We start from the raw sequence: 114,736 nt of genomic DNA, 5'->3' as shown, positions 1-114,736 counted from the left end.
GCCGGTAGGCCAGTGCGGCTCACCTGTTGTCGACCACCGGGCACGGGGTGGGTGCCACTCGGCCGGGAACAGGCGTGACAGGTGCCCCGGCGAGCGCCCTGCAACCTTCACGTTACCCAGTGCTCCACATTTCTGTGAAACCCCTCCTGACCTGCGTGTTTGCTTGGATTTCCAAGTAAATCAGCAGAGGCTGGAGAGTCGCTGGTCACAGCCTTGCAGGAGGCCGGAGCAACGGCACGTTATCCCGGCGACCCCGGGGACGGGAAGAGCTGACGTGTGACGCGGAGCGCGTCGCGTGTGGGCCGTTCGGGCGGGGTCCGGATTTCGCCGGGATGCCTCAGTGTGACCGAAAGCGATCAGCGGCGACTGCCTGTGACAAGCCCCAGCTCACAGCGCCTGGCCGTGCCCTAGCATCTGGCGCGTGCCGCGCCGATGTGTACCACCCCTTGTACCTCACGCGCCCCCTCTGGGCGCCCTGCTGCGCCTCTACGGCGCGGGTTCCCCCCTCACCTGTGAACCCGTGGACCAGGGCCTGCTGAACCGCGGCTACCGGCTGCGCACCACCCGCGGCCGCTACTTCCTCAAACACCATTTCGACCCGGACACCGCAGATCCGGCCGCCATCGAACGCCGCCACCGCGCCACCCAGCGCCTGGCCGACCTCGGCGTCCCGGTCGCCCCGCCGCTCGCGGACCGCGAGGGCCGCACCGTCGCCGTGGTCGGCGGCCACGCCTACGCCCTGCACCCGTGGATCGACGGCAGGCACCGCGACGGCGGCCAGCTCACCCGCGGGCAGAGCGCACGCCTCGGGGCGCTGCTGGGCGCCGTGCACGGCTGCCTGGAGCGGGTGATGCCGCCCAAGGGGCGCACCCGCCCGGCCACGAGCCCGCACCCCGTGGAGAGCGCCGACCCGGCCGACACCTTCGCCCTCATCGACGACCTGCTCGCCCACGTGCGCCGCCACCGCCCCGCCGACGCCTTCGACGAACTGGCCCGCCACCGCCTGCTGGAACGCCGCGCGCTGCTGCGGCGGCACGCGCACCGGCGGCCGCCGCGCGGCGGCCCGGTGGGCTGGGTGCACGGCGACTTCCACCCGTTCAACCTGCTCTACCGCGGCGACGCCCCGGCCGCCATCGTCGACTGGGACCGGCTCGGCGTGCAGCCCCGCGCCGAGGAGGCCGTCCGGGCCGCCGCGATCTTCTTCGTCCGGCCGGCCGGAACCCTCGACCTGCCGAAGGTGCGGGCCTACGCGCGCGCGTACCGGCGCGCGGCCGGGGCCACCCCCTCGGAGCTGGCGGCGGCCGTGCACCGGGTGTGGTGGGAGCGCCTGAACGACTTCTGGATGCTGCGCTGGCACTACGAACGCGGAGACACGCGCGCGGACTGCCAGTTCCCGGCCGCCTCGGCGCTCGCGGTGTGGTGGACGCGGGAGTACGACGCGGTGTGCGACGCCTTCGTGGAAGGTGCGTGAGACCGCCCGGGCGGAGCGGGCCGTGAACGCCGCGCGCGCGTGGAGCGGTCGCTCACACGCGCGCACGGGTCAGTGCCTGTCCTGCCTCCGCCTCACAGCCCTGCCGTGGCGGTCGGCGTCGGCGGCCTTCAAGGCCCCCCGGTGCCGCCGCTGGTGGCGCCGTCCGTCGTGCCCGCGTCCGTGCCGCCGACCGTGGTGCCCGCGTCCGTGCCGCCGGCGGCCGGGTCCGTCGGCGGCTGCGAGCTCGGCGTGGCCGACGGCTGCGCGGAGGTCTGCGGGTCCGAGGGCGGCTCGGACGGCTCGGCGGTGGCCGACCGGGACGGGGTGTACGACGGCGTGTACGACGGCTTCCAGGTGGAGCCGGTGCCCTGGTCCTGGCCGCTGCCGGTGGCGGTGTCGGAGGGCCGGTCCGTGGTGTTGTCGGTCGGGGCCTGGCTCGCCGTGTCGTCCTTCGCCGGCTTGGAGTGCGTCGACGTCGGCTTGGTGTCGGTGCCGTTGCCGCCGCCACCGCCGGCGTTCTGCAGCGCCAGCGCGACACCCGCCGCGATCGCGATCACCGCGAGGACGGCGAGGATCCACAGCCTGCCGCGGCCGCTGCCCTTGTTGCCGTGCCCCTCGAAGCCGCCGTCGTCCCCGCCGCCGTACCCGGTGGGCAGCATGGGCTGCGGGATCTGCGTGGTGCCCGAGGCGTCCGGGTGCGCCATCACGGCCGTCCCCGCGAACCCGGCCGCCGGGGTGTGCCGGCCGTCGTGCGCCCCCACGGGGCCGGTGTTCCAGGTGCCGGTGTGGCCGCCCTGGTCGTAGAGCATCTGCAGGCCGTACTGGACCAGCCCGCGCATCTCCTCGGCCGTCTGGAACCGGTCGTCTGGCTCCTTGGCGAGCGAGCGCATCACCAGGCCGTCCAGCTCGGGCGGGCAGGCGTCGGAGTACTGCGAGGGCGGGGTGGGGATGTCCTGGACGTGCTGGTAGACCACCGACAGCGGCGTCTCGCCGGTGAACGGCGGCCTGAGCGCGAGCAGTTCGTACAGCAGGCAGCCGGTCGCGTACAGGTCGGAGCGGTGGTCCACGGCCTTGCCGAGGGCCTGCTCCGGGGAGAGGTACTGCGGGGTGCCCATGACCATGCCGGTCTGCGTCATCGTCGTGGACGCCCCGTGCAGGGCGCGCGCGATGCCGAAGTCCATCACCTTCACCGCGCCGTTGTTGGTGATGATGACGTTGGCCGGCTTGATGTCGCGGTGCACGATGCCGTGCTGGTGCGAGTAGGCGAGCGCCTCCAGCACCCCGGAGACGATGATCAGCGCCTGCTCGGGACCGGGCGCCTCGGCGTTCAGCAGCAGGTCGCGGATGGTGCGGCCCTCGACCAGCTCCATCACGATGTACGGCACGGACTGGCCGCCGACGTAGTCCTCGCCGGAGTCGTACACGGCGACGATCGCGTGGTGGTTGAGTCCGGCCACCGACTGGGCCTCGCGCGTGAAGCGGGCCTTGGAGACCGGGTCCTCGGCCAGGTCGGCGCGCAGCAGCTTGACCGCGACCGTGCGGCCCAGGCGGACGTCCTCGGCGGCGAACACCTCCGCCATGCCGCCCCGGCCCAGCCGGTGGGTCAGCCGGTACCGGCCGTCGCCGACGAGCCCGCCGTTGCCCCACGCCTCCGGCGTCTCGGACATGCCGCCGCCAGACGCCTCGGGGTCGGACGGGCCCTGGGCGCTGTGCGTCTGTGCCATCGGTCCTCGCCGTCGTTTCTGCCCGCGGTGCGCGCGGTGTTGTCACGGTCTCCGTCGGCCACGCTACAGCCTCCGCGGGGGCCGCCGGTCCGGTTCCGGCACCGGGAGGAGCCCGAGACTGACCGGTCATGAAACCTCTAGCACGCGCTGTCGTGCAAATTCTGTGTACCGGTGGTAGGGCCGCTGTAACGCTTCCGCGACTCTTCTTTCGCGTACGGTCACGGAACGGGCACCGCGCTTGACGTGTCGGTGCCCTGGGGCAGACTTGGCCGGGAATGACACATTCGATCAAGGCATGTTCGCCCAGCGACGGCGCCGGACGGCCAGTGGGGGACGCTAAGAGATGAGCCAGGACGGCGTACGGGGCCGGTACGCGGGGCGGGCGCTGGCCGGCGGCCGCTACCAGCTGCGCGACTTGCTCGGCGAGGGCGGCATGGCCTCGGTGCACCTGGCGTACGACGCCGTGCTCGACCGCCAGGTCGCGATCAAGACCCTGCACACCGAGCTGGGGCGGGAACAGGCCTTCCGCGAGCGCTTCCGCCGCGAGGCCCAGGCCGTGGCCAAGCTCACGCACACCAACATCGTCTCGGTCTTCGACACCGGCGAGGACGATCTGGACGGCTCGACGATGCCGTACATCGTCATGGAGTACGTCGAGGGCCGCCCGCTGGGCTCGGTCCTCGAGGAGGACGTCCGGCAGTACGGCGCCATGCCCGCCGACAAGGCACTGAAGATCACTGCGGACGTGCTGGCGGCGCTGGAGATCAGCCACGAGATGGGGCTGGTCCACCGCGACATCAAGCCGGGCAACGTGATGACGACCAAGCGCGGTGTGGTCAAGGTCATGGACTTCGGCATCGCCCGCGCCATGCAGTCCGGCGTCACCTCGATGACCCAGACCGGCATGGTCGTCGGCACCCCGCAGTACCTCTCGCCCGAGCAGGCCCTGGGCCGCGGCGTGGACGCCCGCTCCGACCTGTACTCGGTCGGCATCATGCTGTTCCAGCTGGTCACCGGCCGGCTGCCGTTCGACGCGGATTCCCCGCTGGCGATCGCCTACGCGCATGTGCAGGAGGAGCCGGTCGCGCCGTCCTCGATCAACCGCGCCCTGCCCCCGGCGGTGGACGCGCTGGTCGCCCGCGCGCTGAAGAAGAACCCGAACGAGCGCTTCCCGACCGCCGAGTCCATGCGCGACGAGTGCCTGCGCGTCGCCGCCTCCCTCCAGGCGGCCCCGCCGAGCATCGTGCCGGGCACCGCGCCGGCCCAGAGCGGCGCCGGCGTGGCGTCCGCGGTGTTCCCGCCGGTCGACCAGGCGGCCCCGGCGCCCACCGGCCCGGTGCAGACGCCGTACCAGCCGACGCCGCAGCCGCACCCGTACGGCACCCAGCCGCCCGCGCCGGCGTACGGCTACCCGCAGCAGGGCGGCTACCCGACCCCGGCGGCCGCCTACGGGCAGCAGGCCGCCCCGACGCCGCCGCCGTACACCATCTCCCCGCCGACCGCCGCGCAGTCCGCGGGCGGGGGCGGCGGGAAGAGCAACAAGCCGGTGATCATCGGCTCCGTCGTGGTGTCCCTGGTCGCGGTCGTCGGCCTGATCGTCGCGCTGACGCTCAACGGCAACGGCGACGGCACCGGCGCCGGCGGCGACGCGAGCGCGTCGGCGTCGACCCACGGGGCGGGCTACCGGGGTCCGGACATGTCGAAGACGGTCGACAAGACCCTGTGCACGGAGCCGCAGGAGTCGTACAACGACCCGAAGAAGATCCAGATCCCGGACTTCCGGTACAAGTACATCAACTCGGTCAAGGACTGCGCGGCGGCCGCGGGCTGGCAGGTGACGACGAAGAGCGTCGACGAGAACACCTTCGGCCAGGGCGCGGTCATCGACCAGTTCCCCAAGCCCGGCACGGACATGGACCCCAAGCACGTCGAGATCCAGCTCAACGTGTCCACGGGCAACCCGTAGCCCGCAGGCGCGAAACGGCAGGTGACGCGAAAGGGCCCGGCGGACGTCCGCCGGGCCCTGGTTGCTTACCGGATCACTACAGGTAGGGGCCGCCCGAGCGGCCGCCCGTGCGCGGGTCGTGCCCGTCCTCCAGGGACACGCCCGGCGGGAGCGCGCGGCGCATCTGCTCCAGCTGGGCGCGCGCGGCCATCTGCTGGGCGAACAGCGTCGTCTGGATGCCGTGGAACAGGCCCTCCAGCCAGCCCACCAGCTGGGCCTGCGCGATGCGCAGTTCCGCGTCGCTCGGCGTCGCCTCGTCCGCGAACGGCAGGGAGAGCCGCTCCAGTTCCTCGACCAGCTCCGGCGCCAGGCCGTCCTCCAGCTCCTTCACCGAGCTGGCGTGGATCTCCTTCAGCCGCGCCCGGCTGGCCTCGTCCAGAGGAGCCGCACGCACCTCCTCCAGAAGCTGCTTGATCATGCTGCCGATCCGCATCACCTTGGCCGGCTGCTCGACCTGCTCCGTCACCGGGGTCTCGCGGGAGTCCTCGTCTCCGCCGCCGCCGAGAGCCATCCCGTCCTGGCCCACGACGAGGATCTGGGGATTCTCCGGCGACCGTTCGTTCCTCGGCATCTCCATGCCGCCATTCTCTCGCACGCCTCCACCTCATCACCGTGCCGCCCCCCTGCGGGGCGGATCCGCCGTTTACACCCGACGGAGCAACCAGAAATGCCCGCTTCGTCCTGCGATGTGAGGCTGGCTTGCGTCGGTGTACGACGACTGCGCTCCGGGAGGTCACCGACATGGCCCCATGGCTGCGACTCACCCTTCGCCGCGGACGGCTGCTGCTCGTGATAGCGGCGGCGGTACCGGTGTACGGCACGGCCCCCGCCCACGGCGCCGAGGCCGCCCCGCACGACTCCCCCGCGCCCCCGGGCCGGACCGCCGTGCCCGCTTCCCCGGCCGCGCCGGCCTCCGCCTCCCCCGCCGCCTCGCGTTCGCCGTCCCGGGCCGCCGAGCCGTCCCGGGCCGGCAGCGGGGCGGGGGAGGGCCGGATGCGCCCCGGCCGGCCGGACGGGCCGGCCGCGCAGGAGGAGGGCGACGACGACTCCGGCACGGTCACGGGGGCCTCCGACCCCGGCGATCCGGAGGCCGGCCACCCGGAGGAGCCGGAGACCGCCGACTCCCCGGCGGCCTCCGCCACGACCGAGGAGGCCGGGCTGGACCCCGCCCGGTCCCCGGGGCCGTCCACGGCCCCGGACACCGCGCGCCAGGGCCAGGAAGAAGCCACCCAGCCGGCCCTGCGCATCCTGCCGCTCGGCGCCGGCCTGGTCCTCGTCGGGCTCGGCCTCGGCCTGGCCTTCGTGGGCCTGCGGGTGCGCAGGAGCTGACCCGGCCCGGCGGTACGGGCGCCCGCTACGGCGCCACCAGCAGCACCTTGCCGATGTGCCCGCTGTCCTCCACCACCTGGTGGGCCTCGCCGGCCTGCGGCATCGGCATCTCGCGGTCGACGACCGGGCGGACGTGCCCCGCCTCCAGCAGCGGCCACACGTGCTCGCGTACGGCGGCCACGATCGCGGCCTTCTCCTCGAGCGGCCGCGCCCGCAGCGACGTCGCGCTGACGGCGGCCCGCTTGCTCAGCAGGGTGCCGATGTTCAGCTCGCCCTTCGCCCCGCCCTGCATGCCGATGATCGCCAACCGCCCGTTGACGGCGAGGGCCTGAATGTTGCGGTCCAGGTACTTGGCGCCCATGTTGTCGAGGATGACGTCGGCGCCCGCGCCGTCGGTGGCCTGCTCGATCTCGGCGACGAAGTCCTGCTCCCGGTAGTTGATCAGCACGTCCGCGCCCAGCTCGGCGCAGCGCTCCAGCTTCTCCTTCGTCCCGGCGGTCACCGCCACCCTGGCACCGAGGGCCTTGGCCAGCTGGATCGCCATCGTGCCGATGCCGCTGGAGCCGCCGTGGACCAGCAGCGTCTCGCCGGGGCGCAGATGGGCGACCATGAAGACGTTGGACCAGACGGTGCAGACCACCTCGGGCAGCGCGGCCGCCTGCTTCAGATCCAGGCCCTCCGGCACCGGCAGCAACTGCCCGGCCGGAACGGCGACCTTCTCGGCGTAGCCGCCGCCCGCGAGCAGCGCGCACACCGTGTCGCCGACGGCCCAGCCGGAGACGCCGGGGCCGAGCGCGGCGATTCTGCCGGAGCACTCCAGGCCGGGGTAGGGGGACGCGCCGGGCGGCGGGTCGTAGAAGCCCTGCCGCTGCAGGACGTCCGCGCGGTTGACGGCGCTGGCCACCACCTCGACCAGCACCTCACCCTCGCCGGGCACCGGATCGGGCACCTCGGCCCACACCAGCGCCTCGGGCCCACCAGGTTCGGGAATCGTGATCGCATGCATGCACGCGACGCTACTCCCCGTCGGCGCCGTCCCCGGGGCAGGCCCGCTCAGTCGCCGTTCACGGGGCGGTGCGGGGTGACCTGGGCGCCGGGGGTCGCGCGGACGATGGTGATCAGCCGGTCGGTCAGCCGGAGCGTGCCGATGGACGGGTCGTCGTAGCCGAGCACCCGGTGGCCCCGCAGGACGCTCACCACGAGGTCGTCGGTCTCGCGCGGCCTCCGGCCGACCTCGGCCCGGACCACGGGGCGTTCGACGATGTCGAGCCCGCTGCCCTGCTGGATCAGGTCCTCCATGACCATGCCGGCGGCGGGGCTGAGCACGGAGAGGCCGAGCAGCCGCCCGGCCGCGCCGGAACTGGTGATAACGGCGTCGGCCCCGGACTGCCGGAGCAGCGGGGCGTTCTCCTCCTCGCGCACGGCGGCCACGATCTTCGCGCCGCGGTTGAGCTGCCGGGCGGTGAGGGTGACGAGGACGGCGGTGTCGTCGCGCTGCGGGGCCACGATGATCTGCCGGGCCCGGTGCACCTCGGCCCGTTCGAGGACCTCGCTGCGAGTGGCGTCGCCCATGACCCCCGCGAAGCCCTCGGCGTTCGCCGTGTCGATCACCTTGGAGCTGGGGTCGACCACGACCACCTGCTCCTTCCGCAGTCCCGTCGCGCACACGGTCCTGATGGCCGACCGCCCCTTGGTGCCGAAGCCGACGACGACGGTGTGATCGCGCAAGGCGGACCTCCAGCGGTTCAGACGCCACTCCTCCCGGGTGCGCTCGGTGAGGACCTCCAGCGTGGTGCCGACCAGGATGATCAGGAACAGCACGCGCAGGGGCGTGATGACGAAGATGTTGGTGAGCCGGGCACTGTCGCTGACCGGGGTGATGTCGCCGTATCCGGTGGTGGAGAGGGTGACGGTCGCGTAGTAGAACGCGTCGAGGAGGTCGACGGAGCCGTCGGAGTTGTCGTGGTAGCCGTCGCGGTCGGCGTAGACGACGAGGGCGGTGGCGACCAGCACCGCCAGGGCCATGACCAGCCGCTTGGCGACCTGACGGAGCGGGCGCTCCACCACCTTCCTCGGGAGTGTCACCCGATGGGTCACCAGATGTTCGCCCGCCTGGCGGGCGATGGCGTCATGGCCCGGAAGTTTCACGTGAAACACACCCCGATCCCGGCCGCCGCCCAGGGCAGGTCCAGCAGCTCCGTCTCCTCCCCCGGCCGGGCACCGCCCGGCGGTACGACGGCCAGCGCGTCGGCGACGGCGACTCCGCGCAGCATGGCGGGGCCGTTGTAGTGCAGCGGTACGGCACGGTCGCCGCGCAGCACGACCGGGATGAGCCGGGTGTCGTACGGGTGCCCCTGCACCGCCTCGGTGAGCGGCAGCGTGTAGCGCTCCGGGGCGGGGCGGGCGGCGAGGGTCCGCAGCAGGGGCTCGGCGAGCGTCAGCAGGCCGGAGACGGCCGCGAGGGGGTTGCCGGGCAGGCCGACCAGGTGCTGGTTCTCCTTGGTGCGCGCCAGCAGCATGGGGTGCCCGGGGCGCACCTTCACGCCGTCGACGAGGAGTTCGGCGCCGATGCGCTCCAAGGTGGGGTGGACGTGGTCGAGTGGTCCCGCCGCGGTGCCGCCGGTGGTGACGACGAGGTCGGCCGTGGAGGTGGTGAGCGCGCGGCGCAGGGCCCTGGCGTCGTCCCCGAGCCGGCGGACGGAGGTCACCTCGGCGCCCATCGCGCGCAGCCAGGGCAGCAGCATCGGACCGAGCGCGTCGCGGATCAGCCCGTCGTGCGGGAGCCCCTCATTGAGCAGTTCGTCCCCCAGGACGAGGACTTCGGCGCGGGGGCGCGGAACGGCGGTGACGGTGTCGTAACCGGCGGCCGCAGCCAGGCCCAGGACGGCCGGGGTGACGAGGGTGCCGACGGGGAGCAGCTGGTCGCCGTTGCGGCACTCCTGGCCGCGGGGGCGGATGTCCTGGCCGTGGCCCAGTTCCCGGGAGGCGTGGAGCCGGCCCTGGGCGTCGGTGCGGCCGTGTTCGCTGCGCAGGACGGCGGTGGTGTCGGCCGGGATGCGGGCGCCGGTCGCGATGCGGACCGCCTCGCCGTCGGTGAGCGGCCCGGGCCGGCCGTGCCCGGCGAGCACGGCATCCTCGCGCACCTCCCAGGGGCCGGGTCCGGCGACCGCCCAGCCGTCCATCGCGGAGGTGTCGAAGGAGGGCAGGTCGGTGAGCGCGTCGAGGGGCGTGGCGAGGACCAGGCCGAGGGCGTCGGCGAGGGGGACCGAGACGGGGGTGCGGCGGCCCGCCGAGCGGGCGGCGCGGGCGGCGGTCTCCCTGGCCCGGGGCCAGGGGGTCGCCCGGTGCCCCTCGTGCCCGTGTGCGCCGTGCCGGGCGGGGGCGGGCACGGCGCCGGGTGCGTCGTCCTTGGGGTGCCTCACGAGGGCCAGGGCCTCCTCGACGTCGAGGTCGTCGCCGTCCCCGGCGGGCGCGTGGGCCCGGGCGCCGGGGGCGGTCATCCGGCGTCCGGGGCGGACGCGCCCCGCTGGTGCTCGTCCTCCCAGCGCTTGGCCAGTGCGGCGGCCCGGCGGGCGGCCTCGGCCACGGCCTCGGGGCCGCCCGCGGCCCGGGCGGCGGCGTAGCCGACGAGGAAGGTGGTCAGGGGCGCGGCGGGCCGGGCCACACCGTGCGCGGCGTCGCGGGCCAGGTCGAGCAGGGCGCCGGTGTCGACGTCCAGGTCGATACCCAGCTCGTCCTTGACTGCGGAGATCCATTCATCCAACACGTGTCCATGCTCCCTGATGCGTGCCCGGGCGTCGGCGAGGTCGTCCCAGGTGTCGCAGTCGAACGACGCGAGCGGGTCCGGGACGCGGGTGAGCTGGAGGACGCCGGTCAGCCGGCGCAGGGGCAGCCCGGCGAGGCCGCCGTGCCGGGCGGCGAGGGCGGCCAGTTCGCGGCGCAGCGCGGCACTCCGGTAGGCGGCCACGAGCGGCTGGTCGCGGCCCTCGGCGTCGGTGAGCAGCGCGCCGTCGGCACCGCTCGCGCGCAGGGCGGTCAACAGCCCGTGCAGGGCGGCCGGCCGGAGGAAGGGCAGGTCGGCGGAGAGGACCACCGTGTGCTCGGCGGTGGTGAGCCGCAGGCCGGCCTCCAGCGCGGCGACCGGCCCGGCGCCGGGCGGCTCCTCGCGGGCCCAGCGCACCGGCCGGGAGGTGGGCCGGGGAGCGGCGACGACGACGGTGGTGGCCGCACCCGCGCAGGCCGCGAGCACGCGGTCGAGCAGGGAGCGCCCGCCGACCCGCAGGCCGGGCTTGTCGGCGCCGCCGAGCCGCCGGGCGGCGCCGCCGGCCAGCACGACGGCGTCGTACGGCTCCGCGGTCCCGGGCGCGCCGGGGGCGTTGTCGGTCACCCCCCGAGTATGTCGTGCCCCGTGCTCCCGCCGGACCCTGGCCCGGGTCGCGGAGTCCCGGGCCGGGCCGGTGTCACAGGGTGCGCAGCAGGACGGCCGGCTGTTCCACGCAGTCCGCCACGTACCGCAGGAAGCCGCCCGCGGTACCGCCGTCGCACACCCGGTGGTCGAAGGTGAGCGAGAGCTGGACGACCTGGCGCACCGCCAGCTCCCCTTCGTGCACCCACGGCTTGGGGATGATGCGGCCGACGCCGAGCATGGCGGCCTCGGGGTGGTTGATGATCGGGGTGGAGCCGTCGACGCCGAAGACGCCGTAGTTGTTCAGCGTGAAGGTGCCGCCGGTGAGGTCCCCGGGGGTCAGTGTCCCGGCCCGGGCGGCCTCGGTGAGCCGGGCGAACTCGGCGGTGAGCGACTCGGCGTCGCGCGCGTGGGCGTCCCGGACGACCGGCACGACCAGCCCGCGCTCGGTCTGCGCGGCGAACCCGAGGTGGACCTGGTCGAGTTGGACGACCTCGCGGGCCTCGGTGTCGACGTAGGAGTTCAGTTCGGGGAACCGGGCGAGGGCGGCGGTGCAGACGCGGGCGAGCAGCGCGAGCAGGGAGATCTTCGGTCCCCCGGCGGCGTTCATGGCGGTGCGCGCGCGCATGAGTTCGGTGGCGTCGGCGTCGACCCAGCAGGTGGCGTCGGGGATCTCCCGGCGGCTGCGGGAGAGCTTGTCGGCGACGGCGCCGCGCACGCCCTTGAGGGGGGTGCGGATGCCGCCCCGGCGGTCGGCGGGGGAGGCCTTGGCGGCCGGCTCCCCGGCCACGGGGGCCGGAGCGGGCGCGGGTGCCGCCGCGGTCCGCAGGGCGTTCTCGACGTCGGACCGCAGGATCAGCCCGTCGGGTCCGGAGCCGGACAGCCGCCTGAGGTCCAGTCCGCCCTCGCGGGCGAGCTTGCGCACCAGCGGGGAGATCACGGGGACCGGTCCCCCGGCGGGCGCGGAAGCGGGCGCGGGTGCCGGGGCGGCCGGTACCTGAGCGACCGGTGCGGGCGCGGCCGGTGCCGGGGCGGCCGGTGCCGGAGCGGTGCCCTTCGCCGTCCCGTTGGCGGCGGCCGAGCGCACCCGGCGGCGCCGGGCCGGCGCCTCGGAGGTGCCGTAGCCGACCAGGACGTTGCCCGACCCCGCGGACTCGCCGTCGTCGGCCTGCGGGCCCACGGCGACGGTCAGCAGCGGGGCACCGACGGGCAGCTCGGCACCCTCCTCGCCGAAGCGGGCGGTGACCACGCCGCCGTAGGGGCAGGGGACCTCGACCATCGCCTTGGCCGTCTCGACCTCCACGACCGGCTGGTCGACGGCGACGACGTCGCCGACCTGCACCAGCCAGCGGACGATCTCCGCCTCGGTGAGGCCCTCGCCGAGGTCGGGAAGCTTGAACTCCAGCACCTGTGCCATCAGCCCTCGGCCTCCCACTGCAGGCGTGCCACGGCGTCCAGGATGCGGTCGACGCCGGGCAGGTGGTGCCGCTCCAGCATGGGCGGCGGGTAGGGGAGGTCGAAGCCGGCCACGCGCAGCACGGGCGCCTCCAGGTGGTGGAAGCAGCGCTCGGTGATCCGGGCCGCGATCTCACCGCCGGGTCCGCCGAACCCGGTCGACTCGTGCACGACGACCGCGCGTCCGGTGCGGCGGACGGCCGCGCAGACCGTCTCGTCGTCGAACGGCACCAGGGAGCGCAGGTCGATCACCTCCAGGTCCCAGCCCTCCGCCTGCGCGGCCTCGGCGGCCTCCAGGCAGACGGGCACGGAGGGGCCGTAGGTGATCAGCGTGGCGCTGCGGCCCGCGCGGCGGACCACGGCCCGTCCGATCGGCTCGACCTCCGTGGGCTGCTCGGGGTTCCAGGTGTCCTTCGACCAGTACAGCCGCTTGGGCTCGAGGAAGACGACCGGGTCGTCGGAGGCGATGGACCGGCGCAGCAGTCCGTAGGCGTCGGCGACGGTCGCGGGCGTGACGACGTGCAGGCCCGGGGTGGCCATGTAGTAGGCCTCGGAGGAGTCGCTGTGGTGCTCCACGCCGCCGATGCCGCCGCCGTAGGGCACGCGGACGGTGATCGGCAGGGGCATCCGGCCGCGCGTGCGGTTGCGCATCCGCGAGACGTGGCTGATCAGCTGCTCGAACGCCGGGTAGGCGAAGGCGTCGAACTGCATCTCCACCACCGGGCGCAGGCCGTACATGGCCATGCCGACGGCGGTGCCGAGGATGCCGGCCTCGGCGAGCGGGGTGTCGGTGCAGCGGTCCTCGCCGAACTCCTTGGCGAGTCCGTCGGTGACCCGGAAGACCCCGCCGAGGGTGCCGACGTCCTCGCCCATGACGTGCACCGTGGGGTCGGCGGCCATCGCGTCGCGCATCGCGCGCGTGAGGGCCTGTGCCATGGTGGCGGGCTTGACGGCCACGGTGGTCATCGCCGGCCGCCTTCCTGCTCGTCCTGCTCCGCCTCCAGCTCGGCGCGCAGCAGCGCGCGCTGCTCGCGCAGTTGCGCGGTGGTCTCGGCGTAGACGTGGTCGAAGAGGTGCATGGGGTCGAGTTCCGGGTCCCGGTTCATACGTTCGCGCAAGGCTGCGGCCATCTCCTCGGCGTCCTGCCGGGCCGCCTCGACACCGGCGTCGTCGAGCAGCCCGCGCTCGGTGAGTTCCTGTTCCAGCAGGCGGATCGGGTCGTGCGCCCGCCAGGCCTCGACCTCGGCGTCGCCGCGGTAGCGGGTGGCGTCGTCGGCGTTGGTGTGGGCGTCGATGCGGTACGTCACCGCCTCCACCAGGGTCGGGCCGCCGCCCTCGCGGGCACGCCGTACGGCGTCGCTGAGGACCTCGTGCACGGCGGCGGCGTCGTTGCCGTCGACCAGCCGGCCCGGCATGCCGTAGCCGACGGCCTTGTGGGCCAGGGACGGCGCGGCGGTCTGCTTGGCGAGCGGGACGGAGATGGCGAAACCGTTGTTCTGCACCAGGAAGACGACCGGGGCCTGCCAGACGGCGGCGAAGTTCAGCGCCTCGTGGAAGTCGCCCTCGCTGGTGCCGCCGTCGCCGATCATGGCGAGCGCGACGACGTCGTCGCCCTTGAGGCGGGCGGCGTGCGCGAGGCCGACGGCGTGCGGCAGCTGGGTGGCCAGCGGGGTGCTGAGCGGGGCCACCCGGTGGGCGTAGGGGTCGTAGCCGTTGTGCCAGTCACCGCGCAGCAGGGTGAGGGCCTCGGCGGGGTCCACGCCCCGGGCGACGACGGCGAGGGTGTCGCGGTAGCTGGGGAAGAGCCAGTCACGCTCCTCCAGCGCCAGGGCGGCGGCGACCTCGCAGGCCTCCTGTCCGGTGCTGGAGGGATAGACGGCGAGGCGGCCCTGCTTGGTCAGCGCGGTGGCCTGCACGTTGTACCGGCGGCCGCGCACCAGCTCGGTGTACAGCCGGCGCAGCAGACCGGGGTCGGCCTTGGCGATCGCCTCGGTGCCGAGCACGCGGTGGGGCTCGGCGTCGGGCAGCAGCGGCGCGGGGTCCATCCTGGGCTGCCAGGCGGGCGGCGGCGATGGCCGGTACGCGCCCCGCTGCTCCATGACCGTCATGACGGCACCTCCTCGTGGGAGTGGCTACGGGAGGCGTGTCGGCTGTGACCCGCCTCACCTACCGATTGTTCGGTCGTCGGCACATTTTGGCTACAGGCCGCGTCAGGCTGTGGACAAACGGTTCTCCACAGCCTGGAATGAATGCAGGACGTCCACGGCGGTGAAGCGGGGGGACATGGCAGCTGAACAAATGGCCGACGGCCCGCAGGAGAGCACCCTGCCGCCACCGCCGCGTCCGCTGGACGCCATCGACCAGGACATCCTGAAGATCCTGCAGGCGGACGGCCGCGCCTCGATACGGTCGGTGGCCGAACGGGTGCACGTCTCGCGCGCCAACGCCTACGCGCGGATCAACCGTCTGGTCGAGGACGGGGTGATCCGGGGCTTCAGCGCCCGCGTCGACCACGAGCGGGCGGGGCACGGCACGTCGGCGTACGTCACGCTGAAGATCGTGCAGAACACCTGGCGCACGGTCCGCGACCAGCTCCGGCTGCTGCCCGGCGCCTCGCACATCGCCCTGGTGGGCGGTGACTTCGACGTCCTGCTCCTGGTGCACGCGCCCGACAACAGGGCGCTGCGCGAGCTGGTGCTCACCCGGCTCCAGGCGATCCCCGAGGTGCTCAGCACGCGCACGCTGCTGGTGTTCGAGGAGGAGGACCTGGAGCCGGAGGCCTGACCGGCGCCGCTCAGGCGCGCCGCAGCCCGGCGAAGACCAGACGGACCACGGCGTCGGCCACCTCGGGGCCGCTGGCCCCGCGCACGTCGGGCCGGTACCACTCCACGATGGAGTTGATCATCCCGAAGACCAGCCGGGTGGCCAGGCGCACCTCCACGTCACCGCGTACGTCCCCGTCGGCGGCCGCGGCCTTCAGCAGCTCGGCGACCCGGTGGTCGAAGTCGCGGCGCCGCTCCAGCGCCCACCGCTCGGTCTCGGTGTTGCCGCGCACGCGCAGCAGCAGGGTGACGTAGGGCAGCTCGGCGATGAGCACCTCGACCATCCGCCGCACGACGTGCTCCAGCCGGCCGACCGGCCGCCCCACGCGCGCGGGCTCCTCCTCCAGGATGGCGAACAGGCCGTCCAGCGCCCGGCTGACGGCCCGGCGCAGCAGCTCCTCCTTGCCGCTGACGTGGTGGTATATGGACGACTTGGAGATGCCGGCCGCCCGCGAGAGGTGCTCCATGGACGTGCCGTCGTAGCCGCGCTCGTTGAAGACCTGGACGGCTACGGACAGCAGCGTCTCGGGGGTGTACGTGTCGCGCCTGGCGGTGGTCACGAGGTGCCCTCCCGCTTGTCGGTGGCGTACGCGTGGCGGTAGAGCGCGAGGGACGGCGCGTACCGTCCGGAGGGGTCGCGCAGGTGCAGGTCGTCCAGGAGCTCGTACGCCCAGCCGCGGCCCAGCCTGCGGCCCCACTCGAAGGGGCCGAGCGGGTAGTTGACGCCCAGGCGCATCGCGGTGTCGATGTCCTCCTCGGTGGCCACGCCCTTGGCGACGGCCTCGTGGGCGAGGTCGACGATCCGCGCGACCGTGCGGGCGACGATCATGCCGGGGACGTCCCCGATGACGCTGACGTCCTTGCCGAGCGCCTGGAAGAGGCCGGTGGCCTCGGCGAGGGTCTGCGGCGAGGTGTCCCGGGAGGCGGACAGGGCGATGCGGGTGGCCCGGCGGTAGTCGAGGGCGAGGTCGAAGTAGACGACGTCGCGGAACTCCACGGAGGTCTGGCCGTCGGCCAGGACCAGCTGGCCGCCGCTGGGCAGCACCAGCCGGGTGCCCTGGTCCTCTTCCTCCTCGCGGAGCGGGATGCCCGCCTCGCGGATCAGCGTGAGCAGCTCGGCCGCGGGCCCCAGGTCCCCCTCGACGGTGACGTGGACGGGCGGCCGCTCCTGCTCGGCGGTGTGCGGCACGGCCCGCTCGGCACCGTCGGCGTAGTCGTACCAGCCGTGCCCGGACTTGCGGCCGAGCCGCCCGGACTCGACCAGCCGGCGCTGGGCGAGGGAGGGCGTGAAGCGCACGTCCTGGAAGAAGGACTGCCACACCGAGTGGGTGACGGCCTCGTTGACGTCCTGCCCGATGAGGTCGGTCAGCTCGAAGGCGCCCATCCGGAAGCCGCCGCACTCGCGCAGGACCGCGTCGATGGTGGCCGGGTCGGCGGCCTGGGACTCCAGGACGGCGAAGGCCTCGGCGTAGAAGGGCCGGGCGATGCGGTTGACGATGAACCCCGGGGTGTCGGCGCAGGCCACCGGGGTCTTGCCCCAGGCGCGGGCGGTCTCGTACGCGCGCGTGGCCGACGTGACGTCGGTGGCGAACCCGGAGACGACCTCGACCAGCGGCAGCAGCGGGGCCGGGTTGAAGAAGTGCAGGCCGACGAAGCGGCCCGGGTGGCGCAGCGCGCCGGCGATGGCCGTCACCGACAGGGAGGAGGTGTTGGTGGCGAGCAGGCAGTCCTCGCCCACGATCTCCTCGAGATCCCGGAAGAGCTGCTGCTTGACGTCCAGCCGCTCCAGGACGGCCTCGACGACCAGCGCGCAGTCCGCCAGGTCGGCGAGGTCGGCGGCGGGCGTGAGCCGGGCGCGGGCGGCGTCCCGCTCGGCGGCGGTGAGCCGGTCCTTGGCCACGAGCCGGTCCAGGCGGGCGCCGATCGCTTCGGCCGCCTCCCGGGCCCGCCCCGGCACGGCGTCGTGGAGCCGCACGGGGTGGCCGGCGACCAGCGCGACCTGGGCGATGCCCTGGCCCATGGTGCCGGTGCCGACGACGGCCACGGGGCTGCTGAGGTCGAGTGCTGTCATGTGCGCGATCCTCCCGCACGGCGTTGTCCACAGATGCGGCGGACCCCCTTGTCCCGACCGATCGTTCGGTTACTCTAGCTCTGACCGGCTGTCCCTGCCCACGTTTCTGCCCAGGTCATGAACTCGACGAAGAGTTCTCAAGACAAGGAGTTGGTCCCGCATGGCCGCCGAACTGCCCCCCACCGAGCTGATCGCGAAGCACCGGCCCACGCTCGACCAGGCCCTGGAAGCGATCCGCACGCGCGCCTACTGGTCGCCGCACCCCGAGCACCCCAAGGCCTACGGCGAGCACGGCAGCCTGGACATGGCGGCGGGCAAGGCCGCCTTCGACTCCCTCCTCGGCACCCGCCTCGACCTCGGCCAGCCGGGCACGGACGACTGGGTGGGCGGCGAGACCTCTCCGTACGGCATCGAGCTGGGCGTGAGCTACCCGCACGCGGACCTCGACGTGCTGCTGCCCGCCATGCGGGCCGGACAGCCCGCCTGGCGGGACGCGGGCGCCGAGGTGCGGGCGGTGGTCTGCCTGGAGATCCTCAAGCGGATCAGCGACCGGACGCACGAGTTCGCCCACGCGGTCATGCACACCAGCGGGCAGGCCTTCATGATGGCGTTCCAGGCGGGCGGCCCGCACGCCCAGGACCGCGGCCTGGAGGCGGTGGCGTACGCCTACGCGGAGCAGGTCCGCACCCCCGAGGCGGCGGAGTGGACCAAGCCGCAGGGCAAGCGGGAGCCGCTCGCGCTCACCAAGCGGTTCACGCCGGTCCCGCGCGGCATCGGCCTGGTCATCGGCTGCAACACCTTCCCGACCTGGAACGGCTACCCGGGCCTCTTCGCCTCGCTCGCCACCGGCAACGCGGTCCTCGTCAAGCCGCACCCGCGCGCGGTGCTGCCGCTCGCGCTCACCGTGTCGGTCGCCCGGGACGTGCTCCGGGAGGCGGGCTTCGACGCGAACCTGGTGGCCCTGGCCGCCGAGCACCCCGGCGAGGGCATCGCCAAGACCCTCGCCACCCGGCCCCAGATCAGGATCATCGACTACACCGGCTCGACGTCCTTCGGCGACTGGCTGGAGGCCAACGCCCGCCAGGCGCAGGTCTACACGGAGAAGGCCGGCGTCAACACGGTGATCGTCCACTCCACGGACGACTACCGGGGCATGCTGTCCAACCTGGCGTTCTCCCTGTCCCTGTACAGCGGCCAGATGTGCACCACCCCGCAGAACCTGCTGATCCCCCGCGACGGCATCGACACGGACCAGGGCCCCAGGACCTTCGACGAGGTCACCGCCGACCTCGCCCGCGCGGTCGACGGCCTGCTCGGCGACGACGCGCGCGCCAACGCCCTGCTCGGCGCGATCGTCAACCCGGACGTCAAGGCCCGGCTGGAGGCGGCGGCCGGCCTCGGCGAGGTCGCCCTGGCCTCCCGCGAGGTCGCCAACCCCGAGTTCCCGGGCGCGGTCGTGCGCACCCCCGTCATCGTCAAGCTGGACGGCGCCAAGCCGGACGCCGAGGCGGCCTACATGAGCGAGTGCTTCGGCCCCGTCTCCTTCGCCGTCGCCGTCGACTCGGTGACCGACGCCGTCGAGCTGCTGCGCCGCACGGTCCGCGAGAAGGGCGCGATGACGGTCGGCGCCTACACCACGGACGCCGAGGTCGAGCGGGCCGTCGAGGAGGTCTGCCTGGAGGAGGCCGCCCAGCTGTCGCTCAACCTGACCGGCGGGGTGTACGTGAACCAGACCGCGGCGTTCTCCGACTTCCACGGGTCCGGCGGCAACCCGGCGGCGAACGCGGCCCTGTGCGACGGCGCGTTCGTCGCCAACCGCTTCCGCGTGGTGGAGGTCCGCCGGCAGGCCTGAGGCCCCTCGCTCGGATCAGGCCGGAACCGCGCCCCCGGTGGCACTCCAGTGGTACAGCGTCATCGCCACGCTCGTGGCCAGGTTGTAGCTGGAGACCTGGGGGCGCATCGGCAGCCGCAGCAGACGGCCGGCCCGCGCGCGCAGCGGCGCCGACAGCCCGCTGCGCTCCGAACCGAAGGCCAGCACGGCGTCGTCGGGCAGCTCGGCGCCCCGGATGTCCTCGCCCTCCGGGTCGAGCGCGAACAGCGGTCCGGGGGGCAGCTCGTCGACGCCCAGCCGCTCCACGGCGGTCGCGAAGTGCAGCCCCGCCCCGCCGCGCACCACCGTCGGGTGCCACGGGTCCAGGGGACCCGTGGTGACCACTCCGGTCGCCCCGAAACCGGCGGCCAGCCGGATCACCGCACCGGCGTTCCCCAGGTTGCGGGGCGTGTCGAGGACGACGACGGGCGCGGTGCGCGGCAGCTGGCCGAGCGCCCGCAGATTGGCCTCGCGCGAGGGCCGTACGGCGAGCGCGGCGACGCCCGTCGGGTGGGGCCGCGGCACGAGGGAGGCGTAGGTCTCCGCCGGCACCTCGGTCAGCAGTGTCGCCAGGGCGTCCCGTACGTCCGCGGCCAGTTCCTCGGCGAGGGCGAGCGCGGCCCGGCGGTCGGTGGTGACCGCCACCGGGACCTGCGCGCCGAAGCGCAGCGCGTGCTTGAGGGCGTGGAAGCCGTCGAGCAGCACCGCGGTGCCGGCGCACGCGCGCCAGCGGATCACGGGGTCCGTCATGCGGTGAACCCTACGTGCCCTGCCGTGCTGTCCTGCGGGGAGCGCGGCGAGGGCAGCGCGGGACCGTCACCCGGTCCGCGCCGCGACAGCCGCCCCCACGCGCGTGCCGCCACGGTGCCGAGCAGCAGCAGGAACGACGTCGGCAGGAAGACGGCGTCCGCCGTGATCATCGCCAGGGAGAAGAACGGCAGTCCGAGGACGACGGCGATCACGGCGTGCTCGGTCATCATCAGCACCAGCAGGACGTTCTTGACCCGCCGGTTGAACAGCGTGAACGGGAAGGCGACCTGCACCATGACCGTCCCGTAGGCCACCACCATCATGATCGTGCCGCTGGCGGACATCAGGTCGGCGAGAGCCGGCCAGGGCGAGAAGTAGTCCAGGTGGAGCGGGTAGTAGACCGCGGTGCCGTCCTGCCAGCGCGACCCCTGGATCTTGTACCAGCCGGCCGTGGAGTAGATCAGGCAGGCCTCCGCCATGATCACCAGCAGGGCGGCGTTGTGCACGACGTTGGCGACGACGTCCAGCAGGATCCGCGGCTCCGGCGACCTCGCCCAGCGCTGCACCGCCCCCCACAGGCCCAGCACCACCCACACCGTCCACAGCAGCGCGGGAACCAGCCGGCCGTTGTCGAACCGGCCGGCCAGCGTCACACCGGCCAGCGCCAGGCCCAGCACCGCCCACAGCAGCACTCCCACCCGGTCCGGGCGGAGCCGCTCGCCCCGCGCGCGGGCCGCCTCCGCCCGGGCCGCCCGGCGGGCGTCGAGCGACCACACCTGCCCGCACCGGGTGAACACCAGGTACAGGGACATCAGGTGCAGCACGTTGTCACCGCCGTCGCCGACGAAGACGCTGCGGTTCTGCAGCGACAACACGCCCACCATGAACAGCACCGAGGCGGTCCGGGTGCGCCAGCCGAGCAGCAGCGCCACGGCGGCGAGCATCGCCAGCAGGTAGAAGACCTCGAACCAGGCCTGCCCGTCGGACCACATCAGGGCCGTGAAGGCGTGGTTGTCGTCGGTCAGCTGCCGCGCCATGTCCCAGCCCCAGGGGCCGTCGGGGCCGTACAGCTCCTGGCGGTGGGTGAACTCGCGCAGCAGGAACAGCAGCCAGGTCGCGGAGAAGCCGATCCTGATCACCGCGCTCTGGTACGGGCCGAGCGCCGACTCGGTGACGCGGGCGATGCCCCGCGAGAGCGTCAGGGAGGGACTGTTCACCGCACACCCCCGGCGGCCTCGTCGGAGCTCACGGTCCACCAGGGCAGCAGACGGTAGACGGGCTTGTCGGACACCCGCTCCGGGCTCCACTTCGGCGGCTGCACATTGGTGGTGCTGGAACGCACCTGCACGCGCTGGATCACGCCCTCCCGGCTGGTCGGATCGTCCCGGTAGAGCCGCATCACCACGATCCGGCGCACGTACTGCTCGGACAGCGAGCCACGCAGGGCCACCGGCCGGTTGTCGGCGGTGTGGGTGGCGACGAAGAAGTCCCAGGCCCGGCGCAGCTCGTTCTGCTGGGTGTGGCTGGGCACCAGGTTGCCGTCGATCGCGGCACCGTCACGGGCGGAGAGGTCGGTCCAGCCGGTGGTGCGCACACCGCCGTCCTTCATCCGCACCTCCGCGCGCGCCTGCACGGCGATGTTCTGCTGCAGCGGGTTCGGCGCGAACAGCTTCCAGTTCTGCTCGAACTCCGGGTACACCCAGTCCTCTATCGCCCTGCCGTGCTGCTTGGTCACCGTGTTCGCGGGCGCCACGCTCAGGAACACCATCGCCAGATGCACACAGGCGGCGACGGCGACCACCGCGAGCGCCAGGGCCGCGACGGTCTGGTAGCGGGGGGAGAGGGCGGCGACGCCGGTCCGGGGGGAGGGGAGCGGGGCCTGGTCGGGCGGCCCGGCGTCCCTCACGTCCACGGCGTCTGCGGCGTCTGCGGCTGGGGCATCCGGGGCGGCGGCCAGGGGCTCCCGCTCGGCGCCCGAGCCGGGCCGCGGACCACCGCTGCCGGCGCGCTCCTCCTGCCCGCTTCCGGCACCGGGCTCCGGACCGCTTCCGGAACCGCTGCTCACACCACCCTTCGGGCCGCTCCCGGGACCGGTGCCGGCATCGCCCTCCGGGTCGCGGTCCGGGTGACTCGCCCCCTTCGCCCCGTCCGGTCCGCCCCGGGCGTGCGAGTCCTCGTCGTACGCGTCCATTCCGCCCCGATCCCCGTTTCCGCTTCCGTGGTCCGTCCGCCCGCCACAGGCGCCGCATGGTTCACGGGCGCCACTCCACGACGCCCGCACGGAACGGTACTCAGCCCCGCCCGCCGGGCGCAGCCCCGGGGAACCACCCAAGCTCCGCCGAGGAGCAGTCGGCGGCGGCCGAGGCGGCTCGGAGCGTGTGCGCCGGGGTGGCGCCGGACCGGGAGGTCGCGCTCGGTCCGGCGGAAGCCTGCGCGAAGACGCTCGGGGACGTGCTCGCGGCGCAGCCGCTCAGCTGAGCCCGCCGCGCCTTCGGGCGTGGGTCAGAGCACGAACCCGGGTGCGCCGTCGTCCGTGACGACCGGCCGTCCCGCGCTCTGCCAGACCTGCATGCCGCCGTCGACGTTCACGGCGTCGACGCCCTGCTGGACCAGGTACATCGTGACCTGCGCCGAGCGGCCGCCGGAGCGGCAGATCACGTGGACCGGGCCGTCCTGCGGGGCGGCCTGCGTCAGCTCGCCGTAGCGGGCCACGAACTCGCTCACCGGGATGTGCAGCGCACCCTCGGCGTGGCCCGCCCGCCACTCGTCGTCCTCGCGGACGTCCAGCAGGAAGTCGCCGTCCTTGAGGTCCGTGACCTCCACCGTGGGCACACCAGCTCCAAAACTCATGTCTCCGACGCTACCCGACGCACCGCCCGGCTCACTGCTGCGCCAGCAGGGCCGCCAGCTCCGTCTCGCGCTGCTCGATGTCGCCGTAGAGCCGGCCGGCGATCTCGTCCAGCAGGCCGTCGGGGTCGTCCGGGGCCAGCCGCAGCATGCCGGCGATCGGGCCGTCCTCCAGCTCGCGGGCGACCAGCGTGAGCAGCTCCTTGCGCTGGCTGAGCCACTCCAGGCGGGCGTAGAGCTCCTCCGCGGGGCTGGGGCGCCGCTCCGGCGGCACCGGGCCCGCGGCCCACTCCTCGGCCAGCTCCCTGAGCAGGGTCTCGTCGCCGCGGGAGTAGGCGGCGTTGACGCGGGTGAGGAACTCCTCGCGCCGCTCCCGCTCCTCTTCCTCCTGCGCGAGGTCGGGGTGGGCCTTGCGGGCCAGCTCGCGGTAGAGCCTGCGCGCCTCCTCGCTGGGCCGTACCCGCTGGGGAGGCCGCACCGGCTGGTCGGTGAGCATGGCGGCGGCCTCCGGGAACAGGCCGTCCCCGTCCATCCAGCCGTTCAGCAGCTCCTCGACGCCGGCGATCGGCATCACGAGGGCGCGGGCCTCCTCGGCGAGGCGGATGTCCTCCGGATCACCGGTGCGGGCGGCTCTCGCCTCCGCGATCCGCGCGTCCAGCTCCTCGATGCGGGCGTAGAGCGGGCCGAGCTTCTGATCGTGCAGCCGGGAGAAGTTCTCGACCTCGACGCGGAACGTCTCCACGGCGATCTCGAACTCGATCAACGCCTGCTCGGCGGTCCGGACGGCCTGTTCCAGCCGTTCCTCGGGCCGCGGCGCCTGGGACTGCTCAGCTTCCGGGGTCGTCACCCGACCAGCGTAGGCCACGGCCGGAACCGGGGGTTCACGGCGACGGCCGGGAACCGGGGGTTCACGGCGACGGCCGGGAACCGGGGGTTCACGGCGACGGCCGGGAACCGGGGGTTCACGGCGACGGCCGGGAACCGGGGGTTCACGGCGACGGCCGGGAACCGGGGGTTCACGGCGACGGCCTTCGGCTGCCCGGCACCACCGGGGCCTGGGGCCCCTCCCCCTCCCCCCTCCCCGCCCCCGAGCCCTTCCCCCGTCACACCCCCATCTCCGCGGCGATCCGCCCCGCCCGCACGCCCGCCACCAGTTCCGCGTGGTCCGCCTCCGTGCGGTCGGCGTAGGTGACGGCGAAGGCGGCGATGGCCTCGTCCAGTTCCTCGTTCTTGCCGCAGTAGCCCGCGATCAGGCGCGGGTCGGCGCTGTGGGCGTGGGCGCGGGCCAGCAGGGCGCCGGTCATGCGGCCGTAGTCGTCGATCTGGTCGGCGGCCAGCGCGGCGGGGTCGACGCTGCCCTTGCGGTTGCGGAACTGGCGCACCTGGAACGGCCGGCCGTCGACGGTCGTCCAGCCGAGCAGGATGTCGCTGACCACCTGCATCCGCTTCTGGCCGAGGACCACCCGGCGTCCCTCGTGCTCCACCGGCGGCACCTCGAAGCCGGCGGTGGCAAGGTGCGGGATCAGCGCCGAGGGGCGGGCCTCCTTCACCTGGAGCACCAGCGGCTCGCCGCGGTGGTCCAGGAGCAGCACCACGTACGACCGTGTGCCCACGCTGCCCGTGCCGACGACGCGGAAGGCCACGTCGTGCACCGCGTGCCGGGCCAGCAGCGGCAGCCGGTCCTCGGCGAGGGTGTCGAGGTACGACTCCAGGGACGCGGCCACCGCGGCGGCCTCGGTGTCCGGTATGCGGCGCAGTACGGGCGGGGCGTCGACGAAGCGCCGCCCCCCGTCCGTCAGCTCCTCGGTGGACTTCGCCGCGAACCGGCCGCTGGTGTTGGCCCGTGCCTTCTCCGAGACCCGTTCCAGGGTGCCGAGCAGGTCGTGGGCGTCGGTGTGGGAGACCAGCTCCTCGTCGGCGATGGCGTTCCAGGCGTCCAGGACGGGCAGCTTGGCGAGCAGCCGCATGGTGCGCCGGTAGGCGCCGGCCGCGTCCTGCGCCGCGGCGCGGCAGGTGTCCTCGTCGGCGCCCGCCTCCCGGCCGGCCAGCACCAGGGAGGTGGCGAGCCGCTTCAGGTCCCACTCCCAGGGGCCGTGCACGGTCTCGTCGAAGTCGTTGAGGTCGATGACGAGGCCGCCGCGGGCGTCGCCGTACAGGCCGAAGTTGGCCGCGTGGGCGTCGCCGCATATCTGGGCGCCGATCCCCGTCATGGGGGTGCGGGCGAGGTCGTGGGCCATGAGGCCGGCGGAGCCGCGCAGGAAGGCGAACGGTGTGGCCGCCATCCGGCCCACCCGTATCGGGGTCAGCTCGGGGATGCGGCCGGCGTTGGACTCCGTGACCGCGCCGACCGCGTCCGGTCGGGAGCCGTCCAGGTCGAGGGCGTGGTGGGCGCTGCGCGGCACGTTGGCCCGCAGTGCCTTGCCCTCGGCCTTGGGGGAGCCCTGCGGGGGCCAGGCGGCGAAGCCGCGCGCCCGGGGCAGCCGGCCCCCTTCCGTCCGCCCGGCCGTCTCCGCCACGTCCACACCGGTTCCGGTCACCGCGACCGCCCTCCCCCGAACCCGCGTCCGTGGGGCGCGGGTCATCCGAACATCAACTGGTGCAGACCGTACAGCCGGTGGCCGAGGCGCGGCAGACCCTGTGGACAACTGTCCGGGTGTGGAAAACCGCGCGTCGGCCGCCGCGCCCGGACAGGGCCGGGCGCCGCGTCCGGCCACGCGGTCCCTCACCCCCCGCCCCGCCGCTGCGGCCGGGCCGTCAGTTGCCGCGCAGGCGGGCCAGGGTCGCGTCGAGGTCGCCCTTGCGGGGGCGGTTGTGGGGGAGCTTGGCGAGCATGGCGGCCATGCCGCAGGTGTTGGTCACGGCGGAGAAGACCAGGCCTCCGGCGATGCCGGCGGACAGCAGCCGGAAGGCCGGGTGCACGAACTCGCCGAGGGCCAGGCCGAGCAGGACGACCGAGCCGGCGGTGAGCCGGACCTGGCGCTCCATGGCCCAGGTGGCCCGCGTGTCGCGGGCCGCCGGGTGGTCCAGGTCGTGGCCCTGGGCGGCCCAGGCGCCGGTGCCGCCGGCGAGGGTGGCGGTGTGGATGCCGTTTCGCGCGAGCGTCCGGCACGCGTTCTCGGAGCGGGCGCCCGAGGCGCAGACGACGAGGACCTCGCCGCGCTCGGCGGCGCGGCGGATGTCGGGCAGTGCCCGGTCGAGCTGGTCCAGGGGGATGTTCAGGGCGCCGGGGAGGTGGCCGCCGGCGTACTCGCCGGGGGTGCGGACGTCGATGACGGTGAGTTCGTGCAGGCGGGCGCTGGCCTGGCGGGGGTCGAGGGTGGTGGGGGTGGTCATGGCGAATGTCATCCTTGGGTGTCGGGGGTGCCCCGTGTGGTGGAGCGCTTGTACCCCGTGGGGTGTCTGTGAGGAGGGGTCGTGGAACTTGATCCGGCGGGTGCGGAGCTGCGGTCGGTGCTGAACCGGCTGCGCCGGGCGCAGGGGCAGATCGCCGGGGTGATCCGGATGATCGAGGAGGGCCGGGACTGCGAGGAGGTCGTCACGCAGCTGGCCGCGGCGTCCCGCGCGCTCGATCGTGCCGGTTTCGCGATCATCGCGACCGGTCTGCAGCAGTGCCTGGTCGCCGCGGACGACGGCGGGGAGGCCCAGGCGGACCGGGAGCAGTTGCGGGCCCGGCTGGAGAAGCTGTTCCTGTCGCTGGCCTGACGCGCCACCGTCGCGGCGCGGTGGGCGAACCCTGCCGGTGGCATGGTCACAACAGCACGTCGACGAGCATGAAGGCGGCGACCGCGAGGAGCACGTAGGCGAAGAGGCGCTGGAGCGTCTTGCCCTTGATCTTCTTCGCGAGGCGTTTGCCGTCCCAGGCACCGAGGATCGCGGCCGCGGTGAACGGTGCGACGACCGCCCAGTCGAGCTGCATCCCGGTGCCGGCCCGGGCGCCGAGGGCGGCCAGCGAGTTGATCGTGATGACCAGCAGGCTGGTGCCGACCGCGGCGCGCATGGCCAGACCGAGCACGCTCACCAGCGCGGGTACGGCGAGGAAGCCGCCGCCGACGCCGAGGAACCCGGTGACCGCGCCGAGTCCGGCGCCGGCCGCCCCGGCCTTGCCGGTGTGCACCGTGCCGGGCGGCGGTGTGCGGGCGGGCCGCAACATGCGCAGGGCGGCGAGCGCGGCGATGACGGCGAAGGCGACGGTCAGCAGGGTCTGGGGCAGGTGGCCGGAGGCGGCTCCGGCGAGCATGGCGGGCACGATGCCCGCCGCGGCGAACAGCAGCCCCGTGCGCCAGGCGACGTTGCCCTCACGGGCGTGCCCGACGAGCGCCGTGACCGAGGTGAGGGTGACGATGACCAGGCTGGCCGTCGTCGCCTCGGCCGGGGTGAAGTGCAGCAGGTAGATCAGGGCGGGTACGGCGAGGACGCTGCCGCCTCCGCCGAGGCCGCCGAGGGCCAGGCCGATGACGGCACCGGCGACGAGCGCGAGAACGAGGGCGGTCATGCTATCGAGCCGTCGCTTCCTCGGTCGCCGACGACCGGGTGACCGGCCACGGCCCACGCCTGCACGCCGCCCTTCACGTCCACGGCGTCGGCGCCGCCTGCGAGCGGCGGTTCGGCGGCCTGCCGCGAGCGGCGCCCGCTGCGGCAGTTCACCACCGGCGGCCGCGCCCGGGCCGGGCGGGGCAGTGCCTCGCCGGCGGCGGGCCGGGACGGCGGCGCGTGGACGGCGCCGTGCGCGTGCCCGGCGTTCCACTCGGGCTGCTCGCGCACGTCCGGCAGGACGGCCTCGGCGCCGGCGCCCCGGGTGTGCCGGTGGGCCTCGTCGACGGGAGCGCGGTCCGGGCCGCTGCGGAAGAGGGACATCGGGAAACCTCTCGGTGATCCTGGGGCGGTCAGCCGGTGACGACGGTCAGCCCGGCGTCCTGGGCGGCGTCGAAGCCGTCGTCGACGGCGACGACGTCACGGCCCGCGGCGTCCAGCAGCGAGGCGGCGATGCCGGCCCGCATGCCGCCGGCGCAGTGCACCCAGACGGTGCCGGCCGGTACCTCGCCGAGCCGCTTGGGCAGCTGGTGGATCGGGATGTGGACGGAGCCGGCGATGTGCCCGGCGGCCCGCTCGGAGTCGCGGCGTACGTCCAGCACGACGATGCCGTCCGTGCCGTGCTCGGCCAGTCCCGCGAACGTGGACCGGGGGAAGGTGGCGAGGCTGTCGCCCTCGGCCACCCACTCCCGCGGTGTGCCGGTCGCGGCGGCGGCGGGCCGGTCGATGCCGACCCGGACGAGTTCGCGCTGGGCGGCGGCCAACTGCTCGGGGGACTCGGCGAGCAGCGTCACGGGCTTGCCCCACGGGATCAGCCAGGCGAGGTAGGTGGCGATCTTGCCGTCGGCCTCGAAGTTGAAGGACCCCGCGACGTGGCCCTCGGCGAACGCGACCCGGTTGCGCAGGTCCACGACCCACTCGCCGGCCGCGAGCCGGGCGGCGATCTCGTCGGCGTCCGCGACGGCCGGCGGGGTCAGGTCCACCGGTGCGGGACCTGCGGCGTTGGCCGGGCCCATGTGGGCGTAGTAGGCGGGGACGTCCTCGAGTTCGGCGAGCAGGCGCACGACGAAGGAGTCGACGTCCTGGGTCAGCGCCGCGTTGCCGGACTTCTCCTTGCCGATGGTGGTGGCGTCCCCCTCGGCCTGCGCCGAGGAGCAGAAGCTGCCGAAGCCGTGGGTGGGCAGCACGGCCGTCTCGTCCGGCAGTTCGGCCGCCAGGCGGTGCGCGGAGGCGTGCTGGGCGCGGGCCAGCTGCTCGGTCAGCCGGGGCTCGACCAGGTCCGGGCGGCCCACCGTGCCGATCAGCAGCGAACCGCCGGTGAACGCCGCCACCGGTTGCCCCTGCTCCCGCAGGACGTAGGAGGTGTGGTGGGGGGTGTGGCCGGGCGTGGCGACGGCGCGCAGCTCCAGCCCGGAGTCGACGGTGACGGTGTCGCCGTCGGCCACCGGTACCCGTGCGAACGACACGCGGGCGCCGGCCGGCACCAGGTAGACGGCACCGGTCACCCGGGCCAGCTCCAGGCCGCCGGTGACGTAGTCGTTGTGGATGTGGGTCTCCACGACGTGCGAGATGCGGACGCCGCGGCGCGCGGCCGCCGCCAGCACCTGGTCGAAGTCGCGCGGCGGGTCGACCGCCACGGCCGTCTCCCTGCCGCCGGCCAGGTAGTGCCGGTTGCCCAGGCCCTCGAGGTCGATGGTGTCGATGAAGAACACGGCAGATGCTCCCTTCCCGCTGGATTACCCCCCGGGGTATGTATGCCACCCTAACACCGATACCCTGGGGGGTATTTCCGGATCCTGTGGCGGCACCCTGCGGGGAGGGCCGGCCCGGGTCGGGGGAAGCCCGGGCCGGCCGGTCACGTGCGGCCGCCCTGGGGCAGCCCGTGGAAGACGCGCCCTGGGGGGCGACCGGCCGGCGTGCCGTGCCGGTGCGCCCGCGGCGGGGGGCGCTCAACGGCCCGTAGCCGCGCCGCCGGGCGCGTCAGCCGTTCCCCGCCGTCCGCCGGATACCCCAGGGGGTTTCCTGGCGGCCAGCCTAGGGCGGCCCGGAGGGTCGGGTCAAATACCCGGGAGGGTATATGTGCGCACATCGGGCGACCTGCACGGGCGGGTAAAGAGCGGTACACAAGAGGCAGGACTGCGGGGTGGGGATGTCCGTCACCGGACCGTGGAGGGCCGAACGTGTCCACGCCCATGAAGGAGCCGCCCCGGCGCGCGCGGGACGCGATGGTGGACGAGGCGTTCACCCAGTGCCACATCCCGGTGGCGATCTGCGACGCCGAGCTGCGGATCCTGCGGGCGAGCCGGGGCATGACCCGCGAGGCCGGTCTGCCCGAGGACGAGATGCGCGGCCGGCGGCTCACCCAGATCATGCCCGGCGCCGCCTACAAGGAGGTGGAGGGCGGCATGCGCCGGGTCTTCGAGACCGGCGTGGCCGAGCAGCTGGAGGTGTACACGGACGCCCGGGCCGAGCCCGGTGAGCGGGTCTGGTCGGTGACGCTGTCCCCGCTGCGGGACGCCTCCGGCCGGGTGCGCCGGGTGCAGTTCACGGCGGTGGACACCACCGCGGAGTACGGGGCCCGGGAACGCCTCGCCCTGCTGAACGAGGTCGGCGCCCGGGTGGGCACCACGCTGGACGTGACCCGGACCGCCCAGGAGATGGCCGACGTGATCACCGGCCGGCTGGCCGACTTCGTCACCGTCGACCTGCTGGACTCCCTCTTCCGCGGCGTCGAGCCCAGGCCGTCCGCCGAGGGCGTCGCCCTGCTCCGCGCCGCCCACCAGTCGGTCCTGCCGGGCGCGCCCGAGTCGGTCATCAGGATCGGCGAGGTCGACTACTACCCGCGGACCTCGCCGCCCGCCCGCGCCCTGGCCACCGGCCGGTCCTCCCTCCACCGCGGCCTGGACCGGGCGATCGAGCTGTGGGAGGCGGGCGACCCGCAGCGGGCCAGGGTGGTCCACGCCCACGGGGTCCACTCCGTCATGGTGGTGCCGCTGCGTGCCCGCGGCACCACCCTCGGCGTGGCCGTGCTCATCCGGCACCGGCGCCGGGCCTCCTTCACCGAGGACGACCTGCTCCTGGCCGAGGAGATCGCGGCGCGCGCCGCCGTCGCCGTCGACAACGCCCGCCGCTACACCCGCGAGCGCACCACCGCCGTGGCCCTGCAGCGCAGCCTGCTGCCGCAGCAGCTCGCGGAGCAGGAGGCGGTACGGGTGGCCTCCCGGTACCTGCCGGCCCGCTCCCGGGCCGGAGTGGGCGGCGACTGGTTCGACGTGATCCCGCTGTCCGGGGCCCGGGTGGCCCTGGTGGTCGGCGACGTGGTCGGCCACGGCCTGCGCGCCTCCGCCACCATGGGGCGGCTGCGGACCGCGGTGCGCACGCTGGCCGACGTCGACCTGCCCCCCGACGAGCTCCTCGTCCACCTGGACGACCTGGTCACCCACCTCGCGGCGGAGGAGGACACGGCCGTCGACCCCGACCTGGAGATCGTCACCGACCTCATCGCCACCTGCGTCTACCTGGTCTACGACCCGGTCTCGCGCCGCTGCACCGTCGCCAGCGCCGGTCACCCCCCGCCCGCGGTGGTCACCCCGGACGGTGCCGTCGACTTCCTCGAGGTGCCGCCCGGGCCGCCGCTGGGAGTGGGCGGGCTGCCGTTCGAGGCCGTGGAGCGGGAACTGCCCGAGGGGAGCCTGCTCGCGCTGTACACCGACGGCCTGCCCGAAGCCGGCGGCCGCGACATCGACGCGGGACTCGAGCGGCTGCGGAGGGCCCTGGCCCGGCCCGCCGACGGGCTGGAGCAGGTGTGCGACACGGTGCTGGACAGTGCGCTGTCCGGCCAGCCGACGGACGACGTCGCCCTGCTGGTCGCCCGCACCCGCGCCCTGGACGCCGACCAGGTCGCCACCTGGGACCTGTCGGGCGACCCCGCGGCCGTGGCGGGCATGCGGGCCGAGGCCCTCCGCCGGCTCGCGGCCTGGGGGCTGGACGAGATCTCCTTCACCGCGGAGCTGGTGGTCAGCGAGCTGGTCACCAACGCCATCCGCTACGGCGGCCCGCCCATGCGGCTGCGCCTGATCCGCGACACCGCGGTCATCTGCGAGGTGTCCGACAGCAGCAGCGCCGCCCCCCACCTGCGACGGGCCCGCACCTTCGACGAGGGCGGGCGCGGCCTGCTGCTCGTCGCGCAGCTCGCCCGGCGCTGGGGCACCCGCCACACGGCCACCGGCAAGACCATCTGGGCGGAACTGGCCCTGCCCGGGACCGAACGGCCGGCCGGGCGGTGACGGCCGCCGGGGAGCGTCCGCCCCGAGGCCGGCGACGGGGAGCTCAGGCCAGCGACAGGAAGAGCTTCTCCAGCCGGGCCCGCATCGCCTGCGAGTCCTCGCCGTTCTTGCGGCCCGACTCGATGTCGATCACGCACTGCTCCAGGCCGGTGGCGATGATCGCGAAACCGGCGCGGTCGAGCGCCCTTGAGGCGGCGGCCAGCTGCGTGACGACGTCCTCGCAGTCCCGGCCCTCCTCGATCATCCGGATCACCCCGGAGATCTGGCCCTGCGCCCGCCGCAGCCGGTTCAGCACGGCCTTCAGGGAGGCACCCTCAAGATCCAGTTCCACGACCACTCCTCGCACATACCCCTGGGGGTACTGTACGTCCCGATTCGGGATGGCGGCGAACCTCCGTGGTCACCGCCATGATCGTGGCACCGGCGACGGCGCGCACCGGTCAGTGGTTGCTCACCCCCGAGCACGACCGCCCGTGGGGAGTGCGGCCGCTTCCGGCGGCCCGGGCGGGCCGGCGCGGACGGACGAGCGTCGCCGATCGCGCCGGGAGCCGCCGCCGGCCCTCCCAGGGGACGACGCTACCGAACCCGACGTCCCAGCGGCCGCCCCGCCAGGTGAGGGAGACCGCGGACAGCGGCGACACGGGCAGGTGCCAGAAGGTCCGCGCCGGTACGGCCAGGGCGTGGACGAGCGCGGCCCGGACCACGGCCGCCTCGGTGACGGCCACGGTGTCCCCCGGGGCGCGGGCAGCGCCGTCCAGCCAGTCCGCCGTACGGCGGCACAGCCCGCGTACCGGCTCGCCCCCGTGCGGCACGGCGTCCGGGTCGGTGAGCCAGGCGGTCCATCCGCCGGGGTCGGCCGCGGCGATGTCGCCGACGGTGCGGCCGCGCCAGGCGCCGAGGTCGAGGTCGCGCAGCGCCGGTTCGGGCGCCGCGACCAGGCCGAGGGCGTCGGCGGTCTGCGAGCAGCGGACCGAGGGGGCCCGGACGGCCGCCCGGTGGACGGGCAGGGCCGCTGCCGCGGCGCGGGCCATGCGCAGGTCGTCCTCACTCGGGGGAGCGTCGCCGAGGAGCGGCTCCCTGGTGGTGTCGCCGCCGGGCACGCACAGGAACGTCAGGTGGATCGTCATGCGGCCGACCTCTCTTCTCCCCCGTCGTGACTCCTGTCACCCACGGTCGGCGAGGGACGGGCCGCCGCGCCATCCGCCGGCTGTCCGGAGCCACCCCGCCGACCGGCCGGTGCGGCCCCGCCGACCGGCCGGGCCCGGCGTCGTCCTCAGTGGTGGGCGTGCACGACGGCATGCCCCTTGCCGCGGCCGATCATCCACCGGTTCACCGGCGTGGTCAGCACGAACGCCAGGGACAGGGACAGGGCGAGCGAGACCCAGAACAGAAGTTGCGACAGGCCCGCGTCCATGGCGCCGGGCACGCCCACCATCACGGTGTTGTCGATCAGCTCCATCACGGCGATCGACACGGTGTCCGCGGCCAGCGCGACCTTCAGCGCCCGCTTCGGCGGGAGCCCGGCGCGCAGCACGCCGCGCATGGTCAGGGCGTAGCCGAAGACGAAGGCCAGGGCGATGGAGAGGACGACGGTGCCCGCGTTGTGCAGCCCGGCGGCGGTGCCGACGACCATGCCGAGGACTTCGCCGATGGCGCACCCCGTCAGGCAGTGCAGCGTCGCCTGCGCGGCCATGCGCCAGGAGGCGCCGCCGCCGTGGTGCCGCGCGTGCTGTGCCCGGGCGTGCCGTTCGGGCGTGTGGTGCTCGTGCTGATGGGTGGTGTGGTCCATCGTGGGCCTCCCCTGCCGGATCGGGTCGTCACACCCAACCACATACCCCCCTGGGGTATTCCCATGCGGGCCCGTCCTCACCGGTTCCGATCGACGGGCAGTTCCAGGCACAGCTCGTAACCCCCTTGGGCGGTGGGCCCCGAGGTGACGGTGCCGCCGAGGAGTTCGGCCCGTTGGGCCAGGCCCACCAGGCCGACGTGGGCGCTCGGCAGGGCCAGCGCGTGCCGGGTGGGGGCGGTGTTGGTGACCGTGGTGGTCAGGACGCCGTCCCGGTGTCCGACCCGGACGGTCGCGGTGGCGCCGGGCGCGTGCTTGCGGACGTTGGTCAGCGCCTCCTGGACGGTCCGGTACACGGCCCGCTGGACCGTGGGCGCGAGCTCCTCGGGCAGCTCGGCCTCCAGCTTCGCCTCGATGCCGCTGGCGTCGACCAGGCGCTGCAGGTCGGCGAGCGAGGGCTGCGGGGTGAGCTCCGTGGGACTGCTGCCGGAGGCCCGCAGGACACTGACCATGTGCCGCAGCTCGTCCAGGGTCTGCACGCTCAGTCGGCGGATCGTGGCGGCGGCCTGCCTGGTCTCGGGGTCCCGGCTGCCGACCTGCAGCGCCCCGGCCTGTACGGCGATGAGACTGACCTGGTGGGAGACCACGTCGTGCATCTCCCGGGCAAGCTGGGCGCGCTCCTTGGCCAGCACGCTCTGCGCGGTCAGCAGCCGTTCGTGCTCGCGGGCCTCGGAGATGTCGGCGAGCCGCAGGGACAGCTCGCGCCGGGCCTGGACGAGCTGGCCCAGGAAGACGGGCGCGGCCGCGGTGGCCAGGGTGTAGCTGAGGTGGAACAGGTTGTTCGTCTGGCCCAGTTCGGTGGCGTCCATGGACGACCAGGGCCAGGGCAGGAAGTCGATGATCGCGTAGCTCAGGGCGCAGCCGCCCAGCAGGAGGCGGTGACGGTTGAGCGAGGACAGCGTGTACAACGCGGCCATGGGAGCGACCACCGCGTCCGTGACCAGGGCGGTGGGAAGCGTCAGGGCGAAGGTGACCAGCGGCAGGCGGCGCCGCACGGCCAGCGCGAGGGCGCCGAGCACCGCGCAGGCCAGCGCCGGACGGTCCTGGACGTCGACGTGGGCCCAGGCGTCCGCCAGCGCCACCCCGACGAGAGCGGCGTCGAGCACCGGTTCGGGCGGCCGCCGGGGACTCACGGGGTGCCCTCGTCGGGTTCCGGGGTGAGCAGGCCGGCGCGCTCGGCGACCAGGACGGCCTGCACGCGGCTGCTGACCCGCAGCTTGCCGAGCACGTTGGTGACGTGGCCCTTGACGGTGCCGGTGCTCAGGTGCAGCCGCTCGCCGATGTCGGTGTTGGCGAGCCCCTCGGCCATGAGGACGAGGACGGCGCGCTCGCGCTCGGTCAGCCGCCCGGCGAGACGGACGGCGGCGTTCTCGCGGACGCCGCCCTCGAGGTAGCCGTCGACGACCAGGCGGGTGACCTTGGACGACAGGACGGTCCCGCCCCCGGCCAGCGAGCGCACCAGGTGGGGAAGCTGCTCGGGGTCGGTGTCCTTGAGCAGGAACCCGGCGGCGCCCGAGCGCAGCGCCGCCGCCACGTACTCGTCGGTGTCGAACGTGGTGAGCATGGCGACCACCGGGGGCCGCGGCATGCGGCGCAGCTCGGCGAGGATGGTGAGCCCGTCCACGTCCGGCATGCGGATGTCGAGCAGGACGACGTCGGGCTGCGACTCCCGGACCCTGCGCAGGGCCTGGTCGCCGCTCACCGCCGCGACGACCTCGATGCCGTCCGCCGCGTTGAGGATGTGCGTGAAACCCGTGCGGATCAGGGCTTCGTCGTCGACCACCAGTACCCGGATCACGTGCGCTCCGCTCGTCGCATGCCCGCGTCCGATGCCTACCACCACCGGACGCCCGCCGCAGACGGACCGCACCCGATACCCGCCGGTTGGCGGCGTGACCTCAGCCGGACGGGCGGGGCGCGCGCGGGGCGGCGGAGCGCCGTGAGATAGCTCACGGATCGGAGCCGGACCCTCCGCCACTCCTGCGGCGATGCCTGTGCGGTGCCTCACAACTCCGGGGACAACGAGAAACGGGCCCCGCCGTGACTTCCGTCACCGGCAGAGACCCGTTTCATCGGTTTCTCTGTGCGCGAGGGGGGAGTTGAACCCCCACGCCCTTGCGGGCACTGGAACCTGAATCCAGCGCGTCTGCCTATTCCGCCACCCGCGCATTGGGTGTGTCATCCGGCTCCGGCCCTGGTGGGCTGGCCCCTTCCGACACCCAGAACATTAGCACGTCGCACGGGGCGGCTTCACATCCCTTGGTCACGTCCGGACCGGCCCCGGCCGCGCCCCGCGCGTGCGCCGGTCACACCCCCGCCCCACACGTCTCGGCCCGTGCCTGTTCACGTATCAACCTCGTACCGGTCCCGGTCATCTCCCCAGGAGGCGGCCAGGTCCACAGCCGGGTGCGGGACACTGGTCATCGCCCCCCTCTACGATCCATGTCACAAGGAGTTCGAAGGGCAGCCGCTGGGGGAACCGGCTGATTGCCGGGCGCGTAGATACGATCAGCGAGCGGTACGGCAGCAGGCGGCACGGGTAACAGCGGCACGACAGCACGGCAAGACAGAGCGGCAACGACGGAGGAGGTGCCCCATGGGAGTCCTGAAGAAGTTCGAGCAGCGTCTCGAAGGTCTGGTCAACGGCACCTTCGCCAAGGTCTTCAAGTCCGAGGTCCAGCCCGTGGAGATCGCCGGCGCGCTCCAGCGCGAGTGCGACAACAACGCGACCATCTGGAACCGCGACCGGACGGTCGTACCCAACGACTTCATCGTGGAGCTGAGCGCGCCGGACTTCGAGCGCCTCAGCCCGTACTCGGGACAGCTCGGCGACGAGCTCGCCGGCATGGTCCGCGACTACGCCAAGCAGCAGCGCTACACCTTCATGGGCCCGATCAAGGTCCACCTGGAGAAGGCCGACGACCTCGACACCGGCCTGTACCGGGTGCGCAGCCGCACCCTCGCCTCCTCCAGCAGCCAGCAGGGCGCCGCACCCGCGGCCCCCGCCCCCGGCCGCCCCGCGCCCGGCGGATACGGCTACCCGCCCGCCGCCCCGGCCGCGGCGCCCCCGATGCCGTCCGCACCGCCGCCCGGCTCCCGCCCCGGCGGCTACGGCTACCCGCAGCCCGCCACCCAGCGCCCGGCCGCCGCCCCGATGAGCGGCGGGCGCACCCGCCACTGGATCGAGATCAACGGCACCCGCCACCAGATCTCCCGCCCGACCCTGGTGCTCGGCCGCAGCACCGAGGCCGACGTGCGGATCGACGACCCCGGTGTCTCCCGCCGGCACTGCGAGATCCGGACCGGAACGCCCTCGACGATCCAGGATCTCGGCTCCACCAACGGCATCGTGGTGGACGGGCAGCACACCACCCGCGCTACGCTCCGCGACGGCTCGCGGATCGTCGTGGGCAGCACCACCATCATTTACCGGCAAGCCGAAGGGTGAAGCGGGGGCAATGTCAGAGCTGACCCTCACGGTCATGCGGCTGGGTTTCCTGGCCGTACTGTGGCTGTTCGTGATCGTGGCCGTGCAGGTCATCCGCAGCGACCTGTTCGGTACGCGCGTCACCCAGCGCGGAGCGCGCCGGGAGGCGGCGCGGCCGCAGCAGGCCGCCCGGCAGCAGTCCGCGCCCCCGCAGCAGCGCGGCCAGCAGGGCGGCGGCCGCCGCGGCCGCAACGCCCCCACCAAGCTGGTCGTGTCCGAGGGCACCCTGACCGGCACCACCGTCGCGCTGCAGGGCCAGACCATCACCCTGGGCCGGGCGCACGACTCGACGATCGTGCTGGACGACGACTACGCCTCCAGCCGTCATGCCAGGATCTACCCCGACCGCGACGGCCAGTGGATCGTCGAGGATCTCGGCTCCACCAACGGCACGTACCTGGACCGGTCCCGGCTGACGACTCCCACGCCGATCCCGCTGGGCGCGCCGATCCGCATCGGCAAAACCGTCATCGAGCTGCGGAAGTAGTACGACAATGAGCGAGCGGAGCGAGCACGCAGCGGCAGGCCGCCACCCGGCCGCCGGCGCGCTCCCGACCGGAGGGTGGGCAGTGTGGCTCGACACGACCGGCTGCATTCGGAGCCGACGGGCGAGGTGCGCATGAGTCTGTCACTGCGCTTCGCCGCCGGATCGCACAAGGGCATGATCCGGGAGGGCAACGAGGACTCCGGTTACGCCGGTCCGCGCCTGCTCGCCATCGCCGACGGCATGGGCGGCCAGGCGGCCGGCGAGGTCGCCTCCTCCGAGGTCATCTCCACCCTCGTCACCCTCGACGACGACGTGCCCGGCTCCGACCTCCTCACCTCGCTCGGCCAGGCCGTGCAGCGCGCCAACGACCAGCTGCGCTCCATGGTCGAGGACGACCCCCAGCTCGAGGGCATGGGCACCACCCTCACCGCCCTGCTGTGGACCGGCCAGCGGCTCGGCCTCGTCCACGTCGGCGACTCCCGCGCCTACCTGCTGCGCGACGGGGTGCTCTCGCAGATCACCCAGGACCACACCTGGGTCCAGCGCCTCGTCGACGAGGGCCGGATCACCGAGGAAGAGGCCACCACCCACCCGCAGCGCTCCCTGCTGATGCGCGCCCTCGGCAGCGGCGACCACGTCGAGCCCGACCTGTCGATCCGCGAGGTCCGGGCCGGCGACCGCTACCTGATCTGCTCCGACGGCCTGTCCGGCGTCGTCTCCCACCAGACGATGGAGGAGACCCTCGCCAGCTACCAGGGCCCGCAGGAGACCGTGCAGGAGCTGATCCAGCTCGCGCTGCGCGGCGGCGGCCCCGACAACATCACCGTCATCGTCGCCGACGTCCTCGACCTGGACACCGGGGACACCCTCGCCGGACAGCTGTCCGACACCCCCGTGGTGGTCGGCGCCGTCGCCGAGAACCAGCACCACCTGCACGACAACAACATCATGCAGACCCCGGCCGGCCGCGCCTCCCACCTGGGCCGCCAGGGCGGCGGAGGCGAGTTCGGCCCGCCCGGCTCCGGCGACACCACCGGCTACGTCCCCACCGGCGGCTTCGGCGACTACACCGACGAGGACTTCGTCAAGCCGCGCGGCAGGCGCCGGTGGCTGAAGAGAACGCTGTACGGCGCCCTCACCCTCGCGGTGATCGGCGGCGGCCTGTACGGCGGCTACCGCTGGACCCAGACGCAGTACTACGTCGGCAGCAACGGCGAGCACGTGGCCCTCTACCGCGGCATCAGCCAGGACCTGGCCTGGGTGTCGCTGTCGAAGGTCGAGAAGGACCACCCCGAGATCGAACTCAAGTACCTGCCGCCGTACCAGCAGAAGCAGGTCAAGAACACCATCACCGCGGGCGGTCTGCAGCAGGCGCAGGCGAAGATCCAGACCCTCTCCGTCCAGGCCTCCGCCTGCCGGAAGCAGGCCGAGCGCACGGCGGCCGAGACCGACCGGAACGCCAAGACGGGCCAGGGCGAGGCCGGGGGCACCACGGGAACCACCCGTACCTCGCTCACGTCCAAGGCGTCGCCGACCCCGAACCCGTCGGCGTCCAAGCCGTCCCCGTCCGCCAAGTCTCCGAAACCGTCCGCGACCGCCACTCCTCAGCCCGGCCCGAGCCTCTCCGAGGATGAGCAGAAGGTCGTCGATCAGTGCGGCAAGCAGTAGGCACGCCGTGAGAGGCCCCGTCACACGATGAGCAGTACTACGAATTCGCCGACGCACCACACGTCCACGATCGGCGCCATCGGCGCGCCGAGCCGCCGCAACACCGAACTGGCGCTGCTGATCTTCGCCGTCGTCATCCCGGTGTTCGCCTACGCCAACGTGGGCCTGGCCATCGACGGCCAGGTGCCCGCGGGCCTGCTGGGCTACGGTCTCGGCCTCGGCCTGCTGGCCGGCGTCGCCCACCTGGCCGTGCGCAGGTTCGCCCCGTACGCGGACCCGCTGCTGCTGCCGCTGGCCACGCTGCTCAACGGCCTCGGACTCGTCGTGATCTGGCGGCTGGACCAGTCGAAGCTGCTGCAGTCGCTGCGCGGCTTCTCACCGGCGGCACCCCGGCAGCTGCTCTACACCGCGCTGGGCATCGCGCTGTTCGCCGCCGTGCTGATATTCCTGAAGGACCACCGCGTCCTGCAGCGCTACACCTACATCTCGATGTTCTGCGCCCTGATCCTGCTGATCCTGCCGCTGGTGCCGGGCCTCGGGGCCAACATCTACGGCGCCAAGATCTGGATCAGGATCCCCGGCCTGGGCTCTCTCCAGCCGGGCGAGTTCGCGAAGATCGTCCTCGCGGTCTTCTTCGCCGGCTACCTGATGGTGAAGCGCGACGCCCTCGCCCTCGCCAGCCGCCGCTTCATGGGCCTGTACCTGCCGCGCGGCCGCGACCTCGGCCCGATCCTGGTCGTCTGGGCGATCTCGATCCTCATCCTGGTGTTCGAGACCGACCTGGGCACATCGCTGCTCTTCTTCGGAATGTTCGTCATCATGCTGTACGTCGCCACCGAGCGGACCAGCTGGATCGTCTTCGGTCTGCTGATGTCCGCGGTCGGCGCGGTCGGCGTGGCCAGCTTCGAGCCGCACATCCAGACCCGTGTCCAGGCCTGGCTCAACCCGCTGCGCGAGTACCAGCTCAGCCGCAAGATCACGCACGACGGCATCCTCCACTCCGACCAGTTGCAGCAGTCGCTGTGGGCGTTCGGCTCCGGTGGCACCCTCGGAACCGGCTGGGGCCAGGGCCACTCGGACCTGATCAAGTTCGCCGCCAACTCCGACTTCGTCCTCGCGACCTTCGGCGAGGAGCTGGGCCTGGCGGGCATCATGGCGATCCTGCTGATCTACGGCCTGATCGTGGAGCGCGGTGTGCGCACCGCCCTCGCCGCCCGCGACCCGTTCGGCAAGCTGCTCGCCGTCGGTCTGTCCGGCGCCTTCGCCCTTCAGGTCTTCGTGGTGGCCGGCGGTGTCATGGGTCTCATTCCGCTGACCGGTATGACCATGCCGTTCCTGGCCTCCGGTGGCTCCTCCGTGCTTGCCAACTGGTCACTGATCGCCATCCTCATCCGCATCAGCGACACCGCCCGCCGCCCGGCGCCCGCCCCCGCCGCCAACCCCGACGCCGAGATGACCCAGGTGGTCCGCCCGTCATGAACAAGCCCCTGCGCCGGATCGCGATCTTCTGTGGCCTGCTCATCCTGGCCCTGCTCATCCGCGACAACTACCTCCAGTACGTCAAGGCCGACGCCCTGCGCTCCGACACGGACAACCGCCGCGTGGCCATCGAGCGCTACGCCCACCCGCGCGGCGACATCATCGTCGACGGTGATCCCATAACGGGTTCGGTGGTGTCCAAGCACGGCGACTTCAAGTACAAGCGGACGTACAAGAACGGGCCCATGTGGGCCCCGGTCACCGGCTACTCCTCCCAGGCCTTCGGCAGCAACCAGCTCGAGAACATCGAGGACGGCATCCTCACCGGCAACGACGACCGGCTGTTCTTCCGCAAGACGCTCGACATGATCACCGGCAAGCCCCAGCAGGGCGGCAACGTCGTGACCACGCTGAACGCGGCCGCGCAGAAGGCGGCGTACGACGGCCTGGCCCAGCAGGGCAGCAAGGGCGCGGTGGTCGCCCTCGAACCGTCCACCGGCAAGATCCTGGCGCTCGCCTCCTACCCGTCGTACGACCCGTCGTCCTTCTCGGGCTACTCCGACGCCGACGCCAAGGCGTGGAACAAGCTGCTGAAGAAGAACAACCCGGCCGACCCGACGCAGAACCGGGCGCTGCGCGAGACCTACCCGCCGGGCTCGACGTTCAAGGTGGTCACGGCCGCGGCCGCGCTGGAGAACGGCAAGTACACCTCGGCCGACGAGAAGACCGACTCGCCGCTGCCGTGGGTCATGCCGGGCACCCGCACCGAGCTGAAGAACGAGGGGAACATCCCCTGCAGGAACGCGACGATGCGGACCGCGCTGCAGTACTCCTGCAACACCGTCTTCGGCAAGATCGGCGCCGACCTCGGCAACGACAAGATGCTCGCCGAGGCGAAGAAGTTCGGCTTCGACTCCGAGCAGTTCACGCCGGTCCGGTCCAACGCCTCGGTGTTCTCCGACAACATGAACCAGTCGCAGACCGCGCTGTCCTCCATCGGCCAGTACAACACCGCGGCCACCCCGCTGCAGATGGCCATGGTCGCCTCGGCGGTCGCCAACGACGGCAAGCTGATGAAGCCGTACATGGTCGACTCGCTGCAATCCTCCAACCTCGACCCGGTCGCCAAGACCCAGCCCGAGGAGATGAGCCGGCCGCTGTCGCCGCAGAACGCGCAGATCCTGCAGGACATGATGAAGACGGTCGTCGAGAAGGGCACCGGCACCAACGCGCGGATCTCCGGCGTCACCGTCGGCGGCAAGACCGGTACCGCCCAGCACGGCGTGGCGAACAGCGCGAACCCCTACGCGTGGTTCATCTCCTTCGCCAAGCTGCCCGACGGCAGCTCGCCGGTCGCCGTGGCCGTGGTCATCGAGGACGAGCACGCGAACCGCGGCGACATCTCCGGCGGCGGCCTCGCCGCCCCGATCGCCAAGAGCGTCATGGAGGCGGTCATCAAGCCCAAGAAGTGACCCCGCTCACGTCCCCTTCACATCGTCGCACGTTGCGATACCGGTCCTGTATCGGGTTCCGGGCTTGGCCAGGTCACACAGAGCGAGCCGGGTACGGTAGGCCCGGACGGCAGCCTCCGGCCGCACACGACATGTGCGCGGCCGGGACCGACGGAGAGGGCTGGTAGGTAGCTATGGAAGAGCCGCGTCGCCTCGGCGGCCGGTACGAGCTGGGCCAGGTGCTCGGCCGTGGTGGCATGGCCGAGGTCTACCTCGCGCATGACACCCGCCTCGGCCGCACCGTGGCGGTGAAGACGCTGCGCGCGGACCTCGCGCGCGACCCGTCCTTCCAGGCCCGCTTCCGCCGGGAGGCCCAGTCGGCCGCCTCGCTCAACCATCCCGCGATCGTCGCGGTCTACGACACGGGCGAGGACTACATCGACGGGGTCTCCATCCCGTACATCGTGATGGAGTACGTGGACGGCTCCACGCTCCGCGAGCTGCTGCACTCCGGTCGCAAGCTCCTGCCCGAGCGTTCGATGGAGATGACCATCGGCATTCTCCAGGGCCTGGAGTACGCCCACCGCAGCGGCATCGTGCACCGCGACATCAAGCCGGCCAACGTCATGCTGACCCGCAACGGCCAGGTCAAGGTGATGGACTTCGGCATCGCCCGCGCGATGGGCGACGCCGGCATGACCATGACCCAGACGGCGGCGGTCATCGGCACGGCCCAGTACCTGTCTCCGGAGCAGGCGAAGGGCGAGCAGGTCGACGCCCGGTCGGACCTGTATTCGACGGGTTGCCTGCTCTACGAGCTGCTGACGGTGCGGCCGCCCTTCGTGGGCGACTCCCCCGTCGCCGTCGCCTACCAGCACGTCCGCGAGGAACCCCAGGCCCCCTCGGTCTTCGACCCCGAGATCACCCCCGAGATGGACGCCATCGTCCTGAAGGCGCTGGTCAAGGACCCGAACTACCGGTACCAGTCGGCCGACGAGATGCGCGCCGACATCGAGGCCTGCCTCGACGGCCAGCCGGTCGGGGCGACCGCGGCCATGGGCGCCGTGGGATACGGCGGCGGCTATCCCGACGACCAGGCCACGACGGCCCTGCGCTCGGACGGCGGCGCCGCGGCGGCGACCACGATGCTGCCGCCCATGAACCCGGACGACGGCGGCTACGGCTACGACGACCGCCCGGACCGCCGCCGCCAGCAGAAGAAGAACAACACCTCCACGATCCTGCTGGTGGTCGCCGGAATCCTGGTCCTGGTCGGCGCGATCCTGATCGGCAAGTGGGTCACCAGCGGCGGCGCGGGCGACGGCAAGGTGGAGGTGCCGGCCTTCGTCGGACAGCCGCTGAAGACGGCCCAGAACATGGCCGACAACGTCGGCCTGAAGCTGTCGGTCACCAGGAAGCCCTGCGACGCCCAGCCCAAGGGCAACGTCTGCGACCAGAACCCGGACCCCAAGACGAGCGTGGACAAGGGCGAGACCGTCGCCCTGACGGTCTCCACCGGTGCGCCCAAGGTCCAGGTACCGGACGTCCGCGGCATCCAGTTCGACCAGGCGGAGTCCCAGCTCACCGACAAGGGCTTCAAGGTCGAGAAGAAGACCGTGGTCTCCTCCCAGACCCCCGGCGTCGTGACGGACCAGGACCCGCAGGGCGGCGTGGAGAGGCAGAAGGGCACCACGATCACCCTCACCGTCGCCAAGGCGGAGGAGAAGGTGACCGTCCCGGACGAGTCCGGCAAGTCCTGCGACGACGCGAAGGCGGACCTGCAGGCCAAGGGCTTGACCCCGACCTGCAACGACACACCCGTCACCGACCAGAACCAGGACGGCAAGGTCCAGAACACCAACCCGGCCGCAGGCGCCTCCGTCTCCAAGAACACGCCGATCACCATCAACGTCGGCAAGTTCCAGGGCCAGCAGCAGACGACGGTGCCGCCGATCGCGGGCAAGAAGCTCAAGGACGTCAAGCAGATGCTCGCGCAGGCGGGCCTGCAGGTCGGCAACATCCAGGGCTCCAACGACGACAACGCGATCGTCATCAATTCGGACCCGGCACCGGGCAGCCCGGTCAACGCCGGCCAGGCGGTCAACCTCACCACCCTCGGCGGCAACGGCGGCGGCAACAACAACGGCGGCAACGACGGAGGAACCAACTTCTTCGGCGGCGTCACCGGCTGACACCCCGCGCAGAACAGCGAACAGAACAGGAAAGGGCCCCTGCCGGAACTTCCCGGCACGGGCCCTTTCCCTGTGGGCTAGCGCAGCTCCGCCGGCGGCGTCCGCCTGCTGTCGACCTTGTCCACCCGCACCAGCTCGCCCCACACCACGTACCGGTAGCGGGAGGTGTAGACGGGGGTGCAGGTCGTCAGGGTGATGTAGTGGCCTGCCTTCTTCCTGCCGGACTCCTTCGGGATCGCCGACAAGACCTTGACGTTGAACTTCGAGGTCTCCGGGAGGATCGAGTAGACCTTGTAGACGTACCAGTCGTCGCGCGTCTCGAAGACGATCGGGTCGCCCTCGCGCAGCTTGTCGATGTTGTGGAACTTGGCGCCGTGGCCGTCGCGGTGGGCGGCGAGGGCGAAGTTGCCGGCCTCGCCGGTCATGGGGAGGGCCGCCTTGACCGGGTCCGTGTAGTAGCCGGCCACGCCGTTGTTGAGGACGTCCGTGCCCGTGCCCTTCTCGACCAGCACCTCGCCGTTCCGCATCGCCGGTACGTGCAGGAAGCCGATGCCGTCCTTGGTGTCCAGCGCGCCGGGGCCGGAGTCGGTGACGTGGGCCCAGTGCTCGCGGACCCTCCCGGCCTCCGTGTCGGCCTTGCGGTCCGCTATCACGTTCGTCCACCACAGCGAGTACAGGACGAAGAGGGCGAGCACCAGGCCCGCCGTGATGAGCAGTTCACCGAACACGCTGACCGCGGTCGCGATCCGGCCACCGCGCCGGCGGGGGGCGGGCCCCGCGTCGGACGCGTCCGTGTGCTCTTCGGTGTCGTCGGCGGTCCCTGCCACTGTCCCCTTAGCCCCTACTCGATGAGCGCGTCCGGCTTGCCCTTGCTGCGCGGGCGTTCCTGGACCATCTTGCCCCAGACGATCAGCCGGTACTTGCTGGTGAACTCCGGCGTGCACGTGGTGAGCGTGATGTAGCGGCCCGGGCCGGTGAAACCCGAGCCCTTCGGAACCGGGTTCAGCACGCTCGTGTTGGACGGCGGCGTCACCGGCAGCATCGACGTCACCTTGTACACGAAGTACGTGTCCTGCGTCTCGACCACGACCGCGTCACCGGGCCTGAGCCGGTTGATGTACCGGAACGGCTCGCCGTGCGTGTTGCGGTGGGCCGCCAGACCGAAGTTGCCGGTCTTCGCGTAGGGCATCGCCGTCTTCAGCGCGCCCTCGCCGTAGTGCCCCACCATCCCCTTGTCGAGCACCTTCTTGTTGCTGACGCCCTCCGCGATCGGCGCGACCACGTCCAGCTTGGGGATGTGCAGGATCGCGAAGCCCTGGCCCGGCTCGAACACGCCCGGGGCCCGCTTGCCACTGGCCCACTCGTTCTGCAACTGGTGCGTCTCGTCGCCCGCCTGGGCGTGCGCGCGCACGTTCGTCCACCACAACTGGTAGGTGACGAACAGCAGCAGCAGCACACCCGTGGTGATGAACACCTCGCCGATCGCCCGGCTCGCGATGCCCGCGGGGCCGGCCTTGCGCAGCCGCGCCTGCCGCCGGGCCTCGACACGGGAGAGCGGACGTCCGGCAGCGGAGCCGGTCTCAGCCGTCGCCGGGCCCGCGGTCTCCCGGGCCACGCCGCCGTGACGGCCACCGCGCCGCTTGGCGGCCTTTCTGCGGGCCGCGCGGCCTCCCGGTGTGGTTCCCGGGGCGGAGGAGGCCGACGAGGCCGCAGAGGGCCGTACGGGCTCGCTCTCGCGGGCAGGCGGCGGCACGGGGATCCGCAGTGCCATCGTCTCGTCGTCCGGGACGGGCCGGTACGGCTCCTCGAACACCGCGCCCGCCGCGTGCCAGTCGCCCTGCGCACCGGAAGCCTCGTACGACTGATCCCCGTACGAGGCATCGGTCTCGCGCTCCGGGCGCAGCGCGGTCACGCCGTGGCCCTGCCCACCACCGGGGCGAGCCCCGCCGACCTCGCCACCGCGCCCTGGTCGCCGCACTCCACCAGCCAGTTGGCCAGCATCCGGTGCCCGTGCTCGGTCAGCACCGACTCGGGATGGAACTGCACTCCCTCCACGGGCAGTTCGCGGTGGCGCAGGCCCATGATGATGCCGTCGTGGGTGCGGGCCGTGACCTCCAGCTCCGCCGGGACGGTCGCCGGCTCGGCGGCCAGCGAGTGGTAGCGGGTCGCGGTGAACGGCGAGGGCAGTCCGGCGAACACGCCCTTCCCTCCGTGCTCGACCAGCGAGGTCTTGCCGTGCAGCAGTTCCGGCGCCCGGTCGACCACGCCGCCGTACGCCACCTGCATCGACTGCATGCCCAGGCAGACGCCGAAGACCGGGACACCGGTCGCGGCGCAGTGCCGCACCATGTCGACGCACACGCCGGCCTGCTCCGGCGTCCCCGGCCCGGGCGAGAGCAGCACGCCGTCGAAGCCGTCCTGGGCGTGCGACGGGGACACCTCGTCGTTGCGCAGCACCTCGCACTCGGCGCCCAGCTGGTACAGGTACTGGACCAGGTTGAAGACGAAGCTGTCGTAGTTGTCGACGACGAGAATCCGCGCACTCACTGGTTGTCCACCGTCACATCGTTGAAGGGCAGCAGCGGCTCGGCCCACGGGAAGACGTACTGGAAGAGGATGTAGACCACGGCCAGGGCCAGGACCAGCGAGATGAGCGCCTTCACCCACGCGTTCCCCGGCAGATGCCGCCAGATCCAGCCGTACATGCCGTCCCTTCCGTTTCCCCACGGCACCGGTCACACACGCCGTACGGCACCAGACTAACGGCGCGGAGCCGTCGGCCGGGCTGCCTCCACAGGCCGGCCCGGCCCCCGGTAACCGGACTTACGTGGCACAGGGTCGAACACCTCAACGTCGGCCGGAACCGATTTGTGGCGCCCTTTGTCGATCCGATACGTGACCGGGCGGCTACTGCGCGGGCTTGGCGTAGTGCAGGTCCACTGTGCCCGAGTAGCCCGGAAGCGTCACCGTCCCGTCCTCGGTGACCTTCCACCCGAGGCCGTAGACGTTGACGTAGACCATGTAGGTCTGGATGGCCTTGCTGGCCGCGAGCGCCTGCTGCAGCCTGCCGGGGTCCCCGACCGCGGTGATCTTGTACGGCGGCGAGTAGACGCGGCCCTGGAGGATCAGGGTGTTGCCGACGCAGCGCACCGCGCTGGTGGAGATCAGCCGCTGGTCCATGACCTTGATGCCGCGCGCGCCGCCCTGCCACAGGGCGTTCACCACGGCCTGCAGGTCCTGCTGGTGGATGACCAGGTAGTCGGGCTGCGGCTCGGGGTAGCCCGGGAGCTTGGCGGTCGCGTTCGGCGGGGCGTCGTTGAGGGTGACGCTGACCGCCCTGCCGGTGACCTTCTCGGTGCCCGCGCTCTTCTCCAGGCCGCTGAGCTTCCGGTCCTGCGCCCTGGTGCTGCCGTCGTCGCCCTCGGCGAGCGACTCCACGCGATCGCGCAGGGCGGCGTTGGACTGGTCCAGCCCCTGGTTCTTGCGGCTGCGCTCCTGGATCAGGTCGGACAGCTTCAGCAGGGAGGCGTCCTGCCGGATGTCGGTACCCTTGGCCGTGTTGAAGCTGGTGATGAACAGCAGACCCGCCAGCGCGAAGACGGCGGCCGTCAGGATCCGCACCGGCCGCAGGCGGAACGCACGGACGGGGCCGGAACCCGTTGATCCCGTCCCGGGGGAGTCGGCAGAATTGCTCAACGTACCCTTATCTCCTTCGGCGCCGCGGAAGCACTACGCTAACGGACGCCCGGGGGAGCACTGAGTCTGCCCTTACTGTCCCCTTGTACGCTGCCCCGAGCCAGACCCAGTTACCTGCGCGGCCACGCAGCGCATCGACAGGAGAGACCCTCGTGCCGAAGTCACGTATCCGCAAGAAGGCCGACTACACGCCGCCGCCGGCGAAGCAGGCGCAGGCCATCAAGCTCACCAACAGCGCCTGGGTCGCGCCGGTCATGCTGGCCATGTTCCTCATCGGGCTGGCCTGGATCGTCGTCTTCTACGTGACCGACGGTTCGCTGCCGATCGACAGCCTGGACAACTGGAACATCGTGGTGGGCTTCGGCTTCATCGCCGCCGGGTTCGGCGTGTCCACCCAGTGGAAGTAGCGCGTCCGCGGCCGTCGTCGCTCTGAGTTATCCACAGGTTGAAGAGCTTTCCACAGGGTCCTGGGGAAAAGACTACGATCTGTGGATAACCCGCAGGACGTTGACGCCGGTGTGACTGCCACAAGACCGACGTACACCCGTTCGCCCCCTGCCTGACCTGCATGAACGCAGGAGAGCGGCAGGGGGCGCAGGTGTGTTCGCACACTATGCACAAGATCCGCCACGCGCTGTGGACAACGGTTCGGTATCAGGTCAGCTGAGCTGTTCTGACCAGCGTCAGCACCGCCACCACGGCCAGCACGAGCGCACAGGTGCCGTACTGGATCAGCGCCCGGTTCCGGCGCGGGGCGTGGACCATGGCGTACCCGGTCACGATGCCGGCGACGAGGCCGCCGATGTGGGCCTCCCAGGCGATGTGCATCCCCGGGGTGAAGGTGATGACCAGGTTGATCACCAGCAGGGCGACCAGCGGCCGCAGGTCGTAGTTGAGCCGGCGCATCAGGACGCCGGTGGCGCCGAAGAGCCCGAAGATCGCGCCGGACGCGCCCAGGGAGGGCTGGTTCGGATCCGCGATCAGGTAGGTGAGGGCGCTGCCGGCCAGACCCGAGACGAAGTAGAGGGTGAGGTAGCGGGCGCGGCCCAGGGCGGTCTCCAGCGGGCCGCCGAGCCACCACAGGCTGAGCATGTTGAACAGGATGTGGGTGTAGCCGCCGTGCAGGAACATCGCGGTCAGCATGCGGTAGTACTGGCCCTCGGCGACGCCCTGCACCCCGGTGAGCAGGGGGGCGTGGGCCTGCCCGAAGAGCTCGAACCGGCTGGTGAAGCGGTCCCCGACGGCGAGCTGGAGCAGGAAGACGGCGAGGTTGATCCCGATCAGCACCTTGGTGGCCAGCCGCGGGTCCGCCGTGACCGTGCCGCCGGCCACCGTTCGGGGGCGCGAGGCGGCCGGCGGGTGTCCGGTGCCGGAGCCGCCGCGCACGCAGTCGGGGCACTGGAAGCCGACCGAGGCGCTGACCATGCATTCGGGGCAGATGGGCCGCTCGCAGCGGGTGCAGCGCACGCCGGTCTCCCGGTCCGGGTGCCGGTAGCACACGGGCAGGCTCCGGGCGTGCTGTGTGCTGCCTGCGGCCTGGTCCATGGCGTCCCCTTGCTGGTCGGTGGCCTCTCCTTGCGGCAATACCCCGCCCCGCTCTTCCTTACGGACGAGCGGGGCGATTGGTTCCCGGCGGGTGACCTGGGGCGCGGCGGGGCTCAGCCTTCGCGCTTGTCCAGGGTGGTGGCGCCGCCGCGCCTCTCGATCACGACCCTTTCGAGGACGACGTCGTCGACGGGCCGGTCGTTCGGATGCGAGGTGGGGAGGGCGGCGATGGCGTCGACGACCTTCTGGCCGGCGGGGTCGGCGACCTCGCCGAAGATGGTGTGCTTGCGGTTGAGCCAGGTCGTCGGGGAGACCGTGATGAAGAACTGCGAGCCGTTGGTGCCGGGGCCGGCGTTGGCCATGGCGAGCAGGTAGGGGCGGTTGAAGGAGAGGTCGGGGTGGAACTCGTCCTCGAACTGGTAGCCGGGACCGCCGATTCCCGTGCCGAGCGGGTCGCCGCCCTGGATCATGAAGCCGCTGATGACCCGGTGGAAGATCGTGCCGTCGTAGAGCCGGTCCGTGGTGGTGGCCCCGGTGCCGGGGTGCACCCACTCACGCTCACCCTGGGCGAGTTCCACGAAGTTGCGGACCGTTTTCGGCGCGTGGTTCGGGAAAAGCCGGACCACGATGTCCCCGTGGTTGGTCTTGAGGGTGGCGTAGAGCTGCTCGGCCACGGTGTGCCTTCCGTTCTTCTCGTGTAAGGCCCCGATCCTCGCACGTCCGGGGGGCGGCGGCGTCTCGCGTCGGGGAGTTCCCGTGTTGCGGGGGGCGCGCGGGGGTGATGCGTGGCAGTGTCGTGGGGGAGGCCTTCGTTGCACCCGTATGCCCGCCCTCGCATGCCGCGTCGGCCGTTGGCAGGCATGATCCGTAAAAGGGTGGAAAGCCGATTACCGTACGCCACCGAGGAGGAGGAAACCCGTGACCCGCATCGACAGCGTGCGCGCCGCGACCGGCTCGGCGAAGGACAGCGTGCTGCACGCCGCGGAAGTGGTGGCGCCCTATGCCGACACGGCCAAGGAGCGTGCCGCGCATTACGCGCAGGAGGCACGCGTACGGCTGGCGCCCGTGGTGTCGCAGGCCGCTGAGCAGGCCCGCGAGCAGTACGACGCCCGGCTCGCCCCACGCCTGGACCAGGCCCGCGCCCATGTGCCGCCCAAAGTGGACATGGCCGCGCAGGAGGCCGCCGCCCGTACCCGCAAGGCCGCCCGGCAGGCCGCCGAGTACTCGCGTCCGAAGATCGAGCAGGCGATGGCCGCGGCCGCGCCGGTGCGCGACGAGGCCGCTGCCCGCGGTGCCGCCGCGCTGGCCGCACTGCGCGGCCAGGTCACGGCGCAGCAGATCCAGAAGCTGGCCCGGCGCAATGCGCGGCGTTCCCGCGCGGGCCGTGCCGTGAAGGTGCTGGCGCTGGTGGGCCTGGCCGCGGGGGGCGCGTTCGCGGCCTGGAAGTGGTGGGACAAGCAGGCCAACCCGGACTGGCTGGTCGAGCCGCCCGCCGCGACGGAGGTGCCGGAGACCGGCCGGCTGAGCTCGGTCGACGGCAGCGGCAGCTCGCCGCTGGACCCGGAGGTCCAGGCGAAGGAGGCCGAGGAGGCTTCGCGCCGCGACGAGGAGGAGTGAGCCCAGGCACCGCAGGGTGCCAACGGTGCGGTGGGGCGGGTGACTTGAGGGTCGCCCGCCCCACCGGCCGTTTCACGTGAAACCCGAAAGATCCCCTCCGGCCCGCGTTCACGCAGGCCGGAGGGGATCTGTGTGTGGAGCCTAGGGGAGTCGAACCCCTGACATCCGCCATGCAAAGACGGCGCTCTACCAACTGAGCTAAGGCCCCGGAAGGGAAGCGTCCGGCTGGAGGACCAGTGGTCCAGCGGGCGCCGGAGACCAGAGTACCGGGTCACCCCCCGTATCCCGCAAAAAGATTGGGGGTCCCCGTGGATGACCACGCTCCGTAAGATGCTCGGCGTGGTTCGCTACAGCGAACCGCGGTTCTCTGGGGAAGCGATGGGGAGACGCAATGGACGCCGCACAGCAGGAAGCCACCGCGAGAGCGCGGGAGCTGCAGCGGAACTGGTACGGGGAGCCGTTGGGGGCGCTCTTCCGTAAGCTCATCGACGATCTCGGGCTGAACCAGGCCCGTCTCGCGGCGGTCCTGGGCCTGTCGGCCCCGATGCTGTCGCAGCTGATGAGCGGCCAGCGTGCCAAGATCGGCAATCCTGCCGTGGTCCAGCGGGTACAGCTGCTGCAGGAGCTGGCGGCCCAGGTCGCGGACGGCAGCGTCAGCGCGGCCGAGGCGACCGAGCGCATGGAAGAGATCAAGAAGTCGCAGGGGGGATCCGTGCTGAACAACACGACGCAGACGACCAGTGGTTCGGGGGCGCCGACGGTCAAGCGCGTGGTGCGCGAGATCCAGTCGCTGCTGCGCTCGGTGGCCGCCGCCGGCGACATCATCGAGGCGGCCGACTCCCTCGCCCCGAGCCACCCCGAACTGGCAGAGTTCCTCCGGGTCTACGGCGCCGGCCGTACCTCCGACGCGGTCGCGCACTACCAGTCCCACCAGAACTGACCTCACGGCCCGGTGTCCCGGAGGGGGCCGGGACCGGGCCCGGGGACATGATCGTCGACGTGGGGGTGAGACGCCGGGGGGCTGGGGGGTAGCCGGGCGCTGGTGGGGGAACGGGTGGCTTGGGGAGGGAGCTGCGGACTGTCATGGGTGAGGTCTTCGCCGGCCGGTACGAGCTGGCCGACCCGATCGGGCGCGGTGGCGCGGGTGCCGTGTGGCGTGCCTGGGACCACCGGCGCCGGCGCTATGTGGCCGCCAAGGTGCTCCAGCAGCGCGACGCCCACTCGCTGCTGCGCTTCGTGCGGGAGCAGGCGCTGCGCATCGACCATCCGCACGTCCTCGCCCCGGCCAGCTGGGCCGCCGACGACGACAAGGTGCTGTTCACCATGGACCTGGTCGGGGGCGGCTCGCTGGTCCACCTCGTCGGGGACTACGGCCCGCTTCCGCCGGCGTTCGTGTGCACGCTGCTCGACCAGCTCCTGTCCGGCGTCGCCGCGGTGCACGCGGAGGGAGTCGTCCACCGGGACATCAAGCCCGCCAACGTGCTGCTGGAGGCCACCGGTACCGGCCGGCCGCGGCTGAGGCTGTCCGACTTCGGTATCGCCATGCGGTTCGGCGAGCCCCGCCTGACGGAGACCAACCTCGTGGTGGGCACGCCCGGCTATCTGGCGCCCGAGCAGATGCTGGGGGCCGAACCGGACTTCCCGGCCGACCTGTTCGCGGTGGGACTGGTCGCGCTGTACCTGCTCGAGGGCGCCAAGCCCGACGCCAAGGCGCTCGTGCAGTACTTCATGGAGCAGGGAACTCCCGGGCCTCCGAAGGGCATTCCGGACCCTGTCTGGCAGGTCGTGGCCACGCTGCTGCAGCCTGATCCGGAAGCCCGGTTCCGTACGGCCACCGGTGCGCGCAAGGCGCTCGCGGCCGCCGCGGAGCTGCTGCCGGAGCCCGGACCCGACGACGAGCTGATCGAGATCTTCGACCAACTGGGGCCGCTGCCGCCCGGATTCGGCCCGGACGGACCGCTCCGGCGCGCTTCCGGTGTGCGTGTGGCGGCGTCGGGCGAGGACAGCACGGGTGCCGGCCTCGACGTCGGCGGTGCCGGAGACTCCCCGCCGGCCCGGTCCGAGGAGTCCGGTGCGCGGGCCGTGTCCCTCGACCCCCGGCTGGGCGGTGCCGGGGCGCGCTCCTCGGCCACTGCCTCGGTCTCGATGTCGGACACGGGCAGCTTCCACCTTCCGCCCCCGCAGCCGGCCCCCCGGCGTGACGCCGAGCAGCCTTTCGGGCCTCCTGCGACGGCGCGGCAGCCGTCGACTCCCCCCACGGCGCCCTCCGCGCCCGGCCCCACGCCACCGGCCCTGTGGTCTCCCGCCGAGCCGTACGGGCCCTGGCATCCGGCCCCGGCGGCCCCTCCGGTCCCGCAGACTGCGCCCCGTGAGGACGCCTCCACCGCCGCGTACACCGCCCGGGACCCGCAGCCGGCGCCTCCCCCGCGGCCCGTCGTGGCGGCAGCCGGGCGTGGTGGGCGCGGCCGCCGGGCGCGCCGCGCGCCGCGCCGGCCCGGTCCGCCGGCGAAGGCGGCGATCCCGATCCTGCTCCTGGCGCTGGTCTGCTACGCCGTGGGCTTCTGGGCGCTGGCCCGGGTCTGAGGCGGCCGCGGTGCCCGCCGGGCCGCCACCGTCCACACCCCGAGCGCCAGCAGCAGGGCGGTCCCGGTGCCGATCCCGCCGGCCGCGAGCGCCTTCATCGCGGTGCCGCCGCTCCCGTCGCCCCCGTCACCGGGGGTTCCGGCGGCCGCCACGGCCGCCCGGTCCTGTGCGGTGACCGTGAAGACGTCCGCCGGCGCGGGCCGCCCGGCGTAGGCGGGCCCGTCGTGGGCCTGCCCGTCGGTCCGCACCCGCAGTGTCACGCCGAACGGCCCCTGGCCGAAGATGCCGGTCATCCGCTCGCTGAGGTGCAGGGCCAGGTAGTAGTCGCCGGCGAAGCGCATCGCGTTCTGGGCGCTGGGGACGGCGTACCGGTTGGTGTACTCCACGGGCGGCAGCGGGGCGAGGGCGGCGGACTTCCGGGTGCCGGTGTAGCCGAGTGCGGCGTCGTCGACGAATCCGCGGACGGGGTTGTAGAGGGAGAGGTTCAGGGCGCCGCCGACGTAGCCGTGGCCGTTCGTGGAGGCGTCCAGTTCGGCGACGGCGTTCAGCCGGCGGCCCCACTCCAGGGGCACCTTGTAGAACAGGGTCTCCCCGGGGCGCAGTTCGGTGCGCCAGGCTCCCTGGCCGAGGGTGCGGGCGGTGGCGAAGCCCGCACCGCCGGGCCGGGGGCGGGGGGCGCCGCTGGGCGGCTCGGGGGAGGCGGAGTCCCAGGTGCGGGGCGCGGTGGTGGGCCCGGGCCTGGCCGGCCGCGGCTCCGAGACGGGCTTGATCTCCAGGTCCCAGCGCTCCCCGGGGCCCGGTTCGGCCGGTCGCCCGGTCTCCACGCGCTCGACCAGGACGTCGTACGTCCCGGCGCCCTGGCACTGGGTCCCACCACCGGCCTCGCGCCGCCCCAGGGCGGTGACGGGGCGCGGGCTGAGTCCGGCGCCGAAGCGGGCGGAGGCGAAGGAGCAGGGGCTGCCGTGCGGGTCGCGCACGGAGACCTTGATGCCGTCGGTCGCGGTGACGGTGGCGTGGGCGGGCGGTACGGCGGTGACGGGGACGTAGGCCGTGGTCGTGGTGTCCAGGTCGAGGCGGTAGTGGAGCCTGCCGTCCCGGGGGAGTGAGCTGCGGTAGGTGCGGCCGGGTGTCAGTCGCGGAGCGCCGGCGGTGCCGGTCGTACCGGTGACCTGCAGGTCGTCCGGCGCGAAGGCGTACGTCCCGGGGCCGGCCGCGGCCGCGATCCCGCCCGGCAGCGCGGCCACGGCACACAGCACGGCCGCGGCGACCGCGCCCCGCCGCGCTCCCGCGCCCGGCGGTCGGACGCCCCGCCACCACCAGGTCCCCTCCGTACGGCCCCGCCCCCGCACGAGCCACCACCCCCTGCCGCTTCCGCTCCGCACCCGCGCATCCGGTCGCGCCCATCCTGCCCCGCCCGCCGCTGCGCCATCCGGGGAATCCGTACGGCCGTCCGAAACGCCGGGCCTCTGCGGAGTCCGTCTCCGCGGCGCGTACACCACTCGCCGGGGACCGGCAACACGAGCGGTGTGCGCGGCCCGCCGGGGCAACACAAAGCCCCGACCGCTCGGGCGGCCGGGGCTTGATCAGATTCTGGGATCGGTACTCACGAACCCGTGGGCACGGAGTCAGTCGCCTCCGTCCACAGGTCCTGCTCGGCGCGATCCGCCTGGATCTGGCGGTACACGAGGAGCCCGCCGATGGCGGCCAGTGCGACCAGGAGCAGCTTCTTCACCGCGCGACCTCGTCTTTCCTTGACGTAGGGGACCTCTGGCGCCCGACTATACACACCGGCCGATATCGATCGGTGACCTGCGCCGGGCCTCAACTCCCGCCCCCGTCCGCGCAGTAGGCCGGGTCCGCGCCGCTGCGACCGGGGGTGATCGGACCCTCACGGCGCGTCACTTTGCCCCCTTTTCGTCCACTCTCTTCCTTCTTCGGCGGCTTTCCGGGCCTCCTGCGTCCATCCGGGTGGTGTTCATCGGAACATCGACGCGCCACGGGCGTCGGTCCACCACTTCACGGCCCCCATACACATCATGAACAAAGTACGCAAATCGCCCAACCCGAAAGTGAGGGGTCATGACCGGAAACAAGGTCGTGAAGCTGTGGACCGCCATCGTCACCGCCTTCCTCGCGCTGTGCACGGCGCTCGGACTCGTCACCGCGACCACCGCGGCGGCCGCGCCGGCCGAGCCCCGCAGCGAGAGCCCGCAGGGCAGCACCGCGGAGCGGACGGTCCCCGCGATCCCCTCACTGAACCCCTGGTCCCTGGCGAACGGCAGGGCACTGCCCCCCACGATGAAGCAGCGCATCCGGGCCGAGGCCCACGGAAAGGCCCCCCGGTGCCGGCACCGCCCCCTCACCGAGACGAGCGAGGCGAGCGAGACGCACGAGACGCCGGAGACGAAGCCGGCCGACGGATCCAACACCGCGGACCGGCTCACCGCACCGCTCGACTGCTGATCACCGGGCAGCCCGCAGAACGCAGACGTTTCGACAAGACGGCGACTTGCGTACCCTTCAGTCGACACGGACACAGACCCCCGGCCAGCTCGGCCGGGGGTTTCGCGCTGCCCGGGGCACGGTGCACGCGCCCGCCGCCCGGCCGTAGCCTGGGCCGGGCCCCGGGACCGGAGGACCCAGGGACCGCAGCCGCACTCCTCGGCACTCCTCCGCACTCCTTCCGTCCGGAAAGGTGGTGAACGCCGCCGTGACCCGGCGCATCACCGTAGTCACCGCTGTCCACGCCCCTGCCGCCCACCACCTGCCGGACGCCTACGCCTCGCTGGCCGGGCAGCGGCTCCCCGACGGCTGGGAGTGGCACTGGGTGATCCAGGAGGACGGCACGACGGACGAGGTACGCCCACACGTCCCGGACGACGGGCGGGTGAGCTTCCGCCAGGGGCGGCCCGGCGGGCCCGGCGTGGCGCGCACCATCGCGCTGGCCCGCGCCGACGGCGCGTACGTGAAGGTCCTGGACGCCGACGACCGGCTGACACCGGGCGCGCTCGCCCGGGACCTGGCGGTCCTGGAGGCCGACCGCACGATCGGCTGGACGACGTCCCGGGCCCTGGACCTGCTGCCCGACGGCTCCACGGCGGGTTTCCCCGGCGACCCCGTCGAGGGTCCGGTCGAGCGCGGGGCCGTGCTGCGCTTCTGGCGGGAGAACGGGTACCGGGCCCAGGTCCATCCGGCGACGCTCTGCGTCCGCCGGGAGCTGCTGACGGCCCTGGGCGGCTGGATGGCCCTGCCGGCCTCGGAGGACACGGGGCTGCTGCTGGCGCTGAACGCGGTCAGCCGCGGGTGGTTCACCGCGGAGCCCGGGCTGCTGTACCGGAAGTGGGCGGGGCAGGTGACCGGGCAGTCCGCCCACGTCGACCCCGCCGAGCGGGACGCGCGCATGGCGGTGGCGGAGGCGAGGGCGCGGGCGCTGGCCGAGTTCGGCTGGACCTATCCGGCGCCCGGCGGCGCAACCGCGGCTACTCGGTGAGCACGACGGCCTGCGACGGGCACTTCTCGGCCGCTTCGCGCACCTGGGGATCGTCCCCGGCCCCCTCCCGGCCGGGCCGTACGACGCCGTAGCCGTCCTCGAACGCGAACACGGACGGGGCCCGGTGCGCGCACTCCGCGGAGCCGTAGCACAGGGAACGGTCGACGCGGACCTCCATACGTCCCTCCAGCCGTAGATGACCTCCAGGACGTCCCTGCCCGGTGAACGGCCCGGCCAACCGGCGTTCGCCCGGCGGGCGTCACCCCGCGGCGGCACGGACCGCCCGTCCGGCACCGGTCCCTCCCCTCGTGGGGACCGGTGCCGGACGGAGCGGGTGGTGTCGGCCCCCGCCGGGTCGGCGCGCCGGCGGGGGCCGAGGTCTGGTCGTCCGTGGTGTCCGTCGATGTCCGAAGGTGTCCCGGAGTGTCCGGAGCGCGATCCGGTGTCTCCGGCGCCTTCGGCGGAAGTTGACCGAGAACGTTCGCTGCCCTCGGCCGCGCTTGCGCGCGCCGGGCCGGTGGCCTGTCCGGACGGTGTGTGATGGGTCCGCTACCGCGTCGTGATCCTGCCACGCGGGGTGTCCGGCGACGAGGTTCCGGTGTCCGTTCCAGGGCTTCGCCGCAGGTCAGCCGTATAGGGTGAGTTTTCCGGTCCGGACGTCCAGATGCGGGGGGAGTAAGGGGTGGCACCTTGGGTTCCGACTCAGGGGCACGCACAGCCTTCGCCGAACGCCTCGCACTGCTGTACAAGGAAGCCGGAAACCCTCCCCTGAAGAGCGTGTCCGACGGGGTCGTACGGCTGCAGCGGGTGGACGAGCGCGGGCGCCCCGTGCGGGTGTCCGCCCAGCGGATCAGCGACTGGCGGCGGGCCAAGAACGTACCGGCCCAGTTCACCGCCCTGGCGGCCGTCCTGCACATCCTGATCCCCGAGGCGCGGCGCGCCCGGCCCGTCCCCGTCTCCGGCGGCCTGTACGACCTCACCCACTGGCAACGGCTGTGGGAGCGCGCGCTGGCGGACCCGGCCGGCGACCGCCCCGCGCCGCCCGCGGAGGAGAACCGGCGGCCGCCGGCCCAGGCCCCGCCCGTCGCCGGCGGTGTCTGCCCCTACCGGGGACTCGCCCCGTACCGCCAGGAGGACGCCCGCTGGTTCTTCGGGCGGGAGCGCAGCACGGACGCCCTGGTGGAGCAGTTGCGCGCGGCGGAGAAGACCGGCGGGCTGATCATGCTGGTCGGTGCCTCGGGGGCCGGGAAGTCGTCCCTGCTGAACGCCGGCCTGGTGCCGGCGCTGCGGGACGGGGCGCTCGCGGAGAACGGCGAAGGGCCGGGCACCGTCCTGCAGTTGGTACCGGGCGCCGATCCGCTCGCCGAACTGACCCGCCGCATCCCCGAACTCGCCCCCGTCGCCGCCGACGCGCGCAGGGCGGAGGCGGAGGCGGCGGTGAACCCCTCGGCACCGGGCTCCGACGCCCCGCACTTCGCCCGCGCGGTGCGGGAGGCGGTCGCCGCCTGGGCGCGGCGGGGGGCGCCCGAACGCGCCGGGGCGATCGGCGACCCGGCCCCGGGCGAACTCCCGGCCGAGGATGCGGCCTTCGGGGACGCCGGCGAGCGTCGCCTGGGCGGGGACACGGCGCCGGACGAGGGACCGGCTCCCGAAGCCGCACCGGGTGACGACCCGCTGCCGGACGCCCCCGCCGCCCTTCCGGCCGATCCCTCCCGCGAGGACGCCCCCCGCCCCGTCCTCATCGTCGACCAGTTCGAGGAGACCTTCACCCTCTGCTCCGACGAGCCCGGCCGCCGCGCGTTCCTCCAGTTCCTGCACGCGGCCTGCACCCCGCCGGAGGGCGCCTCCGGGCCCGCCCCGGTCCTGGTCGTCCTCGGCATCCGCGCCGACTTCTACGAGCAGTGCCTCGGCTACCCGGAGCTGGCCGACGCGCTGCAGCACCGGCACATGGTGCTCGGGCCGCTGACCACGGCGGAGCTGCGCGAGGCGGTGACCGGCCCGGCCAAGGCGGTCGGGCTGGAACTGGAGCCGGGGCTGGCCGAGCTGATCGTGCGGGAGGTGAGCGCCGACGGCCCGCGCGGGGCGCACGACGCCGGCGTGCTGCCGCTGCTCTCGCACGCCCTGCTCGCGACCTGGCAGCGCCGGAAGGCGGGCCGCCTGACCCTGGCCGGCTACCGCGCGGCGGGCGGCATCCAGGGGGCGGTCGCGGCGACCGCCGAACGCGCCTGGTCCGGCCTCGACCCCGCCGCCCGCACGGCCGCCCGGCTGCTCCTGCTGCGGCTCGTCCGGCTGGGCGAGGACACCCAGGCCACGCGCCGGCGCGGCACGCGGCGCCAGCTGGCCCAGGAGTCGGCGGACCCCGGCAAGACGGAGGAGTCGTTGGAGGCGCTGGTGCGCGCCCGCCTGGTGACGCTCGACGCGGAGACCGTGGAGATCACCCACGAGGCGCTGCTGCACGCCTGGCCGCGGCTGCGCCACTGGATCGACGAGGACCGCGGCGACCATCTGCTGCGCCAGCGGCTGGAGGAGGACGGCCGGGCCTGGGAGGCGACGGGCCGGGACAGCTCGCTGCTCTACCGCGGCTCCCGCCTGGAACAGGCCCGCGCCTGGGCGAAGTCCGCCGGGGACACCTATCTCACGCGCAGCGCGGTGCAGTTCCTGGCCGCCTCGGTGCGGCTGCGCCGGCGGACGGTGCTGATCAGCCGCGCCGCGGTGGCGGCGCTGGTGGTCCTCGCGGTGCTCGCGGCCGGCTCGGCGGTGGTGGCGTGGCAGCAGCGGGACGACGCCGTCTTCGAACAGGTGCTCGCCGAGGCGGACCGGGTGCAGCACTCGGACCCCTCGCTGGCCGCCCAGCTCGACCTGGTCGCCCACGACCTGCGCCCGGGCGACGAGGGCACGTTCAGCAGGCTGATCTCGATCGTGAACGCCCCCCTGGCCACCCCGCTGGCCGGCCACACCGGCGCCGTGTACCTCACCTCGTTCAGCCCGGACGGCAGGACACTGGCCACGGCCAGCTACGACCGGACCGTGCGTCTGTGGGACGTGGCCGACCGGAGCCGCCCCGAGCCGCTCGGCAAGCCCCTCACCGGGCACACCGGCTGGGTGAGCAGCGCCGTCTTCAGCCCCGGTGGGCGCACCCTGGCGAGCGCCGGGGACGACGGCACGATCCGGCTGTGGGACGTGCGGGACCCGGCCCGCCCCGCCCCGCTCGGCAAACCCCTGACCGGTCACCGGGGCACCATCTACCTGGTCGCCTTCAGCCCCGACGGACGCACCCTCGCCAGCGCCGGCGAGGACAGGACCGTACGCCTGTGGGACGTGGCCGACCCACGCCGGCCGAAGCCGCTCGGCAAGCTGGAGGGGCACAGCGCCGCGGTGCGCAGCGTGGCGTTCAGCCCGGACGGCCGCACCCTCGCGGCGGGCGGCGACGACGACACGATCCTGCTGTGGAACACCTCCGATCCCCGGCACCCCCGGCGGATCCCCGGGCGGCTGACCGGTCACACGGACATCGTGCACTCGGTGGCCTTCAGCCCCGACGGGCGCACCCTCGCCAGCGGCAGCGCGGACGACACCATCCGGCTGTGGAACGTCGCCGATCCCGGCCGCGCGGCCCCGCTCGGCTCGCCGCTCACCGGGCACACCGGCCCGATCTGGTCCGTGGCGTTCAGCCCTGACGGGGGCCGGCTGGCCGCCGCCAGCGCGGACAGCACGGCCAGCCTGTGGAACGTGTCCGACCCCGCCTCCCCCTCGCAGGTCGGCGAGCCGCTCGCGGGCAGCAGCGGCGAGATGTACGCCCTGGGGTTCAGCCCCGACGGCCGTACCCTCGCCACCGGCAGCGGGGACGGCAAGGCCCGCCTGTGGTCGGTTCCGACGTCGGACATGACCGGCCGGAGCGGAGCGTTCCGCCCGGACGGCAAGGTGCTGGCGACGGCCGCGCGCGACGGCAGGATCCGGCTGTGGAACGTGGCGGCGCCCGGCCGGCCCGTGGCCCTGAGCAGGCCGTTCATGCGGGCGGACGGCAGGGACCGTTCCCTGCTGTACTCCCCGGACGGCCGCACCCTCGCCGTGCTCACCGGGAACCGGACGGTGGCCCTGTGGAACGTCGCCGATCCGGCCCACCCGGTCTCCGCCGGGCCGCCCCTCCCCCAGCAGACCCGCTTCATGGGCCCCGACGCGCTGGCGTTCAGCCCGGACGGCCACATCCTGGCGACCGCCTACGACGACCACCGCTTCCAGCTGTGGAACGTCAGCGACCCCGCCCACGCCACCCCGCTCGGCGGGCCCGTCACCGGTCACCGGGGCTACATCAACGCGCTCGCCTTCAGCCCGGACGGCCACACCCTGGCCAGCGGCAGCGCGGACAGCACCATCCGCCTGTGGGACGTCACCGACCCCGCGCACGCCACCCCGCTCGCCCACCCGCTCACGGAGCACTCCGGTCCCGTCAACGCGCTCGCCTACAGCCCCGACGGGCACACGCTGGCCAGCGGCAGCGACGACGACACCGTGCGGCTGTGGAACGTCACCGACCCGCGTGGCGCCAGGGCGCTCGGCGCCCCGCTCACCGGCCACACCGAGGCGGTGACCTCGCTGACGTTCGGCGAGTCCGGCCAGGTCCTGGCGAGCGGCGGCAACGACAACACGGTCCGCCTCTGGAAGGTCGGCGACCCGGCCGCGGCGGGCCCCATCGGCCAGTCGATGAGCCCGTACGCCCGGACCGGCAACTTCCTGTCCTTCAGCCCGAACAGCCATGTGCTCGGGGTGTCGAGCGGCACGGACACGGTCAGGCTGTGGCGGCTGGACGCCGGCGCGGCGATCCGGCACATCTGCTCGCTCACCCGGGGCGTCCTGACCCCCCAGCGGTGGCACGAGTACCTGCCCCGGCTGTCCTACGACCCGCCGTGCCGCCACTGACCGAACAAGATCGGCCAACTCCCGGGCTCAACAAGCCGGTTGCCTCCCGGAACCCCGCCAACCTTGTTACCCTTGGCCATAGCCCGATCGCTGGTGCATCCCCCGTCGCCAGCGATCGGGTTTCTCCGTACCCGGAAGCAACCGTCCCGGTTCATCGTGCGGGGCGCCCGGCGAACCGGGTTGAACCTGTGGCCTCATCCCTATTCGGGTCGATCACGGGGCTCTGCCGACATCGGCCAACGGCCCCTGCGCCGCGGTCGATCACCGGTCCTACTCCTCCGGTTCCCACGCGCGGAGCAGGTCGAACAAGCCTGCGTCTCCGTCGATCTGCAGTGAGTCCGCCGGGATACGGTCGTACACGAAGAGGACCAGCTCACTGGCCGTGCCGCGGACGGAGACGCCGGCCGCGTTCGGGCCCTCGTCGGCAGCGGCGACAGGCGTCGTGCCGGGCGCGGCGATACGGGTGGAGCGTGCGCCGCCGCCGTCGACCGTCAGGCGCCAGGAGTGGCCCTCGGTGGCGTGGAAGTCGAAGGCGGTGGGCTTGTGCGGCCAGGCACTCGTCGTTGCGACGCAGGTGAACAGGAACTCCTCGACACCGTCGAGTGCCACCTCATCCGGCAACGGCTCCGGGGCACCCACAGTGACCTGGGCGTCGTAGGTGTGCACCGCGATCTGCTGGAGCTGGTGCCGGGCGACGGCGCCACAGGTCTGCGGCGACTGCGACGCGCCCCACCACGTCCAGCAACCGCGATCCGGGCCGGCCTCCCGCAGTGCGTCCAGCAACTCCTGCGTCGACGCGGCCAACCAGGCCGGCACGGCCTCGCGCTCCCGAGGCGCAGCCGGGGCGCCCTCCGGGACGCACTTGGCCGGAGCGGCAGGCCCCGCGGCTACGGTTGCGGCCCAGGAGCGGCGCCCCTCGCCGATGTGCTGCACCAGATCGAACAGCGTCCACTCCGGGCAGGTCGGCACCTGCACGTCGAGGCTGGGCGCGGAGGCCACCGCGGCGCGGAAGGCGCTCGACCGTTCGTCGATCAGTCGCAACAGAACGGGGAACGCAAGTGTCGTCGTCACAGGGACTCCCTATCACCGCGTTCCGACGATCGGACAGTGATTTTCACAGCCGCCGCGGCGAGCGCGCGGCACGGGCCGGAGTCCGCAGGATCACGGCGCGCCTCGCCCGGCACAGCAAGATCAGCATGACCATGAATGTCAAAGACCCCCAGCCGTTCCCGACTGGGGGTCTTCTCGCTGGTGGGGCTAACAGGATTTGAACCTGTGGCCTCATCCTTATCAGGTCGATCACGGCCCCCCGAGATGTGGAGGGATCCAAGTCTGGCGACGTTCTATTGACCGCTGGGGGCCGCTCTCGTCCGTTGGCGTTCGACGCTGTTGGTGTCAGCCGTTGGTGTCAGGCACGCCGACGGGGCTTGACATTCGGCTGGGGAAGGCGCCCTGAGATCGTCTGCACGACAAGCAGAACGATCACTGCCACGACCAGCCACGTTGCCTGGCGGAGAACACCAATCATTGTGTCGCCGTTGATCACGCACGCCATGACCACGGCCAGCGGGACCATGATCTTCTTGCGGCTGTCAGTCCCGCGTGCGACAGTTTCAAGCAGGTGGGTGTCGAGCACCGACAGTCCACCAAGACCCGGGATGGGCATACGTCCTCCTTGGTTGTCAGAAGGGCGCGCCCGGTTCCTCTTCCCAAAGGCGGGCGCGCCCTTCGGTGTTGGTAGTCCAAAGGTATGGCACGCCCCCGACAGCAAGGGTCTGCCGAACTGCGAATCACTGATGTCATCCTCGATAGTGACGATGACTAACTCCAGCTGGGTTGAGACGCTGAGGGGCACTGAGTGTCACCCGCCTGACCTGCTGCAATGTGAGCTCATACCACACGCCACCGACAACGGACGCACTCTATAGCAACGATTGTTGCGTGTGACATAGGCCTTTGAGGCAATTGCCCGGTTTTAGAGAGTGACCAAGGTCACTAAAAACGAAAAGTGGTCCAGCCTCACAGTGGGCGCCTCCCGCGTCAGCCGGGCACCCGATTGCTATCCCCCGTCGATCGGCATTTATGACATCAGCGACGCCGTGTTTCACGTGAAACACGGCAGCCACCACCTGATCAGTCAGTGCATTGACCTGCACCTACGCCATCCCGACGAGCGTGATCAGTTCGGCGACACAAGGATTGGGCACGATGCATGGCGTGGGCGGAGCTTCATGCCCGCCCGGGACGCCAATCACTTCGCCTGCACCACCTAAGCCACCAACTACCCCAGCTCCCATCCCGTCCGCCGTCGACCCACACACCGTGGAGCGGGCGTGGTTCATGGCGTCCAGGTGGAGCGCGCCACTGTACGAACGACCTGGACGCCATGGGCCGCGTCTGCTCGGCTCTGCCTGGGTCGACGGTGGACGGGAGGGGAGCACCACGCACGCCACTACCAACCCGCGGCCGGGAACGGCGCCCCCTCCATCCCGGTGCCGGCCGATCCCCCGCCGGAGGCATTGCCTTGACCGCAGGCCACTCTGAGCGGTGATCGACTCATGGCCACCGGCCCTACCCACATGTGGGCGCGCGTCGGCGCAGCGCGGGCGGAGCGGGCCGGAGGCAGGAGCGGCGCCCGCAGCGGAGCCGGGAGCGCGCCCGGCGGAGCGGAGCGCAGCCGGGGCTTGATGAGGTAGAGAAATCTGTAACAGCACAGGGGCTGATAGGTCGGGAACCAGTGCGGTTTAGGCAGAGGGCTGGTCAGTAACCAGGAGTCGGCCGGTGAAGCCCGCGTGGCACAGCCGGTCGTAGGCCTCGAGTACGTCGTCCGGCACGGACTGGCTGATCATGAAGCCCTGCGCCGGGTAGATCAGCAGGCGCTGTAGCGCTCCTACAAGCATGTCGATGACCAACCGGGCCTCCCCGATGGAGTCGACGTACTCCTCCAGCGTCATCGGGCTGGAGGCGCTGACAATCTCGACGGCGGGCCACAGCTTGCGTGCGGTGGCGTAGGCCCGCCTCTCCTCGTACGGCTTGCTGATCAGCAGGACGGAGGACACGTCGACGTCGGCCTCTTCCAACAGCTCTCGGGAGAAGCGGATGTTCTCCCCCGTGTTCCGCGCACGCGGCTCCACAAGGATGGCCGAGTCGGGGACGCCAAGCTCAAGCGCGCGCTCTCGGTAGTGCACGGCTTCCCCTCGGGGCATGCGGTCCCGCGTCGTGGGGCTGGTGGCTCCCGTGAACACAAGCAGTGGAGCCATGCCGCGCTTGTACAGGTCTACCGCGGTCTCGGCCACACCCAGGTCGTGACTGCCCAGCCCGATGGCGACTGAGCATGGCCGGAGAGTGTGGCCCATCTGGTGGTAGTCCCACAGGCGGCGAGTGTCGGCCCATGCCTGTGCAGAGATCATCACTGCCCCTTCTTGTCCTTCGCCGAGTCGGGGACCTTGAAGTCGTACTCCCAGGCGAAGCGCGAAGCCGCGTGCACACCGATCGCGAACTCGACCACTGTGCCAGAAGCCGTGTAGGTCGTCCGATGCAACTCAACGACAGGTTCGCCCGGCGGAAGCTGCAAGAGCTTCACTTCATCGGGCGTGGGAGCTCTGGCGAACAGCTCTTCCTTCATGTGGTCGATCTCGTAGCCCGCGTCATACAGCACCCGGAAGCCACCACCTCGGCCGGCCGGTCCCGGGGTCGGGTCCACCAGCCGTGTGCCTTCGACGTGCTCGGGCCGGTAGTAGCTGGTCAGGGTGTGGGTCGGCTGGTCGCCTTCCTTCACCAGCCTCGCTCGCGCGTATACCTCGGCGCCTTCGGGGAGGCCGTGCGCAGCTGCTACCGCTGGCGGGGCTTCCACCAGGCTGACCGTCTGCGTCTGCTCGTTCCGGCGGTAGCTGCGGCCAGAGGCCACACGGTCGGCGATGAACGCCACCTCGTCGCCGTCACGCCACTTCGCCTTGTCGTACCTGGCAATGCCGAGTCGCTTGAGCGGGACCCGCTCGCGCACGACTGTGCCGTGTCCGCGAGAGGACGTGACCAGGCCCTCGGCCTCAAGAGCCTTGTAGGCCTGGTGAACGGTGGACTTTGAGCCCTCGCCCTCTGCAACTAGCTCCCTGATCTGCGGAAGCTGCTGGCCCGGCGCGTAGTCACCCCGCTTGATCTGCTCAGCCAGCTTGTCCGCCAGCTCGCGCCACTTGGGCGTCATCGTCCGACTCCTCTCGACACACCAAGTCAAGCACAGTCCCAGGACTGTTGACAGTCCCAGGACTGCGTGCCAAAGTCTCTTCAGGTCGCTCGCAGTCCTAGGACAGTGGCGACTGGGGGCCTTTTCGTGCTGCCCTCAGATCTCGACTCAAAGGGAGTGCTTCATGCCGTCTTTCAAGATCGACACGTCGACTGCTGTGGTGTTCGTGGCGACCGCGCCGACGCCGAAGCTGGCCAACGCCAAGACCGGTGAGCGGGCGCTGGACCGGGAGACCGGTGCCGCCCTGTCGACGGTGGGCCTACTGGTCTCGGACGAGGGGGAGGGGAACCTCTACCAGGTCACCGTCCCGGAGACCGGCTACCCGGAGGGTCTGGCGCCGGGCATGCCGGTGAAGGTGGTCGGCCTGAAGGCCCGGGACTGGGAGAACGAGTTCAACGGCCAGAAGCGGCACGGCATCTCGTTCCGCGCGGTCGCGATCACCCCGGTGGCCTGACCATGACCGACGTGTCCATGGTCCTGGAGACCACGGGAGTCCTCGCAGGGGCCGGCGGTCTGGGCTACGCGAAGGTGCGCGCTCCGCGCGTGTACTGGTCGCTGGTCGGGCTGCCGGTCACCTGGGGCCGGTTCACCTTCACCTACCGCTCCACGATGGACGTGTGCGGGCTGACGGTGCAGCCGTCGCGGATGCGGGCCTTTCTCGCCCGGAACGTGGCCCGCCGGGAGGTGCTGCCGGTCCCGCCGAAGGTGCGCCGGGTCCGGGGTACGTCGACCGGGCTGCGGGTGACGCTGCGGCTTCCCGCCGGCCTGGAACCTGCCGACCTGATGGCGGCCTCGGAGCGGCTGCGGCATGCCTGGGGCGTGCACTCGGTGACGATCGCCGAGACCAAGCCGGGGTACGTCGAGCTGCGGATGACCGGCTATGACGTGCTGCGTCAGGTCCGGATGCCGCGCGGGGCTCGCTCTGAGGGTCTGGCGGTTCCGGTGGCGCTGCGGGAGGACGGCACGGCGTTCGTCCGGGACTACCGCCAGGTGCCCATGGCGCTGACGCTCGGCGCGAACAGCTCGGGCAAGTCCGTCTATCAGCGGAACTTGATCAAGGGTTTGGCGCGGCTGCCGGTGGCGCTGGTCGGGATCGACTGTAAGCGCGGTGTCGAGCACTCCGCGTACGCGCCCCGGCTGTCGGCCCTGGTCACCACCCCGGACGACTCGGCCGCGCTGCTCGATGTGCTGGTGGGCGAGATGGAGTCCCGCTTCGACCTGCTGAGCGCGCACGGCGTCTCGGACATGTGGGACCTGCCCGAGCGGTTACGGCCGGTGCCCGTCGTCGTCCTGGTCGACGAGGTGGCGGAGCTGTTCCTGATCTCCTCGAAGAAGGATGAGGAGCGGCGGGAGCGGATCGTCACCGCGTTGATCCGGCTGGCGCAGATGGCCCGCGCGGTCGGGATCTACCTGGAGGTGTGCGGGCAGCGCTTCGGCTCCGAGCTGGGCAAGGGCGCGACCATGCTGCGCGCCCAGCTCACGGGCCGGGTGGTGCACCGGGTCAACGACAAGCAGACCGCCGAAATGGGCCTCGCCGACGTGGCTCCGGATGCGGTGGCGGCCGCCTCCCTTATCCCTGCGGAACGGCCCGGCACCGCCGTGGCGGCCGACTCCTCCGGTGGCTGGGCAAAGATCCGCACCCCCCACACCTCCCGGGATGAGGCCAAGGCGGCGTGCCGGGAGTTCGCCCACCTGGTGCCCGACCTTCCCGCCCTGGACCGGTTTCGCCCACACGTGCCCGCCGACGCCCCGGAGACGGGTCCGTCGCTGGTCAAGCCACGGCCGGTCACGGAGTAAGGGGTATCGCTGTGAACCGCTCGCTGCGCCCTGATGCCGTCCTGATTCAGGCCGTGATCGCTGGTGCTCTGTCCTTCGCGCACCTGCACGACCTGGCGGCGGCGGCCGGGCAGTCCGGATGGAAGGCATGGGCTTATCCGGTCTCGGTGGACCTGCTCCTGGTCGCCGCCTGGCGTCGGCTGCGCGCCGGCCGGGACCGGTCCTCGTGGACCTGGTTCGCCATCGCCCTGGCGGCCTCGCTCGGCGCCAACGTCGCCACCGCCGGGCTGCTCGACCTGCACCAGGTGCCCGCCTGGCTGCGCATCCTCGTCGCCGGATGGCCCGCCCTCGCCTTCCTCGGCGGCACCCTCCTCGTCCACGCCCCCGTCCCGGCCGCCGTGGAGCCGGAGCCGGACGAAGAACCGGCCTCCCCGGAAGTCGAGGTGCACCGCACCGACACCCCCGAACCGGTGCCCCCGGCCCCGGTCCCGGCTCCGGAACTGGCCCCGGCGCCTGTGAAGCCTTCGGCCGCCGCCCCGGCCGTTCCGCCGGCACTGCTCGACCACGCCCGTTCGATCGCCGACGCCCACCGCAACAGCACGGGCGAGCCGATCACCGCCGACGCGCTCACCGCCCGGCTCGGCCTGCCCGCACCGACCTGCCAAGCCATCGCCGCCCAACTCCAACTCACCTGAAACCGAGAGGGGATCAGCCCGTGCGCCCGAACCGCTTCTACAACGTGATCCGCGTCGGCCCGGTCGAGGTCGGCACCTACAACAACGGCCGCGGCAAGACCAAGCACACCGCCGCCTGCACCGCCCCCGGCTGCGGCTTCTCCACCGAACACCGCGACCGCTCCGCCGCCGAACTCGCCGCCCGCACCCACCGCTGCAACGCCTGACAGGAGGAAGATCCCGTGTTCACACCGAAGTACCCGCCCCCGGACACCGCCCCCGCACCGACCGCCACCCCGGCGCAGATGGCCGCTCAGGTCCCCGCGGTTCAGGCCCCGGCCGCGGTCGTCCCCGCGCCGGTCTCCCAGCGTCCGGCCGTCCAGCTCACCCCCGGCAGCGCTCTCGCCCTCGCGGCCGGTTGTGGGGCTGTGGTCCTGGTCGTCGGCGCCGTCCTCGTCTCCATGCTCCTGGCCGTCGCCATCACCGCCGTGTCGGTCGCCGTGACCGCCGTGGTGCTCCGCTTCCTCATCACCGACCTGCGAAAGGGACGCTGAACGATGGACACCCACGTCATCGCCGCCGCGTTACCCACGCTGGGCTGGGCCGTCCACGGCGGCCTCCTCGTCCGCCGCCTGGCCACTGCCCGCCGTGATCCGCTGACCGGCCTGCACACCCGCGCCGGATGGACCACCCGCGCCGAACACCTGCTCGCCAAGCACCCCGCAGCCCTGGTCCTGCTGATCGACCTGGACGACTTCAAGGCCACCAACGACACCCACGGCCACGCCGCAGGAGACGCGGTTCTCACCGCCACCGCCCGCCGATTGAACACCTGGTGTGGCCGCTACGGGATCGCCGCCCGCCTCGGCGGAGACGAGTTCGCCGCGATCATCACCGACCCCGGCCGCACCCCCAGCCTCCACGCCCTGCAGCTCGCGCTGGACGGGCCGCTCGAACACGACGGCCGCACCCTGCCGGTCTCGGCATCGGTGGGCCGCTGCTACTGCTCTCACCTGCCGGTACGGACTCTCACCGACGCCCTGGCTGCCGCCGACGCGGCGATGTACGCGGTCAAGGGCCACGGCAGACGCAACACCCGCCCATAACGGCCCCCGGAACGGCCTCGGTCGCCAAACTTCCGCCGCTCCGGGCGCCTGCACCACTTCCAGATCCAACGGACCCGAAAGGGAAGCCCCATGATGCCCCAGCACGCCCCCAAGACGCGCGTCTGCCGCGACTGCGATGGCCATGCCACCGCCCACATCACGACTGGTGCTCGGCACCGCGACGGCACCCGCGTCACCCTCCGCGTCACCTGCCCGGCCTGCAAGGGTTCGGGCACCACGCCTGCCGCCCGCCTCGCCCGCGCGGGGAGGTGACCGCAGCCATGAGGACGATCACCACCTCCGCCCACCTGGAGCCGGACACCACCGCCCGCCTGAGCGTGTTCGCCCCCACGCCCGAGGACGAGGGCTTCGTCAGCCTGCGTGTCGGGGGAGAGTTCGTCGACCTTGCCCTGATCGCCCGTCCGGGCACTGCCGACGCTCTGCGCGCCCTGGCACGCGTCGCCGAGGAAGCCGCCTCGGCCCTCGACCGGATCGCCGAAACCGCTCCGGAGGGTGCCGCGTGACCGATGCCGCCACCCTGGCGGGCCTGGACCCGGCCACCCTCGCGGACGTGCTGAGGCTGGCCGGGTCCACCGGCTTCGACCGCATCCAAGACCAGATCCGCCGCACCGGCGGCTGCACCGACCCCATCCGCCTGACGGGCTCGACCGTCACCCGCGACGCGGCCACCGGCCACGTGCTGCACTCCTACTCCACCGACACCGAACCCGGCGGCGTCCTCCGTGTGGCCTGCGGCAACCGGCGAGCCTCCCGCTGCCCGGCCTGCGCCTGGACCTACGCGGGCGACACCTACCACCTCATCCGCGCCGGCCTCGTCGGCGACTCCGCCAAGGGCACCCCCGAGACCATCCGCGACCACCCCCGCGTCTTCGCCACCCTCACCGCGCCCTCGTTCGGCCCGGTCCACAACCGGCCCGGCAACCGGCCCTGCCGCTGCGGCACCCACCACCAGGAGGACGCCCCCGACCTCGGCACCCCGCTCGACCCGGACACCTACGACTACGTGGGCGCCGTGCTGTGGAACAACCACGCCTCCGACCTGTGGCGCTACTTCACGATCTACCTCCGCCGCGAAATCGCTAAGAGAGCCGGACTCACCCAGAAAGCCGCACACGAACAGTCCCGCGTCTCCTTCGGCAAGGTCGCCGAGTACCAAAAGCGCGGAGCCGTCCACTTCCACGCCGTCATCCGCTTCGACGGACCAGAAGGACCCGACTCGCCGCCCCCGGCCTGGGCCACCCTCGACCTGCTCACCGACGCCATACACGCCGCCGCCGCCCGCGTCGCCGTCGACGTACCTCCGTCCGGGGACCAGCCAGCCCGCACCCTGCGCTGGGGCGTCCAGCTCGACGTGCAGCCAATCGGCGCCTTCGGCCAGGGCGAGGAGATCACCGAACAGGCCGTCGCCTCCTACGTCGCCAAGTACGCCACCAAAGCCGCCGAGACCACCGGCACCGTCGACCGCCGCATCGGCAATAAAGAGGCCCTGGCCCTCCTCGGCGTCCCCGACCATCCGGCCCGGCTCATCGCCGCGTGCCTCGACCTGCACCCGCTCTACCCAGACCGGAAGTTACGCGACTGGGCACACATGCTCGGCTTCCGCGGCCACTTCTCCACCAAGTCCCGCCGCTACTCCACCACCCTCGGCGCACTCCGCCAGGTCCGCGCCGACTACCGCGCCGCCCAACAACGCGCCGCACTCGGCCTGCCCGACCCCGACGACGAGGAAGCAACCACCCTCACCCTCGCCCACTGGACCTACGCCGGCCACGGCCACACACCCGGCGAATCCTGGCTCGCCGCCAACATCCGCCGCGACATCCAGCACAACCGCGAGATCGCCCGCGAAGAGCTACATGCCTTGCCCGCCCTGGAAGGAGCCGACGCATGACCACTGCCGCCCCTGTCCTGCTGACCGTGCCCGAGGTCATGGCGCGGCTGAAGGTGGGCCGTACCAAGGTCTACGACCTGATCCGCACGCACCGCCTCATGTCCATCAAGGTCGACGGGTGCCGGCGCATCCCGGACCAGGCGGTGCACGACTTCATTACTGCTCAGATCGGAGAGGCTGCCTGATGGCGAAGCGTCGGCCCAATGGCGGCGGCACGATCACCAAGCGGTCCGATGGTCGCTACCAGGGCGCCGCGTACGTGACCGACACGGACGGCAACCGGGTGCGCAAGTACGTGTACGGCCGGACCTGGGACGAGGCCAACGAGAAGCTCGGCAAGCTCCAAGACCAGGAGCGCAACGGCATCCCGGTGCCGTCCCGGTCCTGGACGCTCGGCGAGTGGATGACCTACTGGCTGGAGCACATCGTCGCTCCGGAGCGCGAGCACAACACGTACGTCAAGTACGAGTCCAAGGTGAGGCTCTACCTCGTGCCTCACCTCGGTAAGAAGCCGCTGGTCAAGCTCACCCCGGCACAGATCCGCGCCTTCATGGCCACGCTGGCGCGGGAAAAGGTTGGTGCCTCCGCCCGCTTCGAGGTCCTCCGCGTCCTCCGCAACGCGCTCAACCGGGCCATGCGCGAGGAGCTGGTCACGCGCAACGTCGCCCTCCTGGTCGACATGCCCAAGGTGACCAAGGACAAGGGCACGGCGTGGAACGCACGAGAGGCGATCGCGTTCCTTCGCTCCGTCCGCGCTCACCGCCTCTACGCGGCCTGCGTCCTCGTCCTTGTCCTCGGCCTCCGCCGCAGCGAGGTGCTTGGCCTGCGCTGGCAGGACATCGACTTCGAGGCCGGCCACTTCACCCCGGTCAAGCAGGTGCAGCGGGTCAAGGGCGTGGGCCTGGTCCTCAAGGACCTCAAGACGGAGTCCTCCCAGGCCGTCCTCCCGCTCCCGGAGTTCTGCGCTCGGGTCCTGGACGAGCGCCGGGAGCTCCAAGAGCTGGAACGGAAGATCGCCGGTGAGCACTGGTCCCAGGAGCCGGACCAGGACCTGATCTTCTCCTCCGAGCACGGCGGCCTGATCGACCCGGTGGGCTTCTCCCGCACCTTCGATCGGCTCGTCAAGCGCGCTGGTGTTCGCCGGATCACGGTGCGCCTCGCTCGGCATACCTGCGGCACCCTGCTGGCCTTTTTGAAGGTGCACCCCAAGGTGGCTCAGGCGATCCTGCGGCACAGTCAGATCAGCATGACCATGGACGTCTATACGCACGTGGTCGGCGACAGCGAGCGGGAAGCGGTGGGCATGCTCGCCGAGCTTTTGGAAGATCCACTCATCGGCTGATGTCAGCCATGGATGTCAAAGACCCCCAGCCGTTGCCGACTGGGGGTCTTCTCGCTGGTGGGGCTAACAGGATTTGAACCTGTGGCCTCATCCTTATCAGGGATGCGCTCTAACCAACTGAGCTATAGCCCCGCCGCGCTCTGCGGTGTGTGTCCCGCGCGCTGACTCCTGAAGATTAGCGCACGAAGGCGGGAGTCCCAAAATCGGTTCACTCGTCCTCGGCCAGCGTCAGTTCGACGCCGCCGACGAAGCCCGCGGAGAGGTTGTAGATGAACGCGGCGAGCGTCGCCAGGGCCGTGGCCAGGACGACGTCGATGACGGCGATGATCACCGCGAACGTCAGGACGTGCGGCAGCGACAGGAAGGCCTGCAGGTCGAAGCCGTTCGCCTCGTTCGAGCCGGTCGCCTCCGAGATGGTGCCGCCCACCGTCGAGAACACGCCCATCGCGTCCATGACCATCCACAGCACCGCCGAGGCGACGACCGTGCAGATGCCCAGCGCGATGGAGAGCAGGAAGCTGACCTTCATCACCGACCACGGGTCGGCCTTCGCGACCCGCAGCCGCGCCTTGCGGACGCGCGGCGCGGTGCGCGCGCCGGTGCGCGGACGGCGCACCGCGCCGGCGGGAGCCTGCGCCGCGTAGGCCTGCGGGGGGTGGTAGGGCCCGGCGGCCTGCTCGGAGCGCCGGTCACCGGGCAGCGGGGACGCCGGCTGCGCCTCGGCCGGCCCCGCGGCGTGCTGGTGCTGCGGGTCTCGGGTGTCCGTCACGGTTCCCCCCTGGGATCCCTGCGTGCCGGCCGGCGGCGCGTCCTTCGCGGACGCCTTCACCGGCCTGAGCTGCGTCGTGTGCGGATCCGCCGCCGCACCGGCCCCGTGCGCGGCGGAGCCACGGCCGCCGCCGTCCGTCTCCGTACCCGTGGAGGGACCGGCCGATCCGGCGCCCGTGGCTCCGCTCACGATGACTCACTCCTCGTGCTACTCGGCCGAGGGCGCCTCACCCTCGTCCGTGCCGGTGGTCGCGGCACCTTCGGCGGTCTCGGTGACGGCATCGTCGCCGTCGACCTCCTCCGCCTCGCGTCCCGCCTCGGCGTTACGTGCGATACCGACGACGGCATCGCGCTTGCCCAGGTTGATCAGTTGGACGCCCATGGTGTCACGGCCCGTCTCCCTGACCTCGTTGACTCGCGTACGAATCACACCGCCGGACAGCGTGATGGCGAGGATCTCGTCCGTCTCCTCGACCACCAGCGCGCCGACGAGTGATCCGCGGTCCTCCACGATCTTGGCGGCCTTGATGCCGAGGCCGCCGCGACCCTGGACGCGGTACTCGTCGACAGCGGTCCGCTTCGCGTACCCGCCGTCCGTCGCAGTGAACACGAACGTACCGGGTCGAACAACATTCATCGAGAGAAGCTCGTCGCCCTCCCGGAAACTCATGCCCTTGACACCCGAGGTGGCACGGCCCATCGGACGCAGCGTGTCGTCCGTGGCGGTGAACCTGATCGACTGTGCCTTCCTGCTGATCAGCAGCAGATCGTCGTCGGCCGAGACGAGTTCGGCGCCGATCAGTTCGTCGTCGGTACCGTCCTCCCGCTCCCGCAGGTTGATCGCGATCACACCGCCGGAGCGGGGCGAATCGTAATCCTTCAGAGGCGTCTTCTTGACCAGACCGGACTTGGTGGCCAGCACCAGGTACGGCGCCGCCTCGTAGTCGCGGATCGCGAGGATCTCGGCGATCGCCTCGTCCGGCTGGAAGGCGAGCAGGTTCGCCACGTGCTGCCCGCGCGCGTCCCGGCCGGCCTCGGGCAGCTCGTAGGCCTTCGCCCGGTACACCCGGCCCTTGTTCGTGAAGAACAGCAGCCAGTGGTGCGTGGTGGAGACGAAGAAGTGGTCGACGATGTCGTCTTCCTTCAGCTTCGTGCCGCGCACGCCCTTGCCGCCGCGCTTCTGCGCCCGGTAGTCGTCCGTCTTCGTCCGCTTGACGTAGCCGCCGCGCGACACCGTGACGACGATGTCCTCCTCGGCGATCAGGTCCTCGATGGACATGTCACCGTCGTACGGGATCAGCGTGCTCTTGCGGTCGTCGCCGAACTTCTCGACGATCGCGGCCAGCTCCTCGCTGACGATCCCCCGCTGGCGGACCGGCGAGGCGAGGATCGCGTTGTACTCGTTGATCTTCGCCTGGAGCTCGTCGTGCTCCTGGACGATCTTCTGCCGCTCCAGGGCGGCCAGCCGGCGCAGCTGCATCTCGAGGATGGCGTTGGCCTGGATCTCGTCGATCTCCAGGAGCTCCATCAGGCCGCCGCGGGCGATCTCGACGGTCTCACTGCGCCGGATCAGCGCGATGACCTCGTCGATGGCGTCCAGGGCCTTGAGCAGACCGCGCAGGATGTGCGCCCGCTCCTCGGCCTTGCGCAGCCGGAAGCGCGTCCGGCGGACGATGACCTCGATCTGGTGCGTCACCCAGTGGCGGATGAACGCGTCCAGGGAGAGGGTGCGCGGCACGCCGTCGACGAGCGCCAGCATGTTCGCGCCGAAGTTCGTCTGCAGGTCGGTGTGCTTGTACAGGTTGTTCAGGACGACCTTGGCGACCGCGTCCCGCTTCAGGACGATGACCAGGCGCTGGCCCGTACGGGACGACGTCTCGTCGCGGACGTCCGCGATGCCGCCGATCTTGCCGTCCTTCACCAGGTCGGCGATCTTCTGCGCCAGGTTGTCCGGGTTCACCTGGTACGGCAGCTCGGTGACCACCAGGCACTGGCGGCCCTGGATCTCCTCCACCTCGACCACCGCGCGCATGGTGATCGAGCCGCGCCCGGTGCGGTACGCCTCCTCGATGCCCTTGCGGCCCACGACGAGCGCGCCGGTCGGGAAGTCGGGGCCCTTGATGCGCTCCATGAGCGCGTCCAGCAGCTCCTCGTGCGAGGCCTCCGGGTTCTCCAGGTACCACTGGGCGCCGGACGCGACCTCGCGCAGGTTGTGCGGCGGGATGTTGGTCGCCATGCCGACCGCGATGCCGGCCGAACCGTTGATCAGCAGGTTCGGGAACCGGGACGGCAGGACGGTCGGCTCCTGGGAGCGGCCGTCGTAGTTGTCCGTGAAGTCGACGGTCTCCTCGTCGATGTCACGGACCATCTCCATCGACAGCGGCGCCATCTTGCACTCGGTGTAGCGCATCGCCGCCGCCGGGTCGTTGCCCGGGGAGCCGAAGTTGCCGTTGGAGTCCACCAGCGGCATCCGCATCGACCACGGCTGCGCGAGGCGGACCAGCGCGTCGTAGATCGAGGAGTCGCCGTGCGGGTGGTAGTTGCCCATGACGTCGCCGACGACACGGGCGCACTTGTAGAAGCCGCGCTCGGGGCGGTAGCCGCCGTCGTACATCGCGTACAGCACGCGGCGGTGGACGGGCTTGAGACCGTCACGGACGTCGGGCAGCGCGCGGGACACGATGACGGACATCGCGTAGTCCAGGTACGAGCGCTGCATCTCCGTCTCGAGCCCGACGGGCTCGACGCGCATCGCGAGTTCGCCGCCCTCGGTCTCAGGCGTCGCGGGAGTGTTCTCGTCGGCCATTGCTGGTGAAGATCCTTCCTGGTGCGGTCAGCTGAGACCGACTCAGATGTCGAGGAACCGGACGTCCTTGGCGTTGCGCTGGATGAACTGACGGCGCGCCTCGACGTCCTCGCCCATCAGGACCGAGAACAGGTCGTCGGCCTGGGCGGCGTCGTCGAGGGTGACCTGGCCGAGGACCCGGTGCTCCTGGTCCATCGTGGTCACGCGCAGCTCCTCGGCGTTCATCTCGCCGAGGCCCTTGAAGCGCTGGATCGAGTCCTCGCGGACGCGCTTGCCGCGCTGGCGGCCCATCTCGATCAGCGCGTCGCGCTCGCGGTCCGAGTACGCGTACTCGATGTCGTCCCGGCCCCACTTGATCTTGTAGAGCGGGGGACGGGACAGGTACACGTGCCCGGCCTCGACCAGCGGCCGCATGAAACGGAACAGGAAGGTCAGCAGCAGCGTGCTGATGTGCTGGCCGTCGACGTCGGCGTCCGCCATCAGGATGATCTTGTGATAGCGGAGCTTCTCGATGTCGAAGTCCTCGTGCACACCCGTGCCGAAGGCGGAGATCAGCGCCTGGATCTCCTGGTTCTGCAGGATCTTGTCGATCCTGGCCTTCTCGACGTTGAGGATCTTGCCGCGGATCGGGAGGATCGCCTGGTACTGCGGGTTGCGGCCGGACTTGGCCGAACCGCCGGCGGAGTCACCCTCGACGATGAAGATCTCGCACTTGGTGGGGTCGTTCGACTGGCAGTCGGACAGCTTGCCCGGCAGGGACGCCGACTCCAGCAGGCCCTTGCGGCGGGTCAGGTCGCGCGCCTTGCGGGCCGCCACGCGCGCGGTGGCCGCCTGGATGCCCTTGCGGATGATGTCCGCGGCCTCCACCGGGTTGCGGTCCAGCCAGTCGTTGAGGTGCTCGTAGACCGCCCGCTGCACGAAGGTCTTCGCCTCCGTGTTGCCCAGCTTGGTCTTCGTCTGGCCCTCGAACTGAGGCTCGCTCAGCTTGACCGAGATGATCGCGGTCAGACCCTCGCGGATGTCGTCGCCGGTGAGGTTGTCGTCCTTCTCGCGCAGCAGCTTCTTGTCGCGTGCGTACTTGTTGATCAGGCTGGTGAGGGCCGCGCGGAAGCCCTCCTCGTGCGTACCGCCCTCGTGGGTGTGGATGATGTTCGCGAAGGAGTACACGCCCTCGCTGTAGCCGCTGTTCCACTGCATCGCGACCTCGAGGGACAGGCTCTTGTCCTTGTCCTCGGCCTCCAGGTCGATCACCGTCGGGTGGACCACGTCCCCCTTGCGGGAGTTGAGGTACTTCACGAAGTCGACGATGCCGCCCTCGTAGTGGTACGTGACCGCCTTGACCTCGGCCTTCTCGTCCGCACCCGCCTCGTCCGCGCCGCTCGTCGCCTTCGCCGACTCGCGCTCGTCGGTGAGCTTGATCGTCAGGCCCTTGTTGAGGAACGCCATCTCCTGGAAGCGCCGCGACAGCGTCTCGAAGGAGTACTCGGTGGTCTCGAAGATGTCCGGGTCGGCCCAGAACGTGACCGACGTGCCGGTCTCCTCGCAGGCCTCGTGCTGGACCAGCGGGGCCGTCGGGACGCCCATCTTGTAGTCCTGCGTCCAGCGGTGGCCGTCGGTCTTCACCTCGACGGAGACCCTGGACGACAGGGCGTTCACGACGGACACACCGACACCGTGCAGACCGCCGGAGACCGCGTAGCCGCCGCCGCCGAACTTGCCGCCCGCGTGCAGCACGGTGAGCACGACCTCGAGGGCCGGCTTGCCCTCGGAGGCCACGATGCCCACCGGGATGCCGCGGCCGTTGTCGACCACGCGGACACCGCCGTCGGGCAGGATCGTCACGTCGATCGTGTCCGCGTAGCCGGCCAGGGCCTCGTCGACGGAGTTGTCCACCACCTCGTAGACGAGGTGGTGGAGGCCGCGCTCACCGGTGGAACCGATGTACATGCCGGGTCGCTTGCGGACCGCGTCCAGCCCTTCGAGCACGGTGATGGCGCTGGCGTCGTAGGAGGCGGCGGCCGCGCCCGGTTCTGCGGCTCCGCCGTTCACGCCGGCGTCGGTGGACGGGATGTTCTCGTTGGGGTTGCCGGAATCGGCCACGAAGCGCCCTTTCTGGCACAGCACGAGCCAAGCTCGTCGGCAGGTTGCCGGAGCGGCTGCGGCATGTTGCGTTGGTCAGCCTTGATCAGCGTTGCTCAGCTTTTCCCGGGCGGTCCCCACATTGGGGCGGGATTGGCTTCCAGTCTACCGGTAGCGCCGACAGTGATGGGGGTTTGCCGGTACCTGAGTCCCCATGTGCCGCCCTGAACCGGCCTCGATCGGGTCCCGATATACGGAAGGGGGCTCCAAGGGGCTCACAGCGGCACTCAGCGCTTTCGGCCGTCAACCCTTGGCTACTGGGCGGTCGGACAGGGGTCCGGGGCCCGTCCCCACCTGTGCACGGGCACGCCGGAACACCGCCCGGCGACCCCGGAACGTGAAGTACGTCACCCGTAGGTGTCGCCCGGGCCAGTGCTTCCCGGAGCCCGCAGCGGGCCGTAACGACGGGCCGGGCCGCCCGGGCCGTTCACCTTGATCAGCCGGACCGTGCCGTGCCCGAGATCCTCGTTCAGCCGGGCGACCAGCGCCGGGGCGAGCAGCCGCAGCTGGGTCGCCCACGCCGTCGATTCACAGCTCACCGAGAGGACCCGCTCGTCCTCGTCGTAGCGCTGCGGCACGCAGTGCTTGGCCAGGTCCTCGCCGACGATCTGCGGCCAGCGGCCCATGACACCGCCCACGGCGGCGGGCGTCTCCCAGCCCCGCTCGTTGATCAGCCGGTTGATCGCGGCCCCGAGCGCCATCGGGTCCCGGCCGTCGGCGCGTGCGCCGGAGCGCAGCCCGCCCCCGCGCCGGGCCTGCTTCTTCTGCCGCGCCACGTCCCCCCGCGCGCGTGCCGCCTCCCTGGCGGCCCGCAGCGCCACCCGCGCCAGGTCGACACCGGACGGCTCGGCCGCCTTCCCGGCCGCGCCACCGCCCGGCCGCGCGCCGTTCTCCGGCTTCCGGGGGGCCGGCTCCTCGGCGCTCATACGCGCTCCACCGTCCCGCCGGCCACCGCGTACCGCGCGCCGGCCAGGACGTGCGGCACGTCGTCGTGCACCGCGGCGGTGACCAGCACCTGCTCACCGGGCGCCACCAGCTCGGCCAGCCGCTCGCGGCGCCGTGCGTCCAGCTCGGCGAAGACGTCGTCCAGGATCAGGACCGGCTCGTTGCCCTCCGCGCGCAGCAGGTCGTACGAGGCGAGGCGCAGGGCCAGGGCGTACGACCAGGACTCGCCGTGCGAGGCGTACCCCTTGGCCGGCAGCTCACCGAGTTTGAGGACCACGTCGTCGCGATGGGGGCCCACGAGGGTCACCCCCCGCTCGATCTCCTGCTTGCGCACCTCGGCGAGGGCCGCCAGCAGCTGGGCGTGGAGGTCCTCACGGGTGTGCGCCTCGCCGGGCGCCGACGGCTTGTACTCCAGCGCCACCGGACCGCCGCCGGGGGCCAGCTGGTCGTACGCCTTGTCGGCCAGCGGCTGGAGCGCGGCGATCAGGTCGAGCCGCTGGGCGAGCAGTTCGGCGCCCACGCGCGCGAGGTGCTGGTCCCACACGTCGAGCGTGGACAGGTCCATCGACCGCCCGGCGTGCCGGCGGGCCAGCGCGGCCGTCTTCAGCAGCGTGTTGCGCTGCTTGAGCACCCGCTCGTAGTCGGAGCGCACGCCCGCCATGCGCGGGGAGCGCGCGGTGATCAGCTCGTCCAGGAACCGGCGCCGCTCCCCGGGATCCCCCTTGACCAGCGCCAGGTCCTCGGGCGCGAACAGCACGGTCCGTACGATCCCCAGCACGTCCCGGGGCCGGACCTGCGAGGACCGGTTGACGCGGGCGCGGTTGGCCCGGCCGGGGTTCAGCTCCAGCTCGACCAGCTGCTGCCGCTCGCCCTGGCGCACCTGCGCCCGGACGACCGCCCGCTCGGCGCCCATGCGCACCAGGGGGGCGTCCGAGGAGACCCGGTGGCTGCCGAGGGTGGCGAGGTAGCCGACCGCCTCGACCAGGTTGGTCTTGCCCTGGCCGTTGGGGCCGACGAACGCGGTGACGCCCGGGTCGAGCGGGACCTCGGCCCGGGCGTACGAGCGGAAGTCGGCCAGCGAAAGATGCGTGACGTGCATGGTCGTTCGCCGACTCCCTGCTTCTCCGGGCTACTTCTTCTCTACGGCGTGACCGCCGAACTGGTTGCGCAGCGCGGCGATCATCTTCATCTGCGGCGAGTCCTCCTGACGGGAGGCGAACCGCGCGAACAGCGACGCCGTGATCGCCGGCAGCGGCACCGCGTGGTCGATGGCGGCCTCCACGGTCCAGCGTCCCTCACCGGAGTCCTGTGCGTAACCGCGCAGGCCGTCCAGGTGCTCGTCCTCGTCGAGGGCGTCGACCGCGAGGTCGAGCAGCCAGGAGCGGATGACCGTGCCCTCCTGCCAGGAGCGGAAGACCTCGCGGACGTTCTCCACGGAGTCGACCTTCTCCAGCAGCTCCCAGCCCTCGGCGTAGGCCTGCATCATCGCGTACTCGATGCCGTTGTGGACCATCTTCGCGAAGTGGCCCGCACCGACCTTGCCGGCGTGCACCGCGCCGAAGTCGCCGGCCGGCTTGAGCGCGTCGAAGACCGGCTGCACCCTGGCGACGTGCTCGGCGTCGCCGCCGTACATCAGCGCGTACCCGTTCTCCAGGCCCCAGACTCCGCCGGAGACGCCGCAGTCGACGAAACCTATGCCCTTGGCGGCCAGTTCCCCGGCGTGCTTCTCGTCGTCCGTCCAGCGGGAGTTGCCGCCGTCCACGACCACGTCACCGGGCTCCAGCAGCTCGGCCAGCCGGTCGACGGTCGACTGGGTGGGCTCGCCGGCCGGGACCATCACCCAGACCACGCGCGGCCCCGACAGCTTGTCCACAAGCTCTTCCAGGCTGTGGACGTCCGCGAGGTCGGCGTTGCGGTCGTATCCGATGACGGTGTGGCCCGCGCGGCGGATCCGCTCGCGCATGTTGCCGCCCATCTTGCCGAGGCCGACGAGACCGAGCTCCATCAGTTGTGTTCCTTAGGTCGCTGTATGGCAGGACTGGCACCGAGGTGCCGAGCCGAGCCTAAACCCGCCCAGTCACGCACAACTGTGGGCATACACGCTCATCCGTGGCCGGCGTCTCGGGCGGCCGTAGTGCGCGCCGGGTGTCCACCGAGGACGCCCGGCACTGTGCACAGCTGTGGACGACGTCAGCCGCTGAGCCGCACCGGCATGATCAGGTACTTGTACGCCTCGTCCGCCTCCGCGTCCACGGCCGGCTTCCCGCTCAGCAGGGCCGGCTTCGTGGACGTCGTGAACGACAGCTGCGCCACCGGGGAGTCGATCGCGCTGAGCCCGTCCAGCAGGAACGTCGGGTTGAAGGCGATCGAGATGTCGTCGCCGTCCAGCTGCGCGTCGACCCTTTCCACAGCCTGTGCGTCGTCGCTGGACCCGGCCTCCAGGATCAGCACGCCCTGCTCGAAGCTCAGCCGCACCGGGGTGTTCCGCTCGGCCACCAGCGCCACACGCTTGACCGCCTCCACGAAGGGCGCGGTCTCGATCACGGCGACGGAGTTGAACTCGGTCGGGAACAGCGTCCGGTACTTGGGCAGGTCGCCCTCGAGCAGACGCGTGGTCGTCCGCCGGCCGGCGCCCTCGAAACCGATCAGGCCCTCGCCGGCACCCGAGCCGGACAGCGCCAGCGTCACGCTGTCCCCGGCCCCGAGCGACTTGGCGGTGTCCAGGAGCGTCTTGGCCGGGACCAGGGCGACCGCGGAGGCGTCCGGGTTCTCCGGCTTCCACAGGAACTCGCGGACCGCGAAGCGGTAGCGGTCGGTGGAGGCCAGGGTGACCGTGTCGCCCTCGATCTCGATGCGCACACCGGTGAGCACCGGAAGCGTGTCGTCGCGCCCGGCGGCGATGGCCACCTGGGACACGGCGGCCGCGAAGACCTCGCCGGGCACGGTGCCGGTCGCGTTCGGCATCTGCGGCAGCGACGGGTACTCCTCCACCGGCAGGGTGTGGAGGGTGAACCGCGAGGAGCCGCAGACGACGGTCGCCCGTACACCGTCTGTGGAAATCTCCACCGGCCGGTTGGGCAGGGCGCGGGAGATGTCGGCCAGGAGACGGCCGGAGACGAGGACGGTGCCCTCCTCCTCGACCTCCGCCTCGACGCTCACGCGCGCCGACACCTCGTAGTCGAAGCTCGACAGGCTCAGCTGACCGTCCTCGGCCTTGAGCAGCAGGCCGGCGAGGACAGGCGCCGGCGGACGGGCCGGGAGGCTGCGTGCCGCCCAGGCCACTGCCTCCGCGAGTACGTCGCGTTCCACCCGGATCTTCACCGTAAGCCGCCTCCTGCTGTTGCTACTGAGTCCTCCGACTCGGTGTCACCGCCCACTGCGGGGGAAGGACACCGAGGACCAGTCTGACGCACCGCACTGACAGTAGGTGCCTGTCGGGGTCAAGTCGCTCCGAGGGGCAGCCGGGCTCGAGGCAGCGAGTTGTGCACAGGTCCCGCTTCGAAACGATTGCCAGGCTCTCTCTAGTCGGGAGTAGTAGTAGGGCCTGTGGATACCGTGGATAACCACGTTTGCCCAGCTCACACCACGAATTTTGTCCACTGGCCCTGTGGGCGACGACGGTGGACAACCTGGCCGATCTGTGGAGAACGGAAAGTTCTGCACACCTCGCCCACAGACCGCGGGTAGTTCTCCCCAGCTGTGTCCCCAGGTTTACCCCCGTTTCCCACAGCTCAATCCGGCACCTTCGTGTGACGGCTTTCACTCGCGGCGGTGAGCGGGGGCGTCGCGTTGCCGAACAGTGGACAGCCATGTGGAGAAGCCGCCGATCGCTGGGGACAACCGCCCCCAGCCTGTGGGCTTCCCGTGGAAAACTCCGTGCACAGCCTGTGGATCTTTCCGTCGTCCACAGTCTGTGGAGATCGTTTGTCCACGATTCCACAGGGTCCTGAGCTGGGCGGACGCCATCTCCCCAGGGTCCCTGTGGACGCGGTTCGGGACAACTTCGCGGTCCCCAGGGTGTGGACGCGAGAAAGTCACCGAATCTGTGGAGAGTGGCCGTAACCAGGCAGGTAATCGAACAAGGGGTGGCTGCGGAGGGGCGGCGCCGGACGGCCGGTGGACGGGCGGGGGACGGCAGGGGACGGCCAGAGGCGTCTGCGGGCGACCGGCGACGGGGCCAGGGCCCGGGACACGGGGGCCGGGACAAGGGGGGCGGGACAAGGGGAGCGGGCGCGGGACGCAGGGGGCGGGACACGCTGGCGGACACGGAAAGGCGCCCCCGGGACAGGTCCCGAGGGCGCCTCGGCGCCGTCCTACGGCCGGCGTCAGCCGTTCTTGATGCGGTTGGTCAGCTCCGTCACCTGGTTGTAGATCGAGCGGCGCTCGGCCATCAGCGCACGGATCTTGCGGTCGGCGTGCATGACGGTCGTGTGGTCGCGGTTGCCGAACTGCGCGCCGATCTTCGGCAGCGACAGGTCGGTGAGCTCCCGGCACAGGTACATGGCGATCTGGCGGGCGGTGACCAGCGCGCGGCCGCGCGAGGTGCCGCACAGGTCCTCCACCGTCAGCCCGAAGTACTGCGCGGTCTCGGCCATGATGGCGCTCGCGGTGATCTCGGGGGCCGCGTCCTGGCCGCCCGGGATCAGGTCCTTCAGCACGATCTCGGTCAGGCCCAGGTCCACCGGCTGCCGGTTGAGGGAGGCGAACGCCGTCACCCGGATCAGCGCGCCCTCCAGCTCGCGGATGTTCCGGGAGATCCGCGAGGCGATGAACTCCAGCACCTCCGGCGGGGCGTTGAGCTGCTCCTGCACCGCCTTCTTGCGCAGGATCGCGATGCGCGTCTCCAGCTCGGGCGGCTGGACGTCGGTGATCAGACCCCACTCGAAGCGGTTCCGCAGCCGGTCCTCCAGGGTGACCAGCTGCTTGGGGGGCCGGTCGCTGGAGAGCACGATCTGCTTGTTGGCGTTGTGCAGGGTGTTGAAGGTGTGGAAGAACTCCTCCTGCGTCGACTCCTTGTCCGCGAGGAACTGGATGTCGTCCACCAGCAGGATGTCCATCTCCCGGTAGCGCTTGCGGAAGCTGTCGCCCTTGCCGTCGCGGATGGAGTTGATGAACTCGTTGGTGAACTCCTCCGAGCTCACGTACCGCACCCGCGTGCCCGGGTAGAGGCTGCGCGCGTAGTGCCCGATGGCGTGCAGCAGGTGCGTCTTGCCCAGCCCCGACTCGCCGTAGATGAACAGCGGGTTGTAGGCCTTCGCCGGCGCCTCGGCGACGGCCACCGCGGCCGCGTGCGCGAAGCGGTTGGAGGCGCCGATGACGAACGTGTCGAAGAGGTACTTCGGGTTCAGCCGCGCGGTCGGCTCACCGGGGCCGCTCGCCGGTGCGGGCTTCGCGGCCAGCGGACCGGGCGCGCCGCTCCCCCCGGGCGGCGGCAGGTCCGGGCGGCCGGGGCCGCCGCGGTGCCCGGGGCCGGCGCCGCCGGGCGGCTGGTCGGGCAGCTCGCGGCGCACGGGGTCGCGCTGGTCGTACTCGGCGCGGGGGGCGTCGTAGTCCGGCCGGCCGTCGTACCCGGGACGGGCCTCGTACTCCGGGCGGTCGTAGTCGGGGCGGTCGTAGTCGCGGGGGGCCTCGTACTCGCCGCGCTGCTTGTCGTACTTGTCGTACGGCGGACGCTCCCTGCCCTGCGGGCGGTAGTCCCCGGCGGGCGCGCCGTAGGAGTCCTGCGACGGCGAGGCGTAGGGGTCGCGTTCGGGGAAGCCGAGCCGGGGCTGCTGCCAGCCGTAGTCGTCCTGCGCGGGCCGCGGCCAGGCGCCGGGCTCGCGGCGCTGGTACTCGGAGGGGTAGGCGGGCCGTGCGTTCGGCAGCTGGTCCTGGCGAGAGGCGTGTTCGCCGCCCGGACGGGGGTCGCCGGCCCGGTGGCGGCCGTAGCCCTCGTACGGCGCGGAGGGCAGTTCCTGCTCCTCGTAGCGCGGCTGCGGTGGGCCAGGCTCGGCCGGGGCCTGGGCGGCGGGGGGCGCCTGCGGGGCCGGCGGCTCGCCCGCCGAGTCGTCCACGGTGATCGCGATGCGGATGGGGCGGCCGCACTCGCGGCTCAGGGTCTCGCTGACGATCGGCGCGAGACGGCCCTCCAGTACACCCTTCGCAAATTCGTTCGGCACGGCGAGCAGAGCGGTGTCCGCCACCAGCGCGAGGGGCTGGCAGCGGCGGATCCAGTGCTCGTCCTTCCCCTCGACCCCCTGCCCGCGGCCCTCACCGAGGAGCTGCTCCAGTACTCGTGGCCACACTGCGGCAAGATCGGCAGGTACGTCAGCCACAGGGCACGCTCTCTCGCAGGTCCCACGAACGTGTGATTCGAGGACGGTCGGGATGAAACTCGGGTGACCGGCGGGAGCAAACCCGCTTGGCCGGGGAGAAGGGAACGAATCGGAGTCAGCCACGGTAGTCAGGGCGGCGGCTGCGGTTCAAGTTGTTGTCCCCAGCCTGTGGACAGTGTCTCTCCGTGGCCGCCGGTTTGACCGGATGGCGCAGCCCCGCGTACCGTAACCAGGTCGAGTTGTCGATGGCTGCTGCCGCCTGCCTCCGATGGGCACAGATCACTTCAGGTGATCGGGAAGCGGTGCACTCGGGCGTGACGCGAGCTACTCGTGGGCGCACGGTGACAGCCAGGACGGCACCCCGCCACTACCGAATCTTTCTGGAGCCCCCGAGTGAGCAAGCGCACCTTCCAGCCGAACAACCGTCGTCGCGCGAAGACCCACGGCTTCCGGCTGCGTATGCGGACCCGCGCCGGCCGCGCGATTCTCGCGACCCGCCGTAGCAAGGGTCGCGCCCGCCTGTCCGCCTGATCCCGATCAGGTCATGACGTCGTGCTGCCCACCGAGAACCGGCTGAGGCGGCGCGAGGACTTCGCGACCGCGGTACGACGGGGTCGCCGGGCAGGCCGCCCGACCCTCGTCGTCCACCTTCGTAGCGGTGCCACGGACCCGCACGCGCCTGGGGAGAGCGCTCCCCCGACGCGTGCGGGTTTCGTCGTGAGCAAGGCAGTGGGTGGAGCGGTCGTGCGCAACCAAGTGAAGCGCAGACTGCGCCATCTGATGCGTGAGCGAGTCGCCCTTTTTCCCCCCGGTAGCCTGGTAGTCGTACGAGCGCTGCCCGGATCGGGCGACGCAGACCACGCACAGCTGGCCCGAGACCTGGATGCCGCCCTACAGCGGCTGCTGGGAGGGGGCGCGCGATGAAGTACCCGCTGCTGGCTCTGATCAAGCTGTACCAGTGGACGATCAGTCCTCTGCTGGGGCCGGTGTGCAAGTACTACCCGTCGTGCTCCCACTACGGCTACACGGCCATCGACCGGCACGGTGCGATCAAGGGAACGGCTCTCACCGCCTGGCGCATCCTCCGGTGCAACCCGTGGTCGCTCGGCGGTGTGGACCATGTTCCGCCGCGCAAGCGCCCGAGATGGCACGAGATGCTGCGCAACGCTTGGCGCGCACGCAAGGGCGGGACCTCCGCCGCCGAACCGGCCACCGAAGAGAAGCCTCGTTCGGGGCTTCCTCCGAGCCCGGCCGCAGAGACTTCGTCCCATGCCCAAGGAGCATGATTAGTGGACACGATTGCCAGCCTCTTCAGCTTCATCACGACACCCGTCTCATGGGTCATCGTCCAGTTCCACACCGTGTACGGCGCGATCTTCGGGCCGGACACCGGCTGGGCCTGGGGCCTGTCCATTGTGTCCCTGGTGATCCTGATCCGCATCTGCCTGATCCCGCTCTTCGTGAAGCAGATCAAGGCGACCCGGGCCATGCAGACGCTCCAGCCCGAGATGAAGAAGATCCAGGAGCGCTACAAGAACGACAAGCAGCGTCAGTCCGAAGAGATGATGAAGCTGTACAAGGAGTCGGGTACCAACCCGCTCTCCTCGTGCCTTCCCATCCTGGCGCAGTCCCCGTTCTTCTTCGCCCTGTACCACGTGCTCAACGGCATCGCGTCGGGCCAGACCATCGGCGTCATCAACCAGCCGCTGCTGGAGAGCGCCCGTAAGGCGCACATCTTCGGGGCCCCGCTCGCCGCGAAGTTCAAGGACGGCGCCGACACGATCCACGCCCTGGGCGCCTCCGTCGTCGACGTGCGCGTCGTGACCGTCGTCATGATCGTCATGATGTCGGCGTCGCAGTTCTACACGCAGCGCCAGCTGATGACGAAGAACGTCGACACGACGGTGAAGACGCCGTTCATGCAGCAGCAGAAGATGCTGATGTACGTCTTCCCCATCATGTTCGCCGTCTTCGGCATCAACTTCCCGGTCGGTGTCCTCGTCTACTGGCTGACCACCAACGTGTGGACCATGGGCCAGCAGATGTACGTGATCCACAACAACCCGACCCCGGGTTCCAAGGCCCAGGAGGCCTACCTGGAGCGGCTGGGCAAGCACGTCACGCAGCACGGCAAGGTGCGCCGGCGGAGCGAGAAGACCATCATCAAGGCGATCGTCACCAAGGGCCGCGACCGCAACGAGTTCGAGCGCAAGTTCATCAACGGGCTCAGCAAGGCCGGCCTCGCCGCCCAGGCCGACGGCAGCGTGGTGAGGAGCGAGAGCCAGGCCGTGGTCGAGTCCGAGGACGGTACGACCACCACCGCCGCCACGGCCACCGCCGCACGGCGCCAGCAGCCCAAGCGCCAGACCAAGGCTCAGCGTCAGTCCGGTCCCAAGCAGGCGGGTGAGGCCGAGCCGGCCATCTCCCTGGCGAAGCCGGACGAGCCGCAGGACGCCAAGCCCGCCGCTGCCAAGCAGCGCTCGCAGCCCGGTGCCGGCACCCGCAGCAAGGCCCAGTCGGGTCAGCGCAAGGGTGGCCCGCAGCGGCCCAAGTCCCCGTCCAAGAAGTAAGAAGGAGCCCATCCCGTGACGGAAGGCACCACCTCCGCCGCTGCCGAGGGTGCAGACACCCTCACCCGCCTGGAGCAGGAGGGCGAGATCGCGGCGGACTACCTCGAGGGTCTGCTGGACATCGCCGATCTCGACGGCGACATCGACATGGATGTCGAGGCCGACCGCGCCTCCGTGTCGATCATCAGCGACGCCGGCAGCCGTGACCTGCAGAAGCTGGTCGGCCGGGACGGCGAGGTGCTGGAGGCACTCCAGGAGCTGACGCGTCTGGCCGTACACCGGGAGACGGGCGACCGTAGCCGGCTCATGCTGGACATCGCGGGCTACCGGGCCAAGAAGCGCGCCGAGCTGTCCGAGCTGGGCGCCAAGGCCGCTGCCGAGGCCAAGAGCAGCGGCGAGCCCGTGAAGCTCAAGCCGATGACCCCGTTCGAGCGCAAGGTCGTGCACGACGCGGTCAAGTCCGCCGGACTGCGCAGCGAGTCCGAGGGCGAGGAGCCGCAGCGGTTCGTCGTCGTGCTCCCTGCCTGATCGAGCCCCGTTCTACCGGCCCCGTCTGCCCGCAGGCGGGGCCGGAACGTTGTCAGCCTGGTAGTTCTGGTGGCCGGTGCGCGAAGCGCCGGCGCTGTACGGAAGGACGGTCCCCGTGACGGAGGCAGCGGAGCTTCCCCCCGCGCCCGAGCAGGCGCGGGAAGTGTTTGGTGATCGCTTCGCCGATGCGGTCCGCTATGCGGAGCTGCTCGCCGAGGCGGGCGTCCAGCGTGGCCTGATCGGGCCGCGCGAGGTGCCCCGGCTGTGGGAGCGGCACCTGCTGAACTGTGCGGTCCTCTCGGAGGCGGTCCCCGAGGGGGTGACGGTCTGCGACGTGGGCTCGGGCGCCGGTCTGCCGGGCATTCCGCTGGCGCTGGTCAGGGACGACCTCAACATCACCCTGCTGGAGCCCCTGCTGCGGCGTACCACCTTCCTCACCGAGGTCGTGGAGCTGCTGGGACTGGATCACGTCACCGTGGTCCGGGGCCGGGCCGAGGAGGTCATGGGCAAGCTGCCTCCGGTCCATGTGGTGACCGCCCGGGCCGTGGCCCCGTTGGACCGGCTGGCCACCTGGGGCATCCCGCTGCTGCGCCCGTACGGCGAGATGCTCGCGCTGAAGGGCGACACCGCCGAGGAGGAGCTGAAGGCCGCGGCCACCGCCCTCAGCAAGCTCGGTGCGGTGGCGACGTCCGTCCTGCATGTGGGTGAGGGCGTGGTGGATCCCCCGTCCACGGTCGTACGGGTCGAGGTGGGAGAGAGCCCGGGTGGGGTGCGGTTCGCAGCCAAGCGGGCCAAGGCGGCCCGGACCGGGCGTGCGCGGCGACGTCGCTGATCCACCCTGAGGGTGAGACGTACTCCACACAAGCTGCCAAAGCTACGCAAGCCGGAGTGTCGCGAAGGCCCGGTACCTGTCGCCCTGCATCGTGTTTCACGTGAAACGTCGCTCACTGCTGCACGGCATCATCAGTCGTGGCCGCGCCGCGGCCGAACCTCGCGACCGGAAGCCTCTCGGCTCCCTCGGGAAGGATCCCGTTTCCCTGGAGACTCCGTCCCCCTCAGGGGGTGCGGAGTTGTCCACAGAGGTGGATTTCTCCACAGAAGACCAGGGCTCACTGGTTCACGACCCCGAAGGCATGGCAGGCTCTGTTCATTGCGAGCTTGAAGTCGAGGAGAGTGAATCCTTGCGGTCCGACGCCAACATCGCGGGACCGATGACCGATCCGGTCCCCGGTCCCCGTACCGAGTCGATGGGAGCGGATGTTTCACGTGAAACACCGCCCCCGATGGACGACACTCCCATTGGTCGTGCTGCCCAATTGGCGGTGGAGGCACTGGGCCGCGCCGGCGAAGGCCTGCCACGACCGGAGCAGACCCGCGTCATCGTGGTCGCCAACCAGAAGGGCGGTGTGGGCAAGACGACGACGACCGTCAACCTTGCCGCGTCGCTGGCCCTGCACGGCGGCCGTGTCCTGGTGATCGATCTCGACCCGCAGGGCAACGCGTCCACGGCGCTGGGTATCGACCATCACGCCGAAGTTCCGTCCATCTATGACGTGTTGGTGGAGAGCAGGCCTCTCTCGGAGGTCGTCCAGCCCGTCCCGGACGTCGAAGGCCTCTTCTGTGCCCCCGCCACCATCGACCTCGCCGGTGCGGAGATCGAGCTGGTGTCGCTGGTGGCCCGGGAAAGCCGGCTCCAGCGGGCGATCCAGGCGTACGAACAGCCGTTGGACTACATCCTCATCGACTGCCCGCCGTCGCTCGGCCTGCTGACGGTCAATGCGCTCGTCGCGGGTCAGGAAGTCCTCATCCCCATCCAGTGCGAGTACTACGCGCTGGAGGGCCTGGGCCAGTTGCTGCGCAACGTCGATCTGGTACGGGGGCACCTCAACCCCACCCTGCATGTGTCGACCATCCTGCTCACCATGTACGACGGCCGGACGCGTCTCGCTTCGCAGGTCGCGGAAGAGGTGCGCACCCACTTCGGTGACGAGGTGCTGCGGACGAGCATTCCCCGCTCGGTCCGTATCTCCGAGGCGCCGAGCTACGGGCAGACGGTGCTGACTTACGATCCTGGATCGAGTGGCGCTCTCTCCTACCTTGAGGCCGCCCGAGAAATCGCGTTGAAGGGCGTCGGCGTCAGCTATGACGCAAGCCAGGCCCACATCGGCGCACAGAATGATCCGAGCATGGTGGAGGGGATCCAGTGAGTGAGCGACGGAGGGGGTTGGGCCGTGGTCTGGGTGCACTGATCCCTGCTGCCCCGACCGAGAAGGCCCCGGCTCCGGCCGCGGTGGGGAGTGGAGCGGTCACTTCCCCGGCAGCGGTGCCGACGTTGGCGACCGACCGCGGGGTGGCCGCGGCGAAGGTGGCCACGCTCCCGTCTGTTTCACATGAAGCAGACGAGCCCTCGATGAGCCCGGTGGTGGAGGCGCCCGCTCCGCCGGTGGGTGCGCACTTCGCCGAGATCCCCCTCGACGCCATCACACCCAACCCGCGCCAGCCGCGTGAGGTCTTCGACGAGGACGCGCTGCACGAGCTGATCACCTCCATCCAGGAGGTCGGTCTGCTCCAGCCCGTCGTCGTACGGCAGCTGGGTCCCGCCCGCTACGAGCTGATCATGGGCGAGCGTCGCTGGCGGGCCTGCCGGGAAGCCGGCCTCGAGGCCATCCCGGCGATCGTCCGGGCCACGGACGACGAGAAGCTCCTCCTGGACGCCCTGCTGGAGAACCTGCACCGGGCACAGCTCAACCCGCTGGAGGAGGCCGCCGCCTACGACCAGCTGCTGAAGGACTTCAACTGCACGCACGACCAGTTGGCCGACCGGATCGGGCGCTCCCGGCCCCAGGTCTCCAACACCCTGCGTCTGCTGAAGCTGTCGCCGACCGTGCAGAAGCGGGTGGCCGCCGGGGTGCTCTCGGCCGGGCACGCCCGGGCGCTGCTGTCCGTGGAGGACTCCGAGGAGCAGGACCGGCTCGCGCACCGCATCGTCGCCGAGGGACTGTCGGTGCGTGCCGTGGAAGAGATCGTGACGCTGATGGGCTCGCGTCCGCAGCGGGCCCAGCGCGCCAAGGGCCCGCGTGCCGGCTCCGTGCCGTCTCCGGCGCTGAGCGAGCTGGCGACCCGGCTCTCGGACCGCTTCGAGACACGGGTGAAGGTTGAGCTCGGGCAGAAGAAGGGCAAGATCACGGTCGAGTTCGCCTCCCCGGAGGACCTTGAGCGGATCCTCGGGACGCTCGCTCCCGGCGAGCGGCTGGCCCTGCAGAAGGGTCAGACGGACAGCGGAGCCGAGGACTCGGACGACTGATCCACGGGCGGTACCGCCCCGGTGAGCAGGGGAGCGGGCCGTGTCCGGTGTGTGCCGGAACGCGGTCCGCTCTTTGCTTTGAGGCAGTATCGAGGCATTCGCATCGCGGATACGATGCGAATGGGTATGGCGCATCCATCCACCTGACAGCATCTGTGAGGGGAAGACAGGAGCCATGCGATTGATGAGCCGGACCGGACTGGTGAGCGCGGGCCTTGGACTCGCAGTGGTCGGCGGATTCGTCGGCAGCCTGCTCAAGGAACGGGGCGCTCTGACAGCCGCTCGCGACGCGGCGGGCGAAGGAAGCGAGGAACAGCCTTCATGGGGCGTCGGCTCGTACCGCTCACGCTGGACAACCTTCAGGACCTCCCCCAGCGCTGCCGCTCGTGTGTCTTCTGGGAACTGGATCCGGTCAGCGGCGCGGCCGCGATAAAGAGCGGCACAGCCGCGTTGGAGAAGGAGTCCTGGATCTCCGCCGTCCTGCTGGACTGGGGTTCCTGCGGACGGGTGGTCTACGTCGATGACGTTCCGGTGGGATTCGTGCTCTACGCGCCCCCTGCCTATGTCCCCCGCTCCACCGCGTTCCCCACGAGCCCGGTGTCGCCGGACGCCGTCCAGCTCATCACGGCGTTCGTCATGCCCGGCTATCAGGGCCAGGGGCTGGGGCGCGTGATGGTCCAGGCGGTCGCCAAGGATCTGTTGCGCCGTGGCTTCAAGGCGATCGAGGCGTTCGGCGACTCCCGCTGGAAGGAGCCCGCCTGCCTGCTGCCCGCCGATCATCTTCTGGCCGTGGGCTTCAAGACGGTCCGCCAGCATCCCCAGCACCCTCGGCTGCGTCTGGAGCTGCGCTCGACGCTGTCCTGGAAGGAAGACGTGGAGCTGGCGCTGGACCGGCTGCTGGGGGCCGTACAGAAGGAGCCGGCGCTGCGGCCGCTGTAGACGGCGACCGCAGCCGAGGGCTCTCATGCGAATGGGCCAACCCGCGCGGGTTGGCCCATTCGTGTTTCACGTGAAACATGCACCGTCCGGTCGACGGACGGTACCGCCCGACTAGTCGGCGATGAACTCGTCGAGGTCCCGGATGATGGCGGCCTTCGGCTTGGCACCGACGATGGTCTTGGCGACCTCGCCGCCCTGGTAGACGTTCAGGGTCGGGATGGACATGACGCCGTACTTGGCGGCCGTGCCCGGGTTCTCGTCGATGTTGAGCTTGACGACCTCGATCTTGTCGCCGTACTCGGCCGCGATCGCCTCGAGCGACGGGGCGATCTGGCGGCACGGGCCGCACCAGGCGGCCCAGAAGTCCACCAGGACGGGCTTGTCGCTCTTGAGGACGTCCTGGTCGAAGGAGTCGTCGGTCACATTCTTCAGGGTGCCGGCCACTACGGGCTCCTTAGCTTGATCGTGCGGTGGGGCGGGGAAGGGAGAGAGGTCAGACGGCCGCGGTCTTCTCCGGCTCGGCCTGGTCCTCGTCCGCGAGGGCGGCGAGGAAGCGCTCGGCGTCCAGGGCGGCGGAACAGCCGGTGCCGGCCGCAGTGATCGCCTGGCGGTAGGTGTGGTCGACCACGTCACCGGCGCCGAAGACACCGGTCAGATTGGTGCGGGTGGACGGGGAGGCGACCTTCAGGTAGCCCTCCTCGTCGAGGTCCAGCTGGCCCTTGAACAGCTCGGTGCGCGGGTCGTGACCGATCGCGATGAAGAGACCCGTCACGGGCAGGTCCGACAGCTCGCTGGTCTTGACGTTGCGGAGCTTGAGGCCGGAGAGCTTCTGGTCGCCCTGGATCTCGGCGACCTCGCTGTCCCAGACGAACTTGATCTTCGGGTCGCCGAACGCACGCTCCTGCATCGCCTTGGACGCGCGCAGCGTGTCACGGCGGTGGATGATCGTCACGGACTTGGCGAACCGGGAGAGGAAGGTGGCCTCCTCCATCGCGGTGTCCCCGCCGCCGATCACGGCGATGTCCTGGTCCTTGAAGAAGAACCCGTCACAGGTGGCACACCAGGAGACGCCGCGCCCGGAGAGGGCATCCTCGTTCGGCAGACCCAGCTTGCGGTGCTGGGAGCCGGTGGTGACGATGACGGCCTTCGCCCGGTGGACCGTGCCCGCGGTGTCGGTGACGGTCTTGATCTCACCGGTCAGGTCGACGGAGACGATGTCGTCCGGGATCAGCTCGGCGCCGAAGCGCTCGGCCTGTGCCCGCATGTTGTCCATCAGGTCGGGGCCCATGATGCCGTCGCGGAAGCCAGGGAAGTTCTCCACCTCGGTGGTGTTCATCAGCGCCCCGCCGGCGGTGACGGCACCCTCGAACACCAGAGGCTTCAGCGACGCGCGCGCGGTGTAGAGCGCCGCCGTGTAGCCTGCGGGCCCGGAGCCGATGATGATCACGTTACGGACGTCGCTCACGGCTTGATTCCTCGTCTCTGGTCTGCGTCAGTCGACCGGTAGGAGCCCCTTTCGGGACTCTCACCCCACCCAACGGATCCTAAGGGGCGCGCATTCCCGGTGTGCCCGGGCACACGCGGACCTGGACGACGGGCACTCAGGGACGAGCGAAGGATTGTTTCAGCAACACCTTGCCGAGAGAGGACGACTGCCGGCCGACGCAGGTCGCGTCGACGACGTAGGCCGTGACCCGGGTGCTGTCACCGGCATCGGGCAGCACGACGAGGTAGGCACTCCTGCCCGCGTACGTGCCCGGCTTGGCGCCCAGAACATCGCCCCTGCTGGTGATCGCCTTGCGGACACAGTCGGGGACCGGTGGCAGAGTCTGGATCAGAGTGTTGGCGCTCTGGGGCGACTCGGGGCTGTTCTCCTCGGACTTGACTCCCGAGCGGGGCCGCTGGCCGTCGGTACCGCGCTGGGTGCCCCTCTTCGTGGCGAGGAGGTCCTTCACCTGGTTGTGCACGCTGACGCCGGAGAAGGGGCCCGCGGAAAGAGCCGGCTTGGTGTGGGTCCCGGTGCCGGTGCCGCCGAAGGACTGCAGGAGGAGCGACCCCGTTCCCAGGACAGCCGCCGTGAGGACCACCCCGAGCGCCACACGCCTCCGGCGCCGTCCGCGCTCGCTTCCCTTACGGCCTGGCCCGGTCGCCGCCGGCGGGCGCCCCGCGGGCCGGTCGGACGGCATCGATGTTTCACGTGAAACATGCTCCCCACCGTCCTCGCGGTGCGCCTCGGCGGCCAGAGCGGAATCGATCCGGTCGGCCACATCGGCAGGCATGCGCTCAGGGGCCGGTACAGCGCCCAGCAACTCGCGGATCTCCTCCAGGGAGGCGAAGACCTCCGCGCAGGGCTCACAGGCGTCCAGATGGCGCCGCACGTCCGTGCTGCGGTCCGGTGGGAGAAGGCCTTCGGTGAGGTCGGAGATCTCCGCGACGTCCGGGTGCCCGGCCATGTCTGTCATGGATGTCACGCTCGGCCACCTCCGCCCTTCACTACGGCTGTATCGTTCGGCCCCGTATCACCGGGGGCTCCGTCCCGAGACCCCGTCGCCGGTGGGACGGATGTCCCCTCCACCCGGTTCCGTCCCGGCGCGGGTTCCTTTTCGTCTCCTGTGGTGCCGGGTCGGAGATGAGCAAGGAGGGGAAGCAGCCTGGCCCTGCCCCGGGCGCACCGGCTCTTCACCGTCCCCGTGGGCACCTCGAGGATCCGGGCGGCCTCCGCGACCGGGTAACCCTGCATGTCCACGAGGACGAGGGCCGCGCGCTGCTCCTGGGGCAGCGCGCCGAGCGCTTCGAGCAACTGCCGGTGCAGGTCGTTGCGCTCCGCGGGAGCAGAAGCAGACTCATGCGGCTCCAGCAACTGCTCCAGACGTTCGGTGTCGTCGACCGGAGCGGTCTTCCGGGAGGCCGCCTTGCGAACGCGGTCCAGGCAGGCGTTCACCGTGATCCGGTGCAGCCAGGTCGTGACGGCCGACTGCCCGCGGAAGGTGTGCGCGGCTCGGTAGGCGGACACCAGGGCGTCCTGGACCGCGTCAGCGGCCTCCTCGCGGTCCCCCAGCGTGCGCAGGGCGACCGCCCACAGCCGGTCCCGATGCCGCCGAACGATCTCCCCGAAGGCGTCGGGATCACCTTCTACGTGGCGGGCGAGTAGTTCGGAATCGGAAGAGCGGTCTTCGGTCACCCGTTACCTCCTCCGGTTCGACGTAGAAAGGCACTCGCCGATCCTACAAGAGGGAGCAATGGGAAGATGCGCCATATATGTCGCAAAGGCTCCTTTATGTGACAGGCTGGATGATCATACTGTGTCCATGTCAATCAAGAGAAGGGATGGCTGTGCGGAGACTTCAAGCGTTCGGTGTGTAACGGCTTTGACGGCGGCGCTGATTTCCACCTCGGCGTCATCGGCATCCGCCGCGCAACTCTCCGGTTATTGCCCCTCGGATGGCTCCGAGGGGTCCTGGAATGGGGAGGTCGTCAGCAGGAAGAGGATCGATCCGGTTTACCTCTATCTAGGAGACACGGCTGCAGATGGCCATCACGCTGCGATTCGAGGGAAATCAGTTGCTGACGTACTGTGAGGGGGACTGGGAGATCACCCACTGACCAAGCGTGATCTTGGACTGGCCGAGGGGGGTGAGGGCAGAGCCCTCACCCCCCTCGGCCAGTCTTCTAGCCTGTGACCTTGATTTCTGAGACTCCGCCCCTAAAGAGGTTCGGCGACCCATCGGTAGGCAGCTTGGTGATGTGGATCAGAAGGTATCTGGTCTGAATCGCCTTCGGAAGCGTAATTTTGAGCTCACGGCCGACCGTGTTCAACTTGACCAGCCGCTTCGGAAAGTCGCTCAGCGACGTTGCGCTGCCCTGATTCGCGTCGGCGGCGAGGATCTCAGCCGTCTGGCCACTTCGATACATCAGGACATCGACAGACCAAACGCTTTTTACGCTGCCGAGATCGACGATCAGTCCGCTGCCCTCCTGACGAGTCGGCAAGTTCCCGAAATTGGCGTACCCCTTGTACTGCGGCGTGACCCACGCAGTGCTCGTGTTGTTATCAACGGCGAGGGGGGCTTCGTCTTCCTTTATGCCCGATCCGCTCGGCATGAACTCCCGCACGCCCTCGATGGCGATCGGCTTGCTGGAGACGGCCGGCTTCGGGGCGTTCTTGCCGCCTCCGTCCGTGCTTTCCGTGGTCGGGGTGTCGTTGGACTTGTCGCCCCGGTCCATCAGGGCGTCCGCCAGCTGCCAGCTTCCCAGGCCGAGCGCCGCGATGAGGAGAGCCGACACCGCCCACTTCAGGGCCTTGCCGGTGCGGCTCTGCAGTGGCGGCGGTGGGGTGGTGAGGGGCTGCGTGGCGCCGGGGTGCGGTGCCGGGCGGCCGTACGTGCCCTGCTGGTACGTCGTGCGCTGGTACTCCGGCGGCGCCGTGAACGCCGGCTCCGGCGGGCGGATGCGCGGCATCTCACCGATCGCCTTCACCAGCTCCTCCGGCGTGGTGCACGGCGCCTCGTGCCGGGAGGCGGTCGCGCCGTCGTTGACGAGTGCCCGCATGGTGAGTTCGGACAGCCCGCGGTGCACGCCGGCCCGCACCTGGTCCGGCGCGATCAGCCCGACGTCCTTGGGCAGTCCGGACAGCCCGTACGCGTCGTTCTCGTACGGCCAGCGCTGCGTCAGCGCCGCGTACAGCAGGGCGCCGATCGACTCGGTGTCGGTGCGCTGCGGGGTGTCGGAGCTGACGCCGCGCAGGGCCGCGTTCACCGCGAGGCCGCGGATGCGCCACTGGCCGCTGGAGGTGCGCAGCACGGCGTTCGGGTTCAGCCGGAGGTGGGAGAGGCCCTCACGGTGCGCCGCGGCCATGGCCGAGGCGATCTGACTGACCATCTGGTAGGCGTCGTGCGGCTCGAGCGGCCCGGCCGCGAGCAGGGCGGTCAGTTCCGTGGCGTCCGGCAGCCACTCGTGCACCACGTAGACGAGGTCGTTCTCCTCGACGGCGTCGAGGACCTGGACGAAGCGCGGATCGCCGAGCAGCGCTGAGGAACGGGCGGCGGCCAGGACGGAACGGGCCCGCGTGTGGTCCGCGGGCAGGATGTGCACGCCGACGGCACGGCGGAGTTTCTCGTCGACCGCACGCCAACTGCTGAATCCGTCCAGACGGGTGACGCACTCCTCGAGACGGTAGCGTCTGGCGAGCTTGTGACCGCTGTGCAGCTCGGGAGACGAGGCCTTCTTCACGGGACCCTCCGTCCCGCCGCTCCCCAGCGCCTCGTCGCTGTCCGTGTCCCGCTCCGGGTTCTGGGCCACCCCGTCGGCCGTGGACTGGTCCGCCTTGGCGGTCAGCGGCTGGTCACCGCTGTTGTCTGCCACGTCGACGGCAGCCGTGCTCCGTTCCGCCACCGTCGTCCCTGCCTCCCCATCCGTTGCACGCTGTCCGACGCCGAAACCAATTGTGCCCACAGTCCGCCGCTATGCACGACACACGGCGGCGGACGATGGTTGTGCGCCTACCCCCGCCTCAGCGCCCCAGACGCCCGCGCACCATACCCACGAGCGAGTTGAGTTCCTCGATCCGCATCCGGCGGGCGGCCACGAAGAAGACGCCGAGCAGCACCGCGCCACCGGCGATCAGCGCGGCGAAGGAACCGACGACGCCCTGACCGAGAGTGTGCCCGATGCCGTAGCAGGCCGCACCGCTGAGCAGGGCGGCGGGCACCGAGGCGATGCCGAGCCGCGCGTAGGTCCTGATCACCCGGGCGCCGTCCAGGTCGCCGCCGAGCCGCTTGCGCAGCCGCCGCCAGGCGACGCCCACCCCGATGGCGTAGGCGAGCCCGTACGAGGCGGCCATGCCCGCCACCGCCCAGCGGGCCGGCAGCACCAGATAGCAGAGCACGGAGGCGCCTGCGTTCACCGCCGCCACGATGACGGTGTTGTAGAACGGGGTGCGGGTGTCCTCATAGGCGTAGAAGGCGCGCAGGACGACGTACTGCACCGAGTACGGGATCAGGCCGAGCGCGAAGGCCATGAGCATGTAGCCCATGTTGGTGGCTTCGCTGGTGCCCGAGGAGCCGAAGATCAGGGTGCACATCGGAATGCCGAGGGCGAGGAAACCGAAAGCGATCGGGACGATGGCGACGGCGGTGGTGCGCAGACCCTGCGAGATGTCGTCGCGCACGGCACCGCCGTCGCCCTCGGCGGCCGAGCGCGAGATGCGCGGCAGCAGTGCCGCCATCAGCGACACCGTGATGATGGCCTGCGGCAGGCCCCAGATCAGCTGGGCGTTGGCGTAGGCGGCGAAACCGGTGCCGGCGACGTCAGAGTCCTTGCCGGCCGCCGTGGACAGCTGGGTGACGATCATCGCGCCGGCCTGGTTGGCGAGGACGAACAGGACCGTCCACTTGGCGAGCATCGCCGCCTTGCCGAGGCCATGGCCCTTCCAGTCGAAGCGCAGCCGGATCCGGAAGCCGGTCTCCCGCAGGTACGGGATCATCGCCAGGGCCTGCACCACCAGGCCGAGCAGCACACCGACACCGAGCAGCCGCTGCCCCTGCGGCGGGATGCTGGTGACCGTCATGTGGGAGTTCGCGGCGGAGCCGTAGACCCAGATGAACATGCCGAGCGTCACGATGATGACGACGTTGTTCAGGACCGGGGTCCACATCATGGCGCCGAACTTGCCGCGCGCGTTGAGGATCTGACCCATCACCACGTGGATGCCCATGAAGAAGATCGAGGGCAGGAAGTAGCGGGTGAAGGTGACGGCCACGTCGTTGGCAGCCGGGTTGGTGGCGACCGGGTTCGACAGCATGCGGACCAGTAGCGGCGCGGCGAACATGGCGAGACCGGTCAGCGCGGCAAGAGCCACCATCACGAGGGTCAGCAGCCGGTTCGCGAAGGCCTCGCCGCCGTCCTCGTCCTCCTTCATGGCCCGCACCAGCTGCGGTACGAACACGGAGTTGAGGCCGCCGCCGACGGTGAGGATGTAGATCATCGTTGGCAGCTGGTAAGCGACCTGGAAGGAGTCGCCGAGGAAGCCCAGGCCGAGCGCCGAGACGATCAGCGCGGAGCGGACGAACCCGGTGAGCCGGGAGACCATCGTGCCTGCCGCCATCACGGCGCTGGACTTCAGCAGCCCGGTGGCGCGGCCGCCCTTCTTCGCGGCGGGAGCCGCCGGCTCCGCGACTTCGGCGGGCGCGGACGGTCCGGCGGGGCCGCCGGCCGCGGGCGTCCCCGGCACGGGAGGCTGCGCCGGGCTGCCGGCGGTCGCGGGCGCTGCCGGGTACGGCGTCTCGGCGTACTGGCGGATGTGCTGCGGGCTCTGGGCGTGCGGCGCCTGGAAGGGGCCGGCGGGGCCCTGTCCGGCGCCCGGCGCGGCGGCCGGGCCGGGGACGGCCGCGGGGCCGCCCGGCGAGGCTCCGCCGCCCTGCTGCTGGTCGCGGAAGAGGTGCGCGAACGCGTCCGGCTCGTGGTACTCCTCACCGGAGTGTGTGACCAGGTCGTCCACGCCCACGAACTGCGTGGTGCGCGGATGGTCGCCGTACGGCAGGTGCTGGGTCGCCCCGCCCTCCGGCTCCGGCGCCGGGGTCTGCGCCCACACACGCGGGTCGGGGGCGTACGGCGACTGGGCCGGCGGGGCGTAGAGCGGCTGCTGCTGCCCGTACGCGCCCGGGGGAGGCGGCGGGTGCGCGGCACGGTCGTAGAGAGCCTCGGCGACCGGGTCCTGGGCGGACAGGTCCTGCGCCCGGTAGGGGTCCTCGTCGTAGGCGTCCTGGAGGTACATGTCCGCCGCGTGCTGCGGCGGCACCTGGCCGGGCTCGGGCGGGGTCTCGGGGTAGCCCGAGCCGGCCGCGCCCTGGCCGCGGTCACCGTCGTACGGCGCGTTCATGGTTACCCCACCTCATCGTCCCGGGCCACACCGGCCACGACATCGCTCAACGGTCCACTCTCTCACCCGTCCCGGACGGGTCGGTGCTTTCCGGTGCGGTGTCCGGCGCCGGGTCACTCGGCTGCTCCGGGCCCTCTGCCTCGGAGGAGGCGCCCGACTCGTCGGGAAGACGGTCCCCGCCGGTGCCGGGGTTCCCCGGTTCGTCGCCCGGTCCGTCCTCCGGGGCGTCGGTGCCCCCCTCGGCGCCGTCGGTGCCGTCCTCACCCCGGCGGGCGGCCGCGCGCTTGCGCTGGGTGTACATACGGAAGCCGGCGAGGACGAGCAGGAGCACGCCACCGCCGATGACCAGCATGACCGTGGGGGTGACCTCGGTGACCTTCACGTCGAAGCTGACGGGGTCGCCGTACTCCTGGCCGTCCTCGGTGTACAGCTGGGCGAACACCGTGACCCGGCCGTTGGCGTTCGCCGACGTGGTGAACTTCACGGACTGGCTGTGCCCGCCGGAGACGTCCACGGGCTGTTCGTCGTACGCCTTGCCGCCGATCTTCAGGCGGGTCGGCATCGTCGAGGTGAGCCGCAGAACCAGGTGGCTCACGGGCTGGACGAGGTTGTTCTGGACGGTCACCGGAATGGTGGCGCTGCGCCCGGAGAGCTTGGTCTCGGACTTGTCGATCAGCTTCACCTGGTCGGCGAGCTCGTCCAGCCAGGTCTTCACGTCGTCCCGGAAGCTGTCGCCCTGGGTGGCGCGGCCGCGCCACGAGGTGGACGTCTCACGGTTTATGGCCCGCCCGAACGGGGTGACCACACGGGACTGGTCGGTGAGGACCACCTTGAAGTTGTCGAGCTTGTCCTGGGTGCGGGCGATCTGCTCGAACGCCGTCCGCGGCAGCTCCTGCCGGCGCAGCGAGGACGGGTAGACGGACGTCGACGGGATGCGCGTGGTGGCGTTCGGGTCGGGTTTCGCCTTGGCCGCCGCGGTGAGGTTCTGCGCTTGGGACCAGGTCCCGTCCTGCAGCGTCCGCAGCGCCGTCGCCATCGCCTGGGCCTGGCCCGCCGACGGCATGCGCTGCGGGGCCACGACGATGCTGCGCTGCTCGTCCGTCTGCGCGTTCACCTCCAGGCTCTGGGCCAGGAACTCCTGCACGGCGAGCGTGGCGGCGTCCGCCTTGGCGAGATCGCCCTCGAAGGCCGTGGAGAGCCGTGCGTCGGCGACCACCGCCGTCGTGCCGCCGCCGACCGGACGGGCGGCGGACGGCGTGTAGGACAGCCCGGAGGTCTCCTGGAGGCTGTCGCTGCGGGCGATCACGCGGTCGGCGCCGGCGGACGTGGCGACCTTCATGATCGACGGGTCGACGGCGCCCTCCGCGGGCCAGGCGAAGTCGGTGTTCGGAGTGACGTGCAGCACGGTCTTCACCGTGGTGGCGGCGACGTCGGTGGCGTCCTTGAGGTGACTGAGCGAGCCGGTGACGCTGGTGCCGTGGTGCGCGAGGGAGGCGAGGTCCGGGTCGGCGTAGGGCAGGGCGACGACCTCCTTGCCCACCACCGCCTTCTGCAGGTCGGCCAGCCACTGCTTGGCGACCGCCTGGTGGGTGCCGGCCGTGGTGGTGCCGTTGTCCCCGGGGAGCCGGTAGCCGCCCGCCATCGCGTCCACCGAGGCCAGCAGGTCCGGGTCGATCACCCAGGTGACGTCGAGGTCCTTGCCCAGCTCCAGCATCTGCGCGAGCCGGCCGCCCGGGCCGATCTCGTTGGCCAGCTCGTCATCGGCGAACACCGGTGTCTGCAGCTCGCCGGCGCCCGTCCGGGCCGTCATGTGGGCCGTGGAGATCAGCGGCCACAGGTACGTCGTCCTGGTCTTCGTGTCGGCGTCGGAGGGCTGCCAGGGCAGGAAGGTCCGCTGGATGCCGAGCACCTGGTCCCAGGGCCGGGCGCGGGTCTGACCGGAGAGGGAGACCCCGAACTCGTAGACGCCGTCCTCGCCGAGGTCGAGCTTGTCCACGGGCACCGAGATGCTGAAGTGCTCCGCGACGCCCGGAGCCAGCTGGGAGAACTTCTCCGTGTACTTGGCGTCGACCTCGGAGCCGATGCCGGCCGCCGAGGCGTCGGTGGAGTGCCGGGAGATGGCGTCGATCGCCGAGCGCGTGTTCAGCAGGGGCCCCACGCGCAGGCCCACGTGCGCGCCGGTGACCGTCTGCTTGCCGTGGTTGGTCACCGTGCCGGAGACGGTCAGCGTGTCCCCGTCGGTGGGGGCGCTGGGGGTGAGCGAGTCCAGGGCGACGGACACGGCGTCCGCGGAAGCGGCCTGTGCGGGTTGTGCGGCGGGCAGCTGGAGCAGCCCTGCCAGCAGGGGCGCACCGGCGAACAACGCCGCCGCGCGCCGCAGCCACCGGCGGGCAGGTGAGGCACTGGTCCCCTGGAAGTCAGCCGCCTCGGCCACGCGCTCGCCCGTCCCTCGTCGTGTCAGTGGTCGTCGGAATGTGCGTCCACGCATGGTAACGATGTGCGCTGAGGCGAAGTGCCACGGTCTGCTTCACAAGATCGACCAACGACGCCGATGCGTCCCTCATATCCCTTATTGGTCAAGTGTCGCCTGTACCGCGAGTGAGCCACTTGTGCGGGTTTGACGGGAGGATCCTGGGCCGGCAATCGAGGCGACCCCGGCCGCCGGGGCCACGTACCCTCTTCTGTTGTGCCGAACGCCAACGATGACACTCCCTCTGCCCTGAGCCAGGCGCAGCACCGCGCGGTGAGCGAGCTGCTGCGGGTGGCCCCCGTCGCCGACGACCTCGCCCGCCGTTTCCAGGAGGCCGGGTTCTCCCTCGCCCTCGTGGGGGGCTCGGTCCGCGACGCGCTGCTCGGCCGGCTCGGCAACGACCTGGACTTCACCACCGACGCGCGCCCCGAGGACGTCCTGAAGATCGTCCGGCCGTGGGCGGACGCCGTCTGGGAGGTCGGGATCGCCTTCGGTACCGTCGGCGCGCAGAAGAGCGGCCGTGTCGGAGACACCGACGTACGCTTCCAGATCGAGATCACCACCTACCGGTCGGAGGCCTACGACCGCACCTCCCGCAAGCCGGAGGTGTCGTACGGCGACTCCATCGAGGAGGATCTGGTCCGCCGCGACTTCACGGTCAACGCGATGGCCGTGGCGCTGCCGGCGAAGGAGTTCATCGACCCGCACGGCGGCCTGCAGGACCTGGCGGCTCGCGTGCTGCGCACCCCCGGCACGCCCGAGGAGTCGTTCTCGGACGATCCGCTGCGGATGATGCGGGCCGCGCGCTTCGCCGCCCAGCTGGACTTCGAGGTCGCCCCTGAGGTCGTCACCGCGATGACGCAGATGGCCGGGCGGATCGAGATCGTCTCGGCGGAGCGGGTCCGCGACGAGCTGAACAAGCTGGTCGTCTCCTCGCACCCGCGCAAGGGTCTGACCCTGCTGGTCGACACCGGGCTGGCGAGCCACGTCCTGCCCGAGCTGCCGGCGCTGCGGCTGGAGAGCGATGAGCACCACCGGCACAAGGACGTCTACGAGCACACGTTGATCGTGCTGGAGCAGGCCATCGCGCTGGAGGAGGACGGCCCCGACCTCGCCCTCCGCCTGGCCGCGCTGCTGCACGACATCGGCAAGCCGCGCACGCGCCGCTTCGAGAAGGACGGCCGGGTCTCGTTCCACCACCACGAGGTGGTCGGCGCAAAGATGACCAAGAAGCGCATGACGGCTCTGAAGTACTCCAACGAGCTGGTGAAGGACGTCTCCCGGCTCGTCGAGCTCCACCTGCGTTTCCACGGCTACGGCACCGGTGAGTGGACGGACTCGGCGGTGCGCCGCTATGTCCGGGACGCGGGCCCGCTTCTGGATCGCCTGCACAAGCTGACCCGCTCCGACTGCACCACGCGGAACAAGCGGAAGGCGGCCGCGTTGTCCCGGGCCTACGACGGCCTGGAGGACCGCATCGCCCAGCTGCAGGAGCAGGAGCAGCTGGACGCGATCCGCCCGGACCTGGACGGCAACCAGATCATGGAGATCCTGGGCGTCGGTCCGGGCCCTGTGGTGGGCAAGGCGTACCAGCACATGCTGGAGCTGCGCCTGGAGAACGGGCCGATGGAGCACGACGAAGCGATGGCGGCGCTGAAGGAGTGGTGGTCCGAGCAGAGCTGAGCCTGAGCCCGTGGCCGTGCGTTGTTTCACGTGAAACATCGCAGGGCTTGTGCAGACTGCAGAGGCAGACGGACGCACCTACGACGGCCGCGATGTTTCACGTGAAACATCGCGGCCGTCGCCGTCTCGGCGTCCTTCGCAGCGGGCCATGACAGCGGCGACGCCGCCGTAGAGCAGGGCGACGAGCACCACCAGCACCACTGAGCGGCCGTCCGAGGGGAGCATCAGGGCGGCCACTCCCGCGGCGCCGACGAAAGCGACGTTGAAGAGAACGTCGTACACGGAGAAGATCCGGCCGCGGAAACCGTCCTCGACGGACTCCTGCACGATCGTGTCCGTGGCGATCTTGGCTCCCTGGGTGACCAGACCCAGGACGAAGGCCGCCGCCAGAAGGGGGCCGGTGGCGAACGGCAGGCCGAGCGCGGGTTCCAGTACCGCGGCCGTGCCGGAGCACACCATGATCCATCGGCCGGGACCGAGCCGCCCGGCTGCCGACGGAGTCACCACCGCTGCCGCGAAGAATCCGGCGCCGGACACCGCCAGTACCAGCCCGAGCAGCCGGAGCCCACCCTCGGGGGTCGTGGCTAGGGAGTACCGGCAGAGCATGAGCAGGAGCACCAGGAGCGCGCCGTAGCAGAAGCGCATCACGGTCATCGCGGTCAGCGCCCAGACCGCCTCCCGGCGGCGGGGTGCAGCCAGATGCCGGACGGCCGCCAGCAGTTCGCGTGCGGTGTCCGCGAGCGCGCTGCGCAGACGGGGCCGCGCGGGCTCCCGGTCGGGGCCGAGCAGCGCGGGGGCCATCCTCAGCGACGCCAGGGACGCGCACAGGTAGAGGAAGGCGCCGAGCAGCACCACCGCGGCATCGGACCCCGACGCCACCAGACGCACGGCGAAGGCGAGGCCGCCGCCGGCGGTCGCCGCGAGCGTCCCGGCCGTCGGAGAGAGCGAGTTGGCGAGGACCAGGCGCTCGGTGTCGACCACACGCGGGAGTGCGGCGGACAGTCCGGCGAGGACGAAACGGTTGACGGCCGTGACGCACAGCGCCGACACGTAGAACAGCCAGTCCGGCACGTGGCCGACCATCAGTACGGCGGTGACCGCCGCCAGCAGGGCGCGCAGCAGATTGCCGTACACGAAGACCTGGCGTCGCCGCCAGCGGTCCAGCAGCACCCCCGCGAACGGTCCGACCAGCGAGTAGGGGAGCAGCAGGACCGCCATCGCCGACGCGATCGCCGCGGCCGAGGTCTGCTTCTCCGGCGAGAAGACGACGTATGCGGCGAGCGCGACCTGGTAGACGCCGTCGGCGCCCTGCGAGAGCAGACGCACGGACAGCAGGCGTCGGAAGTCTCGCAGGCGCAGCAGGACACGCAGGTCACGGACGACGGGCATGGGGCCCAGCCTCACACATGCGGAAGGTCCCCGGGTCGGGGACCCGGGGACCTTCAGGCCCTGGCAGGAGCGTTCTCGTGCGAGCGGCGGCCGTGGCGCGCCGTGCCGGGTCGGGCTAGCGCTCGACCTCGCCGCGGATGAACTTCTCGACGTTCTCTCGGGCCTCGTCGTCGAAGTACTGGACCGGCGGGGACTTCATGAAGTACGAGGACGCCGACAGGATGGGGCCGCCGATACCGCGGTCCTTGGCGATCTTCGCGGCACGCAGGGCGTCGATGATGACACCCGCGGAGTTCGGGGAGTCCCAGACCTCGAGCTTGTACTCCAGGTTCAGCGGGACGTCACCGAACGCGCGGCCCTCGAGGCGGACGTAGGCCCACTTGCGGTCGTCCAGCCAGGCCACGTAGTCGGACGGGCCGATGTGGACGTTCTTCTCGCCGAGGTCCCGGTCGGGGATCTGGGAGGTGACGGCCTGCGTCTTGGAGATCTTCTTGGACTCCAGGCGCTCGCGCTCGAGCATGTTCTTGAAGTCCATGTTGCCGCCGACGTTCAGCTGCATCGTGCGGTCGAGGATGACACCGCGGTCCTCGAACAGCTTCGCCATGACGCGGTGCGTGATGGTGGCGCCGACCTGCGACTTGATGTCGTCACCGACGATCGGCACACCGGCCTCGATGAACTTGTCGGCCCACTCCTTGGTACCGGCGATGAAGACCGGCAGAGCGTTGACGAAGGCGACCTTGGCGTCGATGGCGCACTGCGCGTAGAACTTCGCCGCGTCCTCGGAGCCCACGGGCAAGTAGCAGACCAGGACGTCGACCTGCTTGTCCTTCAGGATCTGGACGACGTCGACCGGCTCGGCGTCCGACTCCTCGATGGTGGCGCGGTAGTACTTGCCGAGGCCGTCGAGGGTGTGGCCGCGCTGGACGGTGACCCCGGTGTTGGGCACGTCGCAGATCTTGATGGTGTTGTTCTCGGAGGCGCCGATCGCGTCCGCGAGGTCGAGGCCGACCTTCTTGGCGTCGACGTCGAACGCGGCGACGAACTCGACGTCACGCACGTGGTACTCGCCGAACTGCACGTGCATCAGGCCGGGGACCTTGGACGCCGGGTCGGCGTCCTTGTAGTACTCGACTCCCTGCACCAGCGAGGCGGCGCAGTTGCCCACGCCGACGATCGCTACGCGAACCGAACCCATTCCGGTTGCTCCCTGTGTGTACGAGTGAGGCCCTGACTGGGTCTCACGTGGCGGTGTCGCCGGGCGTATCCGTCCCGGAGGTGTCCCCGGGACGGGGCAGGCCGCCCGTCGATCCATGTGTGGTGTCCTGCTGAGCGGGCCCCCCGGACACGGGACCTCTCAGGTCCCGGCCGGCCCGCTCACTTTCGATGAGCTCGTTCAGCCAGCGCACTTCGCGCTCCACGGACTCCATTCCGTGGCGCTGGAGCTCAAGCGTGTAGTCGTCGAGGCGCTCCCGCGTGCGTACCAGGGAGGCGCGCATCTTCTCCAGGCGCTCCTCCAGGCGGCTGCGCCGGCCCTCCAGCACGCGCATGCGCACATCGCGCGACGTCTGCCCGAAGAAGGCGAACCGTGCGGCGAAGTGCTCGTCCTCATACGCGTCCGGACCGGTCTGCGAGAGCAGCTCCTCGAAGTGTTCCTTACCTTCGGCCGTCAACCGGTAGACGATCTTCGCGCGGCGCCCGGCGAGGGGAGCGGCGAGGGCGTCCTCATGGGTGCTGCCCGGCTCCTCGATCAACCAGCCGTTGCCGACCAGCGTCTTGAGGCAGGGGTACAGGGTCCCGTAGCTGAACGCACGGAACACACCCAGGGACGTGTTGAGTCGTTTACGCAGCTCGTAGCCGTGCATAGGAGACTCACGCAGCAGGCCGAGCACGGCGAACTCCAGGATGCCGGAACGCCGGCTCATGATCGCCCCCTCTCGGTCGACTGCGTCTTTATCTCGCGCTGATGTATCGAGTCGATACATCATGACGATAGAACGGCCTTCCGCGTGCGACAAGGGGGGAGGCGGTGAACGGGATCACATCACTGATTCGCAGGAGCCGAGTTGCCTGTTTTGGGGTGAACTTCGGGGCTCGGCGCGTTTTGGCGGTGCGTAGTCTGTGCGGCATGCAGACCACCGGGAACCAAGTGACGGCTGGGGAGCGTCGTGGTCCCCGGTGCAGTACGGGTGAATGCAGCACCGACCACATCCGTACTTCGGGGGGACCGGAAATCAGCCGCCGTTCCAGGCGCGCAAGGGTGCGCCTGCCCGAGGAGTAATCGTTCGATGAGCGAGCACCGTCGCAAACCGCCGCAGCCGCAGGGAGGCGGACGTGCCGCGGCCCGACGCGGCCCCTCCGGCCCGTCCTCCGGCCGCCGTGCGGCACCGCGAGGCGACACCGGATCCTCAGCCGACTCCTATGGGGCCGCTTCCTATGGGTCGGACTCCTATGGCTCGGGGGGTGAGGAACGCGCCTACGGCAGCCGTGCCGAGGCCCGCCGTGCCGCGCAGAGAGGCGGCGGCCGCCGCCGCTCCCCCGACACCGCGGGGCCGGGCGGCCGGCGCGGCGGTCCGGGCGGGCCGGCCGGCCCGGGACGCGGCCGGGGCCGCGGGGCCCCACCGGAGAAGCGATTCATCGACTACCCCCGGTCCGACCGGTACGGCTGGCACCGGTGGGTGCCTTCCTGGAAGCTCTTCTCCGGGTTGTGCGTCACCCTCCTCGGCGGCCTCGTGGCCATGGTCGGCATCGGGTACGCGATGGTGCAGGTTCCCAGTGAGAACATCGCCGCCAAGTCGCAGAACAACGTCTACTACTGGGCCGACGGCAGCCAGATGGTGGCCACCGGCACCGGTGTGAACCGTCAGAACGTCACCATCGACAAGATCCCCGAGGCCATGCAGTGGGCCGTGATCTCGGCGGAGAACAAGAGCTTCTACCAGGACTCGGGCGTCGACCCGATGGGCATCGCACGCGCCCTGGCCAACATGGCGCGCGGTGGTCAGACGCAGGGTGGCTCGACGATCACCCAGCAGTTCGTCAAGAACACCTACCTCAGCCAGGACCAGACGCTGACCCGCAAGTTCAAGGAGATGTTCATCTCCATCAAGGTCGGCACGAAGTTCACCAAGCCGCAGATCCTGCAGGGGTACCTGAACACCTCGTACTACGGCCGCGGTGCCTACGGCATCCAGGCCGCCGCGCACACCTACTTCGGCGTCGACGCGGTCAAGCTCAAGCCGAGCCAGTGCGCCTTCCTGGCCGCGCTCCTGAAGGGTCCGACCTACTACGACCCGGCCGGCAACGCCGACCTCGACAAGGCCGCCACTCCCGACGCGAACCGCAAGAGGTCCCAGGAACGCTGGGCCTGGATCCTCGGCGAGATGCACAAGGACAAGCACCTCAGCGACGTCCAGTACCAGGATGCCCTCAAGAAGTACCCGGAACCCCAGGGCCGCAAGGCGACCAAGGGCATGACCGGACAGATCAGCTACCTGGTCGACACCGCGAAGAAGTACGTCCTGAACCACTCCCAGATCACGGAGCAGGAGTTCGACAAGGGCGGCTTCCAGGTCTACACGACCTTCGAGAAGAAGAAGGTCGACGCTCTCAGCGCCGCGGTGAAGAAGATCCAGAAGGCCCGACTGCACCCCAAGACCGAGCCGAGGGACAAGTACGTCCAGTTCGGCGCGGCGTCGGTGGAGCCCAACAACGGTGCGATCGTCGCCCTCTACGGCGGTGACGGCTACGAGAACGGCCACTTCACCAACAACGCCGACACCTCCGGCGTCCCCGTCGGTTCGACGTGGAAGCCGTTCGTGCTCGCCGCGGCCATGAAGTACGGCACCTACAAGTCCGACGGCGTGGGTATCTCCCCGCTGAGCAAGTACAACGGCGACGACCTTCTCAAGGTGAGAAGGCCGGACGGCTCGTTCTACCTCAACAAGGACAACTCGTTCTTCCGCCAGAAGAACGAGAGTGATCACAAATGGGGCTACATCACCTTGCGCAAGGCGATGGAGCAGTCCATCAACACCCCGTACGTGCAGCTCGGCGTCGATGTGGGGATGACGAAGGTCCGCGACACCGCCCATGCGGCGGGCATCCTCAACGACAGCATGTCGCAGGACCTCAACCCGTCGTTCGCCATCGGTACGTCCACGCCCAGCGCGATCCGCATGGCCGACGCCTACGCGACCTTCGCCGCGTCCGGTATGCAGGCGGATCCGTACTCCGTGGTCTCCGTCAAGAAGGACGGTGTGGACCAGCCCGGCTTCGACAAGCCCAAGCCCCACGAGGCCATCGACCCGGACGTGGCCAACAACGTCACGGACGTCCTGGAGAACGTCATCCAGAACGGTACGGGTCAGAACGCCAAGGCCCTGGGTCGTACCGCGGCGGGCAAGACCGGTACGACCGACAAGAACAAGTCGGCCTGGTTCGTCGGCTACACCCGTCAGCTGTCGACCGCCGTGACGATGTTCCGGGAGAACCCCAAGGACCACAAGCTGCTCTCCATGAACGGCACGGCCGGCGTGGACTCCATCCACGGTGGTGACATCCCGACGTCGGTGTGGACCGAGTACATGATGGCCGCGCTCCAGGGCAAGAACGACCTCGGCTTCCCGGACCCCGCCAAGATCGGCGAGATCCAGGACGAGGCGGGTGCGCCGTCTCCGACCCCGTCGGTCACGATCACTCCGAGCCCGTCGCCGAGCGAGTCGCCCAGCCCGTCGCCGAGTCAGTCGTCCCCGTCCCCCTCCCCGTCCCCCAGTGATACCTGCCAGTTCGGCTGGGGCAGCAACAACTGCAACAACACGGGCGGTACGGATACCGGCGGCACGAACGGAGGCGTGACCTCCTCGCCCACGGCCACGGACACGACCGGAACCGGCAACACGAGAGGCAACGGCAACGGAGGTCTCTTCGCAGGCCCGACCGGCTAGCCCAGCCGTCCGATCGGTAGGCGGTCATATGACCCGGTACGGGTGTTTCACGTGAAACAAGGGCCGCCGCACCCACGAGGTGCGGCGGCCCTCGGCGTATACCCAGACACGTACGGCAGGATGGCCCCATGCCCAGTGCAGAAATGACGCCCGCGGGCGTGCACGAGCCCGAGCCCGTGCGGACCGCCCCGGTGGAGCCGGTGCGGCCGACCAGGGAGGACGAGGTCGCCGCGGCGGGGAGTGAGCTGATCGGCGGCCCTCTGGGGCGCCACGCCCTGCTCGGGGGCTCCTGGTGGACCCCTCTACGGGTCGTCACCCTCGTGGCCATCGGCATGTTCGCCCTCGGCCTCGTTCAGAAGGCGCCCTGCTACCACAGCGCCTGGTTCTTCGGCGCCAGTTCGCAGTACACGCATGCCTGCTACTCGGACATCCCGCACCTCTACCAGGGGCGCGGCTTCGCCGACGGGCTGGTGCCGTACTTCGACAAGCTCCCCGGTGACATGGACTACCTCGAGTACCCGGTGCTGACCGGTGTGTTCATGGAGGTCGCCGCATGGCTCACGCCGGGCAGCGGCAGCATCCAGCACCAGGAGCAGTGGTACTGGTTCGTGAACGCCGGGATGCTGATGGCGTGCACGGCCGTCATCGCCGTCTGCGTGACCCGCACCCACCGGCGGCGTCCCTGGGACGGCCTGCTGGTCGCCCTGGCACCCGCCCTCGCGCTCACCGCAACCATCAACTGGGACCTGCTCGCGGTGGCCCTGACGGCCGCCGCGATGCTGATGTGGTCGCGGGGCCGTGCCCTGGCCTTCGGCATCCTCCTGGGGCTCGCCACGGCCGCCAAGCTCTATCCGGTCTTCCTGCTCGCCCCGCTCCTGGCGCTGTGCTGGCGGACCGGGAAATGGCGGGAGTTCTTCCAGGCCGTGGGCGGTGCGGTGGTCGCCTGGCTCGTCGTGAACCTGCCGGTGATGCTCTTCGCCTTCGAGGGCTGGTCGAAGTTCTACACGTTCAGCCAGGAACGGGGCATCGACTTCGGCTCCTTCTGGCTGATCTGGGCGCAGAACTCCAGCAGCCCCCCCAGCACCGGTTTCGTGAACACCTCCGCCACCGTGCTGGTGGTGCTGTGCTTCCTCGGTCTCACCGCGCTGACACTCGCCGCCCCGCGCCGGCCCCGCTTCGCCCAGCTCGCCTTCCTGATGGTGGCCGCCTTCATCGTCACCAACAAGGTCTACTCACCGCAGTACGTGCTGTGGCTCGTGCCGCTCGCGGTCCTCGCCCGGCCCAAGTGGCGGGACATCCTGATCTGGCAGGCGTGCGAGGTGACGTACTACCTGGGCATCTGGATGTACCTCGCCTACACGACCAGCGGAGAGGCGCACAAGGGCCTGCCGACGCAGGGGTACCACTGGGCGATCGCCGTGCACCTGCTGGGCACGCTGTACCTGTGCGCCATGGTCGTACGGGACATCGTCCTGCCCGAGCGTGACGTGGTGCGCAGGTCGGGCGACGACGACCCCTCCGGCGGAGTGCTCGACGGCGCCGCGGACGTGTTCGTGCTCGGCGCCGCTGCCCGCCCGGCCCGGCACGCGGCCCACTTCGACGCGCCCCAGGTGGACTGGGGACGGCCGGAGCGACCGCCCTACGAGGAGCGTTCGCTCTGAGCGAACCACCCCTTCCGGAGGCAGACATGAGGAAGGCCGTGCACGTCGAGACGTGCACGGCCTTCCCGCTGTGGTGACAGCCCGGCGGGCCCTAGCGGTCCACGATCCGGTCGTACTGCGTGGTGGTGTGCCGCAGATGGGCCACCAGTTCGTCACCGACCTTCGGCTCCGGGGCGTCGGTCGGCACGAACAGGATCGAGACCTGCATGTGCGGCGGCTCGGCGAACCAGCGCTGCTTGCCGCCCCAGACGAACGGGGAGAGGTTCCGGTTGACCGTGGCGAGGCCGGCGCGCGCCACGCCCTTGGCGCGCGGCATGACGCCGTGCAGGGCCTTCGGAGCCTCCAGGCCCACCCCGTGCGACGTACCGCCCGCCACGACCACGAGGTAGCCGTCCGAGGCCGCCTTCTGCTGCCGGTAACCGAACCGGTCGCCCTTGGCCACCCGTGTGACGTCCAGGACCGCGCCGCGGTACTCGGTGGCCTCGTGGTCCCCCAGCCACAGCCGGGTGCCGATGCGGGCGCGGAACCGGGTCTGCGGGAACTGCTGCTGCAGCCGGGCCAGTTCGTCGGCCTTGAGGTGGCTGACGAACATGGTGTGCAGCGGCAGCCGCGCCGCGCGCAGCCGGTCCATCCAGCCGATGACCTCCTCGACGGCGTCCGAGCCGTCGGTGCGGTCCAGCGGCAGGTGGATGGCGAAGCCCTCCAGCCGGATGTTCTCTATGGCCTGGTGCAGCTGCGGCAGTTCCTGCTCGCTGATGCCGTGCCGTTTCATGGAGGACATCACCTCGATGACGACACGCGCGCCGACGAGGCCGTACACGCCGTCGATCGACGACACCGACCGGACCACCCGGTCCGGCAGCGGGACGGGCTCCTCGCCGCGCCGGTAGGGCGTCAGCACCAGCAGGTCACCGCCGAAGAAGTCCTTGATGCGAGCGGCCTCGTACGTCGTGCCGACGGCGAGCAGGTCCGCACCGAGCCGGGTGGCCTCCTCCGCCAGCCGTTCGTGCCCGAAGCCGTAGCCGTTGCCCTTGCAGACCGGGACGAGCCCCGGGAACTGCTCCTGCACGTGCTTGTGGTGCGCACGCCAGCGCGCGGTGTCGACGTAGAGCGTGAGCGCCATGGCCGGATCCGGAACCTTTCTCGTGGCTGCGGTGAAGCAGAGAGGTGAGAGTTGTGAAGGCTATGGAATCAAACGCCTGGACCTCAGCGGCGCGACATGTAGATGTCGAGCGCCTTGTGGAGCAGCTTGTTCAGCGGGAAGTCCCATTCCCCCAGGTACTCGGCGGCCTGGCCGCCGGTGCCGACCTTGAACTGGATCAGGC

The 114,736-nt window shown here is 71.4% G+C and carries 104 protein-coding genes, 3 tRNA genes and 1 pseudogene (1 of these 108 only partly in view); 44 read left to right on the top strand and 64 right to left on the bottom strand.

Going from position 1 to position 114,736, the window contains the following annotated elements:
* Positions 1-421: 421 nt before the first annotated feature.
* Entirely contained in the window at positions 422-1,471 is a 1,050-nt protein-coding gene (locus AQJ66_RS17575; RefSeq protein WP_208611383.1) for a phosphotransferase, read from the top strand.
* 128 nt (positions 1,472-1,599) lie between these two features.
* On the opposite strand, the gene AQJ66_RS17570 is transcribed toward AQJ66_RS17575, so the two are convergent.
* A complete protein-coding gene (locus AQJ66_RS17570; protein ID WP_079060260.1) occupies positions 1,600-3,195 on the bottom strand; it encodes a protein kinase domain-containing protein in 1,596 nt (531 codons plus the stop codon).
* Between the two features lie 343 nt (positions 3,196-3,538).
* On the opposite strand from AQJ66_RS17570, the gene AQJ66_RS17565 reads away from it, so the two are divergent.
* Entirely contained in the window at positions 3,539-5,161 is a 1,623-nt protein-coding gene (locus AQJ66_RS17565) for a Stk1 family PASTA domain-containing Ser/Thr kinase (RefSeq protein ID WP_061922449.1), read from the top strand.
* A 76-nt stretch (positions 5,162-5,237) separates the two neighbouring features.
* Here AQJ66_RS17565 and AQJ66_RS17560 read toward each other — a convergent pair whose 3' ends face one another.
* Entirely contained in the window at positions 5,238-5,777 is a 540-nt protein-coding gene (locus AQJ66_RS17560) for a bacterial proteasome activator family protein (protein WP_061922446.1), read from the bottom strand.
* Between the two features lie 164 nt (positions 5,778-5,941).
* Between AQJ66_RS17560 and AQJ66_RS17555 the strand changes: the two genes are divergently transcribed.
* Positions 5,942-6,529 (top strand): hypothetical protein, encoded by a 588-nt coding sequence (locus AQJ66_RS17555; protein WP_061922443.1) that lies wholly within the window; start codon positions 5,942-5,944, stop codon positions 6,527-6,529.
* Between the two features lie 25 nt (positions 6,530-6,554).
* Here the strand turns inward: AQJ66_RS17555 and AQJ66_RS17550 are convergent, their stop codons facing one another.
* The 7 genes from AQJ66_RS17550 to pdhA all read right to left on the bottom strand — a co-directional run bounded on the left by AQJ66_RS17550 (position 6,555) and on the right by pdhA (position 14,497).
* On the bottom strand, positions 6,555-7,535 hold the full coding sequence (locus tag AQJ66_RS17550) for an NAD(P)H-quinone oxidoreductase (protein ID WP_061922441.1): 981 nt from the start codon (positions 7,533-7,535) through the stop codon (positions 6,555-6,557).
* 47 nt (positions 7,536-7,582) lie between these two features.
* A complete protein-coding gene (locus tag AQJ66_RS17545) occupies positions 7,583-8,677 on the bottom strand; it encodes a potassium channel family protein (protein WP_208611382.1) in 1,095 nt (364 codons plus the stop codon).
* A complete protein-coding gene (locus tag AQJ66_RS17540) occupies positions 8,674-10,029 on the bottom strand; it encodes a molybdopterin molybdotransferase MoeA (protein WP_061922437.1) in 1,356 nt (451 codons plus the stop codon). Before AQJ66_RS17540 ends, AQJ66_RS17545 begins: the two co-directional genes overlap by 4 nt.
* On the bottom strand, positions 10,026-10,916 hold the full coding sequence (locus AQJ66_RS17535; protein WP_061922434.1) for an NTP transferase domain-containing protein: 891 nt from the start codon (positions 10,914-10,916) through the stop codon (positions 10,026-10,028). The genes AQJ66_RS17540 and AQJ66_RS17535 overlap by 4 nt, the downstream gene beginning before the upstream one ends.
* 73 nt (positions 10,917-10,989) lie before the next feature.
* A complete protein-coding gene (locus AQJ66_RS17530; protein WP_061922431.1) occupies positions 10,990-12,351 on the bottom strand; it encodes a dihydrolipoamide acetyltransferase family protein in 1,362 nt (453 codons plus the stop codon).
* On the bottom strand, positions 12,351-13,355 hold the full coding sequence (locus AQJ66_RS17525; protein ID WP_061922422.1) for an alpha-ketoacid dehydrogenase subunit beta: 1,005 nt from the start codon (positions 13,353-13,355) through the stop codon (positions 12,351-12,353). Before AQJ66_RS17525 ends, AQJ66_RS17530 begins: the two co-directional genes overlap by 1 nt.
* Positions 13,352-14,497 (bottom strand): pyruvate dehydrogenase (acetyl-transferring) E1 component subunit alpha, encoded by a 1,146-nt coding sequence (gene pdhA, locus AQJ66_RS17520; RefSeq protein WP_061922420.1) that lies wholly within the window; start codon positions 14,495-14,497, stop codon positions 13,352-13,354. Before pdhA ends, AQJ66_RS17525 begins: the two co-directional genes overlap by 4 nt.
* 190 nt (positions 14,498-14,687) lie before the next feature.
* Here pdhA and AQJ66_RS17515 point away from each other — a divergent pair, with 190 nt between their 5' ends.
* The gene (locus AQJ66_RS17515; RefSeq protein WP_061922417.1) at positions 14,688-15,173 is read left to right on the top strand and encodes an Lrp/AsnC family transcriptional regulator; all 486 of its coding nucleotides are present in this window, start codon (positions 14,688-14,690) and stop codon (positions 15,171-15,173) included.
* Between the two features lie 10 nt (positions 15,174-15,183).
* Here the strand turns inward: AQJ66_RS17515 and AQJ66_RS17510 are convergent, their stop codons facing one another.
* Together AQJ66_RS17510 and AQJ66_RS17505 are read right to left on the bottom strand one after the other, a co-directional pair.
* Positions 15,184-15,771 (bottom strand): TetR/AcrR family transcriptional regulator, encoded by a 588-nt coding sequence (locus tag AQJ66_RS17510; protein ID WP_061922413.1) that lies wholly within the window; start codon positions 15,769-15,771, stop codon positions 15,184-15,186.
* Entirely contained in the window at positions 15,768-17,282 is a 1,515-nt protein-coding gene (locus AQJ66_RS17505; protein WP_061922410.1) for a 3-hydroxyacyl-CoA dehydrogenase, read from the bottom strand. The genes AQJ66_RS17510 and AQJ66_RS17505 overlap by 4 nt, the downstream gene beginning before the upstream one ends.
* 160 nt (positions 17,283-17,442) lie before the next feature.
* Here AQJ66_RS17505 and paaN point away from each other — a divergent pair, with 160 nt between their 5' ends.
* On the top strand, positions 17,443-19,134 hold the full coding sequence (paaN, locus tag AQJ66_RS17500) for a phenylacetic acid degradation protein PaaN (RefSeq protein WP_061922407.1): 1,692 nt from the start codon (positions 17,443-17,445) through the stop codon (positions 19,132-19,134).
* 15 nt (positions 19,135-19,149) lie between these two features.
* On the opposite strand, the gene AQJ66_RS17495 is transcribed toward paaN, so the two are convergent.
* The 7 genes from AQJ66_RS17495 to AQJ66_RS17465 all read right to left on the bottom strand — a co-directional run bounded on the left by AQJ66_RS17495 (position 19,150) and on the right by AQJ66_RS17465 (position 26,082).
* Positions 19,150-19,902: a TrmH family RNA methyltransferase gene (locus AQJ66_RS17495; protein WP_061922402.1), complete on the bottom strand. Its 753-nt coding sequence runs from the start codon at positions 19,900-19,902 to the stop codon at positions 19,150-19,152.
* Entirely contained in the window at positions 19,899-21,119 is a 1,221-nt protein-coding gene (locus tag AQJ66_RS17490; protein WP_061922399.1) for an HTTM domain-containing protein, read from the bottom strand. The genes AQJ66_RS17495 and AQJ66_RS17490 overlap by 4 nt, the downstream gene beginning before the upstream one ends.
* Positions 21,116-22,093, bottom strand: coding sequence for a DUF5819 family protein (locus AQJ66_RS17485; protein ID WP_061922396.1), 978 nt, complete (start codon positions 22,091-22,093; stop codon positions 21,116-21,118). Before AQJ66_RS17485 ends, AQJ66_RS17490 begins: the two co-directional genes overlap by 4 nt.
* Positions 22,094-22,404: 311 nt before the next feature.
* Positions 22,405-22,734 (bottom strand): rhodanese-like domain-containing protein, encoded by a 330-nt coding sequence (locus AQJ66_RS17480; protein ID WP_061922393.1) that lies wholly within the window; start codon positions 22,732-22,734, stop codon positions 22,405-22,407.
* Between the two features lie 49 nt (positions 22,735-22,783).
* Positions 22,784-23,596: a hypothetical protein gene (locus tag AQJ66_RS17475; RefSeq protein ID WP_061922388.1), complete on the bottom strand. Its 813-nt coding sequence runs from the start codon at positions 23,594-23,596 to the stop codon at positions 22,784-22,786.
* Positions 23,597-23,852: 256 nt separating this feature from the next.
* Positions 23,853-25,331, bottom strand: coding sequence for a DUF2252 domain-containing protein (locus AQJ66_RS17470; protein ID WP_107118959.1), 1,479 nt, complete (start codon positions 25,329-25,331; stop codon positions 23,853-23,855).
* Between the two features lie 172 nt (positions 25,332-25,503).
* Positions 25,504-26,082 carry a rhodanese-like domain-containing protein gene (locus AQJ66_RS17465; RefSeq protein ID WP_061922382.1) on the bottom strand — a complete coding sequence of 193 codons (579 nt, stop codon included), beginning with the start codon at positions 26,080-26,082 and terminating at the stop codon, positions 25,504-25,506.
* Between the two features lie 81 nt (positions 26,083-26,163).
* On the opposite strand from AQJ66_RS17465, the gene AQJ66_RS17460 reads away from it, so the two are divergent.
* Entirely contained in the window at positions 26,164-26,451 is a 288-nt protein-coding gene (locus tag AQJ66_RS17460; protein WP_061922379.1) for a metal-sensitive transcriptional regulator, read from the top strand.
* A gap of 46 nt (positions 26,452-26,497) precedes the next feature.
* Here AQJ66_RS17460 and AQJ66_RS17455 read toward each other — a convergent pair whose 3' ends face one another.
* From AQJ66_RS17455 to AQJ66_RS17445, 3 genes are read right to left on the bottom strand one after another with little or no spacing between them, the layout of a single operon-like run.
* A complete protein-coding gene (locus AQJ66_RS17455) occupies positions 26,498-27,241 on the bottom strand; it encodes a sulfite exporter TauE/SafE family protein (protein ID WP_061922375.1) in 744 nt (247 codons plus the stop codon).
* Entirely contained in the window at positions 27,238-27,603 is a 366-nt protein-coding gene (locus AQJ66_RS17450) for a rhodanese-like domain-containing protein (RefSeq protein WP_061922372.1), read from the bottom strand. Before AQJ66_RS17450 ends, AQJ66_RS17455 begins: the two co-directional genes overlap by 4 nt.
* 29 nt (positions 27,604-27,632) lie before the next feature.
* Entirely contained in the window at positions 27,633-28,991 is a 1,359-nt protein-coding gene (locus tag AQJ66_RS17445; RefSeq protein WP_061922370.1) for an MBL fold metallo-hydrolase, read from the bottom strand.
* Between the two features lie 468 nt (positions 28,992-29,459).
* Between AQJ66_RS17445 and AQJ66_RS17440 the strand changes: the two genes are divergently transcribed.
* Complete coding sequence (locus tag AQJ66_RS17440; protein ID WP_244162846.1) at positions 29,460-31,565, top strand: SpoIIE family protein phosphatase; 2,106 nt, start codon at positions 29,460-29,462, stop codon at positions 31,563-31,565.
* A gap of 43 nt (positions 31,566-31,608) precedes the next feature.
* Here the strand turns inward: AQJ66_RS17440 and AQJ66_RS17435 are convergent, their stop codons facing one another.
* From AQJ66_RS17435 to AQJ66_RS17410, 6 genes are all read right to left on the bottom strand, one after another.
* The gene (locus tag AQJ66_RS17435; protein WP_061922364.1) at positions 31,609-31,896 is read right to left on the bottom strand and encodes a metal-sensitive transcriptional regulator; all 288 of its coding nucleotides are present in this window, start codon (positions 31,894-31,896) and stop codon (positions 31,609-31,611) included.
* A gap of 109 nt (positions 31,897-32,005) precedes the next feature.
* Positions 32,006-32,692: a histidine phosphatase family protein gene (locus AQJ66_RS17430; protein ID WP_063804049.1), complete on the bottom strand. Its 687-nt coding sequence runs from the start codon at positions 32,690-32,692 to the stop codon at positions 32,006-32,008.
* A 146-nt stretch (positions 32,693-32,838) separates the two neighbouring features.
* On the bottom strand, positions 32,839-33,354 hold the full coding sequence (locus tag AQJ66_RS17425) for a DUF4396 domain-containing protein (RefSeq protein WP_061922361.1): 516 nt from the start codon (positions 33,352-33,354) through the stop codon (positions 32,839-32,841).
* A 77-nt stretch (positions 33,355-33,431) separates the two neighbouring features.
* On the bottom strand, positions 33,432-34,544 hold the full coding sequence (locus AQJ66_RS17420) for a sensor histidine kinase (protein ID WP_061922358.1): 1,113 nt from the start codon (positions 34,542-34,544) through the stop codon (positions 33,432-33,434).
* Positions 34,541-35,209 (bottom strand): response regulator, encoded by a 669-nt coding sequence (locus tag AQJ66_RS17415; RefSeq protein WP_061922355.1) that lies wholly within the window; start codon positions 35,207-35,209, stop codon positions 34,541-34,543. The genes AQJ66_RS17420 and AQJ66_RS17415 overlap by 4 nt, the downstream gene beginning before the upstream one ends.
* 286 nt (positions 35,210-35,495) lie before the next feature.
* A tRNA-Leu gene (locus tag AQJ66_RS17410) sits at positions 35,496-35,579 on the bottom strand.
* A gap of 428 nt (positions 35,580-36,007) precedes the next feature.
* Between AQJ66_RS17410 and AQJ66_RS17405 the strand changes: the two genes are divergently transcribed.
* The 6 genes from AQJ66_RS17405 (at position 36,008) to pknB (ending at position 44,175) form a co-directional block, all read left to right on the top strand.
* On the top strand, positions 36,008-36,859 hold the full coding sequence (locus tag AQJ66_RS17405) for an FhaA domain-containing protein (RefSeq protein ID WP_061922352.1): 852 nt from the start codon (positions 36,008-36,010) through the stop codon (positions 36,857-36,859).
* 10 nt (positions 36,860-36,869) lie between these two features.
* Positions 36,870-37,385, top strand: a complete 516-nt coding sequence (locus tag AQJ66_RS17400; RefSeq protein WP_061922349.1) for an FHA domain-containing protein FhaB/FipA — start codon at positions 36,870-36,872, stop codon at positions 37,383-37,385.
* 132 nt (positions 37,386-37,517) lie between these two features.
* On the top strand, positions 37,518-39,053 hold the full coding sequence (locus AQJ66_RS17395) for a Stp1/IreP family PP2C-type Ser/Thr phosphatase (RefSeq protein WP_208611381.1): 1,536 nt from the start codon (positions 37,518-37,520) through the stop codon (positions 39,051-39,053).
* Positions 39,054-39,080: 27 nt separating this feature from the next.
* Entirely contained in the window at positions 39,081-40,532 is a 1,452-nt protein-coding gene (locus tag AQJ66_RS17390; RefSeq protein WP_061922347.1) for an FtsW/RodA/SpoVE family cell cycle protein, read from the top strand.
* Positions 40,529-42,004 (top strand): peptidoglycan D,D-transpeptidase FtsI family protein, encoded by a 1,476-nt coding sequence (locus AQJ66_RS17385; RefSeq protein ID WP_061922344.1) that lies wholly within the window; start codon positions 40,529-40,531, stop codon positions 42,002-42,004. Before AQJ66_RS17390 ends, AQJ66_RS17385 begins: the two co-directional genes overlap by 4 nt.
* A 173-nt stretch (positions 42,005-42,177) precedes the next feature.
* Positions 42,178-44,175 carry a Stk1 family PASTA domain-containing Ser/Thr kinase gene (pknB, locus tag AQJ66_RS17380; RefSeq protein ID WP_061922341.1) on the top strand — a complete coding sequence of 666 codons (1,998 nt, stop codon included), beginning with the start codon at positions 42,178-42,180 and terminating at the stop codon, positions 44,173-44,175.
* Between the two features lie 77 nt (positions 44,176-44,252).
* Here the strand turns inward: pknB and AQJ66_RS17375 are convergent, their stop codons facing one another.
* The 6 genes and pseudogenes from AQJ66_RS17375 to AQJ66_RS17360 form a co-directional block, all read right to left on the bottom strand.
* Positions 44,253-45,002 (bottom strand): class E sortase, encoded by a 750-nt coding sequence (locus tag AQJ66_RS17375; RefSeq protein WP_061922338.1) that lies wholly within the window; start codon positions 45,000-45,002, stop codon positions 44,253-44,255.
* Positions 45,003-45,016: 14 nt separating this feature from the next.
* Positions 45,017-46,087, bottom strand: coding sequence for a class E sortase (locus AQJ66_RS17370; protein WP_061922335.1), 1,071 nt, complete (start codon positions 46,085-46,087; stop codon positions 45,017-45,019).
* On the bottom strand, positions 46,084-46,722 hold the full coding sequence (locus AQJ66_RS17365; protein ID WP_061922332.1) for an aminodeoxychorismate/anthranilate synthase component II: 639 nt from the start codon (positions 46,720-46,722) through the stop codon (positions 46,084-46,086). Before AQJ66_RS17365 ends, AQJ66_RS17370 begins: the two co-directional genes overlap by 4 nt.
* Positions 46,719-46,880 carry a hypothetical protein gene (locus AQJ66_RS38325; protein ID WP_019073551.1) on the bottom strand — a complete coding sequence of 54 codons (162 nt, stop codon included), beginning with the start codon at positions 46,878-46,880 and terminating at the stop codon, positions 46,719-46,721. The genes AQJ66_RS17365 and AQJ66_RS38325 overlap by 4 nt, the downstream gene beginning before the upstream one ends.
* Before the next feature lie 54 nt (positions 46,881-46,934).
* Positions 46,935-47,072, bottom strand: a pseudogene (locus AQJ66_RS40080) (class E sortase); the annotation flags it as partial.
* Positions 47,073-47,082: 10 nt separating this feature from the next.
* On the bottom strand, positions 47,083-47,871 hold the full coding sequence (locus tag AQJ66_RS17360) for a DUF881 domain-containing protein (RefSeq protein ID WP_061922329.1): 789 nt from the start codon (positions 47,869-47,871) through the stop codon (positions 47,083-47,085).
* Positions 47,872-48,023: 152 nt separating this feature from the next.
* On the opposite strand from AQJ66_RS17360, the gene crgA reads away from it, so the two are divergent.
* A complete protein-coding gene (gene crgA, locus AQJ66_RS17355) occupies positions 48,024-48,278 on the top strand; it encodes a cell division protein CrgA (protein ID WP_061922326.1) in 255 nt (84 codons plus the stop codon).
* 247 nt (positions 48,279-48,525) lie between these two features.
* On the opposite strand, the gene AQJ66_RS17350 is transcribed toward crgA, so the two are convergent.
* Positions 48,526-49,416, bottom strand: a complete 891-nt coding sequence (locus AQJ66_RS17350; protein ID WP_061922323.1) for a rhomboid family intramembrane serine protease — start codon at positions 49,414-49,416, stop codon at positions 48,526-48,528.
* A 113-nt stretch (positions 49,417-49,529) separates the two neighbouring features.
* Positions 49,530-50,090 (bottom strand): peptidylprolyl isomerase, encoded by a 561-nt coding sequence (locus tag AQJ66_RS17345; RefSeq protein WP_061922320.1) that lies wholly within the window; start codon positions 50,088-50,090, stop codon positions 49,530-49,532.
* A gap of 244 nt (positions 50,091-50,334) precedes the next feature.
* Here AQJ66_RS17345 and AQJ66_RS17340 point away from each other — a divergent pair, with 244 nt between their 5' ends.
* Positions 50,335-51,033 (top strand): DUF5324 family protein, encoded by a 699-nt coding sequence (locus tag AQJ66_RS17340; protein ID WP_061922317.1) that lies wholly within the window; start codon positions 50,335-50,337, stop codon positions 51,031-51,033.
* 135 nt (positions 51,034-51,168) lie between these two features.
* On the opposite strand, the gene AQJ66_RS17335 is transcribed toward AQJ66_RS17340, so the two are convergent.
* Positions 51,169-51,241 (bottom strand) — tRNA-Ala (locus tag AQJ66_RS17335).
* 183 nt (positions 51,242-51,424) lie between these two features.
* Here AQJ66_RS17335 and AQJ66_RS17330 point away from each other — a divergent pair.
* Entirely contained in the window at positions 51,425-51,973 is a 549-nt protein-coding gene (locus AQJ66_RS17330; RefSeq protein WP_061922314.1) for a helix-turn-helix domain-containing protein, read from the top strand.
* Positions 51,974-52,116: 143 nt separating this feature from the next.
* Entirely contained in the window at positions 52,117-53,616 is a 1,500-nt protein-coding gene (locus tag AQJ66_RS17325; protein WP_061922311.1) for a serine/threonine-protein kinase, read from the top strand.
* Here the strand turns inward: AQJ66_RS17325 and AQJ66_RS17320 are convergent.
* The gene (locus tag AQJ66_RS17320; RefSeq protein WP_244162845.1) at positions 53,580-54,860 is read right to left on the bottom strand and encodes a hypothetical protein; all 1,281 of its coding nucleotides are present in this window, start codon (positions 54,858-54,860) and stop codon (positions 53,580-53,582) included. The genes AQJ66_RS17325 and AQJ66_RS17320 overlap by 37 nt on opposite strands.
* A 359-nt stretch (positions 54,861-55,219) precedes the next feature.
* Positions 55,220-55,348, bottom strand: coding sequence for a DLW-39 family protein (locus AQJ66_RS40075; protein ID WP_003999697.1), 129 nt, complete (start codon positions 55,346-55,348; stop codon positions 55,220-55,222).
* A 347-nt stretch (positions 55,349-55,695) separates the two neighbouring features.
* On the opposite strand from AQJ66_RS40075, the gene AQJ66_RS17315 reads away from it, so the two are divergent.
* Both AQJ66_RS17315 and AQJ66_RS17310 read left to right on the top strand, forming a co-directional pair.
* Positions 55,696-56,079, top strand: a complete 384-nt coding sequence (locus tag AQJ66_RS17315) for a DUF6344 domain-containing protein (RefSeq protein ID WP_061922305.1) — start codon at positions 55,696-55,698, stop codon at positions 56,077-56,079.
* 247 nt (positions 56,080-56,326) lie between these two features.
* A complete protein-coding gene (locus AQJ66_RS17310; RefSeq protein ID WP_061922582.1) occupies positions 56,327-57,106 on the top strand; it encodes a glycosyltransferase in 780 nt (259 codons plus the stop codon).
* Here AQJ66_RS17310 and AQJ66_RS17305 read toward each other — a convergent pair.
* The gene (locus tag AQJ66_RS17305) at positions 57,096-57,284 is read right to left on the bottom strand and encodes a ferredoxin (protein ID WP_061922302.1); all 189 of its coding nucleotides are present in this window, start codon (positions 57,282-57,284) and stop codon (positions 57,096-57,098) included. The two genes, AQJ66_RS17310 and AQJ66_RS17305, sit on opposite strands and share 11 nt — an antisense overlap.
* A gap of 512 nt (positions 57,285-57,796) precedes the next feature.
* Here AQJ66_RS17305 and AQJ66_RS17300 point away from each other — a divergent pair.
* Complete coding sequence (locus AQJ66_RS17300; RefSeq protein ID WP_061922299.1) at positions 57,797-62,023, top strand: WD40 repeat domain-containing protein; 4,227 nt, start codon at positions 57,797-57,799, stop codon at positions 62,021-62,023.
* 270 nt (positions 62,024-62,293) lie between these two features.
* Here the strand turns inward: AQJ66_RS17300 and AQJ66_RS17295 are convergent, their stop codons facing one another.
* Together AQJ66_RS17295 and AQJ66_RS17290 are read right to left on the bottom strand one after the other, a co-directional pair.
* Entirely contained in the window at positions 62,294-63,094 is an 801-nt protein-coding gene (locus AQJ66_RS17295) for a maleylpyruvate isomerase N-terminal domain-containing protein (protein ID WP_061922296.1), read from the bottom strand.
* Between the two features lie 337 nt (positions 63,095-63,431).
* Positions 63,432-63,689, bottom strand: a complete 258-nt coding sequence (locus AQJ66_RS17290; RefSeq protein ID WP_061922293.1) for a hypothetical protein — start codon at positions 63,687-63,689, stop codon at positions 63,432-63,434.
* 316 nt (positions 63,690-64,005) lie between these two features.
* Between AQJ66_RS17290 and AQJ66_RS17285 the strand changes: the two genes are divergently transcribed.
* On the top strand, positions 64,006-64,296 hold the full coding sequence (locus tag AQJ66_RS17285) for a hypothetical protein (RefSeq protein WP_159052576.1): 291 nt from the start codon (positions 64,006-64,008) through the stop codon (positions 64,294-64,296).
* 471 nt (positions 64,297-64,767) lie between these two features.
* Here AQJ66_RS17285 and AQJ66_RS17280 read toward each other — a convergent pair whose 3' ends face one another.
* Both AQJ66_RS17280 and AQJ66_RS17275 read right to left on the bottom strand, forming a co-directional pair.
* The gene (locus tag AQJ66_RS17280; RefSeq protein ID WP_061922579.1) at positions 64,768-65,433 is read right to left on the bottom strand and encodes a YdcF family protein; all 666 of its coding nucleotides are present in this window, start codon (positions 65,431-65,433) and stop codon (positions 64,768-64,770) included.
* Positions 65,433-66,224, bottom strand: coding sequence for a GntR family transcriptional regulator (locus AQJ66_RS17275; RefSeq protein WP_061922288.1), 792 nt, complete (start codon positions 66,222-66,224; stop codon positions 65,433-65,435). The genes AQJ66_RS17280 and AQJ66_RS17275 overlap by 1 nt, the downstream gene beginning before the upstream one ends.
* Positions 66,225-66,387: 163 nt before the next feature.
* Between AQJ66_RS17275 and AQJ66_RS17270 the strand changes: the two genes are divergently transcribed.
* From AQJ66_RS17270 to AQJ66_RS17220, 11 genes are all read left to right on the top strand, one after another.
* Positions 66,388-66,717, top strand: a complete 330-nt coding sequence (locus tag AQJ66_RS17270; protein WP_061922285.1) for an SCO3933 family regulatory protein — start codon at positions 66,388-66,390, stop codon at positions 66,715-66,717.
* Positions 66,718-66,719: 2 nt separating this feature from the next.
* Positions 66,720-68,060 carry an FtsK/SpoIIIE domain-containing protein gene (locus tag AQJ66_RS17265; protein ID WP_061922283.1) on the top strand — a complete coding sequence of 447 codons (1,341 nt, stop codon included), beginning with the start codon at positions 66,720-66,722 and terminating at the stop codon, positions 68,058-68,060.
* 11 nt (positions 68,061-68,071) lie between these two features.
* Entirely contained in the window at positions 68,072-68,734 is a 663-nt protein-coding gene (locus AQJ66_RS17260) for a DUF2637 domain-containing protein (RefSeq protein ID WP_061922280.1), read from the top strand.
* 20 nt (positions 68,735-68,754) lie between these two features.
* The gene (locus tag AQJ66_RS17255; RefSeq protein ID WP_061922277.1) at positions 68,755-68,940 is read left to right on the top strand and encodes a mobile element transfer protein; all 186 of its coding nucleotides are present in this window, start codon (positions 68,755-68,757) and stop codon (positions 68,938-68,940) included.
* A 15-nt stretch (positions 68,941-68,955) separates the two neighbouring features.
* On the top strand, positions 68,956-69,267 hold the full coding sequence (locus AQJ66_RS17250; protein WP_061922274.1) for a hypothetical protein: 312 nt from the start codon (positions 68,956-68,958) through the stop codon (positions 69,265-69,267).
* Positions 69,268-69,270: 3 nt separating this feature from the next.
* Positions 69,271-69,819, top strand: coding sequence for a GGDEF domain-containing protein (locus AQJ66_RS17245; RefSeq protein WP_061922271.1), 549 nt, complete (start codon positions 69,271-69,273; stop codon positions 69,817-69,819).
* A 93-nt stretch (positions 69,820-69,912) separates the two neighbouring features.
* A complete protein-coding gene (locus AQJ66_RS40070; RefSeq protein WP_061922577.1) occupies positions 69,913-70,092 on the top strand; it encodes a hypothetical protein in 180 nt (59 codons plus the stop codon).
* An 8-nt stretch (positions 70,093-70,100) separates the two neighbouring features.
* Positions 70,101-70,343: a hypothetical protein gene (locus tag AQJ66_RS17235; protein WP_061922268.1), complete on the top strand. Its 243-nt coding sequence runs from the start codon at positions 70,101-70,103 to the stop codon at positions 70,341-70,343.
* On the top strand, positions 70,340-71,731 hold the full coding sequence (gene repSA, locus AQJ66_RS17230; protein WP_061922265.1) for a replication initiator protein RepSA: 1,392 nt from the start codon (positions 70,340-70,342) through the stop codon (positions 71,729-71,731). Before AQJ66_RS17235 ends, repSA begins: the two co-directional genes overlap by 4 nt.
* Positions 71,728-71,916, top strand: a complete 189-nt coding sequence (locus tag AQJ66_RS17225; RefSeq protein WP_061922262.1) for a helix-turn-helix domain-containing protein — start codon at positions 71,728-71,730, stop codon at positions 71,914-71,916. Before repSA ends, AQJ66_RS17225 begins: the two co-directional genes overlap by 4 nt.
* A complete protein-coding gene (locus tag AQJ66_RS17220) occupies positions 71,916-73,073 on the top strand; it encodes a tyrosine-type recombinase/integrase (RefSeq protein ID WP_061922259.1) in 1,158 nt (385 codons plus the stop codon). Before AQJ66_RS17225 ends, AQJ66_RS17220 begins: the two co-directional genes overlap by 1 nt.
* A 55-nt stretch (positions 73,074-73,128) precedes the next feature.
* Here AQJ66_RS17220 and AQJ66_RS17215 read toward each other — a convergent pair.
* The 9 genes from AQJ66_RS17215 to dnaA all read right to left on the bottom strand — a co-directional run bounded on the left by AQJ66_RS17215 (position 73,129) and on the right by dnaA (position 86,045).
* Positions 73,129-73,205: transfer RNA gene (locus AQJ66_RS17215), tRNA-Ile, on the bottom strand.
* 76 nt (positions 73,206-73,281) lie between these two features.
* Positions 73,282-74,031 (bottom strand): DUF3566 domain-containing protein, encoded by a 750-nt coding sequence (locus tag AQJ66_RS17210; RefSeq protein WP_061922255.1) that lies wholly within the window; start codon positions 74,029-74,031, stop codon positions 73,282-73,284.
* 18 nt (positions 74,032-74,049) lie between these two features.
* Positions 74,050-76,647 (bottom strand): DNA gyrase subunit A, encoded by a 2,598-nt coding sequence (gene gyrA / locus AQJ66_RS17205; RefSeq protein WP_061922252.1) that lies wholly within the window; start codon positions 76,645-76,647, stop codon positions 74,050-74,052.
* A 42-nt stretch (positions 76,648-76,689) separates the two neighbouring features.
* The gene (gyrB, locus tag AQJ66_RS17200) at positions 76,690-78,771 is read right to left on the bottom strand and encodes a DNA topoisomerase (ATP-hydrolyzing) subunit B (protein WP_061922250.1); all 2,082 of its coding nucleotides are present in this window, start codon (positions 78,769-78,771) and stop codon (positions 76,690-76,692) included.
* 362 nt (positions 78,772-79,133) lie between these two features.
* Complete coding sequence (locus AQJ66_RS17195) at positions 79,134-79,712, bottom strand: DciA family protein (protein WP_061922247.1); 579 nt, start codon at positions 79,710-79,712, stop codon at positions 79,134-79,136.
* Positions 79,709-80,830 (bottom strand): DNA replication/repair protein RecF, encoded by a 1,122-nt coding sequence (recF, locus tag AQJ66_RS17190; RefSeq protein ID WP_061922244.1) that lies wholly within the window; start codon positions 80,828-80,830, stop codon positions 79,709-79,711. Before recF ends, AQJ66_RS17195 begins: the two co-directional genes overlap by 4 nt.
* 30 nt (positions 80,831-80,860) lie before the next feature.
* Positions 80,861-81,736, bottom strand: a complete 876-nt coding sequence (gnd, locus tag AQJ66_RS17185; RefSeq protein ID WP_061922241.1) for a phosphogluconate dehydrogenase (NAD(+)-dependent, decarboxylating) — start codon at positions 81,734-81,736, stop codon at positions 80,861-80,863.
* A gap of 185 nt (positions 81,737-81,921) precedes the next feature.
* Positions 81,922-83,052: a DNA polymerase III subunit beta gene (gene dnaN, locus AQJ66_RS17180; RefSeq protein WP_061922238.1), complete on the bottom strand. Its 1,131-nt coding sequence runs from the start codon at positions 83,050-83,052 to the stop codon at positions 81,922-81,924.
* A 1,004-nt stretch (positions 83,053-84,056) separates the two neighbouring features.
* Positions 84,057-86,045 (bottom strand): chromosomal replication initiator protein DnaA, encoded by a 1,989-nt coding sequence (gene dnaA / locus AQJ66_RS17175; RefSeq protein ID WP_079060257.1) that lies wholly within the window; start codon positions 86,043-86,045, stop codon positions 84,057-84,059.
* Between the two features lie 393 nt (positions 86,046-86,438).
* Here dnaA and rpmH point away from each other — a divergent pair, with 393 nt between their 5' ends.
* The 9 genes from rpmH to AQJ66_RS17135 all read left to right on the top strand — a co-directional run bounded on the left by rpmH (position 86,439) and on the right by AQJ66_RS17135 (position 93,386).
* The gene (gene rpmH / locus AQJ66_RS37335) at positions 86,439-86,576 is read left to right on the top strand and encodes a 50S ribosomal protein L34 (protein WP_003975051.1); all 138 of its coding nucleotides are present in this window, start codon (positions 86,439-86,441) and stop codon (positions 86,574-86,576) included.
* Between the two features lie 21 nt (positions 86,577-86,597).
* The gene (gene rnpA / locus AQJ66_RS37330; RefSeq protein ID WP_079060256.1) at positions 86,598-86,969 is read left to right on the top strand and encodes a ribonuclease P protein component; all 372 of its coding nucleotides are present in this window, start codon (positions 86,598-86,600) and stop codon (positions 86,967-86,969) included.
* Complete coding sequence (gene yidD, locus AQJ66_RS17165) at positions 86,966-87,331, top strand: membrane protein insertion efficiency factor YidD (protein ID WP_061922229.1); 366 nt, start codon at positions 86,966-86,968, stop codon at positions 87,329-87,331. Before rnpA ends, yidD begins: the two co-directional genes overlap by 4 nt.
* A 3-nt stretch (positions 87,332-87,334) precedes the next feature.
* Positions 87,335-88,615, top strand: coding sequence for a membrane protein insertase YidC (yidC, locus tag AQJ66_RS17160; protein ID WP_061922227.1), 1,281 nt, complete (start codon positions 87,335-87,337; stop codon positions 88,613-88,615).
* A gap of 15 nt (positions 88,616-88,630) precedes the next feature.
* A complete protein-coding gene (locus AQJ66_RS17155; RefSeq protein ID WP_061922224.1) occupies positions 88,631-89,143 on the top strand; it encodes a Jag family protein in 513 nt (170 codons plus the stop codon).
* 115 nt (positions 89,144-89,258) lie between these two features.
* Complete coding sequence (rsmG, locus tag AQJ66_RS17150; RefSeq protein WP_061922221.1) at positions 89,259-89,975, top strand: 16S rRNA (guanine(527)-N(7))-methyltransferase RsmG; 717 nt, start codon at positions 89,259-89,261, stop codon at positions 89,973-89,975.
* Positions 89,976-90,276: 301 nt separating this feature from the next.
* Positions 90,277-91,350 carry a ParA family protein gene (locus AQJ66_RS17145; RefSeq protein ID WP_079060268.1) on the top strand — a complete coding sequence of 358 codons (1,074 nt, stop codon included), beginning with the start codon at positions 90,277-90,279 and terminating at the stop codon, positions 91,348-91,350.
* Positions 91,347-92,447, top strand: a complete 1,101-nt coding sequence (locus AQJ66_RS17140) for a ParB/RepB/Spo0J family partition protein (RefSeq protein WP_061922215.1) — start codon at positions 91,347-91,349, stop codon at positions 92,445-92,447. The genes AQJ66_RS17145 and AQJ66_RS17140 overlap by 4 nt, the downstream gene beginning before the upstream one ends.
* A gap of 321 nt (positions 92,448-92,768) precedes the next feature.
* Positions 92,769-93,386: a GNAT family N-acetyltransferase gene (locus AQJ66_RS17135; protein WP_061922211.1), complete on the top strand. Its 618-nt coding sequence runs from the start codon at positions 92,769-92,771 to the stop codon at positions 93,384-93,386.
* A 111-nt stretch (positions 93,387-93,497) separates the two neighbouring features.
* On the opposite strand, the gene trxA is transcribed toward AQJ66_RS17135, so the two are convergent.
* The 7 genes from trxA to AQJ66_RS17100 all read right to left on the bottom strand — a co-directional run bounded on the left by trxA (position 93,498) and on the right by AQJ66_RS17100 (position 103,696).
* Positions 93,498-93,830, bottom strand: a complete 333-nt coding sequence (gene trxA / locus AQJ66_RS17130; RefSeq protein WP_061922208.1) for a thioredoxin — start codon at positions 93,828-93,830, stop codon at positions 93,498-93,500.
* Positions 93,831-93,879: 49 nt separating this feature from the next.
* Positions 93,880-94,851, bottom strand: coding sequence for a thioredoxin-disulfide reductase (gene trxB / locus AQJ66_RS17125; RefSeq protein WP_061922205.1), 972 nt, complete (start codon positions 94,849-94,851; stop codon positions 93,880-93,882).
* A 136-nt stretch (positions 94,852-94,987) separates the two neighbouring features.
* Positions 94,988-95,848: an anti-sigma factor family protein gene (locus AQJ66_RS17120; protein ID WP_341849415.1), complete on the bottom strand. Its 861-nt coding sequence runs from the start codon at positions 95,846-95,848 to the stop codon at positions 94,988-94,990.
* Between the two features lie 5 nt (positions 95,849-95,853).
* Positions 95,854-96,567: an RNA polymerase sigma factor SigM gene (gene sigM, locus AQJ66_RS17115; protein ID WP_061922199.1), complete on the bottom strand. Its 714-nt coding sequence runs from the start codon at positions 96,565-96,567 to the stop codon at positions 95,854-95,856.
* 488 nt (positions 96,568-97,055) lie between these two features.
* On the bottom strand, positions 97,056-98,777 hold the full coding sequence (locus AQJ66_RS17110; protein ID WP_061922196.1) for a protein kinase family protein: 1,722 nt from the start codon (positions 98,775-98,777) through the stop codon (positions 97,056-97,058).
* Between the two features lie 118 nt (positions 98,778-98,895).
* Positions 98,896-101,262 (bottom strand): murein biosynthesis integral membrane protein MurJ, encoded by a 2,367-nt coding sequence (murJ, locus tag AQJ66_RS17105; RefSeq protein WP_061922193.1) that lies wholly within the window; start codon positions 101,260-101,262, stop codon positions 98,896-98,898.
* 46 nt (positions 101,263-101,308) lie between these two features.
* A complete protein-coding gene (locus AQJ66_RS17100; RefSeq protein ID WP_061922190.1) occupies positions 101,309-103,696 on the bottom strand; it encodes a DUF6049 family protein in 2,388 nt (795 codons plus the stop codon).
* 252 nt (positions 103,697-103,948) lie between these two features.
* Here AQJ66_RS17100 and AQJ66_RS17095 point away from each other — a divergent pair, with 252 nt between their 5' ends.
* Positions 103,949-105,415 carry a CCA tRNA nucleotidyltransferase gene (locus tag AQJ66_RS17095; protein WP_061922187.1) on the top strand — a complete coding sequence of 489 codons (1,467 nt, stop codon included), beginning with the start codon at positions 103,949-103,951 and terminating at the stop codon, positions 105,413-105,415.
* Positions 105,416-105,493: 78 nt separating this feature from the next.
* Here AQJ66_RS17095 and AQJ66_RS17090 read toward each other — a convergent pair whose 3' ends face one another.
* From AQJ66_RS17090 to AQJ66_RS17080, 3 genes are all read right to left on the bottom strand, one after another.
* Entirely contained in the window at positions 105,494-106,804 is a 1,311-nt protein-coding gene (locus tag AQJ66_RS17090; RefSeq protein ID WP_061922184.1) for an MFS transporter, read from the bottom strand.
* A 115-nt stretch (positions 106,805-106,919) separates the two neighbouring features.
* On the bottom strand, positions 106,920-108,002 hold the full coding sequence (locus tag AQJ66_RS17085) for an inositol-3-phosphate synthase (protein WP_061922181.1): 1,083 nt from the start codon (positions 108,000-108,002) through the stop codon (positions 106,920-106,922).
* A gap of 43 nt (positions 108,003-108,045) precedes the next feature.
* Positions 108,046-108,729, bottom strand: coding sequence for a PadR family transcriptional regulator (locus tag AQJ66_RS17080; RefSeq protein ID WP_061922178.1), 684 nt, complete (start codon positions 108,727-108,729; stop codon positions 108,046-108,048).
* A 753-nt stretch (positions 108,730-109,482) separates the two neighbouring features.
* Here AQJ66_RS17080 and AQJ66_RS17075 point away from each other — a divergent pair.
* Positions 109,483-111,750, top strand: a complete 2,268-nt coding sequence (locus AQJ66_RS17075; RefSeq protein ID WP_061922176.1) for a transglycosylase domain-containing protein — start codon at positions 109,483-109,485, stop codon at positions 111,748-111,750.
* Positions 111,751-111,878: 128 nt separating this feature from the next.
* Entirely contained in the window at positions 111,879-113,411 is a 1,533-nt protein-coding gene (locus tag AQJ66_RS17070; RefSeq protein ID WP_107118957.1) for a glycosyltransferase family 87 protein, read from the top strand.
* A gap of 91 nt (positions 113,412-113,502) precedes the next feature.
* Here the strand turns inward: AQJ66_RS17070 and AQJ66_RS17065 are convergent, their stop codons facing one another.
* Together AQJ66_RS17065 and femX are read right to left on the bottom strand one after the other, a co-directional pair.
* Positions 113,503-114,534, bottom strand: coding sequence for an alanine racemase (locus AQJ66_RS17065; RefSeq protein ID WP_061922173.1), 1,032 nt, complete (start codon positions 114,532-114,534; stop codon positions 113,503-113,505).
* Positions 114,535-114,617: 83 nt separating this feature from the next.
* Positions 114,618-114,736, bottom strand: the end of a protein-coding gene (femX, locus tag AQJ66_RS17060; protein WP_061922170.1) for a peptidoglycan bridge formation glycyltransferase FemX. Its footprint extends 1,003 nt past the window's final position; 119 of the gene's 1,122 nt are visible here — the last part of the coding sequence; the start codon falls outside the window, past its right edge — the gene reads right to left on this strand; its stop codon occupies positions 114,618-114,620.

The organism is Streptomyces bungoensis, from assembly GCF_001514215.1.
In the GTDB taxonomy this organism is placed as follows: domain Bacteria; phylum Actinomycetota; class Actinomycetes; order Streptomycetales; family Streptomycetaceae; genus Streptomyces; species Streptomyces bungoensis.
This window is presented reverse-complemented; position numbering and strand designations above follow the sequence as displayed.

Bases quoted from the DNA above. Each gene is read 5' to 3' on its own strand.
- AQJ66_RS17400 (WP_061922349.1), top strand. From the start codon at position 36,870: ATGTCAGAGCTGACCCTCACGGTCATGCGGCTGGGTTTCCTGGCCGTA.
- gyrA (WP_061922252.1), bottom strand. From the start codon at position 76,647: ATGGCCGACGAGAACACTCCCGCGACGCCTGAGACCGAGGGCGGCGAA.
- AQJ66_RS17325 (WP_061922311.1), top strand. From the start codon at position 52,117: ATGGGTGAGGTCTTCGCCGGCCGGTACGAGCTGGCCGACCCGATCGGG.
- AQJ66_RS17395 (WP_208611381.1), top strand. From the start codon at position 37,518: ATGAGTCTGTCACTGCGCTTCGCCGCCGGATCGCACAAGGGCATGATC.
- AQJ66_RS17120 (WP_341849415.1), bottom strand. From the start codon at position 95,848: ATGACAGACATGGCCGGGCACCCGGACGTCGCGGAGATCTCCGACCTC.
- AQJ66_RS17330 (WP_061922314.1), top strand. From the start codon at position 51,425: ATGGACGCCGCACAGCAGGAAGCCACCGCGAGAGCGCGGGAGCTGCAG.
- AQJ66_RS17245 (WP_061922271.1), top strand. From the start codon at position 69,271: ATGGACACCCACGTCATCGCCGCCGCGTTACCCACGCTGGGCTGGGCC.
- AQJ66_RS17505 (WP_061922410.1), bottom strand. From the start codon at position 17,282: ATGACAGCACTCGACCTCAGCAGCCCCGTGGCCGTCGTCGGCACCGGC.
- AQJ66_RS17465 (WP_061922382.1), bottom strand. From the start codon at position 26,082: ATGACCACCCCCACCACCCTCGACCCCCGCCAGGCCAGCGCCCGCCTG.
- murJ (WP_061922193.1), bottom strand. From the start codon at position 101,262: ATGAACGCGCCGTACGACGGTGACCGCGGCCAGGGCGCGGCCGGCTCG.
- AQJ66_RS17290 (WP_061922293.1), bottom strand. From the start codon at position 63,689: ATGCCCATCCCGGGTCTTGGTGGACTGTCGGTGCTCGACACCCACCTG.
- AQJ66_RS17550 (WP_061922441.1), bottom strand. From the start codon at position 7,535: ATGCATGCGATCACGATTCCCGAACCTGGTGGGCCCGAGGCGCTGGTG.
- AQJ66_RS17270 (WP_061922285.1), top strand. From the start codon at position 66,388: ATGCCGTCTTTCAAGATCGACACGTCGACTGCTGTGGTGTTCGTGGCG.
- AQJ66_RS17405 (WP_061922352.1), top strand. From the start codon at position 36,008: ATGGGAGTCCTGAAGAAGTTCGAGCAGCGTCTCGAAGGTCTGGTCAAC.
- AQJ66_RS17145 (WP_079060268.1), top strand. From the start codon at position 90,277: ATGGCAGGCTCTGTTCATTGCGAGCTTGAAGTCGAGGAGAGTGAATCC.
- AQJ66_RS17555 (WP_061922443.1), top strand. From the start codon at position 5,942: ATGGCCCCATGGCTGCGACTCACCCTTCGCCGCGGACGGCTGCTGCTC.
- AQJ66_RS17090 (WP_061922184.1), bottom strand. From the start codon at position 106,804: ATGCCCGTCGTCCGTGACCTGCGTGTCCTGCTGCGCCTGCGAGACTTC.
- AQJ66_RS17515 (WP_061922417.1), top strand. From the start codon at position 14,688: ATGGCCGACGGCCCGCAGGAGAGCACCCTGCCGCCACCGCCGCGTCCG.
- AQJ66_RS40070 (WP_061922577.1), top strand. From the start codon at position 69,913: ATGCCCCAGCACGCCCCCAAGACGCGCGTCTGCCGCGACTGCGATGGC.
- AQJ66_RS17195 (WP_061922247.1), bottom strand. From the start codon at position 79,712: ATGAGCGCCGAGGAGCCGGCCCCCCGGAAGCCGGAGAACGGCGCGCGG.
- AQJ66_RS17495 (WP_061922402.1), bottom strand. From the start codon at position 19,902: ATGACGGACCCCGTGATCCGCTGGCGCGCGTGCGCCGGCACCGCGGTG.
- AQJ66_RS17385 (WP_061922344.1), top strand. From the start codon at position 40,529: ATGAACAAGCCCCTGCGCCGGATCGCGATCTTCTGTGGCCTGCTCATC.
- AQJ66_RS17455 (WP_061922375.1), bottom strand. From the start codon at position 27,241: ATGACCGCCCTCGTTCTCGCGCTCGTCGCCGGTGCCGTCATCGGCCTG.
- AQJ66_RS17570 (WP_079060260.1), bottom strand. From the start codon at position 3,195: ATGGCACAGACGCACAGCGCCCAGGGCCCGTCCGACCCCGAGGCGTCT.
- AQJ66_RS17235 (WP_061922268.1), top strand. From the start codon at position 70,101: ATGAGGACGATCACCACCTCCGCCCACCTGGAGCCGGACACCACCGCC.
- AQJ66_RS17070 (WP_107118957.1), top strand. From the start codon at position 111,879: ATGCCCAGTGCAGAAATGACGCCCGCGGGCGTGCACGAGCCCGAGCCC.
- gnd (WP_061922241.1), bottom strand. From the start codon at position 81,736: ATGGAGCTCGGTCTCGTCGGCCTCGGCAAGATGGGCGGCAACATGCGC.
- AQJ66_RS17065 (WP_061922173.1), bottom strand. From the start codon at position 114,534: ATGGCGCTCACGCTCTACGTCGACACCGCGCGCTGGCGTGCGCACCAC.
- AQJ66_RS17220 (WP_061922259.1), top strand. From the start codon at position 71,916: ATGGCGAAGCGTCGGCCCAATGGCGGCGGCACGATCACCAAGCGGTCC.
- AQJ66_RS17135 (WP_061922211.1), top strand. From the start codon at position 92,769: ATGGGGCGTCGGCTCGTACCGCTCACGCTGGACAACCTTCAGGACCTC.
- AQJ66_RS17275 (WP_061922288.1), bottom strand. From the start codon at position 66,224: ATGACGCCCAAGTGGCGCGAGCTGGCGGACAAGCTGGCTGAGCAGATC.
- AQJ66_RS17390 (WP_061922347.1), top strand. From the start codon at position 39,081: ATGAGCAGTACTACGAATTCGCCGACGCACCACACGTCCACGATCGGC.
- AQJ66_RS17085 (WP_061922181.1), bottom strand. From the start codon at position 108,002: ATGGGTTCGGTTCGCGTAGCGATCGTCGGCGTGGGCAACTGCGCCGCC.
- AQJ66_RS17225 (WP_061922262.1), top strand. From the start codon at position 71,728: ATGACCACTGCCGCCCCTGTCCTGCTGACCGTGCCCGAGGTCATGGCG.
- AQJ66_RS17430 (WP_063804049.1), bottom strand. From the start codon at position 32,692: ATGACGATCCACCTGACGTTCCTGTGCGTGCCCGGCGGCGACACCACC.
- AQJ66_RS17425 (WP_061922361.1), bottom strand. From the start codon at position 33,354: ATGGACCACACCACCCATCAGCACGAGCACCACACGCCCGAACGGCAC.
- AQJ66_RS17560 (WP_061922446.1), bottom strand. From the start codon at position 5,777: ATGGAGATGCCGAGGAACGAACGGTCGCCGGAGAATCCCCAGATCCTC.
- AQJ66_RS17315 (WP_061922305.1), top strand. From the start codon at position 55,696: ATGACCGGAAACAAGGTCGTGAAGCTGTGGACCGCCATCGTCACCGCC.
- AQJ66_RS17265 (WP_061922283.1), top strand. From the start codon at position 66,720: ATGACCGACGTGTCCATGGTCCTGGAGACCACGGGAGTCCTCGCAGGG.
- AQJ66_RS38325 (WP_019073551.1), bottom strand. From the start codon at position 46,880: ATGTACGGCTGGATCTGGCGGCATCTGCCGGGGAACGCGTGGGTGAAG.
- AQJ66_RS17525 (WP_061922422.1), bottom strand. From the start codon at position 13,355: ATGACCACCGTGGCCGTCAAGCCCGCCACCATGGCACAGGCCCTCACG.
- paaN (WP_061922407.1), top strand. From the start codon at position 17,443: ATGGCCGCCGAACTGCCCCCCACCGAGCTGATCGCGAAGCACCGGCCC.
- AQJ66_RS17470 (WP_107118959.1), bottom strand. From the start codon at position 25,331: ATGACCCGCGCCCCACGGACGCGGGTTCGGGGGAGGGCGGTCGCGGTG.
- AQJ66_RS17485 (WP_061922396.1), bottom strand. From the start codon at position 22,093: ATGGACGCGTACGACGAGGACTCGCACGCCCGGGGCGGACCGGACGGG.
- recF (WP_061922244.1), bottom strand. From the start codon at position 80,830: ATGCACGTCACGCATCTTTCGCTGGCCGACTTCCGCTCGTACGCCCGG.
- AQJ66_RS17280 (WP_061922579.1), bottom strand. From the start codon at position 65,433: ATGATCTCTGCACAGGCATGGGCCGACACTCGCCGCCTGTGGGACTAC.
- AQJ66_RS17565 (WP_061922449.1), top strand. From the start codon at position 3,539: ATGAGCCAGGACGGCGTACGGGGCCGGTACGCGGGGCGGGCGCTGGCC.
- AQJ66_RS17540 (WP_061922437.1), bottom strand. From the start codon at position 10,029: ATGACCGCCCCCGGCGCCCGGGCCCACGCGCCCGCCGGGGACGGCGAC.
- AQJ66_RS17450 (WP_061922372.1), bottom strand. From the start codon at position 27,603: ATGTCCCTCTTCCGCAGCGGCCCGGACCGCGCTCCCGTCGACGAGGCC.
- yidD (WP_061922229.1), top strand. From the start codon at position 86,966: ATGAAGTACCCGCTGCTGGCTCTGATCAAGCTGTACCAGTGGACGATC.
- pknB (WP_061922341.1), top strand. From the start codon at position 42,178: ATGGAAGAGCCGCGTCGCCTCGGCGGCCGGTACGAGCTGGGCCAGGTG.
- AQJ66_RS17305 (WP_061922302.1), bottom strand. From the start codon at position 57,284: ATGGAGGTCCGCGTCGACCGTTCCCTGTGCTACGGCTCCGCGGAGTGC.
- AQJ66_RS17530 (WP_061922431.1), bottom strand. From the start codon at position 12,351: ATGGCACAGGTGCTGGAGTTCAAGCTTCCCGACCTCGGCGAGGGCCTC.
- AQJ66_RS17080 (WP_061922178.1), bottom strand. From the start codon at position 108,729: ATGAGCCGGCGTTCCGGCATCCTGGAGTTCGCCGTGCTCGGCCTGCTG.
- AQJ66_RS17350 (WP_061922323.1), bottom strand. From the start codon at position 49,416: ATGGACCAGGCCGCAGGCAGCACACAGCACGCCCGGAGCCTGCCCGTG.
- pdhA (WP_061922420.1), bottom strand. From the start codon at position 14,497: ATGACGGTCATGGAGCAGCGGGGCGCGTACCGGCCATCGCCGCCGCCC.